We start from the raw sequence: 82,291 nt of genomic DNA, 5'->3' as shown, positions 1-82,291 counted from the left end.
AAGCGGCTGAAAAGGCGACGGAGTGCGGTGGTTGAGCCCGTTTTTGGAAGCTTACTAAACTACTTTGGGATGCCGCACCGGCGGACCGGCCGGACTCCTGGCAAAGGGAAAACGGGTGCTCACAAGCGGATGGTGATGGCAGCAACGGCCTACAATCTCAAGAAGTGGCTATTGGCCAAGCGCTGGCCTAAGGTAGTTACTCAGGTGTTGGCTTTGCACCCAGAGGACTCTTTTTTGCCCTTATGGGAGGGGTTACTTCAAGAGTACTTTCATCCCAAAAGAGTTGTGCAACAGTCACGTCCGATTGCAACCAGAGCTGTATAGGATGTGAAAGAGGAATGAAACAGATTTTTTATCCCCTTTCCAACCGACTGTACTGAAATAATCATATTGCAAAAAAGCCGCGTCAGCCGAAGCTGGACGCGACTTTTTAATTCAGTTTAGTGTACTGACGAAACAACCCGGTAAGGTGTCAATTATACGACCGGCAACGAACCCCCGTCAATCGCATAGTTGGTTCCGGTCAGGTAAGCCGCTGCGGGTGAAACCAGAAAGTGAACCAGCGAGGCCACCTCTTCGGGTTCAGCCATTCGCCCCATCGGTATACCGCCAACCTGGCTCAGTAATTGTCCAAGCGCGTCCTCAACGGCAATGCCGGTGGAGGTCGCATAATCCTGGATAAACTTCTCCATCGGTGGCGTTTTCGTCGCGCCGGGCGATACCGTCAGCACCCGTACTCCTTGGGGGGCCACTTCCGTGGACAAGGCTTTGCTATAGCTGTTCAAAGCCGCTTTGGAAACCGCATAGGCCATATTGAGATTCCACAGGGGCTGCCGACCAGCAACCGAAGAGATGTGAATGATGACCCCGCTCTTCTGGTCAATCATGTGGGGTAACAGCACCCGGTCCAGCCGGATGGCGGCCAGTAGGTTTAGTTGCAGTTCGTTCTCCCAATGCGCGTCGGTCAACGTACTGAAGCCGCCCCCCGGCGTGGTCAGCCCGCCCGCATTATTAATCAGAATATCAATCCCGCCAACCGCTTCGTTAATCTGCCGTTCCAGGTTGGCTACGTGTTCAGGAAGGGTCAGGTCGGCGGCAATGAACTGATGCGCTGAGTGGCCTTCACCTGGATGATTCCGGGCCGTGACAAGCACCTGAGCACCGGCTTGGGCTAACTCGTCGGCAATGGCTTTTCCGATGCCTTTGGTACCGCCCGTTACCAGCACCCTTTTACCCTGAAGGTCTGCGTGACCCGGTTTGTTTTCCATGTCGTTTGTTTGTTTATAATTTTGAATTGATTGTTTCAGAAAGAGCCAAAAAATTTACTTGGAAAGTTGCTTAATAAAGTACTGAGCCATTTTCCTGATCTTGACCGGATCGTTATGCAAAATGTAGGACTCGTACCAGCCCGTCCAGATGCTGATGAAATAGTCGGCCAGTAACTCGGGGTCTTCCTGGGTCGCTATCTCACCCTGATCCATTGCCTTTTTGATCAGGGCGTATAAAAACTGATACGCGTAGTCGTTGTCGGCCCTGAGGATATCCTTAACGCGTTGATCGTTGGTGGCCACCTCGAAAGCAGTTTTAACCGCCATGCAGCTGTTATTCCCACTAATGATCACGTTCACCGCATCATGGATGTAATTGACCAGTGTGGTAAGGGGCGAATCAGGACTCAGTAGCCGCTTTTGCAGATCCTGCTTCCTGATGTCCGTATAGTGCTTGACGCACCGGACAAATAGCTCCTGTTTATCACCAATGGTGTTATATAGACTGCTGCTGTTAATTTTCATGGCCTCCGTCAGGTCACGAAGCGAAGCCGCAGCATAGCCTTTCTCCCAAAAAACGTCCATGGCTCTTTGGATGGCTTCTTCTTCGTTAAACTCAACCGTTCGTGGCATGCGGGGTAAATCTGATGGCAACGATACGCTTATTTGAAACAAACGATTCAAAATTAATTGTTTTCGAGCAAAAATGGTGAGTTGCTGACCATTTAATTTCGGTAGTTGTTGGTCATGGTCTTGGTAGCCGAGCCGTGCCCGGTTGCCACGTTTGCCACACCCCTGCCCAACGGTGGTGACTACTGCCGTCCACTACGGGTTGCGTTTTAACTACTTCTTTGCTCAGGGCCGCTCTGTTGATCTGCCGGTTAGGTTCACTAGTGTGAGCTGACGAATACGGGCTATTTCTGGGCATGGTTTTCAAGTTCACAGTGCAGAATGGTCCAATCGCGCCCATTGCCGGGTACGCCAACCCCTTGACCTACAGCAAGCGGATGGGTCTGCCGGTGGGCTGATTGGCGGCTACGATTGCCCCTGACAAGAGGGGTGCAGCAAAAAAGATTCGACTACGAGTGGGCCGGGTCTTTTTTTCGATTTGACAGTTAACCCGTTCCCCAAACGGGCGGCAATAAACAGGTGGCCCATTTCGGCTACAAAATTCCTCAGTTCGGCAACACCCCGCCGAACACACCGGATGACCTTTGTTGCTCAACTTTAACAGACAACAACCATGAAAATCGTAGTAACGGGTTCGCTGGGAAACATCAGCAAACCTCTCACGCAGGAATTGGTGCACAAAGGGCATTCGGTCACGGTAATCAGCAGCAAAGCCGAACGCTGGAGCAACATCGAAGCCCTGGGGGCCGAGGCCGCCATCGGCACCATTCAGAATGCCGATTTTTTAGCGGCCACGTTCGAGGGGGCGGATGTGGTCTATCTGATGGAAGCTTGGGAAGGCATCGGCAGCATCTTCGACAAAGACATCGATTTTGTGGCTGCATTTACGAAGATCGGCCATAATTACCGGCAGGCGGTGGAGCAGTCGGGCGTGAAGCGCGTCGTGCATCTGAGCAGCATCGGTGCTCATACGGACAAAATTGGGGGTAGCCTGCTGGTGCATCATATCGTCGAGAATATCCTCAGGCAATTGCCCGGCGATGTTGCCATCAAGTTTATGCGCCCGGTGGGGTTCTACACCAACCTGTTCCGGTACGTGCCAACCATACAAACGCAGGGGGCCATCGTGCAGAGCTACGGCGGTGATCGGAAAGAACCCTGGGTGTCGCCCTTGGACATTGCCGCTACCATCGTCGAAGCAATGGAAACGCCCTTTGACGGCCGCACCATTCAGTACATCGCCAGCGATGAAGTGTCGCCCAACGAGGTGGCCCAAATCCTGGGCGAGGCCATCGGGAAACCCGGTCTGATATGGTCGGTGGTGCCGGGTGAGCAACTGCTGAACGGGATGCTGTCGGCAGGCATGAACGAGTGGATCGCCAACGGCTTCATCGCTATGCAGGCGAGCCAGGATACCGGTATGTTGTACGACCACTACTACCGCCACCGGCCCACCTTAGGCAAGGTGAAACTGACGGATTTCGCTAACGAATTTGCCCAGGCTTACAACCAATAACGTAAACGCAAATCGACCATGAAAAAAGCACTCATCACCGGAGCCAACAAAAGCATCGGCCTCGAAACCGCCCGGCAACTGTTGCAACAGGGCTATTACGTCTATCTGGGCAGCCGCGACCTGACGAAAGGCGAGGAAGCCGTAGCAAAACTAAAGACCGAAGGCCTGACCGAAGCGGAAGCCATCCAGATTGACGTAAGCGATGGGGAGTCGGTGATGGCGGCCCGCGCCGAGATAGGCCAAAAAACCGACGTGCTCGACGCGCTCATCAACAACGCAGGCATCCTGGGTGGCATGCCGCAGGGCGCACTTACGCTGAACGTCGATACCCTGAACGAGGTGTTCAACGTCAACGTGTACGGCGTGGTACGGGTTACACAGGCGTTCATCGATCTGCTGCAAAAAGCCCATCAGCCGCGCGTCGTGAACGTATCGTCGGGCGGGTGTTCGCTCACCCTGAGCAGCGACCCGACCTGGCAGTATTACCACCACAAAGCAGCCATGTACCAGCCCTCAAAAGCGGCTTTGAATATGTACACCATTGATTTGGCTTATGACCTGCGCGACACGCCGTTTAAAGTCAACGCGGTTGACCCCGGCTTTGTCGCCACCGATTTCAACAATCACCGGGGCACCGGTACCGTTCAGGAAGGAGGTGCACGTATCGCCAGGTACGTCCTGATTGATGCCGATGGCCCGACCGGGACGTTTATCAGCTTTGAACACAACCCCGAAACGGGCGAAATTCCCTGGTAAAATTTAATTTTCAACTATGAAAAAAGGAGAGAACGCACCACGCAAATTCGATTCTCTATCCGACTTTCACCGGATGTTCGGGCTACCCAAGCCCTTGCACCCGATGATTAGTTTGATCGACATCAACGACATCAGGATTCAGGGCGACGAATTATCCGATTCGTTTATTCTGGAATTTTATAAAATCTCGTATAAGATAACGACCTGTGGCCGGGCGAAATATGGGCAGAACCAGTATGATTTTGGCGAGGGCGGTCTGGTATTTACCGCCCCCAATCAACTCTTTGAAACACCCGACGATACGGTCCGGTCCGGCACCATTCTGCTGATTCACCCCGATTTTTTGCTGACCTACCCGCTGGCAAAAAAAATCAAACAGTACGGTTTCTTTTCGTATGCTGCCAATGAAGCACTGCATCTGTCCGACAAAGAAAAGATGACTATCCTGTCAATTTTCACCATCATTGACGATGAGCTACAGAGCCGAATCGATGATTTCAGCCAGGACGTGATTATCTCACAAGTTGAACTCCTGCTGAATTACAGCAATCGTTTCTACAAGCGACAGTTTATTACCCGCAAAGCCGTAAACAGTGACCTGTTGCAACAGTTGGAAGATTTGTTAGCCGATTATTTCAGCGATCAAAGGACAGTACTTCAAGGGATTCCGACCGTTCATTTTCTGGCCGAAAACCTGAACGTCTCACCCAGTTACCTGAGTGATATGCTGCGGTCGCTGACGGGCCAGAACACCCAGCAGCACATCCACAACAAGCTGATCGAGCGGGCGAAAGAAAAGCTGTCCACTACCGAGTTGTCAGTGAGCGAGATTGCCTATGCATTGGGCTTCGAGCATTCTCAGTCGTTCAGTAAATTGTTCAAGAGCAAGACCAACCTGACGCCGGTAGCCTTCCGGCAGTCGTTTAATTGACCGAATGTACCGGGCGAAAGTTGACCAGCCTGCTCATCCATCGAGGTAATGGGTCAGACCGCTACGTAAATATTAAAACGGTTTTCCAGTAAGTGCCATGTTGACGGTCTGGCACAGGCCCGCACGGGCGGCCCCGGCCCTGTGCGGCCGGGGATGGTGCCGATGAGGCTACCCCCCATAGTTGAAAATACATAAGTACTTGTTGCTAAAAAAGTGGTCTTGAAAAGCGGTTTTAGGGTGGCTGACGCGACCGAAAAACTGACTGTACAGAGTCTGCTGACGAGCCGATCAAAAAGCAAATGAGAAAGGAAAGCAAAAACTGAAAGGGCAGGGAGGACTACACTTTTAGTTGTGTATGTTTACTGAGCAAACCGGCTCTGGTGAGGACTAACGGCAGCCGGTCGGAATGCCGCATCACCGCCGGTGCGGGCCGACTGTCGGCCAAGGAGAAGCTAATCCACGTACAACCGTGCGTTGCCCCGATCTTGATAACGGTCCCGCACCGCTAAGCGCGGTTCCCCCGCAACGGCCGGTATCGCACCGGCGCACCGGCCGGAGCGGGACCGTGCCGGGACCAGCGGCTGTACCGGGCGTAGCAGCTTGAAGCCAGATCAAGGCTTTCTTAGCGATTCTGCCTACGGTCAAGAAAGAAATATCGATTGGTTTTTTTAGACATATCCCACAGCAGCGGCTGACCGTCCCAACCGTACGAAAAGCTTACCTTAGTCTAAACTATATGCTATGCAGCCTGACCAATTACTCAAACAGATAGAGTTTATTAAGGAAGTTGATAAACTCAAGTACATTGTACGTAAGACCAAACTACTTAATAGCGACAGACATGAAAATGATGCTGAACATAGTTGGCATCTGGCAATGATGGCTATCATATTGTCCGAGCATTCTAACGCTCCTATTGACGTTTTAAAGGTTGTGAAAATGCTTCTCATTCATGATATAGTCGAGATTGACGCGGGAGACACATTCATTTATGATACCCAGAAAAGTCACGATAATACCAAGGAAGAAAGACCGGCTGCAGAACGAATTTTTGGTTTACTTCCCAACGATCAGGCGAATGAATTAATAGCGATTTGGGAAGAATTTGAATGCCAAGAAACCAATGAAGCCAAGTTTGCAAGAGCAATGGACCGATTAGAACCACTGCTCCAAAATGTGTCAAATAATGGCGGTACCTGGAGTGAATTTGGAATAGGCTTCGATAAAGTTTATCACAAAAAACAGGTTATCAATCAGGGTTCTTCCCGTATCTGGGAATACGCAGAGCAGTTGATAAACGATAGTGTTGAAAGAGGAATCTTAAAAAAAGAGCAAATGTAAACAGTCATTAGGTAGGCGCTAACCCCTTCTACCACCGGCAGCTTCTGACCCGGCGGGGAATCAAGCATCACCGCCGGTGCGGTCCGACTGAGTTGCCGTTGTCGACGGTGCAGTTTTTTGCCGACGAACTGAACGTATCGCCTGCATACCTGAGCGACATGCTGCGGTCGCTGACGGGCCAGAACACCCAGCAGCACGTTCACTAGACCCTGATTGATCGGGCCAACCGGCTGTTATATTTACGTCGCTATCCATCAACGAAACGGCGTACCCGTTGGGCTTGAGTATCCGCCGTATTTCAATCACTGTTCAAGAACAAAACCGGTCTCACGCCCGCCAAATTCCGGCTTTGGGGGTAGCCGCATCGGCGGACCGTCAACATTCGTACGAAATGTTCCATCAAACTTTGATAACCAATTCATAAACAGTTTACTCATGGTTTAACTCTCTCGGTTTGCTGATCATTTTCTTCAAATAAAGCAGAACAGCAGACTTTTTTCCTACCAGTCGGTAAGCTGCAAGGCTCGTTGTACATCTTTTTGATACAACCCACCTACTGGCAGTAGCTGGCCAGCAATGTCTACCTGTTGGGGCGTGTAGGATTTGACGTGGCCGATGGCCACCACGTAGGACCGGTGTATCCGAACGAATTGATCGCCTGGCAGCATGTCGGCTAAGCTGCTGATGGATTGCTTGACGATGAGGGGCGCACCCGTAGTCGTCACAATCTTGACGTAATCCTTTAAACTCTCGGCGTAAAGCAGTTCGCTCAACAGGACTTTTACGGCTTTGCGGTCGGTGCGAAAGTAAACGAAGGCGTCTTGGTTGGGCTGGTACGGCGCAGGCTGCGCAATGGGTTGGGGAACAGGGGCTCCGGTTCGGTTGGTGAGTTTACCGATGGCCCGCAGAAAGCGGTCGAAGGGAATCGGTTTGAGCAGGTAATCCACCACGTCCAGCTCATAGCCATCCAAGGCATAGTCGCGGTAAGCGGTCGTGAAAATAACGGGCGGTGGGTTCCGCAGCGACCGGACGAAATCAGTCCCCAGCAGTTGGGGCAACTTGATGTCTAAAAACAGCAGGTCCACTGGAACGCCGACCGCCTGTTTCTGCTGGAGGATGCCAAAGGCCTGCATTGCATTTTCGCAACGGGCGATTACCTCAAGCGTGTCGACCGAATTGATGTAGGCTTCTAGAATATCGAGAGCGGGTGGCTCGTCGTCAACAATCAGGCATTGGAGTTTCATGCGGTAGGAAGAGCTAATTGAGCAGATGTTACGTCGTTCGGCGGGGCGGCATTTTGGGGTACACGGGTGAGACCTAACTGAAGCGTCAACACCACCACGAAAACGCCGAAATCGGGTTCGAGTTTCAGTTCGTAGCGGTCAGCGTAGAGCGTATCGAGCCGCTTCCGAATGGCGTTGAGACCGGTTTTCTGGCTAAAAATACCTTCCTGGGCTGGCTCGACGCTGTTTGCCAGACTGAATGTTAACAGGTGCTCCGTTACGGATACGTTCAGGCTCAACCAAGCCTGGTCGGTCGTGGTCAGACCGTGCTGGAAGGCATTTTCCAGGAAAGGCAGGAACAGCAGCGGGGCAATGACCTGGCGGGGGATGTCGCCGGTGAGGTTGACCGAGATGTCGATCCGGTCACCGAGCCGCTCTTTTTCCAACGCCATGTAGCGTTGCATGGCGTCAAGGTCCCGTTCGAGCGGCACCACATCGGCCTCACTTTCGTAGAGTACGTAGCTCAGAAAATGTGATAGCGCTAACACCACTGTCGGGGCCTGTTGGGCGTGCCGCTCGATCAGGACATGGACCGTATCCAGACTACTCACCATAAAACGGGGGTTGATCCGGGCCTTCACCAATTGGATTTCTGTCCGTAGCTTCGCCTGCGTCAACCGGGCCGCTTCCTGCTGTTTGTGCTGCCAGTTGACAAAGAATTTGGCCATGGCCACGATTAAAATGATGGTCGTGTACTCGTGGATGTATACCTGGTTGATAAAGAGATCGCCAAAATGACGCCCGTCGACCGGCTGCACCGACTGATGGCGTAACCAGGGGTCGAGTGCGGCCATGTGCAGGGCTTTCAGCAACCGGAAGCCGTAGCAAATACTCACCGTTAGCAAGGCATACCGGCTGATGCCCCTCCCGTAGCGGCCCGTCAGCAGGGGCGGCATCACCCACCGCAAAAACGCGTACGTGTAGATTATGCCGACGCCCAGCGCATACCCGAACAGGATCGGCAAAAAGTAGGGTGAACGGGCGTAGTCAAACCCGAAGAAATAATGACTGACGGTGTTGAGGTAGTCGGGGTAAATCAGTTGCGGCAACCAGAAGTACAGCGCGACACCTACCCAAAACAGCCCATGCCGATACAATCGATTCGTGGGTAAAAAAGAGAACATGGCAGGGCGTGTTGGACGTTAGTGAACGGCTTCGGCGACGATTGGTTGTTGGCTGACTTGCTCAGAATCTAAGGCAGCAACCGGGTTCAGTTGGATGGTGAGTTCCACGGAGTACCGCTCTGCTTCCGGGCGAACCAGTAGTGTATGCCGGTCGGGGTAGAGTAAGTTCAGCCGTTTCCTGACGTTGGGCAAACCCAACCCACCGGGCTTCGTCCATTCGCCGTCAACGGCCAGGTTGCGGCTGTTGGTAATTCGGAACGTCAAAATGTTACCCGTTGTCCGTATGTTTATGGCAATCACGGCCTGATCGGTTTGCTCCGAAGCCCCGTGTTTAAAGGCGTTCTCCACGAACGGAATCAGGAGCAGTGGCGCAATGGGGTGGTTGGTCAACGCCCCCTCAACCGTCAGGGTAACCGTTAACCGGTGTCCGTAGCGGACCTGTTCGAGTGCTACATAATTCCGCAGTAAGTCAATTTCCTCGCTTAGGGAAACGTCGGGTTTGTCTCCTTCCCGGAACATAAACCCGAGCAAAGCCGACAGTTTTTGCACGGCATCACCCGCTTGGTCCGACTGCCGGAGCGTTAACGAGTAGATGTTGTTTAAGGTGTTGAAGAGAAAATGGGGGTGTACCTGCCCGTTCAGTAGTTGCCGTTCGATTAACAGCGTCTCCTGCGCCAACTCCTGGTTAGCCCGTTCGGTTTGATATTGATAGCGAAACAGTTTAAGCGAAGCGGCCACGATGACGTAACTGTTGGTCACCATAAAGTCGGCATTGAACAAGGTACGCAGGGGACTATCGGCAAAAAGCGAGTGGGACAGATTCGTAGGTATACCGTGCAGCAGTGCGTACCGGAGCGCGAAGGACGCCCCCAGCCAGATAGTCAACCGAATGGCAAATAGCCGGTATTGGCCCTGCATGAGTTGGGGCAAAACCAAATAAAGCAACCCGTACGTGATGGGCAAGTACTGGGTAAGCGTGTGGAGTAAGGCTCCGCCGAGGGCCACCCCAAACGCGCCCTTCCAGTACACCCAGGATACCGCCACGGCCAGCGTAAAGACGAGCCAGTACAGGCTGTGGCGCAGCAGCCAGTCCCCGATGGATCGGTCCGTTTCCCCCAATTGCTTAACCCAGTTCATCATAGCCGTTCGCGTCCTAAAGTATAAATCGTTGAGGAAAAATAAGCGATTATCGTCAGTATAATCCATTCGGTATCAATACTATCGACAGAAAGCGTGTTTTCGTCGCTCAATCGGGTTGGTCGTCGCTCAATCGAATTCAGGCGTCAAATCACCCAATCAGGCATCGGCCCGTTCGAGCCGGACGAAAAAGCCCATTCCGCCCGTAGTGGACCATTACTTTTGATTCAGGCAACCGGCATAGAGTCGGTTGAATCAACTAAAACACAACCAAATACGGTCATGAGAACTTCCCCGCGCCCGCTCAACTCAGGCATCCGCTTCATCGCCTTGCTCCTCATTGGAATCACGCTCAACACCCGTTCGGTTCACGCCCAAACGTTCCGGGGCGAAACCAGGCTGACGCCAGCACCCGCCAGCCTGCGAGCCGCCGTTTACCCAGTGGGCAATTCGCCGATGCTGCGGGTTCGGTACGAGAATAAACAGGCGGGGCCAGTCCGCATCCAGATTCGTGACCAGCGGGGAAACGCCATCTACGATGAATTCAAACGGCAATCGCTATACGCCGGTGAGTTCGACCTGACGGCGTGGGCAGCGGGCACCTACACCATTGAACTGCAGACGTCGGTAGCCCGTTACGCCCAAACCATTCACATTGAGTTTCGCAGTCCGGTTGTGACGACGATTGTATCGGCCATGCCCCTGCTGAGTCAGCCTGACGAACGGACGACAAAACAGCCCCCCTTGCCACTCGCCTTGTGAACGACGCCCGAAACCAAACCCGATTCATGAAACTATCAACGCGCGCAACCCAGCTTTACCGGTCCCTGCTGCTCATTACCCTTTTGCCAGGTATATCCGACACCGATAGGGCCGTCGCTCAGTCCCGTCCGTCCGGTGCGAATTTCGAGTTTAAGGGTCGCTATATCGTTTCGGTATCCGATGCCGACATGATTCCCTCGGCCTACATCGACGGCAACCTGGGTCCGGCAGACGGGCAGGACGCGCTGTCGGTGATTCGATTGGACAAACCCGTGCGTGACCTGAAAGCCGTTGAGATTGGCGTCAGCAATGCCGTGACCGGCCCGCCCTCGGTGGTCGACGTGTCGCCCGATGGCCGGTACGCGGTGGTGGTCGAGACGCGGGGGCAGCGCCCGGCGGGCAAAGCCAACCCAAAGCTATCGGACTTGCCCGCTGGCAAAGCCATTACGGTCGTTGACCTCTCCGACCCCGACCGGCCGAAATTAGTGCAGCGCATCGACGGGCCGGAACGCGCTCAATCCGTCGCTTTTAGTGCCGATGGTTCGTTAGTGGCCGTGGTCGCGCAACTGCCTAACGCAGCGGGGGCTCCGTTAACGCTTTACCGATTCGCGAACGGACGGTTAGGCGATCCAACCACGCCCGACCTGCCCGGCTGGGTCGCTGGTGACCGGCTAAACGGGGCGGTTTTTCACCCGCAACAAAACATGCTGGCGGTGCTGAATTCTACGAAGGCCACGCTCTCGTTCGTCAACGTAACCGATACGGGCGGCAAGTTGAGCCTGTCGGGCTGGGGCAATCCGGTACAGGTCGACCGGCAGCCATTCAAAGTAGTGTTCTCGCCCGATGGCCGGTACGCCATCACCAACGCCATGTACTACGGCTCGGACATTTCGGGTACGTCGTCGGTGCCTTCCTCAGTGCTGTCGGTGCGGCTGGCGGCTGATACGGCGACCCGTCCTGTGCATCAGATTGTCGACCGGGTGGTGTCGGGCGTGCTGTCGGAAGGGCTGGCCATCAGCCCCGACGGGCGGTGGCTGGCTACGGCGAATCTGGAGCAGAGCAGCTACCCGCTCAACAGCCCGCAGCAGGGATTTTTCGCATCGGTGACGCTTATTCGGTTCGACCCGCAATCGGGTTTGCTGGAGCGGGTGGGCATCTACGCCTTCGACGGTATCCTGCCTGAATCGGTGGGGTTCGACAACAGCAGCCGGTTTCTGGCCGTTGCCACCTTCGACCATTTCGACGAAAAACGACCCGGCGGCTCCATCGACTTTTGGCGCATCACCGGCGATTCGTTCGACCCCAAACGCACCGAATTAGTCAAAACAAGCTACTCGGTAGCCGTCACGCGGGGCGTGCATTCGATGGTCATTGTCCGGTAACCGATAGCTACCCAAAAAAGGCGTAACCAATTCTGTTATGAAACTCACCGATTAGCGTACCCTGGGCCGCTCCGGCCTGATTGTCAGCCCTCTTGCGCTGGGCGCGATGACCTTCGCTCCAACCGCTGGGGAGCCGCTGACGATGCCGCCCAACCCATCTTCAATAACTGCGTCGATGCGGACGGCTATTTCATCGACACCGCCGACGTGTACGACAGTACATCTCAATTTCCTTTAGGCAAAAATAGCTTGATAAACCCCTGTCAGGTTTCTGATACAGGTTGCGTCGCGTTTTCTTTATGCAAATTACCTGTTTTTAGCCGTACAGGCTCATCGCCTACTCAACCAGCCATTTTCGGATAATAAACGAGTAACGAATGTTATTTAATGAACTCGCTATTTTGCTGTTAATGATTGGTTTGTATTAAGATCATCTACCGCTGGAAATCGTTCACGAAAACCTCCGATTCCGGCCGGGGCGAGCCAGGGTGTAAATGGGGAATGAAGCAGATTTTTATTCCCTTTCCAACCGACTGTACCTGAAGAAACGCTTTGCTAAAAAGTCGAGCCAGTCGAACCTGAACGCGGCTTTTTCGTGTCGACTACTGCATAGCTAAAATCACCAGATTTCCTGCAAATCTTTTACGCAGCGAAATCCTGTATGCATCAGTGCTGTTTCAGGTGAGGTAAATGAGCGGCCTGACACGCGGTAGCCATGACACCAGCCTGGCTCACATAAAAACGAGCCGCCCCGCTGTACTTTCTCGGTTGGGTGTTGGGTCGGTTTGCCCAGTAGCACGTCGGTGTAGGACTGCCGCCAGTCCTCACACCACTGCCATACGTTGCCCGTCATGTCGGTCAGGCCGAGAGTTGTTTTGCCATAGTGACCCACCGGTGAAGTGAAGTGAAACCCATCCAGCACGGCATCGTTTTCGGGAAAAGTACCGTTCCAGGTATTGGCTAAATACGTACCGCTGGCCGTTTGCAGTTCGTTACCAAAGGGGTAGCGGGTACGGCTATTGGTAGCGTTGCGAGCCGCATGTTCCCACTCAAATTCATAAGGCAATCGTTTGCCTGCCCATTTGGCGTAGGCTTGTGCATCATTCCACGAAACCTGTGTAACGGGATGATCATCCGGTGCCGGGCCGGGGGGGCGTCCGACCCCGCTTTTGCCTTGAGGGTATGCCCAGTTTGCGCCTTTTTCAAGCACCCAGGCCTTGCTCTGCTCATTAAACACAGCCCCGTCACCAAAGCGTTCAGCTTCGGTCTTGTAGTGAGTCGACTGCACAAACCGCCGAAACTCGGCTACCGTAACCGGATGCTCATCCATAAAAAATGACTTTACCTCGGCCCAAAGAAGCGGTTTTTCCCATTCCTGTCCATCTTCCGCGCCGATCTGCGTCAGGCCGCCCGGCACATAGACCATACCAGCCGGCGTTGAACCAGGCCGGGCGGACGGGGTCGAAGTAGCCGGTTTTTGGTCGTAAACCGTTATCGTAGGGGTCAGCGCGTGACTGCTCGGTTTCGACTGACAACCCGCCCGCCAGCCCATAGCCGCTATTCCGATAAAAAGTAACGTACAGAATCGCATTTCTTATGAAAATTCATTGCCGACGAGCCGCTTCCAGTCGCTCTCGTGCAGGGCTACGGTTGGGCTGACAAAATTGAGGTCCATAAATCAAAAATCGCCCGGCCCAGACAGCAACGTATTGGCCTTACTCTCTCATTTTTAGCTCTTTACTGGGCAGGTAACCAATACGGTGGGCGACTACCCGCAATGAATCGCCGGGCTGAAGGGTTAGTTTTTTGCCATCGTACACTTGCCAGACAGCAGCCTGATTTGGCCCGTGCTTTACGATGTAGCCGACGGAGGCACCGGGCGTAGCACAGCTAATCCGTACCATATTACCCGCCCTAATCAGCTCGGGGTCTGCGGTTTTGGGCGGCTCCGAAGCCCCATGCCACATCTGCTTAAGCATCTCTGCTTCGGATACCTCACTTCGGTCGCCAACTTTTTTCAACCAGGCATCCATCTGCTCACGCAACTCGGTTAATTTAGCGGTGTAGGCCGGATTATCGGCCAGATTCGTAAACTCATTCGGGTCGGTTTGCGTATCGTGCAGTTCTTCAGCGGGTTTTGTCGGGCGGAACCACAGCATCTGCTGAGCGTTTAATTGGCCTTCGTCCCGGAGTTTGAGGATCTCCCGCATCATCGGCATACTGCGCCGAAATTCGCTATCCTGATAGTACGGTTTTTCGGGCATAAAATTCCGGTAGTACTTGTACCGCCCGTCGCCAACCGTCCGTACCCGGTCAACGGGCATGTCGATCCGGTCGCGGCCCGCAAAAATGTATTTCCGGGGGGTAGCGGCCTTCTTTTCACCCAAGAATGCCTGTCCCTGCAAGTAGGTGGGCAAGGCGATATGGACTAACGACAGTACGGTTGGGGCTAAATCGACAAAGCTGATGAGCTGGTCATCCGTTGAGCCAGCCGGTTTGTTTCCGTTGACCCGAAATTTCTCCGGAATGCGGACGATCAGTGGTACGTGCAGGCCCCGTTTATAGACTTCCCGCTTCACAAAGGGCAATCCATCCCCGTGATCCGAATAAAAGAAGATAATTGTATTCTCGTATAGTCCATCGTCCTTTAGTTGCCTGATAAGCGCACCGGCCATCGAATCCATCCGCATCACATTGGTCAGGTTGCGGGCGATGTCGTTCCGCACGGTTTTAGTATCAGGATAGTAGACTGGAACAATAACGTTCTCAGGCTGAACCAACAGCGATTCTTTCGCCCGCGCCCAGACCTGCGATTCGTGGGTGATGGTCAGGTTAAATACGGAGAAAAAAGGTTTTTCTTTTCCTCCCTGGTTACCATTTCCATGGCGGGGTCGGTTACGCCAGTGTGCTTTGCGGCTGCTTTCATCCCACACCGTAACGGGGGGCAGAAACTGGTAGTCCTGTTTTTCGCTGTTGGTGGTGTAATAACCCGCTTTACGCAGATACTCCGGAAAGCAGCGCACGTAATCGGGAATGACGGCTGAGTACGTTTTTACGGGGGAGTATTTATGCGGGTACGGGTCGGGCTGGAGTGTCCGCATATGCTGGGTGCCGATGGACGTATGATACATACCCGTGATGATGGATGAACGGCTGGGGGCGCACACGCCCGTTGTCGTGTAGGCGTGGGTATAGCGAATGCCCTCGGCTGCCAGTTGATCGAGATTAGGCGTTTTTACCTGCTTGTCGCCATAACATCCCAGGTGGGGCGACATATCCTCACAGGTAATCCAGAGGATATTCGGTTGAATGGGTTGGGCATACGGCTCGACGGGCTGCCGTTTCATAAACGACATAAACAGCGCACCGCTGAAGAGGAAAATGACTACTTTTTTCATACAGTCAGGCAGTAAGGACAACTCTTTTGGTAGAAAAAAGACCCTGAATGGCTTTATCAGGGCTTTCTAACCAACCTATAATAAGGTCATTTAAGACCTATAACGGACGTATGGGTTTGCTCACCGCTTCGCGGACAAGGCGGGCTGACGCTGATTTTTCAGCAAATCGGCCAGTAACGCCGTATGCTGTTTGACAATTGGCGCATAGGCAGTTTGCATGGCTAAATTGACCCGTTCGTCGGGGTCTTTTTCGTAGTCGTACAGCTCTGCCTCGACCAGATTGCTCAGGTCGGTGGCGACCCTCTCCCGGAAGTCGTTTTTAAGCCAGGCCACGTAGCGGTAGCGGTCCGTGCGGATGGCGTAGCCCATCACCTTGTCGTTGCTGCGCGGGTACTCACTATGCGCGAATGTCTTTACCGAAGCCGCCGGGTTCTTCAGCAGGGGAAGCAGGCTTTTGCCCGCCAGTCCGTCGGGTGTTTTCAGGCCCGCCAGCTCGCAGATCGTCGGGAAGACATCCACGAATTCGGTCATTGAACTGCTTTTCTGATTGCCTTTGAACCCCGGCGCGGCCACGATGAGCGGGGCGCGGGTTGCCTGCTCAAAGTTCGTGTGCTTGCACCACATGGCGTGGTCGCCCAAGTGCCAGCCGTGGTCGCCCCAAAACACGACAATCGTATTTTTGTCCAATCCATTCGCTTTCAGCGCGTCGAGCAGCAGCCCTACCTGCGCGTCGAGGTACGACACGGATGCGTAGTAGCCGTGAATCAGCCGACGCTGCACCGAGTCAGGAAACGGCTCCAGGCTGCGTTTTAGCCGCCCCCCGTTGTTATCCGTGTAATTTCCCGTCAGCTCCCACGATTCCTGATACGCCATATTGACCGGCGACTGGCTTTTCTGCTGAAAGGGAGCCAGACTCAGTTTCGAGCGGTCGTACAGATCCCAGTATTTTTTCGGCGCTACAAACGGCAGGTGCGGGCAACGAAAGCCAACGGCCAGAAAAAACGGTTTTTTCTCTTTCGCTAGTTCATTCATCATCCGGCTCGCTTTCCGGCTCACCGCCCCGTCGGGGTAGGCATCGTCGGGTATATCCTCGCCCTCATCGAAAGGGGTAAACCGCTGATGCAGGTACGCCATCTGCTGGCCGGCGGGAACACCGTTCGCCTTCGCATCGGCCAGAATCTGCTCGATGCGCCGGCGGGTTTCGGGGTTCTGATACTCCTGATTGGGTCGCCCGTAACCAGCCGCAAAATCCCCCCGTTCGGCGTGGGCGTACGGCAGGCTCCACGAGGGCGCGTCGTTCGCCTTATCGACCGACCGCTGGTCGAAAATTTTGCCGATGCCGGTGGTGACGTAGCCCTGCTGTCGGAAATACTGCGGTAAGGTCAGGATGTCCGGGTTCATGTCCCGAATCAGCGTTTGCAGGTCCCACACCCGTGTGTAATCCGGTCGTTGCCCCGTCAGCAAACTGGCGCGGGTGGGCGCACAAACCGCCTGCTGGCAGTAATTTTTCGTAAAAACTGTGCCCATGCGGGCCAGCCGGTCGATGTTGGGTGTGTGCATCTGCGAACTGCCGTAACAGCCCAACAGGGGTTTGAGATCGTCGGCAGCCAGAAACAGGACATTGTACGGGGTGGCCGGGGGTACTTTTGCCGGAGACGGCCCGACCGGGCGCAGGCCCGTCAGCAAGCCTATCAGTATCGCTATGGTTGCGGCAAGGCCGAGAATTTTGTAGTTCATCATCGGTAAGCGAGCGGGTTAGTAACCGGGGTTTTGTATAATCTTGTTGTTGACCAGCGTCTCGTTGTTGCTGATAGGAAACAGTAGGTAACGCGCATTGAACGCGGGTAGGTTCGAGGCTTCGGTGCGGCCCCCATCCCACCGCCGGGCCGTGGCGTTCCAGCGCGGCAGACCCGCCGTAATTTTAGGCAGCACCGTGCCAAACTGATATTCATACATGGTTTTACCGGTTGGCGCTTTAATCCGAACCAGGTCGAACCAGCGGTGCATTTCGCCGACCAGTTCCAAGGCCCGTTCGTCGAGCAGTTTCTGCCGAAATTCCTGCTGGGTCAGCGTACGGGGCAGGTCGGCGGGTACGGTGCGGACGGTACCATCGGCCCGGCGGGCGCGTTCCCGAACCCGGTTGAAGGCCACGTAGGCCGCTGCCGTGGGGCCGTTCAACTCATTTTCAGCTTCCGCTTTGATCAAATACACCTCTGCCAGCCGGATGATGAACAGGTCGTTCTCGTGGTTGCGCCCGTCGGTAGCGCGGGGATCAACGTACTTGAATACGTACGGGGCTGTGTCCGTCAGATCGGTGGTAGCCGGAATCTGCGGATAAACCGCCACCGTTCGGCCCGCCGGGTTGACGTACCGGGTTACGAAACTGACTTCAGTCCGGTAATCGCCTTTGTAATCGCCCGATGTGATGTAATCGTAGAACCAGGGCTGCACCCGGTATTGGCCCGTACCCGTTTTGCTGGCGCCGTTGCCCGCCACATTGGGCATCTGCGCCGACAGAAAATAAGCCGCAAAGTCCGAGCCGAGTGCCTGCGCCTGGGCTACGGCCGGGTCGCGGGTGTACCGCATCCCATAAATCACTTCCTGGTAAGCGTCTTTTTCTTTCTCGACGTTCCAGAGGTCGGCGAAGGGCAACAGCCGGTACTCGTTGGAGTTGATCACGCTGTCGGCGTACAGACTGGCCTGTTCGTAGTTGGTGCGTAACCCGGCATCGCCTTTCTGGTCGAGGTAGGCCGCGTAGGTCAGGTACGCCTTCGCCAGGATGGCCTGCGCGGCTCCTTTCGTAGGTCGGCCCAGGTCGGAGGCCGCGAGTTTGCTGCGGGTGGGTAAACCGGGCGACGCGGCTTTGAGGTCGGCAAAAATCTGCGCGTAAACCTCATCGACACTGTTGCGCGGCAGCAAAAAATCCGAACCCGCGTCGGTCGAACGGGTCCGGAGTGGCACGCCCCCCCAAATCCGAACGGCGTAGAAATAACTGTATGCCCGCAGGTAACGGCACTCTGCTGCAGCCTGCGTTTTAACCCCCTGCGTCGCGCTCGTGGCCTGCTCGAGTTGCTCAAGCAGGTAATTCGCCGTATTGATGGTCCGGAACAGGGCGGTCCAAGCACCCTGAACGCTGGTATTCGCCCCGGTGAAGGTTTTACGGCCCAGCTCGCCCACGTTTCCCTGGATGGATGAAATGTCGTCGGCGGCCAGCATCATCAGGCTGCTAATGCTGAATTTGAAGCCGTTGAAGCCTTGCAGGTTTCCGTATGCTCCGGCCAGTACCGTGCGGATGTCCCCGTCGGACCGAACGGAGGTGCCCGCTTTGGGGGTGTCCAGAATCTGTTCGTCTAAGCTGCACCCCGGTAACCCAAGCAGCAGCCCGGTGGTCAGCGCAATAATCAGGAATTGTTTCATCGGAAAATGTCGGATGGTCAGTAGACAATGAATCAGAAGGATATGTTGAACCCCGCCGAGTAGCTGCGTACCTGCGGAATGGTGCCGAAATCGACCCCCGGCGACAGGGCATTCCCCGGCCGGCTGTTTACTTCCGGGTCGTAGCCGGTGTAGCGGGTAAAAGTGAGCAGGTTGCTGGCCGTGGCATAAATCCGGGCACTCTGCAGCCACTTCACCGCTTTGACCGGAATAGTATACGACAGCGTAATATTCTTCAGCCGCACGAATGATCCATCTTCGACCAGAAAATCGGAAAAACGGCTGCGAAACACGTTGCCCGTAGCGGTTGGTTTGGGGTAGTTGTTGCTCGTGCCTTCGCCCCGCCAGCGACCGTTGAAGGCGTCCACGCTGACGTTGCTGCGGCCGTTGGTATTGAGGGCATCGAGCAGAATCCGGTTGAAGTTGATGACATCCTGGCCGATGTTGCCCATGACAAAGACCGACAGCGACAGGCTTTTCCAGCTAAACTCGTTGGTCAGGCCAAAGGTGTATCTGGGAAACGGGTTGCCGATGATGGTTCGGTCGTCGGCGTTAATCACCTTGTCTCCGTTCAGGTCGGCAAAGCGGAAATCGCCCGGTGTCGGCAGCGACGTATCGGTTGGCCCCGATTTGACTTCGTCGGCATTCTGGTAAATGCCGGTGATTCGGTAGCCATAGAACGCCCCGATGGGATTGCCTACGCTGGTGATGTGCAGGGGCTGGCTGAGGGCCACCCGGCCATCGCCCCCGTAGCCGGGGCCAAACAGCGTGGAGCCGTTCAGGTCGACTACCTTGTTGCGGTTAAACGTGATGTTGCCGTTGGCATTCCACCGGACCCGTCCGGTCAGAATCCGGCCCGTTGCTTCCACCTCGACCCCCCGGTTGCGAATGATCCCCGCGTTGGCCGCGATGGTGCTGAAGCCCGTCGCGGCCGGAATGCCCACGTTGACCAGCAAGTCTTTGGTGTCGCGGTTGTAGTAGTCAATGCCCATTGTCAGGCGACCCTGCCACAGGCTCGTTTCCAGCCCAATATCGGCCTGCGTGGTGGTTTCCCAGCGCAGGTTGGGGTTACCAATCTGGCTGGGGAGCAGACCCGCCACGATAGCGTCGCCGTAGACCGACCGAATGGTGCCCAGCACATCCTGAGATGACCCCACCGGGATCGACTGATTGCCCGTCAGGCCGTAGCTCCCCCGCAGTTTCAGCTCGGTAATGATGTTGTTATCACGCAGGAACGACTCATTGTGCAGGTTCCAGCCCACGGCCCCCGACGGGAAAAACGACCACTGATTGCCTTTGGCCAAGCGCGTCGAGCCGTCGGCCCGGCCCGTTACCGTGAAAATATACCGATTGTCGAAGGTGTAGTTGATCCGGCCCAGCACCGATTGCAGGGCCCATAAATCCAGGCTGGTGGTGGGCACCGAGGCACCGGCCAGTTGAAGGTTATAAAAACCCGTATTGTCATTGGGGAAGTTGGTGGCCGTAGTACCCGACAGCCGGTTCTGCCACGACTGCCAGGTGTAGCCGCCCACGGCGTTTATGCGGTGTTTCTGCCGGAACGTCTGGTTGTAATTCAGGGTATATTCGGTCAGGTAATTGAAGTTCTCGTTCGTTCCCCGAAACGCTAAGCCATTGTTTGCGTTGCCCTGCCCGGTACCACGGGGCAGGTACGACTGCCGAAGGGCGTCGGTCTGGTTGATACCCGTGTTGACGCGCAAAACAAGGTGATCGGTAAGCCGGTAATCGGCCGTTAGCCCCAACAGCAGGCTGCGGGAGCGCGCGCGGTCGTCGAGCTTTTGAATCAATGTCAGCGGATTGCCTACCAGATCGGCGTTGGGGTCCTGCGTTTCAGGATCGAAAGGAATATCAATCGGGAAGAAGGAGAGTGCCCCCAACACCACCGAACCCGACGCGTCTCCCAGCGCATTCGACTGCGAGGCTAATCGGGTAGTCGATAACGACGCACTCAGGTTGGCCCGCAGCAGGAATCGTTTAGACACCTGCCGGTCGAGGTTAAGCCGGATGGAGCCGCGCTCGAACGACGAGTTGCGAATAATGCCGCCCTGCGTGAAGTAGTTACCCTGCAACGAATAGCGGGTTTTGTCGTCGCCCCCCGACAGCGAAAGCTGGTGATTCTGCGTGACGCCGGTCTGGTACACCAAATCCTGCCAGAACAGATTCCGACCCGCAAAACCAGCAATATCGGTGGCTTTATAGACCGAGTCGCGGCCCGAATTGAAGGCCGCTTCGTTGGCGAACGAGAGAAAGTCCTGCGTACCCAGCACGGGCAGTTTTTTGGGAAGCTGGCTAAAATCCATCCGAAAGCCGTATTCGATGCGGTCGCGGCCCGACTTGCCCCGTTTGGTAGTAATCAGCACCACGCCGTTGGATCCCCGCGAGCCGTAGATGGCCGTGGCGGACGCATCTTTCAGAATGTCGATGCTTTCAATGTCGCTTGGGTTCAGGTTGGCCAGCGGGTTCGAGGCCGGTACCTGGCTGACGTACACGTTGGAACCGCCCCCACCGGTAGCGCTGTTGTCGCTGCTCTCGATGGGGTAGCCATCCAGAATGATGAGCGGCCGGGTGCTGCCCGTAGCGGAACTGGCTCCCCGAATCAGAAACGTGACCCCCGATCCGGGCGCACCCGTGTTCTGCGTGATCTGCACACCCGCAACCCGCCCCTGCACAAACTGATCGACCGACGTAATGGGTTGGTCGCCGACACCAGTCGTTTTCAACTGCGCCACCGAGCCGGTCAGGTCACTTTTCTGTACCGTGCCGTAGCCGACCACCACGACTTCGTTTAAGCTTTTGTTGTCGGGCTGGAGCTGTATATTAACGCTCTGTTGGTTCCCTACGGTAACCTCCTGGGTTTGGTAACCCACATACGAGAATACCAATACGGCCCGACTGTCGGCTACTGACAGTTGAAATGTACCTTTTGCGTCGGTGGTAGTACCCCGTGTGGTTCCTTTCAGCGTCACACTCACCCCCGGCAGCACCTCGTTATTGTCGCTGCTCGTCACCGTACCCCGAACCGTAATATCGGTTGGCTGAAGGGCAACGGCATCTGACACCAGCGCGGTCGGTCCAGAAGCTGACTCCGTAGCGGGGGGCGGGGGGCGGTTGCCAACGGCCCCCTTACCCAGCTTGCGTTCCTGCGGGATAACTAAGTACGAGCCGTCGCGGAGTTTACGAAAAACCAGCGCGTGGGGCCGCAAAATGGTGGTTAACTGCTGGCCCAAGCGCTGTCGGCTTACCAACGACTCGGTCAGTACGGACAACCCCCGGACGGTTTCTTCTTCAAAGAGAATGCTCACGCCATGCGTCTGACTGAGGGCGTTGAGCACATCTTTGAGTTGGCGTTCGCGAGCTGGGGGGGCATAAACGCCGGGGCTACTGGTTGTCTTTTGCGCTTTGGCCAGCATCTGCGCCTGCCCACCGGGGAGACTAGTGAAGAGCCAACCAGCTATACAGCCCGCAAGCTGCCATCTGACTACACTTGATTTCATAAAAAACAGATTATTGGACAGGAATGAGTTCGATGGACTGATCGTGATGCACGGCCCGAACGTTGAGCAGCACTTCCAGATCCTGCAGCATCTGGTCGACGCGCTCGGCTTTGAAATAGCCCGAAATCCGGCGCTTTACCAGCGTAGAATCGGTACCGACGACGGTGACGCCAAACTGTTCGTTGATTTGCTGGCAAACGTCGGGCAGGGTCGTGTTGTCGAAGAAAAACCGTTTCTGCTCCCAGGCCGTGTAAGTCTGGGGCTGGGTGGTTTTAGTCAGCGTAAGTTTCGCCGTGGGTGTGGGTAAGGTGGCCAGTTCACCGGGTTTGATGTAAAGCTGTTTGCCCGACTGATACTGTAGTTTCACCTTACCCTGCTGGAGCATAATCCGGCTCTTCCGGGCGCGGGCGTACAAGACAAACCGGGTGCCCAACACTTCTACGTCGAATTGATTGGGCGTGTGCACCACAAACCGGGGATGGCCGGGCAGGTGCGTTACTGTAAAGGCGGCTTCACCCCGCAGCCAGGCTTCGCGGTGTCCCCAGCGGGGAACGGTCAGTTCGGAATTGGCATTAAGCATCACTGTCGACCCGTCTGCCAGTTTGAGGGAGCGAACCTCGCCGTTGACGGTTTGGATGGTCAGGAAAAAAGGCGCACTGCGGGTATAATAAAGGCCCGTGAAGAGGAAAAACAGTCCGGAAATGACCGCGGCTATTCCATACAGGTAGCGGCTGAACGGGAAGATCGACCGGTTGAAAATGGGAGATGGGCGCGTGGTCCGGCTTGTGGCGTTCAGCCGCTGAAGCAGTCGCCCATGAGCATCCTGTTCATCGACGCTTACCTGCATACTGGCCTGTTCCCACTCTTCCAGCCAAGCATAATACTGATGCTGGTTGGCCGGAACCCGTAGCCAGTCGGCCAGCAGTTGTTGTTGCAGCGGGGAGGTCCGGCCTGAAAAATGGTCGAAGACCGTTTGTTTATGAATCGGAGTATCCATAGTGCCTGAGAAAATGGCTGGCTAAGAAACAAGTCAAGAGAGGCTATACGCCTACCAGAAGTGGATAAACAAAAAGAGCAGCCGAACGACTTTATGGAGTTGTGCTAAGGCTTTGTTCAGATGAGCCTCCACCGTTTTGAGGGAAATGTGCAGCTCATCGGCAATCTCCCGGTGTTTGAGTCCTTCGACCCGACTGAGCAGGAACACGCGCTGACACTGGGGCGGAAGCTGGCTGATTTTGGCTTCGATTTGCAGGTACAATTCGGTGTATTGCAGAATCTGCTGCGGGTCCTCGAAATCCCCATACGGCAGTTCGTTGGTGTCCGTCGCCATCGAGCCATCGGGACTATCCAGCCGGTAGGCCTGCAACTGGCTGATGGCCCGTTTCCGAACAGCCGCGAACAAATACGACCGATACGGACTGGTTAGGTAGGTGTGTACCTGGTTTTTCCAGAAACTCAGAAACACATCAGCTACGACGTCCTGCGCCTGCTCTTTTTCGTACAGAAATCGCATGGCGTGACTGCACAGCGGTTTGTAGTACCGCCGAAACAGCAGATCGAATCCCTGGCGTGCATCGTGCTGATAAGCGTTCCGAATAAACAATTCGGTATCAAGTATCCGACTGTTAGATTCTTCCCGCCCGGTTAGTGGCGAACTTGCGTTGGGGTCAGTAGGAAAGGGCAGCATAAGGGGCCGTCAATCATTTCATTACTTGTATGTCGTGAAAATGACGAAATACCCTTAGTGTAGAATACTATTTTTTCTCAGCCCTGTTCAATTCGATTAAGACTACTTCCTGAATTGTGTCAGCCAAGGTATGAGTCTTAATTGGGTGAGTGATTATGCTGTTGATGTTCGATAATGGTACTCGTCCTAAATTGATTACAAAGCGGTTACACAGACAAGTAAGCAAGTTATTCTCTCAGCGTCACGTCTTACTGATTTGGAGTGATTTTCGACGGACAGTACTGGTCCGCTTTATACAGGCAGGAAATAGCTCAAAACACTCTCACAAAGCGAATGTCAGGTAGCATTTCCCTATGTGACACCTATTTCATTTCCGTACATGCTACCCTCTTACTCAACCGGCCGTTTTGGGCCAATTAATGAGGTGTAACATTGCCTTATAGGCTTGTAATGTATTGAAAATGAGAACTTTTTGTCAAAACAAGCCTTGATGGAAATCGTTCAGAAAAAGGTCCGATTCCGACCGGGGCTAGCCAAGATGTGAAAGGGGAATGAAGCAGGTTTTTTATCCCCTTTCCAACCGACTATACCGAAACAATAAGTCCGATGAAAAGCCGCCCCAGAAGAAGCTGGACGCGGCTTTTTGGAACCGTTCAGTGTACTGGTAAAATCACCCGATTTATGGGCTTGTGAGTATCGCTATGTCGGCAAACGACTCCCATACCCACTATCCCTCCGTCTATCGACAAAAATGATGTCGTTTATCTCAGCTAATTGCCCGTTTAATTTGGTTGACCAAGCTTTAATCCATCCTTAGATCATTTAGATGCGGTGGTGTGCTACCCTGTTGGTAAAGGGAATGTCTATAAATAAGCTCACTACTCGTGAAAGAGCCGTAGGCAGTTTGCGTCTCAAAATTAACTGGTCATCTCTGTAGCGTTTAACCAATGGACTTCGTCATGGCTATGAAAACCAAACTTCTTTACTTCCATGAAAACATTGCAGTTTCCCCGACAAACGAAAACCTTACTCGCGTATTCGTTGGCCCTTTGTACCGTGTTGACTACGTTGATGGCCTGTAGTCAGGACGGGCAAAATTCCCCGTCGCCGAATGGTTCAAATGCGACCATCAGCGCAGCTGACTACCGGACCATGCGGGTCAGTTTTACGGCACTGGAAGGCGACTGGTGGCTGACAACTTACCAGAACGCACTCCTGCCCCAACCCCTCCAGAACAAAGCATGGCTCCGACTCGAAAAGCAGTCGACGGATGTGCTACGAATGGGTGGCGTAGGCTTTCCCAATCATTATGGAGGTACCTTCCGCTTAGACGAAGCGAAGGGGTTAGTTGTGCTGACTGATCCTATTTTTCAGACGTTGATTGGCGGGTCTGAGGAACAGATAAAAGCCGAAGGCCGGTTCCTGGATGCCCTGAGCAAAGCCAAAACGTTTGAATTAACGGATAACGGGCAGCTTAAAATCTATTCGGGCGAGAAAGGCAACTCGGCCACCGAGGTAATGGTATTTACCAAAAAGTAGTCCCGGCACCCCCTCTTACATCAACAGCCAAACGAATTGATTACCATCTGGGTCTATGAATGCCATAGACCCATTGGTATTTTTTAGTATTCTTAACCGACTCGGCATGACGCCGGACACTTCGCCGTTTGAGAAACAACTCATCGAGAAATGCCAGCAGGGCAGTGTCAAACACCAGGAAATGCTCTATAAGCAGTTCTTTGGTTTTGCGATGGGGGTGACGTTGCGGTATACGGCTGCCCGCGACGAAGCGATGAGCATTGTCAACGACAGTTTTATCAAGGTATTCGCCACCATCGACCGCTACGTGTTCGAGACCAGTTTTCGGGGCTGGCTGCGCCGGATTGTGGTAAACACTGCTTTGGACTACTACCGCCGATCCGCCCGATATGAAACCAGCACGGTTCGGCTCGATGAGTCCGATAGTCAGTTAACCCCCAGCGACGCGGGCATCATCAGCCAGCTCACGGCCGAGGATATTCTGGCTTTGTTGGCCCAGCTTCCGGCCCAGTACCGAATCGTGTTCAATCTGTATGAACTGGAAGGGTATTCGCACGAAGAAATTGCCGGACAACTGGGCCTTTCAGTCAGTTCATCCCGCGTCTATCTAACCCGGGCTAAAGAGCAGTTGGGCCGCTTAGTGAAACAACATTTTCATTGCATCGATGGACGATTCAGTCGATAAGCAACTGGCCGATCACGTTCGAGAGACGCTCGATCGCTACCAGACGCCGTATCAACTCGGGGCCTGGGAGCAATTTGACCGCGCCCGCCAACCGGCTGAACGGCGATTGGGAGCCTGGTATCGCTACATGGCGGCTGCCAGTGTGCTGGGGGGTATGCTATTGGCCCCCCTTTGGCTGGACGATGCCCGTATACCGTCGCTCACAACATTCAGTTCAGTGGCAATTCGGTCAACTCAGCCGGGAAAGGCGTCCGCCCTCAAAATAAAATCGCCCCCGTTGCCAGCAGTTCTCGATACCTCATCCAGCGGACCAGTTGTGGCCATGAGCCATCACCAAACCCGAACTCGTCCGATACGTACTGGTTCGTCGGTCAATTCGGTAGTGAATAAAACTCCACCTGATGCAGTACCGCATGTCGCCCGGTTTATGCCGACCAACAAAACCGAAAGTGGTGTTCTAACGGGGAAATCAGGTTTCGATAGCTCAGCAATAAGCAGACAACTCGTAAACGTCACGCTGGGCGGACTAACAAATTCAGTTGTCAGCGAGTCAGGTCAGCCCCCAACCGCACCCGTTGTCAGTGGAACAACGGCTACCCAAACGACGCTGATCTCGGTTGCCACGGCCTTAGCTATGACCGAAACGGCCGCTCCCGACAAGGAGCGGGAACGACGTCGGGCCGTTACCTGGAGTCTCGCGCTGGCCCCCCAGACAGCTTACATTCCAAATGGGCGTTCGTCATTAACGCTGGGTGGGGGCGTCGTCTCCGACATTGCCCTAAGCCGCCGGTTGAGTGTGTCGACGGGTCTGTCAGTCGCGCAACAGACCATGGGGATATCTCCCCCCGTCAATCAGGTGATGACCACAACGGGGCGGCAACTCAAGGGTACAGATGCCCGCTTTGTGCTCATCGACCTACCCCTGAATCTAACTTATCATGTCGGTAAACGGACCAGGCCGCTGTTTCGGGTCAGTGCGGGGTTGTCATCCCTGGCGTTTTTACGTCAGCAATTCGCAGATACCTACCAGATACCCCAAATACTGGTGACGCAGGTAATTGACCTGAACGGACGACCACAGATTGTTCAGCAAACGACGCTGATCGAGACCGTTCAAACTCGGCCGAACACCCCTTTCGGGGGAATATATTGGGGGCGGCTTTTGAATATATCAGTAGGTATTGAGCGGCCTTTAAGCCGACGAACGGTGTTTGCCGTTGAGCCTTATCTGAAATACCCAATTGGGCCACTCACGCAGGAGAATTTATCCATCGGGTCAGCCGGGGTAAGTTTACGGGTTGGTATTCGTTGATGGTTGTCGCTGTTTACCAGGCAAAACGACAGTCCGGAGTTAGGCTGGCAATTGGCCAACGCGTATTTTGTGTTCGTAAATCAGGAACAACCGACTGGGTAAATGACTGACGAATCAATGACTATCATCCGGCACGTACTGGCTTCGATTGCTTACCGATTAGCCAAAGCGGTTCGTGGGGTTGATGCTGCCTTTTACGAAATGGAGTCGGGCAATGGCATCCGAAAACCAGCGGAGATTCTTCGGCATATGGGGCAGGTACTCAGCTACACCAATGGCGTATTGACGAACATGACACCCATCAACCTTCAGCCACTCGACGGAGACGCGGAACTGGATCGATTCTACGACCTGCTGAATCAGGTTGATGAGCACCTTGCGGAAACGAACGTCGACGACGAGCTGGGACTAAAGTTGATTCAGGGACCTTTCGCTGATGTGCTGACCCATATCGGTCAACTCGCCCTGTTGCGACGCGCATTCGGTGATCCGGTGCCCGGTGAAAACTTCATGAAAGCCGCCGTTCAGATGGGGCGATTGAACCGGGAAGAGCAGGCCCTGAGTGATGACTTATTCAACCACTTCCAACCGTGACGACCGCTTCACCGAAGTGTTGTCCGGCTGCTACGAACCGGTAGGCCGACTGGACCTGCGTGCGTATTTTTAAGCGGTATTTTATGTACTTTTCGGTATGATTATTCACGCGGAGATGGACCCATCGGGTGTACGTCAATCACTACAGACCCTATATCCCTTCTCGTTGGGGGAACTGGCCGCGTTCGATGCCTCAGCCCATCCGCGTCGGCTGGTCAAAGGAGAGACATTGCTTCAACCGGGGCTTACCTGCTTCTTCACTGCTTTTGTCGAGTCGGGGGCTTTACGCTATTACCGGCTAATGGATGGCCGGGAGACTACGCTGCACTTTTTCACTACCGGTAGTTGGGTCGCCGACTACCCCAGTTTCATTAATCAGTGTCCGGCCATCAACTATATTCGGGCGGTAGAAGACACGCAACTGCGGGTTATTGCCATTCGCGACATCCACCGCCTGATGGACCAGCAACCGATGTTTCGATTACTGGGCAAATTTATGGCCGAGTGGTTTGAGGAAGCGGGCCGAACGGGTGCGTATAATGAGATGACCCCCGACGAGCGATATAGCCAGATGCTGGAGGGGCACCCAGACTGGATTCAGCGGTTCCCCCAGTATCAACTGGCGTCGTATTTAGGTATGACGCCCGAAACGCTCAGCCGCGTTCGCAGCCGACTCCGCTGAAACCACCGATCTTGATTGCAATCAATGCGCGGGGCAAGCCGGGCTGCTACTTTTGCCCGACACGAAACGCTTCGTCATCATGAATCACTCACTCGCTGCGCTATTGCGCTGGTTCACCGCGTTTGTTCTACTCGCATTTCCGCTGCTGCTCATCATTGGTTTTGCATTGCACTTCCGGTCGTTCGGGCAGTTCTGGGACTTCCGGCTACGCTACGAACCCGCCACTGCCGAATCGGTTTACCGACTGCTCAGGGGGTCGGAGCCGTCCCGTTTCGCGCTGGCGCATTGGTTTGCCTATAGTGCCGTGCCGCTGCTGATGCTGTCCGGGCTGAGTTTAGCCTATCTGCTGTATCCGGTGCGACCCGGCTGGGCCGTTGCTGGTGGCGTGAGCTGCCTGGTAGGGTCACTATTTATGTCCGGCGTGTTTGCTGCCTGGCTGAGCTTTACCGCCGTAAGCAACGTTCCGGCTGAATTTGATAACGAAACCATTGCCGTGCTTGGCGAATTAATCCGAATGCAGGGTGCTTTACTAATCATCACCCGATTGTCTTACCTGAGTCTGTTCGGTCTGGCCCTGTTGGCCCTCGGTTTTTGGCAAACGAATCTTATCCCGCGGTGGGCATCAGGATGCCTGTTGATCGGCTCCTTACTGATTGCCGTATTCATGGACTTAGACAACTGGATGCTGATTGGGGCCATACTCCTGCTGACAGGACTCGTTCCGGTTGCCCGCAAGTTGATACACGCCCAAGATTTGAACGGACAGGCGCAATCGAACAAAACAAACGACGATTGAGTCGCGACGGGCGGCTTAATAAAGTTGACGAGTGGCGCTTGTCGCCTTTTGCCAAGCTTTCGGTACTGATCGTATGAGAAGTTAGGGCAAACTCACAAAAGCATTGTATGAATGCCGATATGATCTTAGTTTTCAGAACATCGCTACGAACCAAGCGGGACTGCCAGCTTTTAGCCCCACTTTTAGACAGTCAGGCCGGTATTGATCAATGGACGGTTGATTTGGCCGATTGCGATAATGTGTTACGGGTCGTTTCAGCGGGCACTCCGGCAACGACCGTTGAAACAATGGTACGGTCGATTGGCTTCGACTGCTGCGAATTGACCGATTAAAGGGGCTTATGGCCTGCTTCACTACACCCTCAGCGAACCACGGAACGCCCTGGCACCATAGTACGATTCTGCCCCGTTGTGATACACGAAGACATTGCCGTAGCGGAAATCGGCAAAGAGGGCACCACCGAGTTTTCTGATCTCAGGAGGTGTTTTCAACCAACTCGACGTTTTTACATCAAACTGGCCCAGTTGCTGCAATTCCCGATATTGTTCTTCGGTTAACAGCTCAATACCCATAGCGGCTGCCATATCAACCGCATTATGCTGGGGTTTATGCTCTTTTCTCGACTCCTGCGCTTCGCGGTCATAACAAACACTCCGGCGACCTTTGGAACTTTCCGCTGAACAGTCAAAAACGATGTATTCGTCCGTCTTTTCATCATAGCCAACCACATCCGGTTCCCCGCCCGTTCGTTCCATTTCATGGAGTGACCACAGTTTTTCGGCATCGGCTTCCAGCTTCGCTAGTACGTTAGCCCAGTCAAGACCTTCGTGGCGGCTCCTGTTTTTTTCAAAACGGGCTTTCAATACGCTGAGTAGTTCTTCGCGTTGTTCGGATGACAACACTTCTTTGCTGCTATTCATGTTGTTGCTGCTATTCATTTATTGATTAACTGAACTGATTTTTCTGTCCGCAGGTCTGAAATACCACGATAGTACAATCAGAAGTAGGAGTACCGTTGCGGGAGCTATCTGGGTCACAGAATCACCCGATGCGATATGGGAAACGGCGGCTCCCGACATGATAAAGAAAAAGCCGGCATACGCCCATTCTTTAACCAGTTTAAATCGTGGAATTAAAACAGCGATTACGCCCAGTATTTTCCAGACACCAATAATGGTGAGGAAATAGAGCGGATATCCTAAATGAAACAATATATCAACATACCCTTTCGTGTGAAATAGTTGGGCCAGACCCTGCGCCAACATACCAAAAGCCAAAAAACCAGTGACGGCCCAATAAATTATGTTGTTTCGCTTTGTCATGAGGTTTTAGTTCAACTGGCTAACAATAGTTTGTAATCGGTTATGAGCCATATCCATACCCTGAGCAAAGGGCAACCGCAACATTTGGTCTCTGAGCGTGACCGATTTATACACGATATGCATACTGAGTTGGCTGGTTTTATCGGTGAGTTTCTCAAACTCTAAGAATTCAAGCTGAACGGAAAATCGGACTGCCGAAGCGGGCGCATTGTCCATCTCAAATGTCCGGGTGATTTTCTGATTCGGAACAAACTCGTGAATTACGCCATTGGCCTGGAATACTACATTTCCCTGAGCGTCGGTTGTTTCAAACGCCCAGCTACCGTGCTTTTTGTTCTCCAGCTTCAGCACTTTCGTTCCCATCCATTGCTCAACAAGTTCGGGATCTGCGTACGCTCTAAAAAGTAATGCTAATGGCAGGTCAAATTCCCGCGTGATCACCAATTCCTGTTTGCCATCTTCGGCATTGACCTTTGTTTTTCGTTCCATGGTAGTCTATATTTCTGACTGGTGTTGTTTCATGGTGGTTTCCAGTTTGTTAAATCGATCATCCCACATTTGGCGGAATGGCTCAATAAAGTCGGCGACCTCCTTCATTTTTTTTGCATTAAGATGATAGTAAACCTCCCTGCCGTTTTGCTCCTGTTCAAGCAATTCGCACTCGGTGAGGATTTGCAGATGTTTTGACACAGTCGGTCTGGCGGTGTCAAAATTGGCGGCAATTGCCCCGGCTGTCATGGATTGTGCGGCTACCAACAGCAGGATAGCCCGTCGGGTCGGGTCGGATATGGCTTGAAATACGTCCCGTCTTAAATTCATTGCGTAGCTATTTGACTACAAATGTACGTGTAGCTATTTGACTACGCAAATTTTTCATAATTATTTTTGGGTAGCCGTTATGATTCAGAGGTTTTCCGTGTGAGCTGATTGCCCTCCCAATAAGCCAGCCCACCAACAACGATGATTTGGAGAAAGAGAAATGTGATCCCCAATGGTTCGGCGCGGCTGAAATGAATAAAGAACAGAACCAGGCTGATTAGCGTCCACAGCCAATTGGCTCCGATCAGTACCCTGAACAGCGGAACGGATGCGGGTTTTTGGGTAGCCAGCCTAACCGCAACGACGGCGTACAGCAACGTTATAGCGGAAACTACGGTAATAAACCGGGTTGGCAGCCCAAGCACGGGGGTCAGTTCAGCATAAAACAGCAATCCGATTATAGCCGTGCCGCCACCCAGTACGGCATCCAGCCACAGGATTTTCCTCAGCAATTCGCCGTCTTTAATTTGGTACTGCATCGCTTTTGTTTGCTGAACTTCATTCCTCCGGTTCATTTCCTGAATGCCAACTAAATTAGCCGTTGTTGGCTTTTATCATTCTTCAGATTTGTCCATTAACGCTGTATCAGCAATTGAATACAAACCAACAGATGTGGTTTCTCAATTTCTGGTCATCAAGAACAAGCTCCCGAATAGCATCTGGAAGCTGGTCCCGCTGCCACTGACATTCATTTCGTCCCCTTTCATCCTGCTCATTTTTGTCGACGGACTCCCTCACCGCTCTGATCGCGTAGGCAGCGGCACCCAGTTCATGGGCTGCAACGTGAGCTACTGCCACAGCTTGTCCAGCGGCCAGGGCTGCAAACTTAGCCGCATCAGGCATTTCTTTTGCCGCTGCGTTGGTAGTAAAAGCCGCTTTGTGCGCTTGTTTCATGGATATCTCTCCGTTTACCCATGCCCTTGTCAATTCGATGGCTTGCCTTGGTCGTTTATCATCAGCATTGATTTGCTCAAACAGGTGCAGTACGTGTTCTGCACAAGTGGCAGCCCATAACGCAAGCAAATGATGATTAGAATCGGTTAAAGTGCCACCCCGTCTTATGGTTATCAATCTTGGGTCTCTTTCTTTCGGTAATATCATTGTCTACTTATCTATCAAGACTAAACTGTATGAACTAATAAAGCAAATCCAGGCTGTTATAATGCCGACCAGAACAACGTCGAACCAATACCTTTTTGCTACCCATACATAAAATCCAACGGTAAGAATGGTGAATACAGGAATGAACCTGTCGGATCGCAACATATCAAAATAGGTTACGGCTAAATACAGGTTTATTATGCCAATGAAGATGGCCCCGCTGCTGTGGGTCGCATTAAAACCAACCCACGAGTTCCACATTGTCAGCTTTTTGGTCAGAATCAACGGAGAAACGCTCATCTCGTCCACCAACTTTTTGTTTCGAGGGAATAGCTTGTCTGAAAAAAATGTGACCCGAAGGTGTAGCAAACCCATAACGGTAATAACGATTGACCCTATTGCCCAAAGATATTTTTCTATCATGATCTATTACCGCTTTTTTGTACCAAACGCCTTTAATTAGTGTCTTCAAAACGTAGGTGGTGCTGCATTAAGGTCAGAATCTAAGAAATCAGTTATCATCGGTATCAACGAATCCGTCCGTTGCATCATACCAACATGGGTTGTATCCGGTGTAATACCCTAATCAAGTTATTAAGCCACACCTTGGCCCGCTCAATGCCCCCACTTTACTGTCGTGGGCCAAATGGTTGGGTAGGGGCCTCCGGTAGAATCGTTGCTGAAAACGTCAGATTAGCTCCCTGTCCGCCATCAATCATCAGGTAACGAACCAGATCAGCAAAGCTTTCGAGAGATTTCGCCAAACACAATGGCCCACAGTCCAACGGGGTTAAGCCAGCGTCGGCAGCCAGTTGTGCAACGGTTGTTTTCGCTGCCTGGTCGTCCCCACACATTAACCCTGCCACACGCTGGGCACGTAGAAAGTCAGTTGGGTGACTGTATGTCTCCTGCGCTACTGTGTTGAACGCTTTGACCAGGCGTGTAGCCGGAAGGTCAGCCTGAAACCGCTCTGCGTAGGACTGCTCAATAGGCGGAAAATTGTAGTCGGGTGGAATTTCACTATTGTTACAGTCAATTAGAATTTTATCTGCCCAATCCGTCGCAGGGGCCAACTGACCAGGCAGAATGTCCCGTAGGCAGTAAAGGAGAACACCACCAAACCGGATTGCATCCGACAGGGTACCGGTTTCCACTGGCACCGTGGTCAGTTGCTCAATCAATCGATGATTGTTGAGATGACGGGCACCAAAGAAAACCTGATGCCCTTTGGTGGCCCAAAGCAACCCTAAAGTACGGCCCATGTTGCCGCTACCAATAATTCCAATTTTCATGACAGCTTCCTGTTTTGTTTAGGTGAAATGCCAAAGATAGTTTGGCATAATGTGCTTATTTATCCAAGTACCGAGCGGTATGAACAGCCTCTGGGTCAGCGGGATGCACCAAAAACGGGCCATTAAACCCTAACTTTCACCGTGTCAATCAGGTCATGTTCAACTGTTATATTCACTGAACGATCACCCTTAGGCAGCGTTCTGTGGACTGTGTTTTTTGGAACAGTAAATAACTGACCGGGTAACAATTCTATCGTTTCTGTTTCTAATTCAATTAATAAAACGCCCTCCATCACTATAAACGTCTCATCGGAATTGGGATGATAATGCCAGTCATATGGCGCGGTCATCACACTGATTTTTACGACGTGGTCATTAACGGAAGCTAACGAAAAATTCGCATAATTGGTCGTGACAGCACGGGCCAGTTTCCTAATATCAATTATGGCAGGTGATTTAGCATTCATATAACATAGTTTTTGACTGTTACATCTTTTGAATTTTGAGATTAATCCATTTTAAGTGAATCATTCTTGCATGATTCACTTAAAATTATTGCTTAATTATCACGAGACTATATAGTCCACAATTGCTCGAGAATGAATATTTGTCGTGTCAAAAATAGGTATTATAAAGTCGTCTTGGCATATCAGCATTGGTATTTCTGTACAACCTAAGATAATGCATTCCACTCCACGCTCAACCAAGTCGTTTACAATAGAGATGTAATTTTTCTTTGTTTCAGGATTAATGAAACCAACGCCTAATTCTTCTTTCAATGTTTGCTGAATATAGTCTCGTATTTCTTGTTTCACTGGTATCAATACGTCAAGCCTATATTCTTCAAGTCTGTTTCTGTAAAAGTCCATTTCCATCGTGAACTTAGTCCCTAACAAGCCGACTTTTTTAAACCCTTGTTTACTCACAGCTTTTGCAGTCTCTACTCCAATATGAATAATTGGCAAATTGATTATCTCTTGAAGTTTATCTGCATGAATATGTGCAGTATTGGCGCACAAAACAATGCTGTCCACTTCATTCTTTTTCAAACTTTCACAAGCATGTAATAATAGGTCAAATGAATTGTTCCAACCTATTGATTGTATGTCGCCAAAATTCAACGAATAAATGATACATTCAGCGAAATTGAGTCCACCTAATTTTGTATTTACTCCTTCATTTATAAACTTATAATAGTCTATTGTTGAAACCCAGCTTATCCCACCTACTAATCCAATTTTTTTCATGTTTTTGTCTGTTATCTTTATGCGTAGTGCTATTTTCCGGTGTCACACTTCGCGCCAGGGTTGCTGCTAACGAACAGGGCTTGGCATTGTTGGGATAATTGAAAAGCGTCCGTAGACAACTGAAGCCCAATATTGTTTTAAAAGTTGAAGATATGAACTAAAGCTAAGTTATTAACGTCCTGCAGAAACTGAAGCGGATAGCGAACTACAGCCGATGTTCCAACGTCCTGCTCCAATAACGCCAAACCCCTTGTTAGCTGTAGTTGTTCTTTTTATTTCGTCTGGTCTGAGGTTTTCCAATAAATTACTGTCGCAAGATAACCTGCTATACATGTTAGAATTAAAATTGAGTAACTGTAATTGTCAAGCAACTTTTTGTATTCTCCACCTGCTCCGCTGTAAAGTCCAGGAATTGACCAAGGGAAATATGAACCACAACCAGTCGCTGCAATAATTTGAGCAAACACCAAAGTCAAGGCGACAAAACCTAATGGAGCAAGATAGCCCTTGCCCCAAATTGCAAAAAAGGCAATAGGAACACCGATCAAAATTGTCAGAAATGTTGTGATAAAATAGTCAGTGAGTAGAAGGAAAAGAATATTTGTATCAGGTGTCGGCAATTGTAAAATTGTTCCAATTAAAAGTCCGATCATAAGGTTGGAAACTACAAGCGCTAAACACCAGATTATATAAACTGCAAATTTCGCGTTCAATATTTTTGTTCGTGAAGTCGGAAGAGAAAGCAAGTCCTTAGCTGTGCCGTCTGAATACTCCCGTCCGAAAATCCAACTTACTACAAATCCAAAAACTAAAACACCACCAACGCCAACTGCTTGTGTCAATAAACCGAAATATGATTTCCAATTGCCTTCAAAGTTCATTACTTGTGCTTTTGCCGCAAGTCCACCCGCTTTTGCTAATGCCTCTGTGTCTTGAACGATCAAGATAAATACTCCGCCCATAATTGGGGCTAATCCAAAAGCGATGAAAGTCGCCCAAAGAACATTTGAGTATTTGTTTTTGATAAACTCGGCCTTTAATGCTTGTATCTGCTGTTTCATTGGTCTTGGCTTCTTATAGTTCGTAGAAAATACATTTCTAAATCTTCCGTAAACATATACACTTGTTTTGGTGGCAGATTTCTTTCAACTAATAGTTTTGAAATGTTTTCAGGATTTGTAATTGCTTCAATATTTGTAATTTCTATTTCATCATGCTCTGTCAATCCCGCTTTATAATTAGAACCCGATAACTCCTGAGCAGCTTTTGCATTATCGGATGTTTTTACTACAATTTTTTTGATGAGCTGGCTGGTGAGTTCTTTTGTGGTGAGTTCCTTTACCAATTTACCTTTGTGAATTATGCCTATGCGGTTAGCTACTTTGGAAATTTCACCAAGTATATGACTTGAAAGAAAAACAGTTGACCCATTAATTGCAAGGTCTTTGAGCAATTCCCTTACTTCCACAATTCCCTCTGGGTCTAAGCCGTTGATTGGCTCGTCAAGTATTAAAAGTTTCGGTTTGTGCATTAGTGCTTTTGCTAAACCTAATCGCTGTTGATTGCCAAGTGATAAAACTTTTGCTTTTTTGTCCTTGTAGTTAGTCAACTTTAATTTCCCAATAATATCGTCAATTAAAGTCGGATTGGTTAGTTGTCGCAGTTTGTAATAGATTTTTAAGTTTTCAGTCACGGAAAGGTTGGGATAAGAGTAAGGTGTTTCCACCAAATAGCCGATGTCGTTCCATTGGTCAAATTGCGGTGTAAGTTGCTTTTCAAATAAACTAATGTTGCCGCTGTCGGGCTTAATCATGCCAAGAAGCATCCGTATCAAAGTCGTTTTACCTGCACCATTTAGTCCAAGAAAGCCGTAAATCTCACCCTCCTTAACATGGATGGAAATGTTGTCCGAAGCAGGAGTTGTCCCGAAGTATTTAGTGAGTGTATTTGTTCTGATTATTTCCATGTAGGACGGTCTGTCTTTACAATTACAGCTAACTCTTAAATAGACGCCTATTTTTGCGTTGACCGGGCAGGTAAATCCAGTCTTTCTGAAGTTATAAAACTGGAATGGTGAACCTGAACGGCGTATGGAATCAGAAGCACTTGCCGTGGTAATAGCCCGGAGGATTTACGTCGTAACCGTCGTTATTTAAGCGTTCATAGAGTTCATGCGTCCATTGTTCTCTCCGGTCTAAAAACCGATATGAAACGTCTCGGGATAAACGGGTTCCTGGTTGTTTTTTGATTGCAGGAGCGTCAGTACAAACCCACCCTCATCCCGCAATCCCACGAGCGTAGCCTCATCGGTGGTTCTGGCTAAACGAGTCAAACCGAAATAGGTCCCCATAAACAGTTTGGCCATCTGAACGTCCGTTATGGTGAGGTTGATGTGATTAATTTTCATCCCGATAATCGTCTATAAAACCTGCCAACTAAACTCCTGCTCCCCGAATGAGGTGTCGTACCTGCAAGCGCTCGAACAACTGCTGCCTGTAGTAGCGACCAATGGCCAGCCGCTGACCGGGCAGGTGAATGTGGCTTTCACTAATGGCTTCGATTTTCCCCACGGCGACCATGAACGACCGGTGAATGCGGACGAACTGCTCGTTGGGTAACAGTTCTTCGTAATACCCAATGGTCTGCCGGGTCACGACCTGCTGCGATACGGTGGTAATCTTCACGTAGTCGCGCAGGCTCTCCAGCGAAACAATGTCCCGCTGATTGATGCGTACCAGTTTACGATCTTCCCGGACGAAGAGGAACGGTTCGTCGCCCACGACCGGACTCGTCGCCGAAACAGTCTGTTTGTGGGTCAGCACTTTGCCCACCGCTTTCATGAACCGCTCAAACGGGATGGGTTTTATCAGGTAGTCAAGCACATCTAATTCGTAACCATCCAGCGCATAGTCCCGATAGGCCGAGGTGATGATCGTTTTGGGCGGACTGGGTAGCGTTCGGAGCATGTCCAGCCCCGAAAGCTGCGGCATCTGGATGTCCAGAAACAGCAGATCGACCGGCTTACGTTGCAGCACCGTAAAGGCTTCCACCGCCGAGTGACACCGGCCCACCAGTTCCAATACGCCTATTTTCTGAACGTAGGCGGCCAGAATGTCGAGCGCAATCGGCTCGTCGTCAACCAGCAAACAAGTGATCTTCATGCGATTTAGTCAGAATGAGTGTATCAGACTCCGTCAGTTCAAGGGTCAGCGTCGTCAGGAACGAGTCCCCACCGTCGAGTTGCCGGAGCCGGTGCCGACCGGGGTAAATCAGGGTCAGTCGCTTGGCCACGTTGGGTAAGCCAAGGCCGGTGACGGGTGCCAAGACGGGTGATTCCGGCTTGCTGTTTTCGACCTTAAACACCAATTCCTGATCGCTCACGGTAAGCTGAATCTGGAGCCAGGCATCACCTAACTGGCGACTCAGGCCGTGTTTGAAGGCATTCTCCACGAACGGCAGCAGCAGCAGGGGTGCCATTTGAACCCGCTCGGTCGGCCCGGTCACGATGAACGACAGGTGCAGCCCGTCGCCATACCGGATTCGTTCCAGTTCTAAATAGTTTTCCAAGTAGGCAATTTCCTTGCGGAGCGGCACACGGGCCAGATTACCCTCGTAGAGCATGTAATGCATGAGTTGCGACAACCGCATGACCACTTCCCCCGCTTTTTCGGGATTCTGTCTGGTCAGGCCGTAGAGGTTGTTGAGCGTGTTGAACAGAAAATGCGGGTTGATTTGATCCTTGAGTGATTTTAGCTCCACCGCCTGATTGGCGATTACCAACTGCTGGTTGAGTCGTTGCTGGCGAATGCCATACCGAATCATGTACAAAGCAATCAGCAGTGCACTGGTGCAGAGCAGGTAGAACGCGCACAACAAAATATACCCCAAATCCAACGGACTTTCCTGGGCCAGCCGGGCGGGCGCAAACGGTACAAAATACAAGTAATACGTCCCCTCCCAGTAGAGCACACCGCCAATCAGCAATGCTACCAATGTGAGTGTCCCAAAGCGAACGTATCGCTGGGTTAACAGATACGTTGGTATAAGCCAGTAGAGCGACACGTAGGTAAACAGTAGCTGGGCGGGTAGCTGGGCTAAGGCGGACAGCAGATTTGGTACGTACCGCTGCTCAAATCGGTCCAGCGCCAGTACCTGCACGAACAAGTAAACCAGCCAGGCGGCAACGTGGATCAGAATTTCCCGGAAAACTGATGAGCGAGAGGAAGGCATTGGCGTAGCGCAAATACAGATAAACGGCAGTATCGCAGTTTAGATCGTCGGAGACGTAACGATGAACGTAAGTAATTCATACATATAAGTTCTATATAACACCAAGAGGAAAATACTTTTTTTTGATAATATTAAAATGATGTAGTTGATGCCCAATGATATTGAATCCCATTGCCAGGACGGACATTTCGTATTTATAGAATTTGCAATTTATCTCTAATAGTTGGGGGTTGAATGTGTCAAACATTGCTTTTGTCGCACAACGCACCGCACGGAGTTCGGCGATTACTTGCTCTATCGGTAGTTCATCACCATTTGAATTACTCGCTATCTTTTTCTCATCAAGCCCTTCAGGCACAGTTCCTTCATTGCGGGCAAAAACAAGCGTACGATAGCACCAAATGCGTTCCCAATCCGTCAAATGTTGAATTATTTTATTGACCGACCATTTTCCTTCTTCGTAAACCTTCAAGCCGATACGCTTCAGTTGTGCGATGTCAATATCATCAATTTGTTTTAAACTTTTGTCGAAGGCGTCAACGAGTTCAATATCCTCGTTCAAATTGATGTAGTATTCAAAATATTCAGGAAATTCTTTAATATCTGATTTTTTCATAATTTATGTGCTTGAGGTTTGGTTAATTCAAGACCAGCGTAAACGGGCTGTTGCTCGTAATACAAGGCAATCAGTTCGGTTTTGCCAAACACAGATTTGTTGAACCTGTCAAGGAGTGCGGGTAAGCAATTTTGACGGGTTCATCAACTACTTTTCCGACGGGACACCAGGCTGTACAAGTTTGATTCATAGGAGTGGGCCTTTAAAAAAAGGTTATTACAAACACGTAAGGTCAACACACCGTGCGCATTTAAACAGAGACACTACCGGATAAAAGTATCAAAAATCCGGCGAACTGAACTCGAAGCTTCCCGCTGCCCCACTGCCGACGCGACACACCACCGGCTAAGAGCGACAAAAACACGGCCGGGAGCGATAAACGGCGTTCATGGCTGCAAATCTACTGTCTGTCTAACTACGCCCGTTTCCTGTCTCATCGAGTAGTTTATTGGTTTTAAGGAGCCGAATATTCGGACGACGATTCGGCTACTATCCCTGTATGTCGTCGAACGCATCATTTCCTCACTTTACTCAATCCGGCTATGCGAAACGATTTACTCCTCGTACTACTGCTGATCGCCAGCACGACTCCAGTAGCCCTGGCGCAAAATCGGGCGGTTACCGGCACGGTTACGGCCGCTGAAGACAACGCCATCTTACCCGGCGTGAGTGTCACGGTGAAAGGGACATCCGACGGTACAACGACCGGTGCCAATGGCCGCTACCAACTAACTATCCCCCGGAACGCTACACTGGTTTTTAGTTCGATTGGGTTTGTCACGCAGGAAACTCCGGTCGGTGCGGGATCAGTGGTTGATGTCCGCTTAGCCGTCGATGTTCGGGTGCTGGGCGAGGTAGTGGTCAATGCGCTGGGCTTAGAGCAGGACAACGATAAATTAGGGACTGCCGTCGCCACCGTGAAAGGGAACGCATTGGTTCAGTCGGGGGAGAGCAGCGTGATCAACGGCATTGCGGCCAAAACGCCGGGGGTACTCATTCAACGCTCATCGGGCGATCCGGGAGCCAGCGCCAACATTCAGATTCGGGGTCAGAGTACGATCACCGGTAACCTGCAACCACTCATTATCGTGGACGGTATCCCCATCTCTAATGCCTCCATCGGTGATGCCGGTGTGGTGGCTGGTACGGGCGATGTCAGTAACCAAACCGATGGCGTAGTGCAGCAATCACGCCTGAATGACATCAACCCCAACGACATTGCCTCGATGGAGGTACTGAAAGGGGCCAGTGCTGCGGCCCTGTGGGGAACGCGGGCCGCCAACGGCGTCATCGTGATTACGACCCGTCGTGGATTCGACAAGAAAGGGCGACGGGGCGACAAGCCCAGCGTGGCGCTGCGCCTGACTTATGGGGTCGATCAAATCAACAAAGTGCCGCCCCTGCAAACCGCCTACGGCCAGGGGCTGAACGGTCGCTGGTCGGTTAACCCGCGCAGTTGGGGCGATAAGATAGCGGATCGAACAGGTGGAACAGACGCCTACATAACGGACCCTGCAACCCCCGGCTATACCGGATACGTCACCCTGCCCGATGGGAGTTTGCGCTACGCCATTGCGCCCGGTACGGTGGCCAATCCGCACGGGGGCAAACGCTCCCGCGAGGTGTTCGATCATGGCAAAGAAGTATTCAGCAGGGGTTTCACCCGCGATAATTCGCTCACCGTCAGTGGCGGGGACGAAAAGTCGAGTTATTTCGTCAGTTTGGGCAACACCTACACTAAGGGCATTGCCGTAGCGGGCAGCGACTACGACCGCACGACGATTCGCATCAACACCGACCGGAAACTGGCCCCCAACTTTCGCTCAGCCGCTACGTTTGCCTACTCCCGCGTTAACGCAAACCGGGTTCAACAGGGGTCCAACCCCAGTGGTCTCTTCCTGGGTGGGCTGCGGTCGGCCCCCGACTTCAGCAATCAGCCGTACGTAGGTGACTACACCGGACCAGACGGTATCGTCACCTCAAACCAGCAGGTATCCTACCGCAACCCGCTGGGCGATCCCGCGCTGGGCGGACCCGGCTTCGATAATCCTTTCTGGACCCTTAACCGGGTCCGAAACAACTCAAAAGTCAATCGCTTCATTGCCAGTTTAGAGTTTACGTACGATGTAACTCCCTGGCTGAACCTGCTCAACCGCACGGGTTTAGACACTTACACGGACCGGCGAAAGGCGTACTTTCCCGTTGGAACGGCCAACGCCCCCAACGGTGCGCTCACGGAAGAAACCATCGCCGAAACCCAGCTTAACAACGACTTCATTGTGCGGGCGACGAAGCAGTTCTCGCGGTTTGGGGGAACGCTGCTGGCCGGCTTCAACCTCAATGAACGCCGGGCCGATCAGGTGGGGGCCACCGTGACGGGCATTCTCAACCCGTTATCCCCCAATCAGTTACCCAACTCGCCCTCCACGGCCCGAACGCCCTTCAATATAGCCTCGACGATTCGCACGGGGGCGCTCTACGCACAGGCGGATGTAGAAGCGCTGGATATGTTTTTCCTGACCCTGACCGGGCGGGCCGAAACCGCTTCCACTTTTGGTCCGGCGCAAAACACGTTTTTCTACCCGTCCTCGTCGCTGGCCTGGCAGTTCACCAAACTCCCCCTGTTCCGCGGTAATAACCGGCTGACCTTCGGCAAGCTCCGGGTCGCCTACGGCACGGTGGGGGTGCAGCCCACGCCCTACCAGACGCGGACGTACTTGGTACCCGCCAGCAGCAGTGCCTTAATCGACACGTGGGGAACGACCTTAGACGCGGCTAACTACGGCGGGGGCTACTTCCGATCCACCATCAAGGGTAATCCGGCGCTGCGCCCCGAGCGCAAAACCGAACTGGAAACGGGTGTCGACCTGCGCGGGTGGGGAGACCGGCTGCGCTTCAGCGGCACCTACTACACGAATCAGACGGTCGATGTGATCCTGCAAGTGCCGACGGCGGCTACCACGGGCTTTCTGGTGCAGAACGACAACGCGGCCAAATTGCGCAACCAAGGCATCGAATTACAACTCGATGCCCTGGTGATAAAGACGCCGAACTTTACCTGGACGCTATCGCCCAACTGGTCGCGCAACGTGAACAAGGTGCTGAGTCTGCAAGGGGCCACCAACATTTTTCTGAATGGCTTCGCGGGTAATTCAGTCAATGCCAACGCGGTGGAAGGGTATCCGATGGGCAGCCTGTTTGGTAGCCGGACGGAACGGGATGATACCGGCAAGCCCGTGCTGGACCCGGCCCATCCGGGATTTATTCAGTTGGCAACCTCGTCGGGGGTGATCGGCAACCCGAACCCCCAGTGGCGGGGTGGTCTGGGCAATCAGTTTACCTTCTTTAAAAACCTGTCGGTGTACGTGCTCATCGACCACGTCCACACCTTCGACATCTGGAACGGGACGCGGGGTGCCCTCTATTCCTACGGCACCCACCGGGACGTGGGCTACGAAACCATCGTACCGGCAGACCAGGCCACTACCATCCGAAACTGGAACGGGCAGACGGTGGCTCAGTTCGGCACGAAGCAGGCTGATGGTTCCTACGCTTTCCGGGGCGGACTCGGTGATTTTGGCGGGGGAACGGTTGCCTTGGACGAATCGTGGTACCGCAACATCGGCGGGGGATTCAACGGCCCCTTAGATCAGTTCATCGAACATATTTCCACGACCCGCATCCGGGAGGTCACCCTGTCGTACAGTTGGGCTTCCGCTGGTCTCCGGCGGGCGACCGGCCTGCAATCGGTTGACCTGTTGCTGACGGGGCGCAACCTGTTTCTCTTCACCGGCTACACCGGCGTTGACCCGGAAACGAACCTGACGGGCGTCTCGAACGGCCGGGGCTTAGATTACTTCAATAACCCGAGTACGAAGTCGTTAATGGTTACGCTCAAAATTAATTACTAAACAATCACTGGTTTGCTTATGAAAGCCTCCTGTAGCCTGGCCCTGCTGTTCGCAGTAGGTAGCAGTAGCTGCCAGCCCTTTGTGCGGGATTACGATGTCAGCCCAAACTTAGCCGAGCAGGCGCCCCTGGGCCAGCGGCTGATGGCCATTGAAGCTGCCGTGGGCTTGTCGGCGGCTGGTGAGCTGCCCCGGCTGGGCGGCATCTGGACGGGGCAGTTTACGGGTCAGGTCAATCAGTACGATGCCTTCGAGAATTACGTGGCGCAGGCTTCTGATTTTGACGGGGCCTGGCAGTTTATCTACGTGGGCATCGGGGCCAACGCCCGCCTGACCCAGCAGGAGGCTACGGCGGTGGCTGACCCCTGGACGGCTGGCGTGGCGCAGGTGCTGGAGGTCTGGGCGGTGGGTACGCTGACCGATCTGTTCGGGGATGTGCCCTACACCCAGGCCTTTCAACCCGACACCTACCCCAGCCCCGTCTTTGACCCGCAACCGATGGTGTATGCCACTTTGCAAACCACGCTCGATGAGGCCGTCACGAACCTCACCAGTCCGACCGGTGGTAACCTGAAAACGAGCGATTTCTTTTACCAGGGGGACCTGGCCAAGTGGCGGGCGGTGGCGCACAGCCTGAAAGCGCGTTATTACCTGCATACCAAGGCCTACGACAAAGCGATAGTAGAAGCCCTGGTCGGGATTGCCTCGCCATCGGACGACTGGGTCATGCCGTTTCCGGGAACCGCCAACGGGGTAGATAAGAATCCCTACTGGGATTTCTCCCAGATTCAGCGAACCGGTTATCTGAATGCCGCTGGTGCTTACGCCGTGGGGTTACTGAAAAACCGGACGGGTAGTAAAACCGATGAAACCGGCCGTCTCAACTTCTATTACAACCCGGCGGCTAACGACCTCAACTACACCGAGGGTGGCTTCGGTGGGGCGTCAACGGGGTTTCCCATTCTTAGCTACGCCGAAAACCAACTGCTGCTGGCCGAGTGTTACAGCCGCCTGGGTCAGGCTAATCAGGCACTGACGGCGTTGAATGCGGTCCGGGCGGCTAACGCGGCTAACCCCAGCTACCAGCGCTTCGGCCCGGTGCGGTATCAACCCTACGTAGCCGGTGACTTTCCGACGGCCGACGCCCTGCTGAAAGAGATCATGACGGAAAAGTACCTGACGCTGCTGGGTCAACTGGAAGTGTACAACGACGCCCGCCGAACCACTAATGCGGCCTTGATTGGCATCCCGCTGAAAGTAACGTCAGCACCCCGCATTCCACAGCGATTGTTTGTGCCGCAATCCGAACTGAGCACGAATCTAAATGCGCCGAAACAGTCGCCGTCCGATCTGTTCGTTCCCACCGCTGTCAATCGGTAAACGACCGGGTTGATGTACGCTCCGTACGAATTCAATGAAACGACTGCTTTTCCTGCCACTACTATCCTAAACCACATTACCCCCTTCCTACCGTGAAAAACATACTGACCATTGGACGGCTTCTGTACGCCATCGCCATCGCTTCATTAGGTGTCAAAATGCTTGTAGTGGGCGGCCTCCCGGCTGATTTAATTCGTAAACCAGAAGCCCTCCCGGATCGGGCCGTGCTGGGTTATGTAGTGGGCAGTTTATTGGTAATCATTGGCGGGTGTATCGCCCTGAAAACACGGGTACGCGTAGTAGCCCTGGCGTTGACCGGGGTGCTGATCCTGTTCGCTGTCTCTTCGCATTTGCCCGCATTACTGACAAACCCGGCCAATCCCGCTCCGTGGACACCCTTCTTTGAGTTAGTAGCCCTGGCCGGGGGCGCGTTGGTGCTGGCCGGGTGGTTCTCGCCGGGTGATGACGGTGGGTTTCGGGATGGTCCCGATCGAGCGCTCAGTCAGTGGGGGCGGTATCTATTTGCGGGGTCACTGCTGGTGTTTGGCGGGCTGCACTTTTTATTTGCCCCGTTCATCGCTACGCTGATTCCGGCCTGGATACCGGGTCAGTTATTTTGGGCCTATTTCGTTGGCGTGGCGTTCGTGGCCACGGCCGTCAGCCTACTGCTGAACCGGTACGTGTCGGTATCTACCGCCTGGCTGGGCAGTATGTTTCTGTTGTGGGTTATTGTCCTGCACGGTCCCCGCGCCGTGGCCAAGCCACACGTCGAGCCGGAGTGGACAAGTCTGTTGATTGCGTTAGCGATGAGTGGCGTGGCGTTCGTTTTAGCCGGTTCGGCGCAACGTGAAAAACAAGCGGTTGGTCGTTTAGCTCAACGAATAGAAACGTAAGGGAGTGGCTTATTGTGATATAGGTGTATGTCAAACCGTTAGCTAATCAATTCATGCCAGCGGTTGTACGCTACCACTATACATAGGACAAAAAAGACACCGTTCAGCCCGACAGTTTGGGGTTCTCTCCGCCGGTAATGAATGATAGCGGCTGGTATCATAATCAGGCCCAGACATAGCGCGGATAATGGCGTCAATACCGGGAGTTGATCGAGCAGGAGCGGCAGAATCAGACCGGCAGCCCCGGCCAGTTCAGCAATACCAATGAATCGGATCAACGGCAACGGCAGGTGTTCAACCCCCGTCATGCCCATTGCTACCAGTGTTTGTTCACGGCGCGTGGATTTCATCAGGCCCGAATAGAAAAAAGCCAGGGCCAATAATCCCTGAATTACCCATAGTGCGACGTTCATAAGCAGGTGCTGATTAGTTGCTTTAGGATGCCCAAAGTTGGCCTGCTGCCGATTCCCGTCCTTTGACAATTGTCAAAAAGTTACACCTGCGCCCGAATTCGACTCAATGTTTCGGGCGTGACGCCTAAATACGACGCAATCATACCGAGCGGAACCCGTTGCACCAGCGTCGGATTGGTCGCCATCAACCGCTGGTAGCGCTCCAGGGCCGTGGCCATGTGCAGCTCGTCGAACCGCTGTTGCACCAGCAGCAACCCGTGGCTGACCAGTAGTCGACCTAAACGCTCCATGTCGTGGTGGGTTGCATACAGTTCTTCCAGCGCCCGGTACGGCACCGACCAGACCACCGACGGCTCCAGCAACTGCACCATGCGCCGGTCGGGTTGCCGACTCAGAAAACTGACAATGGAACCGATGAACTGCTGTTCAGCACTAAGCCAATCCGTTACGTCGCGACCGTCCTTGTAGTAGTACGTCCGGGCGAGGCCTGTTTCGATGAAGTAAATAGATTCGCTGATGGTATCGGCCTGCACCAGGATGTGCCCTTTTTCCAGCGTTAATCGGTTAGCGATGGCAGCCAGGGCACGCTGGCTTTCGTCAGATAAAGGCGTGAATTGACAGAGCGCGTTCATGAACGGGTTCATTGGGGTATTCGGGTACTTTTGGGCAAAATTACTCGTGTCTAATCGGTTTAGGAGACAGTTTGAAACCACACGTAAAAAAAGAATGGTCAAGGTGTCCAATTTCGACAGGCTCAGTCATTGTAGGCGTGTAAACCAAAAGATGACTGCACATGGCAACTGACCAACCTGAATTACGGCGCAGAAAGCGAATTGGGTACTGGATAACTACTGGCTTACTGGTTTTTGGCATGGTAGCAGGCGGTATCGGCCAGCTCACCTACGCTAAATTTAACGCGGATGGTATGGTTCATCTGGGTTATCCGCTGTACACGATGCGTATTATTGGTGCCTGGAAACTACTGGGCGTAATTGCCATCCTCATACCGGGTTATGGGTTACTGAAAGAGTGGGCGTATGCCGGTTTCTTTTTTATTCTAACCGGAGCTACCGTCTCTCATATCGTTTCGGGCGATCAGTTTCCACAATGGGTGGCTCCCTTCACGTTTGCGGTATTGACTGTTTTATCCTGGGCACTCAGACCAGCAAACAGACGTATTGCTGCTGAAAGCCTTGCAAACTAACGGCTTATGTATGGTACTCTAACCAGCTTTGTTGCAATGGCTCAGTCTGAATTCAAATTCCGACTTTTATAGTTATTAAGCTGGTTTGTGGCATTAGCAGAAGACCTTGCTAATAAATGAGAGCCTATTATGGTGAAGAGAATCGTAACGAATATAGGGGCTGGTAAATCCAACTTGGACAAAGCTAAGGCGTTTTACGAGCGAATTTTAGGTTTGACGATTGCAATGGATTTGGGATGGATTATAACCTTCGAAGCTGATGCGAGTACCACGCCACAAATCAGTATAGCTACAGAAGGTGGATCGGGGGCAGCCGTACCGGATATTACGATAGAAGTAGATGACCTTGAGGAAGTTTATAAACGAGTAGTTCATGCCAATCTTCCCATTGAATATGGTCCAACGAAAGAAACTTGGGGCGTCAAACGCTTCTTTATCAGAGACCCTTTTGGCCGCTTGCTTAATATTCTTGTTCATTGTTAAATGAGGCAGGGTTCCGATCTGCTTGCCTTCGTCCTCTAATTCAATCTGAGACACAGCCCTAAAGTGAGGCAATTAGATCGGTTTATGACCAATAGTTTGAAAGGGCCGGTAAGCATTACAATTCGTAACGAAACAGTTACGGATTACGCCCTAACCGAAGCCCTGGTGCTGGCCGCCTTTGCCCCCGATGTGCGCGTTGCTGAACTTGTTCGCAAACTGCGCACGTCCGAAGCCCTGATCCCCGAACTCAATCTGGTTGCCGAAGTGGATGGTGTGCTGGTCGGCCACCTGATGTTTAGTCGAGCCACGATTACCTCGGGACACGCGGTCGCGCTGCTGTCTCCGTTGGGTGTGCTACCAACTTATCAGCGACGTAAGGTGGGTACCTCACTGGTTGAGCACGCATTAAGCTGGCTAAGAAAATCCGATTTCCGGGTAGTTGTTCTGGAGGGCGTTCCCGCCTATTATCCCCGTTTTGGCTTTACGTCGGCTCATGCACTGGGTATCGAACCACCTTTTTCTTTGCCCGAATCCGTCTGGCAAGCCTATCGCTTACCCGCCTTTCAGGAAGCGGTAAAGGGAACAGTTATCTATCCAGAACCATTCGACTTCTTACATTCAGAGGACGAAACATCGATCTAAAACAGATTCAGATGAAGTTATTGGTACACTATCGTTCGAATTAGACAGGACAGACCGTAAAGCGATCACTGATTTTTTACAATCCTGCCCTTTTCTAACCCGTTACTTTTGGCTTGTAAACACGAAGCCGGATGGACCGAAAATTAATAGCCAGTGCCTGTCTCGGTATCCTTTCACTCGCCGAAATACCCACCTACGCGCAGGATAACCGAAGCAATACCAGCAAAGCAACCATGACCAGCCCCCAACCCACTCAACCGAATCAGCCCAGCGTTTCAACCGAAAAGAGGAACCAGGCGGCTGTTCCTTACCCTAAAAAGAAACAGATGGTGTTCGGTTATAACATGGCCTACGTAGAAACGGGGAGCGGTGACCCCATCGTATTTATGCACGGCAACCCCACCTCTTCCTACCTCTGGCGCAACATTATTCCGTATGTGCAGCCGTTGGGCCGCTGCATTGCTCCTGATCTGATTGGGATGGGTGACTCGGATAAACTGCCCCATCCGGGACCGAACACGTACACCTTCGTGGAACATCGCCGGTACGTCGACCAACTGCTTGAATCGCTGGGCGTAACTGAGCGCATCACGTTCGTGGTGCACGACTGGGGAGCGGCTTTGGCCTTCGACTGGGCCGTTCGTCATCCCGGTGCGGTCAAGGGCATTGCCTACATGGAAGCCATTGTCAGGTCTCGCACCTGGAGCGACTTGCCCGAAGCGGGCCGACCCATTTTCCAGGCGTTACGGTCCGAGACTGGCCAACAGATGGTGCTGCAACAAAACTCATTTATCGAGGTTAACCTGCCCCGTACGGTACTGCGCCGGTTATCGGCGGAGGAAATGACCCAGTATCGACGACCGTTTATCGAACCGGGCGACTCGCGCTGGCCCATGCTCACCTGGGCCCGGCAACTTCCCATTGAGGGTACCCCCGCCGACATCACCCGGATTGTACAAACCTACGGCGAATGGCTCTTGCGCAGCCCCATTCCTAAATTGTTTATTCAGGCTACCCCCGGCACATTATCGCCAATCGACCTTGATTTCTGTCGTCGCTGGCCTAACCAGACGGTCGTTACCGTACGCGGACATCATCACTTGCAGGAAGACTCCCCAGACGAGATTGGGGCCGCTCTTTCGACCTGGTTACAAAAGATCGATTAATTGCAGCGTTCTCTTTAGTAGTTGGAGGAACAACACGTAGATTTTATCCGCTATGAATCTGGAACGTTACGTACCGACCGATTGGCTGAAACCTTTTGTTCAGGCCTTTCTGATAATTGAAAGCGACGATGGGATAGCAAACCGGGTGTTGCCCGATACATCGATGGTGATCGCTTTCCGGTACAAAGGATTAGTGTCCGACACGCAGGGGCAACGTAATCCGTTGCCCTCCTCGGCACTGACCGGCTTACAGCCGTCTTCCCGACTGCTGACCTACGCCAACCATACGGCCACGCTACTGGTGCTATTCCGGGAAGGCAGGGCTGCGGCCTTCTTTCGGGAGCCACTCCACGAACTGTTTGGCGTTAGCCTACCGCTCGATACGCTGATGCCGACCCGCGAGCTGGCCGGAATCGAAGACCGGCTGGCTGGGACCAATGACAACCGGGAACGCATTAGCATCGTAGAGCAGTTTCTGCGGTCGAAACTAAAATGGCCCAGCCCCGATCCGCTCCTTGTTCACGCGGTGGCAACGATTCAGGCCGGTCGGGGAAGCACCGTCATTCACCAGTTGGCCCAATCGCTTGGGATCAGCCAGGATGCCTTCGAGAAACGGTTCCGGCGGTCGGTCGGCACGACACCCAAGCAGTTTGCCCGGATTGTGCGGTTCCGGCACCTGATTCGTACGCATACGCCGGGCCAGCACCTGACCGATTTGGCCTACGAGGGAAACTACTTCGATCAGGCGCATTTCATCAACGACTTTCGGTCATTCACCCGCCAAACTCCGCAGGATTTTTTTCAATCGGACTCGTACTGGTGAGACTACTTAATCAAGGCTATGCGTAGCTTGTCTAAGGCGGTTTAACTGGCTGAATTGGTCGTGTATCGTGCCATCAGCTACGTTCGTCTTTCAAATTCGGATTACGAGCCAGCCTATGGGTTATTCATGGCTGAATGACCGTTATGCTTTGCCGGTAAATGTGCCGTGTACCAATAGCCAGTCCCAGGCTGATTGCCTTTTAGCGACAGAAAACAAAAAAATTAACAAGGTGTCCAGTTTCACCTTTTTCAAGCATCATAGGGTTGATTACTAACTTGTCAATCAACAATGGAACCGCGAATCAATCCCTACCAGGTCGGCTATCCGGCCATGAAGACGCTCTTTGGCGTCGGCGCGTACTTAAACCAATCACCCCTTGACCATTCACTGCTGAACTTAGTGAATTTTCGGGTGTCCCAGATCAACGGCTGTGCGTACTGCTTAGATATGCATTCCAAAGACTTACGGGCAGCGGGCGAAACTGAACAGCGGCTCTACCTGCTCGATGCCTGGCGGGAAGCCCCGTTCTACTCCGACCGCGAACGAGCCGCCCTTGCCTGGGCCGAAGCAGTGACGAAGCTACCAGCCGGACAGGTGCCGGATGCCGTTTATGAACAGGCGAAGGGCCAATTTTCGGATGCTGAATTAGTGGACCTGACGCTGGCCGTTGCCACCATCAACAGCTACAACCGAATGAACATTGCGTTCCACGTACCTTCGGGCGATTACCAGCCCGGTGCCCACCAAACCTTTTAATCGGCGATGAGCGAATTCATTCTATTATTCCGCCAATCGACTGTAGAGCGTAATGCCATTTCACCCACGGAGTTGGAAGCGATGACGAAGCGATGGCAGGCGTGGGTGGGCGGTATTGCGGCTCAGGGCAAGTTGGCCAGCAACGGCACCCGACTGTCCACGGAGAGCAACGTGCTGAGAGCCGACGGGCTAATTACCGATGGCCCGTTCGTGGAAGTCAAAGAGCGGTTGGGTAGTTTTTTAATCGTCAACGCTGGCAGTTTAGACGAAGCAACGGCCTTAGCGCACGGCTGTCCGGTGTTGGCCATTGGTGGGAGCGTCGAAATCCGCCCCCTGCTGGAATAACTGGTGGTCTGGCCAGGACGTGTTTCAACGTCCAGCGTTCGTGGGCGACAGGGCCAACGCCCCCGTCTCGGTAAGGACAGTTTAGGCCGCTTCGGCGGTCTGATTCCAGGTCTGGCTCCCCGGCAACCAAACAAATGCCTCGCATTGAAAACGAGGGACAACTTTTATTAATCACAACATCCCAACTAACTAAGCTTATGTTTACCAAAATTATGTATGTTAATGTGATCGTGAGCGATCAGGACAAAGCCCTTGCGTTTTATACCCGGCTTGGGTTTGAAAAAAGGATCGATTTCCCCGGGCCGGACGGTCGATTTTTAACCCTGGGCTTTACAGGTCAGGATGTAGAATTGATGGTGTTGAAAGGAGACGTTGTCTCACCAAAAGATGTCTCTGAAACGACTCCTGCTCTGAACCCGGGATTCCTTTTCGTTGAGTCAAATGACCTGAAAGAAGAATGTCGAGCATTGGCTTCTGAGGGCATAAAGTTTGAAACGAAAGCGGAGGACTATCCGTATGGTGTTCGCGCGACAGTGCTGGACCCGGATGGAAACCGGGTTGAGTTACGACAGAGAAGGTGAAGACTGCGCTGTTTTCGCTCTGCTTTGGCAGCTTGCTGGACTTTACACTGTTATTCCATTAAACAACGTGGTGGTCGTGTAACGCCATAATACTCGGTTATAGCTTTCTGACTCTGGACGTGGACAGGAGCATCAACATTTGTTTTCAGCTTAACCAGGAAACTTCTGTAAACGCACTCACCAACCAACGTAAACAATCCAGGCCGCATGGAGAACGCGCAGGAATCGCTCAAGGCGCTGTTTCAGCAGGAGTTTGGCAAACTGGTAGCGGTTATCAGTAAGCGGTTTGGCTTGCAGCACGTCGAACTGGCCGAAGACATCGTCAGCGAGACGTTTTTGATGGCCGCTGAGACCTGGGGCGTTCGGGGTCTGCCAGCCAACCCAACGGCCTGGCTGTACGCCGTGGCCAAGCAGAAGACGCTGTATCAGTTCAGAAGGCGTAAGGTCCTGCAAGAAACCGTTTTGCCGCAATTAATGACGAGCGTAAACGAGGCAGACGAATGGGATGCGCCTGGCTTTTCGACCCAAACCATTCGGGATAGTCAACTGCAAATGCTGTTTGCGATCTGTACGCCCGTCATTGCCGACGAAGCCCAGATCGGGTTAGCCCTGCGGATTCTCTGCGGCTTTGGCATTGACGAGATTGCCGAGGCTTTTTTGTCCAATAAGGAGACGATCAATAAACGATTGTTCCGCGCGAAGGAAAAACTGCGGGCCGCCAACGAACCGATGGAACTGCCGCCGGAAACTGAATTGATCCGCCGATTAGACCGGGTGTTGCGTGTGATCTACCTGCTGTTCAACGAGGGCTATTACTCGAAAACCCAAAACCGAACCTTGCAAAAAGAGGTGTGTTTAGAAGCCATGCGTTTGGGCGTCATGCTCACCGAGTATGAACCAACCAATCAGCCCCAAACCAATGCGCTGCTGGCCCTGATGTGTTTCCACGCGTCGCGCTTCGAAGCCCGGTCGGACCGACGCTCGGATGGAGGCTCCCGGAAGGCTCGACGCTTCGATGGAGGCTCGCGGCAGACCAGTGACGGTTCGCTGGTCCTTTATGAACAGCAGAATGAAGCGTTGTGGGATGCCGCGTTGATTCGGCAGGGATTCGCGTATCTGGATCAGTCCTTACAGGGCAGCGAATTGAGCACGTATCATCTGGAGGCCCGCATTGCTTCCTGGCATTGTGTGAAAGAAGACACGCCGGAAAAATGGGCCGCTATTCTGGCCCTTTACGATCAGCTTCTACGGATCAAAAATTCGCCCAGCGTGGCCCTCAACCGGACGTACGCGCTCTATAAAGTCAGGGGGCGAGCGGCTGCGTTATCGGCCGCCGAAACGCTCAACTTGAAAACGAATCACCTGTACTTTATGCTGCTGGGTGAGCTGCACCGGGAAACTAACCCGGTGCGGGCAACGGCTCATTTTCAGCAGGCGTATGCTTTAGCGAAGACGTCGGCAGATCGGCAGACTATCCAGGAGAAAATGGATGAATTAGGTCAGGCAAAAAGCATCAATGGCTGAAATCCATGTTCAAAGCCTTGTATTCGGACTCGATCACGCTCCATTTGATTGATGAAGACAATCTGGCGGATGTATGCGTCCTGTTTCAGGGTTATCCGGATTCCCGCGACATGCTGCAAGAGCTTCTACGAAATTATCGGCCCCGATACGAGAATGGGAAGCGAACCAACTACGGCTTCTACGTCCTGCTGGGTGACGAACTGGCCGGTATGACCCTGCTGAATGTTGATAGTTATCCCGACGAATGGAATGGATCGACGGGAGCCGATATGTTTGCCCACATGCGGGGCCGGGGCGTCACGCCCCGGAGTAAACCACACTTGTTTTACTTGGCTTTTGAGTTGTTGGGACTCAACCGGGTTGCCACGGGTTGTTTGATCTCGAACGAATCCTCGAAACGCTCCATCGAAAAAACGGCTGGTTTTCAGTTTGAAAGTGTCTCGCGCGAATCAGGCGTCAATGACCGGGGTGAATTTGAGGATGAATACATCTACGCCATTCTGAAACGGGACTGGGTCAGGCTATATGATAAATCACAGATTCAGGTAATTCGTTGAGTACAAAATAAATTAGACAAAAACGGTTATTATGAAACTAATTGTATTTGGGGCTACCGGTGGCACCGACAGACAAGTCGTTGAGCAGGCGCTACAGGCTGGTCATCAGGTAACCGTTGTGGCCCGAAATCCAGCCACGTTTTCGCTGCAACATCCGCAATTGACCATTCGCCAGGACGATGTCTTGCAACCTCTTGGCTTTGAACCGGCTTTGGCGGGAGCCGATGCCGTGATTTCATGTTTGGGGATTCAGAAACGGGAGCTCACGACCGTATACTCCCAAGGCATCAACAACATTGCGCAGGCCATGCGAAAGGTGGGCATGACCCGGATCATCTGTATCTCCTCTATCGCCGTCGTTGTGCCACCCCGCAGTTGGTGGCAATTTTAGCAGACACAAATAGACAAAAGAATAATCATTGAAAATTTGATATAATTATGATATTTATTAACCCACAGTGGCAAGGTTCAGGCATAACAGACGAGTTGAAAGTAGGTGCTGAAACCCTTAAATCCTATTTTAAGGACTATGCAATTACGGAGATTCCGCTTTCAACGAAGGAATTAAAAACAATTGATAATATAAAATCCTTTGAGCCAATTTTAGACCAAACAACCCATTTTAAACAAAGTGTTGCAGAAAGTAAGCCAAAAAAGATAACAACAATAGGGGGCGATTGTGCGATTGAAATAATCCCCATTTCTTATCTAAATAAATTATATCAGGGCGATATTTACATAGTCTATATTGATGCCCACGCCGATATTAATACTCCAGAGAGTTCGCCAAGTAAGGATTTTCATGGAATGCCATTACGAGTACTATTGGGCGATGGGAATGAAAAATTTATGAACTTACTTTTTTCAACTATTAAAACTGAACAAGTTTGTTACGTTGGACTAAGGGATATGGATGAACCAGAAAGTGATTATGTTTCCAGTCATAACATGACAAGAATTTCAGATTGCAAATATACAAGCCTTCAAAAAAAAGCAAATAACTATACTAACATTTATATACATCTTGATTTAGATTCTTTAGATGTAAGAGAATTTGAGTTTAGTCTTTATCCGACAGAAAGCAAAGGACTTTCAATAAATGATGTAGCACAACTTATTTATGATTTAAAAATGAATAAGAATGTTGTTGGATTTAGCATAACAGAATGTACGGCTACCAAAATTGAACAGTTGGAAAGTATAAAATCAATTCTTGACCAAATTGAATTGTAATCAGCATTTTGCAAAACATGGTAACAGTATTAAAATAAATGAAGCGATGGAAATTGAAATTAGACAAGCATTAGACTCTGAAATAAATATTTTGCTCGACTTTGAACAAGGAATAATATCTGCTGAAAGACCTTTTGATAAAACATTAAAAGATGGCGAAATTCAGTATTATGACTTAGTTGAACTTATCAAATCTGAAAAAGCAGAAGTATTGATTGCTGTTATCAATAATGAAATAGTAGCATCGGGATATGCAAAAATTATAGCAGCAAAGCCATATTTAAAATTTACTGAATATGCGCATTTAGGCTTCATGTATGTAAAAAAAGAATTTAGAGGTTTGGGTATAAACCAGAAAATATTACATGAACTTATTAATTGGAGTAAGCATAAAAAAATGACAGAAGTTCGCCTTGAAGTGTATAATGAAAATGAAATGGCCAAAAAAGCTTATTTAAAAAGTGGATTTAAACCAAATATATTAGAAATGAGATTAGAAATTTAGATCCCGTATTGAAAAGAACTGCCACCAACATAAGGTTTTGTGCAATTGGGGCATGACGTTGACGCAATCATCGGCAGTGCATATCCAGGCTTTGGTTTCGGCGGACGGAATTCTGCCGGGCTTTTGTTGGTTAACTTCGCCCTTTAGCTATTAATTTAGCTTCAGTTCCGGGCGGACAGTTGGTCAATTCCCCAACTGCACAAAGCCTCGAACGTTCGTGGATCATCAAACTGGTGACCAAATACCTTTTACAGCGGCTGTTCAGGCATCTGTACGTAGATATGCTGCGAATGGAAGCCGTGCTGCGCGAAACGACGCTTAGCTGAACGGTGATTCGTCCGCCCCAGCTCACTGACACTACACGCACCGGTAACTACCGAACGGCCATCAATGAACCGATCCAAAACCCGTCAAAAATATCCCGCGCGGACTTAGCCGATTATATTGTGAATCAGTTGACCGACGAAAAGACGGTCAATGCACGGATCGAAATCTCGTACTGACAGAACCAAGCGCATCATGAAAATTTTAATCACCGGTAGTGCCGGACACCTGGGCGAGGCACTGGCCCGCACCTTGACGGAGTTACAGCATGAGGTTATCGGTCTCGATCTGCTTGATTCCACTTTTACGACCCACGTTGGTTCAATTACAGACCGTTCTTTTGTTAAGGGCTGTCTCGAAGGGGTGAACGTTGTCTTCCATACGGCCACCCTGCACAAGCCCCACATGGTCACACACAGCCCGCAGCAATTCGTTGATACAAATATCACGGGTACGCTTACTTTATTGGAAGAGGCTGCGGCAACGGGCGTAGCGGGCTTTATCTATACCAGCACAACCAGCGTTTTTGGCGATGCCTTAGTGCCACCCGCTGACGCTCCTGCCGCCTGGATTACCGAAGACGTTGTGCCCGTACCCAAAAACATCTACGGCGTCACCAAGAAAGCCGCCGAAGACCTCTGCCAGTTATTTTATCGAAACAATGGTCTTGCCTGCATCATTCTCCGAACGTCCCGATTTTTCCCCGAAGCCGATGATAACAAGTCGGTGCGGCAAGCCTATTCGGATGACAATCTGAAGGCCAACGAGTATCTGTTTCGGCGGGTAAGCTTAGACGATGCGGTGAGTGCCCACCTGCTGGCGGCCGAGCGGGTACAATCAATTGGGTTTGGCACCTACATCATCAGTGCCACTACGCCATTTTCGCCCGACGACCGGATGGCATTGCGCACCCACGCTCCGGCGGTGGTTCAGCGGCTGGTGCCGGGCTACGAAGCGGAATATCAGCGCCGGGGTTGGCAGATGTTTCCTGACATCGACCGCGTCTACGTGAACGACCGGGCCAGAAACGAACTGGGCTGGCAACTGCGCTACGACTTCGGCCATGTACTTGACCGTTTACAAGCGGGACATGACCTACAAACTCCGTTGGCCCAACTGATTGGCTCGAAAGGCTATCATGATGAAACGTTTACGGACGGCCCTTATCCCGTTGGTGAGCGACCTGATCCCGCTTAAACTTTTTTCCTGACTTTGGGTGATAGTTGGGCTTTAGGCCGATTAACCACTAAAAAGCGTATGATTTCAACACAAAGCCTGTCAATGGACGCAGCCCTGCTGACCGACCGGGAGCGAACATTGGAAGATATCTATGCCAGGACGTATCCAATGGTGCGGCACTACGTTAAGGAGCACGGTGGTGCCGACGAGGATGCGAAAGATATTTTTCAGGAAGCACTCATTATCTACTACGAGAAAACGGTCAATGGACAACTAACGTTGACGGCGTCGGTCAGCACCTACCTGATGGGCATTTGCAAGAATCGCTGGCGTCAGCAACTGGAGAAGCAGGCTCGTAACGTCGCTCTAACCGAAACCCGATCCGACACCGTCTGGGAAGAACCTGGATCAGAAGCAGAACCGCCACCGGTGGCCCTGATGACGTTCGTCGAGCAGTTGGGCGAAACCTGTAAATCCATCTTAGTCAGCTTCTATTACTTAGGGCAGCACCTGGAGCAGATTGCCGAGCAGCATGGTTACCAGACCGTCCGCTCGGCCACGGTGCAGAAATACAAGTGTTTAGAGCGGCTGCGCAAAGCGGTGAGCCACCTTTCCATCGAGCAGTTTAACCGATAAAACCCATGCGTCCCCTGTTAGAAGAAGTGCAACTGCTGGAAGCGTATACTGAAGGAACCTTGTCCGAAGCGTTGCACCGCGACGTAGCGGTTCGCTTGCTGTGGGATCAGGACTTGCAGCAAAAGCTGGCCAGACAGCAACTGGCGTATAAGGCGCTGCGTCTGTTTGGTCGTCGGCAGCTCCGCGCCGAGTTAGAAGCCATCCACGTCCGCCTGTTCGGATAACGTCCCAGGTAACCACCCAACCGTTTGACATTGCCCTTTCATCACATAAGATATGCACGAAATCACAACTGCCCAAGTCTTTTACGACGCAGACGGCCTGAACATGGTCGCTCATCTAACACGGCCACATGGCGAGGGTCCTTGGCCCGCAGTTCTCATTGGACACGACGGCGTTGGTCTTGACGACTACCAGCGGAGCCGCGCTAATGATCTCGCCGGGCGTGGCTATGTTGCGCTCGCGATGGACTTTCATGGCGGACAGACATTTTTTGGTATGCCCGACGCGATGCTGGCTCGAACCATGCCCTTGTTGGCCGACGAAGGACGGATGCGGGCCATTGGTCGCGTAGCGCTGGACGTTCTCCTCGCGACGCCTGATGTTGACGCCAACCGGCTCTTTGCTCTCGGCTATGGCGCTGGCGGCCGTATCGTCCTTGAGCTTGCGAAAACAGGCGTACCCTTCAAAGCCGTCGCGGTCGTTCATCCCGGCCTGCCGAAACCTGATGCCCATGACTGGCGCGATGTAAACAGCACCATCCTTCTCTGTACTGGCTCTGAGGACCCGCTGTGCACTCCCAACCAACTGCTCGCATTTGGTCACGCATTACAGGATGCCGGGGTTGACTGGCGCGTAAACATCTATGGCGGTGCCCAGCACGCTTTTTGGGCTCGCCCAACAAACTCGGACGGATCACCGACCGAAGGGCTCACGCATGTTCAAGCGACCGTGCCAGGTGTCGGCTATCACCCAAAACACACTGTGCGCGCATGGCGAGCGGTTCTTGATCTTTTCGGAGAGGAACCGAAATGAACGATGTTGATGAAATCCGGGCGCGGGAAGAAGAGTAGATCAGTTTATTGGTTAATGGGACGGGGGGCCGAGATGAAGGCCAGGGTTTGCCGGATGACAGCCTCATTTTTCAAAATACGAGTATGCCCTAACCCGCTCGTTCGGATGAGAGTTGCCTGCGGGTAGGTTTGCCGGAAGCGTTCGGCGTGTCGGATAGGCACCTCCCGGTCGTGTTCGTCGTGGATTAGTAGTACCTCCGTTTTTTTTGACAGGTATTGCCCGGTTTGCAGCGCGGAAAAGGCATCGAATGGCTTACCCAGATTCGTCTCAATCCATTGGTTGAGGTAACGCGTGGCCCTGGCCGACGCATTAAACCGGTGCCCGTAATCCCGCAGGATGTCATCGCCAATGGCGGGTAGGGAAATCAAGACTACTTTCTGCGGATGGAGTCCGTGTTGAACAGACAGTAGACTGGCCGCACCACCCAGCGAATGGGCCACAACAGCGATAACCGGCCCGCGCAAACGCTCAATGGCTAAAATCGCATCCCTGAACTCAAGCAGGTTAGTCATCTTGCCCGTCGACAGACCATGAGCGGGCGCATCGAAAGCAAGTACCGTGTGACCAGCCTGTACGAGTGGATTAATGAAGTGGAGAAACTGGGTGCTTCGACCGGCCCAGCCATGAACCACCAACACCACCGGTCCGCTGCCCCAGGCGTAGGCTCGTACCGTTTTCCCCGCAACGGTTAACTCGAACGAAGCAGCCTCCTGCCGCTTATGCTGTTCAGCGGGCGGCAACGGCCCACCCATCGGCGTGAAAAACAGCTTTACAAACCAGCGGTTTGCCAGACTTGGCACGAGTGCTTCGAGCTTGGGAAAGCCCCATCGAATTGCCCGCATGAGCAATGGGGTTCTGGATGATTTGGCAGGCGGTTGCTGGACAAGAGTGGTTGAGTTTGTCATCGTCTATTTATTTAACGTTAATTAAAAATGAGGGCAAAAAAATTAGAGCCGGTTATTAATAATGCCCAATACACGATCCAGATGGCTGATGTCCTGGTGCAGCTTCATCAACATCAGTCCGCCCTGTAGGAGATAAATATCTTCCTGGGCCAGCCGCAGAGCCGTTTCTTCATCATTCACCGAGCGGTACAGTTCAGCCAGTGCCTGCTGCCAGGCTCCAAAATAAGCGATCAGCACAGGCCGAAAATTCGTTTCCTTATCGGCGGTTTCCAGTACGGAGTTCCCCATCAGACACCCATTCTGGTTCTGCGTGTAAAGCCAACGGGTATATTCGCTGATTTTGGTTAGTCGCTGTTTGGGCGTATAGTTGGTGTTGTAGGCCTTGTCCAGAATTTTCGTTTTTATCTCTTTGTAGGCGAATTCCAGTACCTCCCGCATCAAATCCTCCTTGCCGTTGAAGTAATAGTAGAAATGCGGCTTCTCGATGCCACAGGCTTCGGCCAGATTAGAGAGCGTGGCGTTGTAGTATCCCTTATCCCGAAATACATCGAGGGACTTTAAAAGGATGGTTTCTCTGTCAGTTTTTGTACGCGGCATGGCGCAAAGATATAGTTTATTTAACGATTGTTAAAGATGGGCGCACATTTCTTGTTTCAGCCAGAACACCAGGCCCATCCAGCAGAAAAATAGGTCCAAATCACCAACAATACGATAGACGTTGGGCTGGCGATCTGGACCTTATCTACAGCACTCTGCTTATTTGCCCCAGAAGTCATCCTCCTGTTTGACATCCTCGGAGTAGATCGTGGCTTCGACGATCTTGCCATTTTCAACGGTGTACACGTCGATGTTATCTACATTTAGTACACCATCGCCCGGTTGAGCACCCGTCCAATGAATTAAACACGCGACCCGGTTGCCATTGACGGTTAGTTGTTTGATGTCGGTCAGGCGCAAGGTGTTTGCCGTGGCCTCGAACATGCCCCCCACCATCTGAAACACCTCCGTACTGGATTGCTTCGTACCAGAGAATCGGTTCGTACCCGGCTGGTTCCACTTGATGTTGGGGTGAATCAACGCGCCTAATGTTGCCTGATCGCCCTGTTGTACCGCCGTTAAGAACGTTTTGACCGTTTGTGCTGCCTGATTGTCCATTGTGTTTTTAATTGGTTGGTTTGACATTGATGGATTCGCTGTTTTTAAAGTTGATTGACTGACGGATTGCCCCTCTGCCTGGCTATCCAGGATGATTAGCCAGGCAATGGCGGAACAGAACCTGATGATTGAGCGATTTTTCATGTTGTCTGATTGGTTGATTGACTACCGTTTGTTTCGATACAAAGGTATTTTGGGTCTTAGCCATGGGGCTTACCCGTTTCCGCCAATCATTTACCACTTTACGCCACCACCCGCCTTGTCTGTCTGGTACTGGCTACATTTGCCCTATGCAGAACTATCAACAAGCATTCGTCCTCAACCTGCTGGCCTACGCGGCTCAACGACGGCTACCCGTGAATCAATTATGCCAGCTATCGGGGGTTGACCTCAACGACTTAACCCAACCGACACCAGCGCACCTGACGACTCGGCAAACCGACGACCTTTGGCGGAATGCAACCCACCTGAGCCATGATCACGTTTTTTGGGCTTCATCTCGGAGAATCGTTACAGGTGGCCGCGCTGGATGTCGTTGGGGGGCTGGTGCAGAGCAGCCGAACCATCGGCGAGGCCCTAACCCAGGCAGGAGCGTTCGTGCCGCTACTGACCGATTTGCTCACGATGGCCGTGTCACACGTCGATCAGACGTTCACCATCCGGTTCGTGCCGAACGCTCGGCGTCAGCAGGAGTCACCGGACGTTTGCCGCCAGCAGGTGGATTTCTTCATGGCGTTTTTGCTTCACGAGGTAGATGGACTGGTGTTGCGCCGGATGGAACCCCGCGCGGTGTACTACCCAGCGCCGGGTGACCAGACTATGGAACTGACGCGGGTGCTACGTGGCCCGGTCAGTCGGCAAGGAAATGAATACGCGTTAATTTTTGACGATCCCATCTGGCACGAACCGATTCTAACGGGTAATTATGCGGTACAGGAATTGCTGCTCAAACAGACCCGATCAGCCGTTGAGGGTCTGTTTGAGCAGCAATTCCTGGCGCGAGCAGGTGGGGCAGTATCTACTAACGAACGCGTACTTAGGCATTCCCTCGCTTGAAGCAATTGCGGCTAACTTCAATACGTCGTCCCGGAGTATGCAACGTAAACTCCGGGACGAAGGGGTAACCTATCAGGAGGTGGCCGATTCGGTGCGAAAAACGCTGGCGTTGCAGTACTTGGCAGCCGGCAGCCATCCGGTCAAAGAGATTTCGTACATCCTGGGCTACAATGAACTGAGTGCCTTCTCGCGGGCCTTCAAACGGTGGACAGGAGCCGCCCCGGTTCAGTATCAAAAGCAAACCCAGCTTAGATAGTTACTAATAAACGGGAGGAGCTTTTCTCCTGATCATACAGATTGTCGCAAACGGGTAATCAACTGGCGGGAACGGATAACTGGTGCGCTTAGAAGGGGCGTAGGTTTGTCTCACTGAACCAAATACTCCTTGGTTCAGCCGAGAGACCCATCAAATCCTATCACATTGACACGTTTGGCAACATTGACAGCTTAATCATCCGGGAACACAACTGGCGGCAGCCGCAGCCCCGTGAGGTCATCATCCGGGTCCGGGCCACCTCGCTCAACCGCCGGGATTTGTACATCCTGCATCAGACCTAACCGCTGCCGGCCCGGCGTCGTACCCATCAGCGATGGTGTCGGCGAGGTGATGGCAATCGGCGAAAAAGTAACCCGGTTTCAGGCTGGCGACCGGGTGTCCGGGACGTACTTCGCCCGCTGGCGCGATGGGCGGGTTGGCTGGGATATTGCCGACCAGTTGGGCTGCACCTTAGACGGGATGCTCACGGAGGTGGCCATCTTACCCGAAGATTCGGTAGTTCCTATTCCGGCGCATCTATCCTGGGAAGAAGCCGCTACGCTGCCGTGTGCTGCCCTCACCGCGTGGTCGGCCCTGACGGGGCCTAACCCCCTATCGGCGGGGGATACCGTGCTGACCATCGGCAGTGGCGGGGTTCCCCTGTTTGCCCTTTAGTTCGCTAAACTGCTTGGTGATCAGTTGATTGCGCTAACCTCGAGGGACGCAAAATTCAACCGGTTACGTGCCCTCGGAGCCGACCACGTACTGAACTACCGCACCAATCCCGACTGGCCCCAAACCGTTCTGGCGTTAACGGGTAGCCGGGGCGTTGACCGGGTGGTCGAAACGGGGGGCATCGACACGTTCGCCCAATCGGTTTGGGCAACGGCCTTTGGCGGAGAGATTGCCTTAGTGAGCAGCGTGGGGAGCCTTGGAACCCCCGCCGACGTTGATTTGAACGCGATTTTGACTCCGCTTTTTGTGGGACTGATTACCGTCCGGCCCATTTTCGTGGGTAGTCGGCTGTCTTTTGAGACTATGAATCGGGCGATTACGGCGCATCAGCTTCGCCCGGTTATTGCCGGTTATTGATCGGGTATTTCCCTTTCAGCAGGCTAAGGAAGCGTACCGGTACTTTGCTGCGGGTCAGCATTCGGGCAAGGTTATTATTTCAGGGGTTTGAGGATTAGCCGGTTAGGTTCGCTGGCTGGTTAATTCCTTAACTAGCCAGCGATTGCCTGCTATCATCTTTCAGAGCGTGTTATAAAGTACCTGCTGAATGCTGTCAGCTTCATTCACTTCGCAACGACTTTACTGGATTCATCAGGGCCGCTTTTATGCTCTGGAAACTTACTGTTATGAACGCAATGGCCAGTGCCAGAATGCCAGCTACTACGAAAATCCACCACGGAATATCGATTTTGTAGGCAAAATTCTGTAACCACTTATTCATGGCCCACCAGCCAATAGGCGAAGCAATCAGGATTGCGATAACGACCAGCGTGAGGAAGTCTTTAGTCAGCAGCAGCACAATGCTGGTGACGGATGCCCCCAGCACTTTACGCACCCCAATTTCTTTAGTACGTTGTTGAGCGGCAAACGCTACCAGCCCGAACAGCCCTAAGCACGAAATCAGAATAGAGATGGCCGTGAAATAGCCTACAATCCCGGAAGTTCGGGCCTCAGCTTCATAGTTTTTCTGAAAATCTTCGTTCAGGAAGGTGTAGGAAAACGGTTCGTCTGGCCGCAGGATTTTCCAGGTTTGTTCCAGAAAACCCAGTATGTTCTTCATACTGGCCGTGTTGACGTGGACAAGGATGTAATTGTAATTAGGGCGATTATTCAGCAGAAAACTGTATGGCTCAATGGTCTGATGGAGGTTCTCGAAATGGAAATCCTTTAGTACGCCCACAATTTCATAAGGATGGGTTTCGCCTTGCCAGTCAAAATTCAGTTTCTGCCCGACAGCCTTGCTCAATGGAATCTGAAATTTTCGTAAGGTCGCTTCATTGACAATGATTCGGTTACTTGTGTCGCCTGGAAACTGCCGGGAGAACAGGCGACCCGTAAGCAGTTTGAAACCCATCGTTTGCAGAAAGTCGTAATCGACCCAGTTAGTTTCTACCTGCCGGGCACTCATGGCCCCCTGTTCGGGTCGGTGTAACAAAAAGTCCGTAGCGTTATTGATGCCAGGATAATACTGCGTTCCGGCGGCACTGACAACCTGATTGTTACGCAGGATTTCGGTGCGGTAGGCGTTATACATCGCATGAGCTTCGGGGCTGCTGAGCGGAATGGCAATCTGCTGATCCTGCGTGAATCCCAGCGACGTATTGCGCAGAAAACGCATCTGTTCCTGAATCACGAAGGTGGACAAGACCAGCCCCACTGAGATAACGAACTGAAAAATCACCAAACTGCGACGCAGCGTTACCGCCGACAACGTGTTGGCAAATTTGCCCTTCAGTACCTGGGCCGGATTGAATAAGGACAAATAGAAAGCCGGATAACTGCCGGCCAATAAGCCCGTTAGTAACGCCAGACCAATGAAAGACAAAACAATACGGGGTTCGAAAAGCTCAGCTACTTGTAGAGCCTTGTTTGTTAATTGGCTAAATACAGGCAGTAGTACCATCACCAGCAACAGTGCGATGACCAGGGCCAGTAACGACAGCACCATCGACTCGCCCAGAAATTGCCCGATCAACGAGCCTCGTTGGGCTCCCATTACCTTTCTAACACCAACTTCAGCCGCCCGTTTAGCGGATCGGGCGGTAGACAGATTCATGAAATTGATGCAGGCAATCAGCAGCGTAAATATGGCTATCGATGCCAGAATATACAGATAAGTTTTGGTATTAGTTGGAGTCACGACGGTCTTAAACCGGTCGGAGAGGTGCAAATCCGGAACCGACACCAGAAACAATCTTTTATCGAAGCCAACCGCTTTCAAATCGCTGCTGGCGTATTTACTCATGAACGCCGGAAATTTCTTCTCCAATTGGGCAGGATCTGCACCCTGCCGCAGCTTTAAATAGGTAACGAACATGTTGTTGCAACAGAAATCCAGTTTAGAATTTCGGAGGAAGCCACCGACAAAGCCCGCGTAAACGGGCAGGAAAAATTTGGCATCAATGTGGGAACGAGCACTTTCGTCACGGTAAATACCAGTCACCTTAAAATCTTCCCCATTACCCGACGTACCACCAATCCGAATTAGTTTGTTAAGAGCAGGGGCATCGCCAAACAGTTTACGGGCCGTTTCCTCCGACAGCACCACCGAATGTTGATCAACTAAGGCAGTGTGTGCATTGCCCTCGGTAAACTGATAGGAAAACAAGTCGAAAAATGTCGAATCGACCTGATACCCCTTGGTTTGGTAGAAGGATTTGACGGCTTTACCTCCTTGCCGCACCTGTAGCAAGGCTTTATCATTCATAATATTGACCCACAACCGGGCTGCCTGTTCTATTTCCGGAAATTCGGCCTTGAGGGCAAACGCATAGGGAGCCGATGCGGTCGCGTTCATTTCACGGCCGGGGTTCTTATTGGCCCGTCCAATGATCGTTTCCTGAGCCATCAGATACAATTGGTCGGCGTGCTGATGATGTTTATCGAACGATGTTTCGTTGCGGATGTACAACAGCAACAGCATACAGCACGTCATTCCAATAGAAAGGCCAAAGATATTTATGGCCGAAAACGACTTGCTCCTCAAGAGATTACGAATCGCAATTTTAAAATAGTTTGCTAACATACTCGTAGGGATTTATTCACTTCTCAATGATTTCACCGGATTCATCAGGGCCGCTTTAACACTCTGGACACTCACTGTCAGCGCGGCCACCAGAACCGTGGCTCCAATGGCGATCAGGAAAATGCCGGGGCCGAGGGTGATTTTATATTCGAAAGCCTGTAGCCAGCCGTCCATCACGTACCACGCCAGCGGAGCCGCCAGCACAAACGCCACCGCAATGAGCCGGGCGAATTCTTTCCCGAACAGCCACAGAATACTACCTACGCTGGCCCCCAGCACCTTGCGAACGCCAATTTCTTTGGTCTTTTGCGCGGCCATAAACAGCACCAGACCGTACAGGCCTAAGCAGCCAATGAGTACAGCAATTCCAGCAAAGAAATTAACAAGTTTACCCATCGTTTGCTCCTGCTGGTAGCTGCGCTCAATCTGGGCATCCACAAACTGATGCGTGAAATACGAATCGGGATACACCGTATTGTAGTGGGTCTCCAACTGGCTGATGACGCGCTGGAAATCGCCGGTTCGCAGTTGTAGGTTAGCGAAGCGATAGCCCGAAGCCTGCGTCGTCATAAAGAGCGGATCGATGGCATCCTGCAGCGTTACCTGGTTAAAATCCTTTACCACGCCCACAATTTCCAGATTCCGGTCGTTGTTATGCAGGATTTTTCCCAGCACCTGCGTGAGCTTACCTATGCCCAATTTCCGCACAAACGTTTCGTTGACGAGTGTTTCGCGGGCGGTGTCGGAGGGGTACAGATTACGCCCGGCCACGAGCTTGATGCCGTACAGGTCCAGATAGTTCACGTCCACACCTTTGCGGTGGAGCGTAAATTTCTCCTTCTCAGGCCGAGTATCATATTGCACGGTCGTCTGGCTCACCCAGCCCGACTGTGGGGCACCGCTCATTGAATAGCTGAATTTTTCAACATCGGAAATGCTGGTTGCGAGGTTACGAAACGTACTCATTTTAGGCACATCCTGTTGCGCAACATCCGGCAGTTCAATGGTCAGAATGGCGTTTTTTCGAAATCCTAAATCTTTCTCCTGCACAAACCGGAGTTGACTGGCCACCACCACCATACCAATGATGAGCATCTGCGAAATGGCGAACTGAGCTACCACCAAACCCCGGCGCACCGAGAAGCCGCCCACCTGCCGCGCCGTAATTTTACCCGCCAGCGCCATCACGGGTCTGAAGCCCACCAGCACCAAGGCCGGGTACACCCCCGAGAGCAGAATGACACCCAACACCAGCAAGGCTAACCAGCCAATTACCGACGCGTCGAAGTAGAACGTGAACTTGAAGGCCCCAGACAGATTTTGCTGAATCAGTGCCTGACCAAGTTGAAATAATCCAAACGCAATCACTGTAGCCACCAGGGTTATCAAGGCCGTTTCGCCCATGAACTGCGCGAACAACTGACCTTGTGTGCTGCCCATTACTTTCCGCACACCCACCTCCCTTGACCGGTTCAGGGCCTGCGCCGTGGCTAAGTTGACGAAGTTGATACTGGCCGTAACGATCAGGAAAATGCCAATAATGAACAGCGACACGATCAACCCTTTGCTTACTCCGTTGTAATCGGTCGAGAAATGAATGTCGTGCAGGGGCTGTATTGGATACCGAGTTTCTTGGGCTTCTTTCGGATTGTATTTTTTCACGAACCCCAGCATCTGCCGGTCCCAGTCGGCAGCCGTAAACCGGTCGTTGAGCAGCACAAAGCATTGCGAACTGCTGTTGGTGTTGCCGAAATCTTCATCGGTTCCACCTCGGTACTCCTTCAGCGTAGCGTAGGAGGGCATCACCGAATAAGGAAAATCAGTATTGTCCCGATAATTATGAAAAATGCCGACGATCCGGGCGTTGATGCGCCCGTTGATTTTGAGTACTTTGCCAATTACCCCATCGGTCGTACCGAAGTATTTCTGGGCGTTTTCGGCACTGATAACCACCGTATTCGGCTGATTGAGGTCCGCTGGCCCACCCGCGATCCAGTCGTAATCGAATATGCGGAAGTAGGTCGGCTCCACAAACGCGCCTATACCCTCCTCATCTTCCTTAAATTTCTTATCTGGCCCGCCCATAACAGGTATCGATACCATTGGTTCTTTCCACTGGTCAATCATGGCGAGTTGTTCCACATCGGGGTGGTCGTTGCGGACGGCTTTGCCCATTGGATACGGCACACCCGGCGTGTGAAAATCACCATTAGGCGTGGCGAATTTGGACACAATACGGTACGTCCGGTCGTAATTGCGGTGGTGGGTATCGGTGGCGAAGTGGTAGCGGACGAGCGCAAAAATAAGCAAGGCACAGCCCATGCCCAGAGCCAATCCCGTCACGTTAATTAGGGCGTAAGTGTGGTTCTTACGCAGGGTGCGCCAGGCGATTTTGAAATAATTTCGTAGCATCAGAATCAGGAGTGAAGTCGACTTAAAATATAGAGGTTCAACTATCATACCACAATCGCAAAACCACCACCAGATGGTTCTATGCCACATTCGGAGCATATTGTATGTCCGATATCGTACGAAAAAGTCCGGTTACAAAGCGAACATAACTGAATTGAATGTATAACGGTGCGGGAATTATACTCACAAAATCAAGACATTTACTGTACTGAACTATTAACCCTTTATCACTATACAGTGTACCTATGAAATTATGTTTGATACCTCAGATTACAGAAAATGGGCTGCGTATTAACATGCGTAGCCCATTTTCTTGCTGTACGGCGATAATCATCGGTTTGGCTTCCGAGAAAACTTGATGAAAACCGCCTGTGGGTTATACAATTTCAGAAAGATACACTCTTTTTTTATACAAAAACAAGAAATAGTATGCTAAAATCTATATTATTAAAATATTGTGGTGAAGAATACTCCCACTCGTAAGCAACTTCAGCCGCTGTTTTTGATGACTCCAACAACGCCTGCCGGGCGGCCTGTAGTCGGTGCTGAGCCAGGTACTCAAACGCCGTGGCCTGGAACAGTTCTTTAAATCCCTGCTTCAGTTTGTATTCGTTCAACCCGGCCACCTGAGCGACTTCGCCCGGTCATTGATCGGGTGTTTCCCTTTGAGCAGGCTAAGGAAGCTTACCGGTACTTTGCAGCGGGCAACCATTCGGGCAAGGTTATTATTTCAGGCATCTGAGGATTAGCCGGTTAGGTTCGCTGGCTGGTTAATTCCTTGACCAGCCAGCGATTACTTCTTGACCGCTGTTGCGCCACTTACCTGATGTGTACGTACCCGCCGTCGACCGTGATTTCTGAAGCGTGGACGTACGAGGCATCATCCGAGGCCAGAAAACTAACCACCTTCGCCATTTCGGAAGGCTGACCGAAGCGTTTCAGCGGAAGCATTGGCTCAATTGAGCCGATCACAGCATCAATCTGTTCGGGGGAGAGACCTGTTTTGCTGAAACCATTGGTCATTGTGTAGCCGGGACTTATCGCGTTTACCCGAATTTTCTTCGCCGTTAGTTCAGCGGCAAATGTCTTTACGAATGATTGAACCGCTGCCTTGGCTGAGGAATAGACAGAGGCATTCACACTGCCATACTCCGTTACTACCGATGTGTTTAAGATTACCGTTCCGCCTTCGTTGATGAGGGGCAGTAGTTGCTGTACGGTAAAAAATGTACCCTTTACCAGCACATTGAAAAGCTCATCGAACTGCATTTCGGTAACCGCTTCGATTGGCGCAAATTTCCCGTAGCCAGCATTGACGAACAGAATGTCGATCTTAGGGACGACGCGCTTAATCTGCTCCTGCAATTGCAAAACATCGGCGATTTTACCGGCATCAGAAACAAACCCGGACGCATTCGGCCCCAAATGCTGCACAGTTTCATCAATCGATTCGTTGAACCGTCCGGTGATAATCACGGTTGCTTCTTGCCGGATGAACTCTTCAGCAGCAGCTAACCCAATACCGCTCGTACCGCCCGTTATAACAGCTACTTTGTTTTGTAGTCTTTCCATAAGTCGTCTAATTTGACGACAAAAGTAGAAGGCTGCGAAACGTAGTAACACCCGAATCTTGCTGCTTTTTCTTAATCATTCATTTTTTACAGTTGCCGCTTTAGACAGGCTTTCGCGGCAAAAATAATTCATACTCAGTGGCGTAATCCATCACCGAAAACCTTCAGCGACTGCCCGTTTAGTCAGTCGCTAAGTCTACCGGTTGGGCTACCGAATCCAGAAAGTTTTTGTGATCCAATCCCCAATGCTTGAGTGCTTTCCAGATGGGGGTTAGTCGTTGGCCACTTTCCGAGAGTTGATAATCAACCCGTGGGGGTACCTGGGCGTATACCGTTCGCACCAACAGGCCATCCCGTTCCAACTCCTGTAGGTGCAAGGTCAGCATTCGATCGGTGATATTGGGAATCAACTGCTTGAGTTCACTAAACCGTTTGGGCTGTTCTTCCAGCTTGTACAAAATCATGAGTTTCCACCGTCCTCCTATTATATCGATGGCGTAAAGCATACCGCAGGCTTCGTTGAGCACCCGTCGATTTACGCTATTGGTTGAACTACCTTTTCGTTTGGTCATAACATACATTTTTGTGTGTATCATACAATCGGTTGCTGACGGTCAGGCTGCTCCGAACGAGCTTAACTTTGTGGCAGAATCATTCGTCATACGCCAAATGTCATTCAGAAACGTCCTTATTGTCTACGCCCATCCCGAGCCGCAAAGCATGAACGGGACTTTGTTTACTACGGCCGTCGCCACCTTCGAGGCCCTGGGCCACCGGGTTAAAACGTCAAATCTTAACGAATTAGGGTTTAACCCGGTTTCCGGTCGTCATAACTTTACCAGCCTCAGAGAGACTACGTTTTTTAAGCAACAAGCTGAAGAAATGTACGCTTCTGAGGTAGGCGGTTTTGCGGCTGACATCGAACGTGAATTGCAAAAAGTGGAGTGGTGCGATCTGATGATCTGGCAGTTTCCACTGTGGTGGTTTAGCGTACCGGGCATTTTAAAAGGGTGGGTCGACCGGGTCTTTGTTATGGGACGCGCTTATGGTAACGGGAAGATCTACGAGACAGGCGTTTTCCGCGGGAAGAAAGCCCTACTCTCCTTAACAACCGGGGGCACTGCTGAATCGTACCAACCCGATGGTACCAACGGGGATTTATCAGGTATTTTACGTCCGTTGCACCGGGGCGTCCTGGAATTTACCGGTTTTTCGGTGCTTAGCCCGCATGTTGTGTATGGTCCCGCCCGCCAATCGGAACAGGAAATAAACGCCCTGGTAGCCAATTACGAAACGCGTTTGCGTATGATTTGGGAGGAGCCTCCATTGGTAGTGGGCAGGTACTGACGGAGCCTGTTCATGTAATCACCCCGCCCTGCAATTGAATTTAAATAAATTTTCTACGTCCTTTTGCCTTGTTCTTAGCGACTGTAGTTGAGGTCGAGGCAGGGAATGATGCGTTTGGTGAGCATGAATCAGTATCGTTCAATCAGCTTACGTTGCATAAAAAACTCGGGTTTGTCTAAGGCCGTGAAGCCGAACTGTTCGTAGAGGGTATGAGCATCCCGCGTAGCCAGCACCCACCGGCGCAATCCCTGTAAGGTTGGCCAATTCGAGATCGTCTCCATTAATTGCTTCGACAGGCCCCGCCCCCGGTGTTCGGGCAATATGAATACGTCGGCTAAATAAGCAAACGTGGCCTGGTCGGTAACTACCCGCGCGAAACCTACCTGACGGTCGCCCTGATATACACCAAAACATAGCGAGTTATCAATTGACCGATGAACAACATCGGGTGGGACGTTCTGCGCCCAATATGATTCATGGCTCAGAAAACGGTGGATCAGCGCAGTATCTAACCGGCTTTTATCGGTGCTGATTGTATAGTCATTTAACATCCTGCTCTTTATTGATCGCCCTGGCTTATCAGACCGAAGCACTTAGCTTGACTTTAGCCTTTTTATAGCTCGAATCTTACATCTTTTCGCCGGTGCGAAGTCTTTGCTCTTTAGCAGATTACGAGCATGGCTTGCCGAAGTGGGGGTCATATATATTCGTCCGCCCGGCTAATAGAAGCTAAATTTATAAATCAAAGTTGATGATTTGCACATAGCTAAATTAATAACGTCAAGCTGGATATGAAGCCAAATTGAAAAACAAAAAGTTGAAACACAGCTTCCGTCCGCCCCCATTTTAGCAAACCCCATGTTAGCGGTTCGTTGTTTTTCTCGTCAATCTGGAAATAAACTCATATCTGCTCTGTAAACAAGTGTCTCAGATGTAATCGAAGTGATGGTTTTTATTTTCAATATGGTTTCTATTATTGATAGTTCTTCCTGTAAGTTTTCTGTCTTGCCAAATTCTGCAAATGAGTTTAACCCAATTAAAAGAAGAAATTGATTCAAGTTCCCACCGTCAACCATCTTGAATGTCAAAAATGTTTTTACACCATTTGTTTGATAAGATGTCTTTAATTTCTCAATCATTTTTTTACCCGATTTAATATCTATTACGTCTATCATTACAAGACGAAGAAATTTTGTTTTTAAGCTATTGTTATCGGAAATGCTGAGGTTAGTAAGGTTTACCATTTTATATCCTCCTTCAAAATCACCAAATGGGTATGTGTGAAGTGCATTATCAGCTCCATCTTCAGCTGGTTTTACAGAATTGTCAAAGTCGCTCCATAAATGGTTAAAAGTTGCATCAACAAATTGATCATCTCTTGTACCCGATATTATGTACCACCCATACCATACCCATTTATCGCCATTGTCTTTGTGCCATTTGAGATGTTGTTTGTATCCGTTTTCAAAATTCTTGGCTTGCCCGGGCTTTGGTTTCCAAAATGAAATATGGGCGACATTGTTAGGTTGTCCAAATGAAAATCCCGTAATTATTGAAAATGTTAGTGCTAACAATATTCTGTTTGTTAATGTTTTATTTTTCATGTTTTTTTTAGTTTTTTGTTCAAAGTTTGTAGGGTGTCGTTACAATGACCGCTAACAGCACTATTCAAGCCGAATCGAAGGCTGGTGCTTTATCGGAAAGTTGCAGGAGTTGGCAATGAAACACATCCGATGCGCTTCCGCGTGTAAGGCATTGGCTCGCTCTGTCAGCCGCTCGTCCGTGATCGTTACGACCGGGTGCAGGGTAACCTCCCGAAACTGCCCGCTGCCGTTGGTGGCTTCTTCCATGACGCCCGTAGCCTGGTCGGCATAGTCCGTAACGACGATACCGTTGACGGCGCACAGGTGTAAATACCAAAGCATATGGCAGGCCGACAGCGAGGAGACGAATAGCTCTTCGGGGTTATACCGCGTAGCATCGCCCCGGAACGAAGGGTCCGACGATCCTTCGATGGGCATCGCTTTGCCAGCCCCGGTGAGCCGGTGATTGCGGCTGTACGTTTTGAAATCAGCCGTTCCGGTGCCGTTATTGCCAGTCCATTTGGTTTTGATCCGATACCTGTGCTGTTTCATAAATAACGCTCTTCGAGTAAATTAACACGATGAAAATCATGACAATAGCACTCCCTCAATCAATAGCACCCGACTGATCGACTCATCTTTTAGGGGCAGGTACTGCATACGCTGCGGATCGTCGCGGTAGGCCTGAAAATCGCTTTTGGTTGGAAACGTGACCACGTGAAGTTCATAGGGGTAGCCCAGTGTCGTCACGACCACCGACGGTTTTGGTGGCCGGACCCGGTAGATTAGTTCGCCCCTGTAGCGTTGCAACAGCGGCAGAACGTGATCCTCGAAGGAATGAAATACGGTCTCCTGTCCTGCTTTGACAAATAAAATCTGGGTGTAGTAAGTCATTAGTCAAGTCGTTTGAACAATCGTTCACAGTTGTTTTTCCAGGCACACGCTGTTAATTCCGAATAAGTTTTGGCGACGAGTCCATCCCTACGGGCCAGGTCGCTATCTGCTCGTGATACTGGTAGTTAATCTGAGCCAGACGATCAAAGAAGTTATTCATCAGGCCACTACCTCCATAATCTGGTTCGTAAAGCGTTCGACGGCTCCATCAGAGTGGCTCAGAAACAGTACCGGCTCGATCAGTTCCAGTTCCATCAGTACGAATTGACCGTTGATGCCGACGCCATCGACGCGGGCGTAGAGGGGCACGGGGGTCACTTGAGCCAGTACCGCTGTCGCCTGAGTAATGTAGTTGGCTGGTGGCGTACCGGCCTGAACCGTCCCACCCCACTGGGTCTGAACCCGAAATTCGGCGGGTGCGGCTCGTTTCAGCACGGCATGGCTATAACAACCGTTGAAGAACAGCAGCGACCATTCACCATCGGCCAGCACCTGCGGCAGCAGCGGTTGAACCAGCACGGTCGTCTGTTGTCGCAGTGTCTGGCTGATCGGCTCAAACTGAGCTACCTCGGCCCGGTTAAAGGCATAAGTCTGGTAAGCCCCACCCGACACGGCCGGTTTCATGACGATGGCCGACCAATTAGTTTGCTCAATCACCTCCTGAAGCGAAGGGCCATCAGTTCCCGTGAGCCAAATGGTCGGTGGGATGGCGATGCCCACTGAAGCAAAGTCCCGCAGGTAGCGTTTATCCATGTTCCACACCAGTTGGGCAACCGGATTATATACCCGCACCGACTCTTCGGCCAGGCGGGACAGCCACGACTGAAATCTCTCGGCATGGCGATGGTAATCCCAGCAGGAACGAACTACGACCCCGTCAAACCCGGTCCAGTCGACCGTAACGTCATTCCAAACGGCAGGTGTGACCGCAATCTGGTGTTGACGCAAGGCTGCGGCTACCAGTGCATCGTCAGGAGCAATACCAGGCTGACCAGCGTACGTAACGAAAGCAAGATGTTTCATGAGCGTTTGCCGGGTATAGTTACGTTACCACGTTTGAGTCGCCGTTCCCTATACAGTTTCCGCTCGAAACCAATACTCATACTGCATCTCGCGGGCGGTTGCATCAGCCACGTCGCGGCCCAGCAACCGGGAAACCACATAAAGCGCCATATCAATGCCGGCCGAAACTCCCGCTGAGGTGATGATTTTACCCGCATCGACCCAGCGTTCATCGGGTTTCAGAATAGCCGTTGGCACCAGTTCCTGTAAATGCCCGATGGCCGTGTAGTGCGTCGTTATCGGCAGCCCGTCGAGTAGTCCGGCCTGGGCTAAAATACGCGCCCCGGTGCAGACCGATAGCACCAGTTCCGCCGTCTTCGCCGTTCGGCGCACCCAGTTCAGTACGGCTTCGTCGTGCATCTCCCGACGGGTGCCGAGGGGCGTACCATCCGACAGAAAACCGCCCCCACCCGGTACAATGATAATATCCGCCTTCGGATGGTCGGTGAGCCGATAAGTCGGCAGGATAGCCAGCCCGTTGCGGGCGTGCACCGGGCCGTGCTTCGCTACCGTAAACGCGTTAAAGACGCGTTCATCCTGGATCTCCGTGACCCCAAACACCTCGAAGGGACCAGCAAAGTCGAGAACCTCAACCTCGTTGAAGAGCAAAATAGCCACGTTCCGCATGATATTAACCGGTTAGCAGCCGCACTCGATTAAACTGCCAGCCGCTTCGCCCGTGCTGGTCGGATATCCATCGCGTTTCCACCAGTCGAGACCGCCCATGAGTTCTTTGACCCGAAAGCCCAGCGACACCAATTTGGCCGCGCCTTTGGTGGAAGCATTGCAGCCGATTCCATCGCAGTAAACCACCAGCAGTTGGTCTTTGGGCAATTCCTGGGTCGTTTCGCCATTCATCTGCTTGTGGGGCAGGCTGATGGCTCCCGGAATGTGTTCTCGCCGGTAGCTATCCACCGACCGGGCATCGACTACGACGAACGACTGGATACCCTCGACTTGGTCGGCATACACGTCCGAAGGGTCGCACTCGTAGCAGAGTTTGTTGTAAAAAAAGGACAGGGCCGAGGCTACGTCGCCGGGTTGGTATTGAGCTACCCGTCCGATACGAATTGTGGGTAAGGTGAGCGTTTCCATTGATTTTAATTTATTTGTCTGCAAATTTGGCTTCATAATGGCTACGCCAAAAGAACCATTATTAGTTAAATCTACAGGGCCAATTTTAGTCAATAGCTGACCCAGCACCGTGTCCAAAAGCGCTCCCCAAATTGATCTGCCGGGTCTGCAACTCGACCGCAATCAGGCCATTTCTCTGCATGAGCAGCTATACGCCTTTATCCGATCTGCCATTATCGCTGGTCGGTTCAAACCCAACTACCGACTGCCCGCCACGCGCGTGTTGGCGGCCGAGTGGGGCGTGTCGCGCAATGTAGTCCTGCTGGCATTCGAGCAGTTACAGATGGAAGGCTATCTGATTGCCCGAACGGGTTCTGGTACGTTCGTCGCACCCGGAGAGCCATCGCCACTATCCATCCGTCCGAAACGACCGGCGAGTAGTTTGTCGGCAGACCCAGCCAAACTGACCGCTCAGGGCCTGCTCCGACGGGCTACCGACGAACATATTCTAACCCGCCACACGGTACGGGAGGAAATCCGACCCTTTCAGACCTCAGTTCCTTCCCTGCGCGATTTCCCCTTCGATACTTGGAGCCGGTTGGCCATGCAGGTTTATCGGGGACTATCGAACCAGCATTTAGGGTACGATGATGCGGCTGGTTACTGGCCCCTGCGCGAAGCCATTGCCGAACATGTGCACATTAACCGGGCCGTTCGATGCAGCACCGATCAGGTCGTGATCGTGCAGGGAACCCAGCAGGCGCTGTATCTGGCAGGTTCGCTGCTGCTGCAACCCGGCGATTCGTTCTGGATGGAAGACCCCGGCTACTCGGGCGCACGGGCCGGTTTATCCGCCAGTGGGGGTATTGCCTGCCCGGTGCCGGTGGAGTGCGATGGCATTGATCTGGACTACGCACAGACGAAGTACCCGGCGGCCAGGGTAGTTTACGTAACGCCGTCGCACCAGTATCCGATGGGCGGCACCATGCCCTACCCCGCCCGGAAACGGCTGCTCGACTGGGCCATGCAACAGCAGGGGTGGATCATTGAAGACGATTACGACAGCGAATTGCGCTACACCGGACGGCCGTTGCCCGCCTTGCAGGGGCTTGATTCGGCGGGACGGGTGGTTTACATCGGTACCTTCAGCAAGACGCTGTTCCCGGCGCTTCGGATTGCTTACCTAATCCTACCGGACCGTACAATGGCCGATCTGTTTACGCGGGCGAAAGTCTTGCTCGACCGGCAGACTCCCTTAGTCGAGCAACTGATTTTAACCCGGTTTATCCAGCAGGGCCATTTCGGGCGGCACCTTCGCCGGATGCGGCAACTTTATAAAACCCGGCAGGAATGGTTGCTGGAAGCTTTGCGGGAGATTCCTGCGCTGCATCCCACCCAAGCGCTGACTGCCGATGCGGGGATGAACCAGCTTTTCTGGCTACCCACATCGCTCGACGACCGCGTAGTTTCCGCCGAATTAGCCAAACGGGGTGTTATTACTCCGCCCTTATCCGACTATACGGTCCTCCATCAACAACCGCCTGCGCTGCTGCTGGGCTATGCCGCTTTTACGAAGGAACAATTGGTGGCGGCAGTTGCAATACTGAGATCGGTTCTGGAGGAATTATCTTCCTGTCGGCCTGGACAAGCTAATCAACCAGCGAACCACAGGAGAGGTTAATCGACGTACCCGTAATGGCACCAGCCGCATCAGAGGCTATAAAGGCCGCCGTTTCTCCTACTTGCTGCAACGTCGGCAACCGTTTCAATAACGTCATGCCCTCCATCAGGGATTGAAACGCTTTGTGTGAGTCTAAACCCGCTCCTTCGGCATGCAGTCCATACACCTCGGTAATGGTATCGGTTTCGGGAAGACCATCGGACCGCAGGCAAACCACCCGAATTCCTTGAGGACCTAATTCGGTCGCCAGTGTGCGGGTAAGCGCTTCAATCGCCGACCAGGCCGGTGCCATACCGCCAACCAACGGGGCAGCCGCTTTAGCGGGCGTAGCCGTTAACATCAAAATAACCCCAGACTGCTGAGTGACCATATGTCGTCCGGCTGCCTGAGCGGTAATGAAGTGCGAACGGGAATACGTAGCGATGGGCAGCATGAAGCCATCAGTCGATAACGTGAGGAGAGGTATTCCCTGAACACCAGTTTGGGGAATGCCGATTGCATTAAACGAAATATCAATTTTCCCTGCCTTGTTCGCAACATATTGTAAATGAGACCGTACGGCCTGTTCGTCGGTTGCGTCAAGAACAGACGCTTCCGCTCGCCCACCGGCGTGGATAATCTCATGAGCTATCTTTTCGATGATTTTTGCGTTGCGACCGGTCAGAAAAATAGTGGCTCCGTGCTGAGCGAAAGCGCGAGCAACCGCACTCCCAATGGCGCCACCGGCACCGTATACAACGGCAGTTTTATTGGCTAAAAGCATGATGATTTACTTTTTAAATGATAGTTTATGAAGACAAGAATAGTGCTGTCTGGATTACCGAGTAGCTGCTGGTTCACGGGTAAGTGGATACATTCCAATCTCGTTCGAGTCCTGAACCAAGGGTGGTGCTTCTAAGCGGCTTTTTATAGCCGCCTGAAAGTTCTGGAAAGCCTCCATGTTGGTAAAATTCTGATGAGCCGCTTCACGCTCAAAAGTGACTAAGTGAGCAAACGAATTGTCTCCTGTGTTGAGAATGCGGTACGAAATGCCAGTTGGCAGTTCCGCTTGTAACTGGTGAAAGACGGCTTTGATGAGTGCTTCGTGCTCGCCGACTTTATCCACTTTGACGCGGTAAGTGATGAGGGTAGTTTTCATGGACATGGACTGACGTTAATTAGCTTGAAATGCCGACGCGTGTTTATAGATGAATTCAGCAAAATTGGTGGGCCTGATTCCGAACAACTGGTGGGTGACCAGCCTGATGTTCGCAGTGGTGCATTTCTTACGTTCCTTCGACAGGTCGATCAGATGATCTGCGATCTCCTCTGGAACCCCCGCACCAATGAGGCCCTGTCGATACGCTTCCAGACCAATATTTACGTAGGTAATGGGACGATCAATAGCCTCAGAGACGATGGTGCAGGCTTCGGGCATCGTGAGTGCATCAGGGCCGGTCATCTCATAGATTTTACCCTCGTGGCCGCTTTCCAGCAACAGTTTGACAAACACTTTAGCGACATCCTCAATACTGACTGGGGCCAGCCGGGCCGATTCAATCGGCAGCACCAACACATTGCGTTGGGGGTCCACACCGGTCGGTGAACCGGGCAGGTACACCTCCATAAATTGGCTGGGACGTACAATCGTCCAGGCCACCCCAGAATCGATCAGGTAGTCTTCAATATTTTCGTGCTGGCGGGTGGGTTGGAAATTTTGTGTATTGAAGCCAATACCCGCTTCGGCTCCCGAGTACTTGATGATGTGCCGTACCCCAGCCTGGATGGCCGCGTCGATAAACGTTTGCTGGGTGTTGACCATGTCCTCAAAGGCCGATGAGATGAGCACCGCCTTTTCCACACCCGCTAAGGCGGCCCGGAGCGTATCGGGCTGTAGCATATTGCCTTCATACACGTCAACAGTGGGATAAGACGCCAGTTCGGTTGCCTTGGCGCGGTTCCGTACCAAGGCTCTAGCAGGAATTTGTTGCCTAACTAACTCCCGGACAAGGATGGACCCACTGAGTCCGGTGGCCCCCGTGATCAGAATTTTGGAGTTTGACTGCTTCATGATATTGTTTAGTTTTGCACAAAGGTAATGGCACAAATAACCTGTTTCAGGTTGTAAATAAGCCAATAGTTAGGGGTGTTTGTGCCACATGTGCTTTTGTTCTACTATTTGTGATGAAGCAGATCGCTTTTGTACTACCTAATGCTCAATTGAAACCTACCACGCTCTTGGGGGCAATTGAGGTGTTTGAAACAGCCAATGAACACGCTATTCAGGCTGGCAAAGAGCCTTATTTCGCGCTCAGCCTGGTAGGGGCCAACGTAGCTCAGGGCCTGGTCGATACGCAGCTTCAGATTGGAACGCATCACTACACCGACATCGCCAGGCCGGATTTGATTATTATCCCGCCGTTCCAGGTAACCGATACGACCTGGCTGAGGGAGAATCAAGACGCAGTGACGTGGTTAGTGAATCAGTATAAAGCCGGTGCCGAAGTAGCCAGTTTGTGTACGGGTGCTTTTTTACTGGCTGCTACCGGTTTGTTGACCGGCAAAGAGTGTTCTACGCATTGGAAAGCCGAACGTTCGTTTATGAATCTCTTCCCGGATGTAAAGCTTCGCGTCGACAAGATCATCACCGACAGTGGGGGTATTTATACGGCCGGGGGTTCAACGTCTTCGCTGAATTTGATTCTCTATTTGATTGAAAAATGGCAGGGACGAGCTGTTGCCTTGTACTGCGCGAAGATGTTACAGATTGACATTGATCGGGACTCTCAGGCCCCTTTTATTATGTTCAACGGGCAGAAAAACCACGACGATGAAGTTATCCGGGCGGTTCAAGCCTACATTGAGAACCACATTGATACCTTACTATCGGTAGAGTATCTGGCCAACCGATTTCTGATGAGCCGACGTAATTTTGTCCGGCGATTCAAAAAAGCGACTTACAATGCACCCATCGACTACATACAGCGCGTAAAAATGGAAGCCGCCAAACGCAGCCTGGAAACCACCCGGAGAAACGTAACAGAGGTTATGGATTCGGTTGGCTATACCGATACAAAAGCGTTCCGAACTATCTTTAAGAAAATAACGGGCTTAACCCCTGTCGAATACAAGGCCAAGTTTAGTATGAGCTGATCGCAAACGAAACAAGTGATTTTCGGAGCACAGTACTGGTCAGCTTCACGTGGACAAGAAGTATCTCGAAACCCCATAATAAGGCTTCTGGTGTTAGTTACGTAGCTTTTTCCTTGTATGACACCTATATTTATTCCGTACAATCTTCCCTCCTACCCCACTCGGCCGTTTAGGCCAATTAAAAGCCAGTCTGTAATATTTATTGGGCTTATAATGAGCTATCAATGAATGGTCTGCGACATAGGCAACCAGCAGAAAAATCGTTCAGAAAAACCTCCCTTTATTTATGGACTTGCAACAGTATACTGGAGATTTATTTCAAGCAGCCATCTGAGAGGTGTAAAAACAAGATTCCTGTTGAGCAGGAGTTCGGTAATTCAAGC

92 protein-coding genes are annotated in these 82,291 nt (G+C 52.0%); 43 read left to right on the top strand and 49 right to left on the bottom strand.

What is annotated here, in order from left to right; genetic code table 11:
• Positions 1–476: 476 nt before the first annotated feature.
• Both ACYVHB_RS29920 and ACYVHB_RS29915 read right to left on the bottom strand, forming a co-directional pair.
• A complete protein-coding gene (locus ACYVHB_RS29920; protein ID WP_461055706.1) occupies positions 477–1,268 on the bottom strand; it encodes an SDR family oxidoreductase in 792 nt (263 codons plus the stop codon).
• A gap of 54 nt (positions 1,269–1,322) precedes the next feature.
• On the bottom strand, positions 1,323–1,901 hold the full coding sequence (locus ACYVHB_RS29915) for a TetR/AcrR family transcriptional regulator (protein ID WP_461055705.1): 579 nt from the start codon (positions 1,899–1,901) through the stop codon (positions 1,323–1,325).
• A 610-nt stretch (positions 1,902–2,511) separates the two neighbouring features.
• Between ACYVHB_RS29915 and ACYVHB_RS29910 the strand changes: the two genes are divergently transcribed.
• The 4 genes from ACYVHB_RS29910 to ACYVHB_RS29895 all read left to right on the top strand — a co-directional run bounded on the left by ACYVHB_RS29910 (position 2,512) and on the right by ACYVHB_RS29895 (position 6,442).
• Positions 2,512–3,414 carry an NmrA family NAD(P)-binding protein gene (locus ACYVHB_RS29910; RefSeq protein ID WP_461055704.1) on the top strand — a complete coding sequence of 301 codons (903 nt, stop codon included), beginning with the start codon at positions 2,512–2,514 and terminating at the stop codon, positions 3,412–3,414.
• Positions 3,415–3,432: 18 nt separating this feature from the next.
• Entirely contained in the window at positions 3,433–4,170 is a 738-nt protein-coding gene (locus ACYVHB_RS29905; protein WP_461055703.1) for an SDR family oxidoreductase, read from the top strand.
• 16 nt (positions 4,171–4,186) lie between these two features.
• On the top strand, positions 4,187–5,101 hold the full coding sequence (locus ACYVHB_RS29900; RefSeq protein WP_461055701.1) for a helix-turn-helix domain-containing protein: 915 nt from the start codon (positions 4,187–4,189) through the stop codon (positions 5,099–5,101).
• Between the two features lie 741 nt (positions 5,102–5,842).
• The gene (locus tag ACYVHB_RS29895; RefSeq protein ID WP_461055699.1) at positions 5,843–6,442 is read left to right on the top strand and encodes an HD domain-containing protein; all 600 of its coding nucleotides are present in this window, start codon (positions 5,843–5,845) and stop codon (positions 6,440–6,442) included.
• 500 nt (positions 6,443–6,942) lie between these two features.
• Here the strand turns inward: ACYVHB_RS29895 and ACYVHB_RS29890 are convergent, their stop codons facing one another.
• The 3 genes from ACYVHB_RS29890 to ACYVHB_RS29880 are packed head-to-tail and all read right to left on the bottom strand — an operon-like array spanning position 6,943 to position 9,989.
• A complete protein-coding gene (locus tag ACYVHB_RS29890) occupies positions 6,943–7,686 on the bottom strand; it encodes a LytR/AlgR family response regulator transcription factor (RefSeq protein ID WP_461055697.1) in 744 nt (247 codons plus the stop codon).
• Positions 7,683–8,849, bottom strand: coding sequence for a sensor histidine kinase (locus ACYVHB_RS29885; protein ID WP_461055695.1), 1,167 nt, complete (start codon positions 8,847–8,849; stop codon positions 7,683–7,685). Before ACYVHB_RS29885 ends, ACYVHB_RS29890 begins: the two co-directional genes overlap by 4 nt.
• 18 nt (positions 8,850–8,867) lie before the next feature.
• On the bottom strand, positions 8,868–9,989 hold the full coding sequence (locus tag ACYVHB_RS29880) for a sensor histidine kinase (protein WP_461055693.1): 1,122 nt from the start codon (positions 9,987–9,989) through the stop codon (positions 8,868–8,870).
• 279 nt (positions 9,990–10,268) lie between these two features.
• On the opposite strand from ACYVHB_RS29880, the gene ACYVHB_RS29875 reads away from it, so the two are divergent.
• Positions 10,269–10,748 carry a hypothetical protein gene (locus tag ACYVHB_RS29875; RefSeq protein WP_461055690.1) on the top strand — a complete coding sequence of 160 codons (480 nt, stop codon included), beginning with the start codon at positions 10,269–10,271 and terminating at the stop codon, positions 10,746–10,748.
• 26 nt (positions 10,749–10,774) lie between these two features.
• Positions 10,775–12,130 carry a lactonase family protein gene (locus ACYVHB_RS29870; RefSeq protein ID WP_461055689.1) on the top strand — a complete coding sequence of 452 codons (1,356 nt, stop codon included), beginning with the start codon at positions 10,775–10,777 and terminating at the stop codon, positions 12,128–12,130.
• 51 nt (positions 12,131–12,181) lie between these two features.
• On the opposite strand, the gene ACYVHB_RS29865 is transcribed toward ACYVHB_RS29870, so the two are convergent.
• The 8 genes from ACYVHB_RS29865 to ACYVHB_RS29830 all read right to left on the bottom strand — a co-directional run bounded on the left by ACYVHB_RS29865 (position 12,182) and on the right by ACYVHB_RS29830 (position 24,162).
• Positions 12,182–12,358 carry a hypothetical protein gene (locus tag ACYVHB_RS29865; protein WP_461055687.1) on the bottom strand — a complete coding sequence of 59 codons (177 nt, stop codon included), beginning with the start codon at positions 12,356–12,358 and terminating at the stop codon, positions 12,182–12,184.
• Positions 12,359–12,749: 391 nt separating this feature from the next.
• On the bottom strand, positions 12,750–13,721 hold the full coding sequence (locus tag ACYVHB_RS29860) for a formylglycine-generating enzyme family protein (protein WP_461055686.1): 972 nt from the start codon (positions 13,719–13,721) through the stop codon (positions 12,750–12,752).
• Positions 13,722–13,845: 124 nt separating this feature from the next.
• The gene (locus ACYVHB_RS29855; protein WP_461055684.1) at positions 13,846–15,528 is read right to left on the bottom strand and encodes a sulfatase family protein; all 1,683 of its coding nucleotides are present in this window, start codon (positions 15,526–15,528) and stop codon (positions 13,846–13,848) included.
• A 120-nt stretch (positions 15,529–15,648) separates the two neighbouring features.
• Positions 15,649–17,268: a sulfatase gene (locus tag ACYVHB_RS29850; protein ID WP_461055682.1), complete on the bottom strand. Its 1,620-nt coding sequence runs from the start codon at positions 17,266–17,268 to the stop codon at positions 15,649–15,651.
• A 15-nt stretch (positions 17,269–17,283) separates the two neighbouring features.
• Complete coding sequence (locus ACYVHB_RS29845; RefSeq protein WP_461055680.1) at positions 17,284–18,945, bottom strand: RagB/SusD family nutrient uptake outer membrane protein; 1,662 nt, start codon at positions 18,943–18,945, stop codon at positions 17,284–17,286.
• Between the two features lie 32 nt (positions 18,946–18,977).
• A complete protein-coding gene (locus ACYVHB_RS29840) occupies positions 18,978–22,475 on the bottom strand; it encodes a SusC/RagA family TonB-linked outer membrane protein (protein WP_461055678.1) in 3,498 nt (1,165 codons plus the stop codon).
• A 10-nt stretch (positions 22,476–22,485) separates the two neighbouring features.
• Positions 22,486–23,472 (bottom strand): FecR family protein, encoded by a 987-nt coding sequence (locus ACYVHB_RS29835; RefSeq protein ID WP_461055676.1) that lies wholly within the window; start codon positions 23,470–23,472, stop codon positions 22,486–22,488.
• Between the two features lie 51 nt (positions 23,473–23,523).
• Positions 23,524–24,162 carry an RNA polymerase sigma-70 factor gene (locus ACYVHB_RS29830; protein ID WP_461055674.1) on the bottom strand — a complete coding sequence of 213 codons (639 nt, stop codon included), beginning with the start codon at positions 24,160–24,162 and terminating at the stop codon, positions 23,524–23,526.
• A 990-nt stretch (positions 24,163–25,152) separates the two neighbouring features.
• Here ACYVHB_RS29830 and ACYVHB_RS29825 point away from each other — a divergent pair.
• The 7 genes from ACYVHB_RS29825 (at position 25,153) to ACYVHB_RS29795 (ending at position 30,102) form a co-directional block, all read left to right on the top strand.
• Complete coding sequence (locus ACYVHB_RS29825; RefSeq protein WP_461055672.1) at positions 25,153–25,701, top strand: META domain-containing protein; 549 nt, start codon at positions 25,153–25,155, stop codon at positions 25,699–25,701.
• A 55-nt stretch (positions 25,702–25,756) separates the two neighbouring features.
• Positions 25,757–26,386, top strand: coding sequence for an RNA polymerase sigma factor (locus ACYVHB_RS29820; protein ID WP_461055671.1), 630 nt, complete (start codon positions 25,757–25,759; stop codon positions 26,384–26,386).
• Positions 26,367–27,698 (top strand): porin family protein, encoded by a 1,332-nt coding sequence (locus tag ACYVHB_RS29815; RefSeq protein ID WP_461055669.1) that lies wholly within the window; start codon positions 26,367–26,369, stop codon positions 27,696–27,698. Before ACYVHB_RS29820 ends, ACYVHB_RS29815 begins: the two co-directional genes overlap by 20 nt.
• Positions 27,699–27,800: 102 nt before the next feature.
• Complete coding sequence (locus ACYVHB_RS29810; protein WP_461055667.1) at positions 27,801–28,292, top strand: hypothetical protein; 492 nt, start codon at positions 27,801–27,803, stop codon at positions 28,290–28,292.
• A 97-nt stretch (positions 28,293–28,389) separates the two neighbouring features.
• Positions 28,390–28,974, top strand: coding sequence for a Crp/Fnr family transcriptional regulator (locus ACYVHB_RS29805; RefSeq protein ID WP_461055665.1), 585 nt, complete (start codon positions 28,390–28,392; stop codon positions 28,972–28,974).
• A gap of 79 nt (positions 28,975–29,053) precedes the next feature.
• Positions 29,054–29,770 (top strand): hypothetical protein, encoded by a 717-nt coding sequence (locus tag ACYVHB_RS29800; RefSeq protein WP_461055664.1) that lies wholly within the window; start codon positions 29,054–29,056, stop codon positions 29,768–29,770.
• Between the two features lie 107 nt (positions 29,771–29,877).
• Positions 29,878–30,102: a hypothetical protein gene (locus tag ACYVHB_RS29795; protein WP_461055662.1), complete on the top strand. Its 225-nt coding sequence runs from the start codon at positions 29,878–29,880 to the stop codon at positions 30,100–30,102.
• Positions 30,103–30,123: 21 nt separating this feature from the next.
• Here the strand turns inward: ACYVHB_RS29795 and ACYVHB_RS29790 are convergent, their stop codons facing one another.
• The 16 genes from ACYVHB_RS29790 to ACYVHB_RS29715 form a co-directional block, all read right to left on the bottom strand.
• Positions 30,124–30,690 carry a DUF4256 domain-containing protein gene (locus tag ACYVHB_RS29790; RefSeq protein ID WP_461055660.1) on the bottom strand — a complete coding sequence of 189 codons (567 nt, stop codon included), beginning with the start codon at positions 30,688–30,690 and terminating at the stop codon, positions 30,124–30,126.
• Between the two features lie 18 nt (positions 30,691–30,708).
• On the bottom strand, positions 30,709–31,092 hold the full coding sequence (locus tag ACYVHB_RS29785) for a DoxX family protein (protein WP_461055658.1): 384 nt from the start codon (positions 31,090–31,092) through the stop codon (positions 30,709–30,711).
• Between the two features lie 6 nt (positions 31,093–31,098).
• A complete protein-coding gene (locus tag ACYVHB_RS29780; protein ID WP_461055656.1) occupies positions 31,099–31,581 on the bottom strand; it encodes an SRPBCC family protein in 483 nt (160 codons plus the stop codon).
• A gap of 6 nt (positions 31,582–31,587) precedes the next feature.
• Complete coding sequence (locus tag ACYVHB_RS29775) at positions 31,588–31,911, bottom strand: ArsR/SmtB family transcription factor (protein ID WP_461055654.1); 324 nt, start codon at positions 31,909–31,911, stop codon at positions 31,588–31,590.
• Between the two features lie 77 nt (positions 31,912–31,988).
• Entirely contained in the window at positions 31,989–32,390 is a 402-nt protein-coding gene (locus tag ACYVHB_RS29770; RefSeq protein ID WP_461055652.1) for a hypothetical protein, read from the bottom strand.
• 106 nt (positions 32,391–32,496) lie between these two features.
• Positions 32,497–33,012, bottom strand: a complete 516-nt coding sequence (locus ACYVHB_RS29765) for a putative immunity protein (protein ID WP_461055650.1) — start codon at positions 33,010–33,012, stop codon at positions 32,497–32,499.
• Between the two features lie 3 nt (positions 33,013–33,015).
• Complete coding sequence (locus ACYVHB_RS29760; RefSeq protein WP_461055709.1) at positions 33,016–33,387, bottom strand: LIC_13387 family protein; 372 nt, start codon at positions 33,385–33,387, stop codon at positions 33,016–33,018.
• Between the two features lie 254 nt (positions 33,388–33,641).
• Positions 33,642–34,304: an NADPH-dependent F420 reductase gene (locus tag ACYVHB_RS29755; RefSeq protein ID WP_461055648.1), complete on the bottom strand. Its 663-nt coding sequence runs from the start codon at positions 34,302–34,304 to the stop codon at positions 33,642–33,644.
• A 122-nt stretch (positions 34,305–34,426) separates the two neighbouring features.
• A complete protein-coding gene (locus ACYVHB_RS29750; RefSeq protein ID WP_461055646.1) occupies positions 34,427–34,771 on the bottom strand; it encodes a cupin domain-containing protein in 345 nt (114 codons plus the stop codon).
• 99 nt (positions 34,772–34,870) lie between these two features.
• Positions 34,871–35,551 (bottom strand): aspartate/glutamate racemase family protein, encoded by a 681-nt coding sequence (locus ACYVHB_RS29745; protein ID WP_461055644.1) that lies wholly within the window; start codon positions 35,549–35,551, stop codon positions 34,871–34,873.
• Positions 35,552–35,823: 272 nt separating this feature from the next.
• On the bottom strand, positions 35,824–36,612 hold the full coding sequence (locus ACYVHB_RS29740) for an ABC transporter permease (protein ID WP_461055642.1): 789 nt from the start codon (positions 36,610–36,612) through the stop codon (positions 35,824–35,826).
• Entirely contained in the window at positions 36,609–37,517 is a 909-nt protein-coding gene (locus ACYVHB_RS29735) for an ABC transporter ATP-binding protein (protein WP_461055640.1), read from the bottom strand. The genes ACYVHB_RS29740 and ACYVHB_RS29735 overlap by 4 nt, the downstream gene beginning before the upstream one ends.
• Positions 37,518–37,745: 228 nt before the next feature.
• Positions 37,746–37,958, bottom strand: coding sequence for a VOC family protein (locus tag ACYVHB_RS29730; RefSeq protein ID WP_461055637.1), 213 nt, complete (start codon positions 37,956–37,958; stop codon positions 37,746–37,748).
• A gap of 28 nt (positions 37,959–37,986) precedes the next feature.
• A complete protein-coding gene (locus ACYVHB_RS29725; protein WP_461055635.1) occupies positions 37,987–38,712 on the bottom strand; it encodes a LytR/AlgR family response regulator transcription factor in 726 nt (241 codons plus the stop codon).
• A complete protein-coding gene (locus tag ACYVHB_RS29720) occupies positions 38,687–39,781 on the bottom strand; it encodes a sensor histidine kinase (protein WP_461055633.1) in 1,095 nt (364 codons plus the stop codon). Before ACYVHB_RS29720 ends, ACYVHB_RS29725 begins: the two co-directional genes overlap by 26 nt.
• Before the next feature lie 91 nt (positions 39,782–39,872).
• Positions 39,873–40,397 (bottom strand): DinB family protein, encoded by a 525-nt coding sequence (locus ACYVHB_RS29715; RefSeq protein ID WP_461055631.1) that lies wholly within the window; start codon positions 40,395–40,397, stop codon positions 39,873–39,875.
• A gap of 542 nt (positions 40,398–40,939) precedes the next feature.
• On the opposite strand from ACYVHB_RS29715, the gene ACYVHB_RS29710 reads away from it, so the two are divergent.
• The 3 genes from ACYVHB_RS29710 (at position 40,940) to ACYVHB_RS29700 (ending at position 46,578) form a co-directional block, all read left to right on the top strand.
• Positions 40,940–44,308, top strand: coding sequence for a SusC/RagA family TonB-linked outer membrane protein (locus tag ACYVHB_RS29710; protein ID WP_461055630.1), 3,369 nt, complete (start codon positions 40,940–40,942; stop codon positions 44,306–44,308).
• Positions 44,309–44,326: 18 nt separating this feature from the next.
• A complete protein-coding gene (locus tag ACYVHB_RS29705; protein ID WP_461055628.1) occupies positions 44,327–45,685 on the top strand; it encodes a SusD/RagB family nutrient-binding outer membrane lipoprotein in 1,359 nt (452 codons plus the stop codon).
• Positions 45,686–45,777: 92 nt separating this feature from the next.
• Complete coding sequence (locus ACYVHB_RS29700) at positions 45,778–46,578, top strand: DoxX family protein (protein ID WP_461055626.1); 801 nt, start codon at positions 45,778–45,780, stop codon at positions 46,576–46,578.
• Positions 46,579–46,616: 38 nt separating this feature from the next.
• Here ACYVHB_RS29700 and ACYVHB_RS29695 read toward each other — a convergent pair whose 3' ends face one another.
• Positions 46,617–46,991, bottom strand: a complete 375-nt coding sequence (locus tag ACYVHB_RS29695; RefSeq protein WP_461055624.1) for a DoxX family protein — start codon at positions 46,989–46,991, stop codon at positions 46,617–46,619.
• 80 nt (positions 46,992–47,071) lie between these two features.
• A complete protein-coding gene (locus ACYVHB_RS29690; RefSeq protein ID WP_461055622.1) occupies positions 47,072–47,623 on the bottom strand; it encodes a Crp/Fnr family transcriptional regulator in 552 nt (183 codons plus the stop codon).
• A 161-nt stretch (positions 47,624–47,784) separates the two neighbouring features.
• On the opposite strand from ACYVHB_RS29690, the gene ACYVHB_RS29685 reads away from it, so the two are divergent.
• The 18 genes from ACYVHB_RS29685 to ACYVHB_RS29600 all read left to right on the top strand — a co-directional run bounded on the left by ACYVHB_RS29685 (position 47,785) and on the right by ACYVHB_RS29600 (position 59,984).
• Entirely contained in the window at positions 47,785–48,195 is a 411-nt protein-coding gene (locus ACYVHB_RS29685) for a DoxX family protein (protein WP_461055621.1), read from the top strand.
• A gap of 129 nt (positions 48,196–48,324) precedes the next feature.
• Positions 48,325–48,678, top strand: a complete 354-nt coding sequence (locus ACYVHB_RS29680) for a VOC family protein (RefSeq protein ID WP_461055619.1) — start codon at positions 48,325–48,327, stop codon at positions 48,676–48,678.
• Between the two features lie 84 nt (positions 48,679–48,762).
• On the top strand, positions 48,763–49,320 hold the full coding sequence (locus ACYVHB_RS29675; RefSeq protein WP_461055617.1) for a GNAT family N-acetyltransferase: 558 nt from the start codon (positions 48,763–48,765) through the stop codon (positions 49,318–49,320).
• A gap of 131 nt (positions 49,321–49,451) precedes the next feature.
• Positions 49,452–50,486, top strand: a complete 1,035-nt coding sequence (locus tag ACYVHB_RS29670; protein ID WP_461055615.1) for a haloalkane dehalogenase — start codon at positions 49,452–49,454, stop codon at positions 50,484–50,486.
• Positions 50,487–50,538: 52 nt separating this feature from the next.
• Positions 50,539–51,309, top strand: coding sequence for an AraC family transcriptional regulator (locus tag ACYVHB_RS29665; protein ID WP_461055613.1), 771 nt, complete (start codon positions 50,539–50,541; stop codon positions 51,307–51,309).
• Positions 51,310–51,597: 288 nt separating this feature from the next.
• Complete coding sequence (locus ACYVHB_RS29660) at positions 51,598–52,065, top strand: carboxymuconolactone decarboxylase family protein (RefSeq protein WP_461055611.1); 468 nt, start codon at positions 51,598–51,600, stop codon at positions 52,063–52,065.
• A 6-nt stretch (positions 52,066–52,071) separates the two neighbouring features.
• Positions 52,072–52,410 (top strand): YciI family protein, encoded by a 339-nt coding sequence (locus ACYVHB_RS29655; protein ID WP_461055610.1) that lies wholly within the window; start codon positions 52,072–52,074, stop codon positions 52,408–52,410.
• Between the two features lie 134 nt (positions 52,411–52,544).
• A complete protein-coding gene (locus ACYVHB_RS29650) occupies positions 52,545–52,991 on the top strand; it encodes a VOC family protein (RefSeq protein ID WP_461055608.1) in 447 nt (148 codons plus the stop codon).
• Positions 52,992–53,198: 207 nt separating this feature from the next.
• Complete coding sequence (locus ACYVHB_RS29645; RefSeq protein WP_461055606.1) at positions 53,199–54,515, top strand: RNA polymerase sigma factor; 1,317 nt, start codon at positions 53,199–53,201, stop codon at positions 54,513–54,515.
• Positions 54,516–54,520: 5 nt separating this feature from the next.
• Positions 54,521–55,072, top strand: coding sequence for a GNAT family N-acetyltransferase (locus ACYVHB_RS29640; protein WP_461055604.1), 552 nt, complete (start codon positions 54,521–54,523; stop codon positions 55,070–55,072).
• 31 nt (positions 55,073–55,103) lie between these two features.
• Complete coding sequence (locus ACYVHB_RS29635) at positions 55,104–55,463, top strand: NAD(P)-dependent oxidoreductase (protein WP_461055602.1); 360 nt, start codon at positions 55,104–55,106, stop codon at positions 55,461–55,463.
• Between the two features lie 47 nt (positions 55,464–55,510).
• Positions 55,511–56,305, top strand: coding sequence for an arginase family protein (locus tag ACYVHB_RS29630; RefSeq protein WP_461055601.1), 795 nt, complete (start codon positions 55,511–55,513; stop codon positions 56,303–56,305).
• Between the two features lie 46 nt (positions 56,306–56,351).
• Entirely contained in the window at positions 56,352–56,810 is a 459-nt protein-coding gene (locus tag ACYVHB_RS29625; RefSeq protein WP_461055599.1) for a GNAT family N-acetyltransferase, read from the top strand.
• 329 nt (positions 56,811–57,139) lie between these two features.
• Positions 57,140–57,313: an NAD(P)H-binding protein gene (locus ACYVHB_RS29620; RefSeq protein ID WP_461055597.1), complete on the top strand. Its 174-nt coding sequence runs from the start codon at positions 57,140–57,142 to the stop codon at positions 57,311–57,313.
• A gap of 16 nt (positions 57,314–57,329) precedes the next feature.
• Positions 57,330–58,331, top strand: coding sequence for an NAD-dependent epimerase/dehydratase family protein (locus tag ACYVHB_RS29615; RefSeq protein WP_461055595.1), 1,002 nt, complete (start codon positions 57,330–57,332; stop codon positions 58,329–58,331).
• Between the two features lie 60 nt (positions 58,332–58,391).
• Positions 58,392–58,949, top strand: coding sequence for an RNA polymerase sigma factor (locus tag ACYVHB_RS29610; RefSeq protein WP_461055593.1), 558 nt, complete (start codon positions 58,392–58,394; stop codon positions 58,947–58,949).
• Between the two features lie 5 nt (positions 58,950–58,954).
• Positions 58,955–59,173, top strand: coding sequence for a hypothetical protein (locus ACYVHB_RS29605; protein ID WP_461055591.1), 219 nt, complete (start codon positions 58,955–58,957; stop codon positions 59,171–59,173).
• Positions 59,174–59,225: 52 nt separating this feature from the next.
• Positions 59,226–59,984 carry a dienelactone hydrolase family protein gene (locus ACYVHB_RS29600; RefSeq protein WP_461055589.1) on the top strand — a complete coding sequence of 253 codons (759 nt, stop codon included), beginning with the start codon at positions 59,226–59,228 and terminating at the stop codon, positions 59,982–59,984.
• A 44-nt stretch (positions 59,985–60,028) separates the two neighbouring features.
• Here the strand turns inward: ACYVHB_RS29600 and ACYVHB_RS29595 are convergent, their stop codons facing one another.
• The 3 genes from ACYVHB_RS29595 to ACYVHB_RS29585 all read right to left on the bottom strand — a co-directional run bounded on the left by ACYVHB_RS29595 (position 60,029) and on the right by ACYVHB_RS29585 (position 62,110).
• On the bottom strand, positions 60,029–60,865 hold the full coding sequence (locus ACYVHB_RS29595) for an alpha/beta hydrolase (protein WP_461055587.1): 837 nt from the start codon (positions 60,863–60,865) through the stop codon (positions 60,029–60,031).
• Between the two features lie 105 nt (positions 60,866–60,970).
• The gene (locus ACYVHB_RS29590; protein ID WP_461055585.1) at positions 60,971–61,525 is read right to left on the bottom strand and encodes a TetR/AcrR family transcriptional regulator; all 555 of its coding nucleotides are present in this window, start codon (positions 61,523–61,525) and stop codon (positions 60,971–60,973) included.
• A gap of 159 nt (positions 61,526–61,684) precedes the next feature.
• Positions 61,685–62,110 carry a nuclear transport factor 2 family protein gene (locus ACYVHB_RS29585; protein WP_461055583.1) on the bottom strand — a complete coding sequence of 142 codons (426 nt, stop codon included), beginning with the start codon at positions 62,108–62,110 and terminating at the stop codon, positions 61,685–61,687.
• Between the two features lie 447 nt (positions 62,111–62,557).
• Between ACYVHB_RS29585 and ACYVHB_RS29580 the strand changes: the two genes are divergently transcribed.
• From ACYVHB_RS29580 to ACYVHB_RS29560, 5 genes are all read left to right on the top strand, one after another.
• A complete protein-coding gene (locus tag ACYVHB_RS29580; RefSeq protein WP_461055581.1) occupies positions 62,558–63,139 on the top strand; it encodes an AraC family transcriptional regulator ligand-binding domain-containing protein in 582 nt (193 codons plus the stop codon).
• Entirely contained in the window at positions 63,063–63,395 is a 333-nt protein-coding gene (locus ACYVHB_RS29575; protein ID WP_461055579.1) for a helix-turn-helix domain-containing protein, read from the top strand. Before ACYVHB_RS29580 ends, ACYVHB_RS29575 begins: the two co-directional genes overlap by 77 nt.
• A gap of 231 nt (positions 63,396–63,626) precedes the next feature.
• Complete coding sequence (locus tag ACYVHB_RS29570) at positions 63,627–64,070, top strand: alcohol dehydrogenase catalytic domain-containing protein (RefSeq protein WP_461055578.1); 444 nt, start codon at positions 63,627–63,629, stop codon at positions 64,068–64,070.
• Between the two features lie 9 nt (positions 64,071–64,079).
• Positions 64,080–64,487 carry a zinc-binding dehydrogenase gene (locus ACYVHB_RS29565; protein WP_461055708.1) on the top strand — a complete coding sequence of 136 codons (408 nt, stop codon included), beginning with the start codon at positions 64,080–64,082 and terminating at the stop codon, positions 64,485–64,487.
• Positions 64,474–64,578 carry a zinc-binding dehydrogenase gene (locus ACYVHB_RS29560; protein ID WP_461055576.1) on the top strand — a complete coding sequence of 35 codons (105 nt, stop codon included), beginning with the start codon at positions 64,474–64,476 and terminating at the stop codon, positions 64,576–64,578. Before ACYVHB_RS29565 ends, ACYVHB_RS29560 begins: the two co-directional genes overlap by 14 nt.
• 108 nt (positions 64,579–64,686) lie before the next feature.
• Here ACYVHB_RS29560 and ACYVHB_RS29555 read toward each other — a convergent pair whose 3' ends face one another.
• The 3 genes from ACYVHB_RS29555 to ACYVHB_RS29545 form a co-directional block, all read right to left on the bottom strand.
• Complete coding sequence (locus ACYVHB_RS29555; protein WP_461055574.1) at positions 64,687–67,152, bottom strand: ABC transporter permease; 2,466 nt, start codon at positions 67,150–67,152, stop codon at positions 64,687–64,689.
• 12 nt (positions 67,153–67,164) lie between these two features.
• A complete protein-coding gene (locus ACYVHB_RS29550; protein ID WP_461055571.1) occupies positions 67,165–69,564 on the bottom strand; it encodes an ABC transporter permease in 2,400 nt (799 codons plus the stop codon).
• 407 nt (positions 69,565–69,971) lie between these two features.
• On the bottom strand, positions 69,972–70,190 hold the full coding sequence (locus ACYVHB_RS29545; protein WP_461055569.1) for a helix-turn-helix domain-containing protein: 219 nt from the start codon (positions 70,188–70,190) through the stop codon (positions 69,972–69,974).
• On the opposite strand from ACYVHB_RS29545, the gene ACYVHB_RS29540 reads away from it, so the two are divergent.
• Positions 70,154–70,306 (top strand): zinc-binding dehydrogenase, encoded by a 153-nt coding sequence (locus tag ACYVHB_RS29540; RefSeq protein WP_461055707.1) that lies wholly within the window; start codon positions 70,154–70,156, stop codon positions 70,304–70,306. The genes ACYVHB_RS29545 and ACYVHB_RS29540 overlap by 37 nt on opposite strands.
• A gap of 77 nt (positions 70,307–70,383) precedes the next feature.
• Here ACYVHB_RS29540 and ACYVHB_RS29535 read toward each other — a convergent pair whose 3' ends face one another.
• On the bottom strand, positions 70,384–71,136 hold the full coding sequence (locus tag ACYVHB_RS29535; RefSeq protein WP_461055567.1) for an SDR family oxidoreductase: 753 nt from the start codon (positions 71,134–71,136) through the stop codon (positions 70,384–70,386).
• A 178-nt stretch (positions 71,137–71,314) separates the two neighbouring features.
• Positions 71,315–71,707 carry a winged helix-turn-helix transcriptional regulator gene (locus tag ACYVHB_RS29530; RefSeq protein WP_461055566.1) on the bottom strand — a complete coding sequence of 131 codons (393 nt, stop codon included), beginning with the start codon at positions 71,705–71,707 and terminating at the stop codon, positions 71,315–71,317.
• A gap of 97 nt (positions 71,708–71,804) precedes the next feature.
• Here ACYVHB_RS29530 and ACYVHB_RS29525 point away from each other — a divergent pair, with 97 nt between their 5' ends.
• Positions 71,805–72,482: an NAD(P)H-dependent oxidoreductase gene (locus tag ACYVHB_RS29525; RefSeq protein ID WP_461055564.1), complete on the top strand. Its 678-nt coding sequence runs from the start codon at positions 71,805–71,807 to the stop codon at positions 72,480–72,482.
• 128 nt (positions 72,483–72,610) lie between these two features.
• On the opposite strand, the gene ACYVHB_RS29520 is transcribed toward ACYVHB_RS29525, so the two are convergent.
• The 7 genes from ACYVHB_RS29520 to ACYVHB_RS29490 all read right to left on the bottom strand — a co-directional run bounded on the left by ACYVHB_RS29520 (position 72,611) and on the right by ACYVHB_RS29490 (position 77,116).
• A complete protein-coding gene (locus tag ACYVHB_RS29520) occupies positions 72,611–73,033 on the bottom strand; it encodes a GNAT family N-acetyltransferase (RefSeq protein ID WP_461055562.1) in 423 nt (140 codons plus the stop codon).
• A 333-nt stretch (positions 73,034–73,366) separates the two neighbouring features.
• Positions 73,367–74,086, bottom strand: a complete 720-nt coding sequence (locus ACYVHB_RS29515) for a hypothetical protein (protein WP_461055560.1) — start codon at positions 74,084–74,086, stop codon at positions 73,367–73,369.
• Positions 74,087–74,146: 60 nt separating this feature from the next.
• Entirely contained in the window at positions 74,147–74,617 is a 471-nt protein-coding gene (locus tag ACYVHB_RS29510) for an OsmC family protein (protein ID WP_461055558.1), read from the bottom strand.
• Between the two features lie 36 nt (positions 74,618–74,653).
• Positions 74,654–74,959 (bottom strand): DUF1330 domain-containing protein, encoded by a 306-nt coding sequence (locus tag ACYVHB_RS29505; protein WP_461055556.1) that lies wholly within the window; start codon positions 74,957–74,959, stop codon positions 74,654–74,656.
• Between the two features lie 159 nt (positions 74,960–75,118).
• The gene (locus ACYVHB_RS29500; RefSeq protein WP_461055555.1) at positions 75,119–75,982 is read right to left on the bottom strand and encodes an ATP-grasp domain-containing protein; all 864 of its coding nucleotides are present in this window, start codon (positions 75,980–75,982) and stop codon (positions 75,119–75,121) included.
• Positions 75,983–76,030: 48 nt separating this feature from the next.
• Positions 76,031–76,648, bottom strand: a complete 618-nt coding sequence (locus ACYVHB_RS29495; RefSeq protein ID WP_461055553.1) for a DJ-1/PfpI family protein — start codon at positions 76,646–76,648, stop codon at positions 76,031–76,033.
• A gap of 12 nt (positions 76,649–76,660) precedes the next feature.
• Complete coding sequence (locus tag ACYVHB_RS29490; protein ID WP_461055551.1) at positions 76,661–77,116, bottom strand: rhodanese-like domain-containing protein; 456 nt, start codon at positions 77,114–77,116, stop codon at positions 76,661–76,663.
• 109 nt (positions 77,117–77,225) lie between these two features.
• Here ACYVHB_RS29490 and pdxR point away from each other — a divergent pair, with 109 nt between their 5' ends.
• Entirely contained in the window at positions 77,226–78,776 is a 1,551-nt protein-coding gene (pdxR, locus tag ACYVHB_RS29485; RefSeq protein WP_461055549.1) for a MocR-like pyridoxine biosynthesis transcription factor PdxR, read from the top strand.
• On the opposite strand, the gene ACYVHB_RS29480 is transcribed toward pdxR, so the two are convergent.
• From ACYVHB_RS29480 to ACYVHB_RS29470, 3 genes are read right to left on the bottom strand one after another with little or no spacing between them, the layout of a single operon-like run.
• Positions 78,745–79,539 carry an SDR family NAD(P)-dependent oxidoreductase gene (locus ACYVHB_RS29480; protein ID WP_461055547.1) on the bottom strand — a complete coding sequence of 265 codons (795 nt, stop codon included), beginning with the start codon at positions 79,537–79,539 and terminating at the stop codon, positions 78,745–78,747. The genes pdxR and ACYVHB_RS29480 overlap by 32 nt on opposite strands.
• 54 nt (positions 79,540–79,593) lie before the next feature.
• Complete coding sequence (locus tag ACYVHB_RS29475) at positions 79,594–79,914, bottom strand: antibiotic biosynthesis monooxygenase (RefSeq protein ID WP_461055545.1); 321 nt, start codon at positions 79,912–79,914, stop codon at positions 79,594–79,596.
• A 15-nt stretch (positions 79,915–79,929) separates the two neighbouring features.
• The gene (locus ACYVHB_RS29470) at positions 79,930–80,826 is read right to left on the bottom strand and encodes an SDR family oxidoreductase (protein WP_461055543.1); all 897 of its coding nucleotides are present in this window, start codon (positions 80,824–80,826) and stop codon (positions 79,930–79,932) included.
• 113 nt (positions 80,827–80,939) lie between these two features.
• On the opposite strand from ACYVHB_RS29470, the gene ACYVHB_RS29465 reads away from it, so the two are divergent.
• Positions 80,940–81,908 carry a GlxA family transcriptional regulator gene (locus tag ACYVHB_RS29465; RefSeq protein ID WP_461055541.1) on the top strand — a complete coding sequence of 323 codons (969 nt, stop codon included), beginning with the start codon at positions 80,940–80,942 and terminating at the stop codon, positions 81,906–81,908.
• Positions 81,909–82,291 lie beyond the last annotated feature (383 nt).

This window comes from Spirosoma arcticum, from assembly GCF_054779955.1.
This window is presented reverse-complemented; position numbering and strand designations above follow the sequence as displayed.

Coding starts and splice junctions, on each gene's coding strand:
- ACYVHB_RS29525 (WP_461055564.1), top strand. CDS start 71,805: ATGTCATTCAGAAACGTCCTTATTGTCTACGCCCATCCCGAGCCGCAA.
- ACYVHB_RS29900 (WP_461055701.1), top strand. CDS start 4,187: ATGAAAAAAGGAGAGAACGCACCACGCAAATTCGATTCTCTATCCGAC.
- ACYVHB_RS29600 (WP_461055589.1), top strand. CDS start 59,226: ATGCACGAAATCACAACTGCCCAAGTCTTTTACGACGCAGACGGCCTG.
- ACYVHB_RS29615 (WP_461055595.1), top strand. CDS start 57,330: ATGAAAATTTTAATCACCGGTAGTGCCGGACACCTGGGCGAGGCACTG.
- ACYVHB_RS29610 (WP_461055593.1), top strand. CDS start 58,392: ATGATTTCAACACAAAGCCTGTCAATGGACGCAGCCCTGCTGACCGAC.
- ACYVHB_RS29605 (WP_461055591.1), top strand. CDS start 58,955: ATGCGTCCCCTGTTAGAAGAAGTGCAACTGCTGGAAGCGTATACTGAA.
- ACYVHB_RS29830 (WP_461055674.1), bottom strand. CDS start 24,162: ATGCTGCCCTTTCCTACTGACCCCAACGCAAGTTCGCCACTAACCGGG.
- ACYVHB_RS29705 (WP_461055628.1), top strand. CDS start 44,327: ATGAAAGCCTCCTGTAGCCTGGCCCTGCTGTTCGCAGTAGGTAGCAGT.
- ACYVHB_RS29820 (WP_461055671.1), top strand. CDS start 25,757: ATGAATGCCATAGACCCATTGGTATTTTTTAGTATTCTTAACCGACTC.
- ACYVHB_RS29855 (WP_461055684.1), bottom strand. CDS start 15,528: ATGAAAAAAGTAGTCATTTTCCTCTTCAGCGGTGCGCTGTTTATGTCG.
- ACYVHB_RS29740 (WP_461055642.1), bottom strand. CDS start 36,612: ATGAAACAGCAGATACAAGCATTAAAGGCCGAGTTTATCAAAAACAAA.
- ACYVHB_RS29905 (WP_461055703.1), top strand. CDS start 3,433: ATGAAAAAAGCACTCATCACCGGAGCCAACAAAAGCATCGGCCTCGAA.
- ACYVHB_RS29710 (WP_461055630.1), top strand. CDS start 40,940: ATGCGAAACGATTTACTCCTCGTACTACTGCTGATCGCCAGCACGACT.
- ACYVHB_RS29655 (WP_461055610.1), top strand. CDS start 52,072: ATGAGCGAATTCATTCTATTATTCCGCCAATCGACTGTAGAGCGTAAT.
- ACYVHB_RS29625 (WP_461055599.1), top strand. CDS start 56,352: ATGGAAATTGAAATTAGACAAGCATTAGACTCTGAAATAAATATTTTG.
- ACYVHB_RS29470 (WP_461055543.1), bottom strand. CDS start 80,826: ATGAAGCAGTCAAACTCCAAAATTCTGATCACGGGGGCCACCGGACTC.
- ACYVHB_RS29635 (WP_461055602.1), top strand. CDS start 55,104: ATGAAACTAATTGTATTTGGGGCTACCGGTGGCACCGACAGACAAGTC.
- ACYVHB_RS29690 (WP_461055622.1), bottom strand. CDS start 47,623: ATGAACGCGCTCTGTCAATTCACGCCTTTATCTGACGAAAGCCAGCGT.
- ACYVHB_RS29475 (WP_461055545.1), bottom strand. CDS start 79,914: ATGAAAACTACCCTCATCACTTACCGCGTCAAAGTGGATAAAGTCGGC.
- ACYVHB_RS29720 (WP_461055633.1), bottom strand. CDS start 39,781: ATGCCTTCCTCTCGCTCATCAGTTTTCCGGGAAATTCTGATCCACGTT.
- ACYVHB_RS29725 (WP_461055635.1), bottom strand. CDS start 38,712: ATGAAGATCACTTGTTTGCTGGTTGACGACGAGCCGATTGCGCTCGAC.
- ACYVHB_RS29715 (WP_461055631.1), bottom strand. CDS start 40,397: ATGAAAAAATCAGATATTAAAGAATTTCCTGAATATTTTGAATACTAC.
- ACYVHB_RS29915 (WP_461055705.1), bottom strand. CDS start 1,901: ATGCCACGAACGGTTGAGTTTAACGAAGAAGAAGCCATCCAAAGAGCC.
- ACYVHB_RS29520 (WP_461055562.1), bottom strand. CDS start 73,033: ATGTTAAATGACTATACAATCAGCACCGATAAAAGCCGGTTAGATACT.
- ACYVHB_RS29585 (WP_461055583.1), bottom strand. CDS start 62,110: ATGTCAAACCAACCAATTAAAAACACAATGGACAATCAGGCAGCACAA.
- ACYVHB_RS29800 (WP_461055664.1), top strand. CDS start 29,054: ATGAATCACTCACTCGCTGCGCTATTGCGCTGGTTCACCGCGTTTGTT.
- ACYVHB_RS29750 (WP_461055646.1), bottom strand. CDS start 34,771: ATGAATGCTAAATCACCTGCCATAATTGATATTAGGAAACTGGCCCGT.
- ACYVHB_RS29590 (WP_461055585.1), bottom strand. CDS start 61,525: ATGCCGCGTACAAAAACTGACAGAGAAACCATCCTTTTAAAGTCCCTC.
- ACYVHB_RS29465 (WP_461055541.1), top strand. CDS start 80,940: ATGAAGCAGATCGCTTTTGTACTACCTAATGCTCAATTGAAACCTACC.
- ACYVHB_RS29815 (WP_461055669.1), top strand. CDS start 26,367: ATGGACGATTCAGTCGATAAGCAACTGGCCGATCACGTTCGAGAGACG.
- ACYVHB_RS29790 (WP_461055660.1), bottom strand. CDS start 30,690: ATGAATAGCAGCAAAGAAGTGTTGTCATCCGAACAACGCGAAGAACTA.
- ACYVHB_RS29645 (WP_461055606.1), top strand. CDS start 53,199: ATGGAGAACGCGCAGGAATCGCTCAAGGCGCTGTTTCAGCAGGAGTTT.
- ACYVHB_RS29555 (WP_461055574.1), bottom strand. CDS start 67,152: ATGTTAGCAAACTATTTTAAAATTGCGATTCGTAATCTCTTGAGGAGC.
- ACYVHB_RS29810 (WP_461055667.1), top strand. CDS start 27,801: ATGACTGACGAATCAATGACTATCATCCGGCACGTACTGGCTTCGATT.
- ACYVHB_RS29535 (WP_461055567.1), bottom strand. CDS start 71,136: ATGGAAAGACTACAAAACAAAGTAGCTGTTATAACGGGCGGTACGAGC.
- ACYVHB_RS29775 (WP_461055654.1), bottom strand. CDS start 31,911: ATGAATTTAAGACGGGACGTATTTCAAGCCATATCCGACCCGACCCGA.
- ACYVHB_RS29530 (WP_461055566.1), bottom strand. CDS start 71,707: ATGACCAAACGAAAAGGTAGTTCAACCAATAGCGTAAATCGACGGGTG.
- ACYVHB_RS29500 (WP_461055555.1), bottom strand. CDS start 75,982: ATGAAACATCTTGCTTTCGTTACGTACGCTGGTCAGCCTGGTATTGCT.
- ACYVHB_RS29870 (WP_461055689.1), top strand. CDS start 10,775: ATGAAACTATCAACGCGCGCAACCCAGCTTTACCGGTCCCTGCTGCTC.
- ACYVHB_RS29745 (WP_461055644.1), bottom strand. CDS start 35,551: ATGAAAAAAATTGGATTAGTAGGTGGGATAAGCTGGGTTTCAACAATA.
- ACYVHB_RS29840 (WP_461055678.1), bottom strand. CDS start 22,475: ATGAAATCAAGTGTAGTCAGATGGCAGCTTGCGGGCTGTATAGCTGGT.
- ACYVHB_RS29825 (WP_461055672.1), top strand. CDS start 25,153: ATGAAAACATTGCAGTTTCCCCGACAAACGAAAACCTTACTCGCGTAT.
- ACYVHB_RS29895 (WP_461055699.1), top strand. CDS start 5,843: ATGCAGCCTGACCAATTACTCAAACAGATAGAGTTTATTAAGGAAGTT.
- ACYVHB_RS29680 (WP_461055619.1), top strand. CDS start 48,325: ATGGTGAAGAGAATCGTAACGAATATAGGGGCTGGTAAATCCAACTTG.
- ACYVHB_RS29875 (WP_461055690.1), top strand. CDS start 10,269: ATGAGAACTTCCCCGCGCCCGCTCAACTCAGGCATCCGCTTCATCGCC.
- ACYVHB_RS29735 (WP_461055640.1), bottom strand. CDS start 37,517: ATGGAAATAATCAGAACAAATACACTCACTAAATACTTCGGGACAACT.
- ACYVHB_RS29785 (WP_461055658.1), bottom strand. CDS start 31,092: ATGACAAAGCGAAACAACATAATTTATTGGGCCGTCACTGGTTTTTTG.
- ACYVHB_RS29755 (WP_461055648.1), bottom strand. CDS start 34,304: ATGAAAATTGGAATTATTGGTAGCGGCAACATGGGCCGTACTTTAGGG.
- ACYVHB_RS29650 (WP_461055608.1), top strand. CDS start 52,545: ATGCCTCGCATTGAAAACGAGGGACAACTTTTATTAATCACAACATCC.
- ACYVHB_RS29780 (WP_461055656.1), bottom strand. CDS start 31,581: ATGGAACGAAAAACAAAGGTCAATGCCGAAGATGGCAAACAGGAATTG.
- ACYVHB_RS29515 (WP_461055560.1), bottom strand. CDS start 74,086: ATGAAAAATAAAACATTAACAAACAGAATATTGTTAGCACTAACATTT.
- ACYVHB_RS29910 (WP_461055704.1), top strand. CDS start 2,512: ATGAAAATCGTAGTAACGGGTTCGCTGGGAAACATCAGCAAACCTCTC.
- ACYVHB_RS29505 (WP_461055556.1), bottom strand. CDS start 74,959: ATGACTTACTACACCCAGATTTTATTTGTCAAAGCAGGACAGGAGACC.
- ACYVHB_RS29760 (WP_461055709.1), bottom strand. CDS start 33,387: ATGGGTTTGCTACACCTTCGGGTCACATTTTTTTCAGACAAGCTATTC.
- ACYVHB_RS29795 (WP_461055662.1), top strand. CDS start 29,878: ATGAATGCCGATATGATCTTAGTTTTCAGAACATCGCTACGAACCAAG.
- ACYVHB_RS29695 (WP_461055624.1), bottom strand. CDS start 46,991: ATGAACGTCGCACTATGGGTAATTCAGGGATTATTGGCCCTGGCTTTT.
- ACYVHB_RS29480 (WP_461055547.1), bottom strand. CDS start 79,539: ATGCTTTTAGCCAATAAAACTGCCGTTGTATACGGTGCCGGTGGCGCC.
- ACYVHB_RS29550 (WP_461055571.1), bottom strand. CDS start 69,564: ATGCTACGAAATTATTTCAAAATCGCCTGGCGCACCCTGCGTAAGAAC.
- ACYVHB_RS29495 (WP_461055553.1), bottom strand. CDS start 76,648: ATGCGGAACGTGGCTATTTTGCTCTTCAACGAGGTTGAGGTTCTCGAC.
- ACYVHB_RS29630 (WP_461055601.1), top strand. CDS start 55,511: ATGATATTTATTAACCCACAGTGGCAAGGTTCAGGCATAACAGACGAG.
- ACYVHB_RS29835 (WP_461055676.1), bottom strand. CDS start 23,472: ATGGATACTCCGATTCATAAACAAACGGTCTTCGACCATTTTTCAGGC.
- ACYVHB_RS29595 (WP_461055587.1), bottom strand. CDS start 60,865: ATGCGGGCAATTCGATGGGGCTTTCCCAAGCTCGAAGCACTCGTGCCA.
- ACYVHB_RS29885 (WP_461055695.1), bottom strand. CDS start 8,849: ATGTTCTCTTTTTTACCCACGAATCGATTGTATCGGCATGGGCTGTTT.
- ACYVHB_RS29920 (WP_461055706.1), bottom strand. CDS start 1,268: ATGGAAAACAAACCGGGTCACGCAGACCTTCAGGGTAAAAGGGTGCTG.
- ACYVHB_RS29770 (WP_461055652.1), bottom strand. CDS start 32,390: ATGCAGTACCAAATTAAAGACGGCGAATTGCTGAGGAAAATCCTGTGG.
- ACYVHB_RS29640 (WP_461055604.1), top strand. CDS start 54,521: ATGTTCAAAGCCTTGTATTCGGACTCGATCACGCTCCATTTGATTGAT.
- ACYVHB_RS29730 (WP_461055637.1), bottom strand. CDS start 37,958: ATGAAAATTAATCACATCAACCTCACCATAACGGACGTTCAGATGGCC.
- ACYVHB_RS29580 (WP_461055581.1), top strand. CDS start 62,558: ATGATCACGTTTTTTGGGCTTCATCTCGGAGAATCGTTACAGGTGGCC.
- ACYVHB_RS29850 (WP_461055682.1), bottom strand. CDS start 17,268: ATGATGAACTACAAAATTCTCGGCCTTGCCGCAACCATAGCGATACTG.
- ACYVHB_RS29890 (WP_461055697.1), bottom strand. CDS start 7,686: ATGAAACTCCAATGCCTGATTGTTGACGACGAGCCACCCGCTCTCGAT.
- ACYVHB_RS29685 (WP_461055621.1), top strand. CDS start 47,785: ATGGCAACTGACCAACCTGAATTACGGCGCAGAAAGCGAATTGGGTAC.
- ACYVHB_RS29670 (WP_461055615.1), top strand. CDS start 49,452: ATGGACCGAAAATTAATAGCCAGTGCCTGTCTCGGTATCCTTTCACTC.
- ACYVHB_RS29490 (WP_461055551.1), bottom strand. CDS start 77,116: ATGGAAACGCTCACCTTACCCACAATTCGTATCGGACGGGTAGCTCAA.
- ACYVHB_RS29665 (WP_461055613.1), top strand. CDS start 50,539: ATGAATCTGGAACGTTACGTACCGACCGATTGGCTGAAACCTTTTGTT.
- ACYVHB_RS29860 (WP_461055686.1), bottom strand. CDS start 13,721: ATGCGATTCTGTACGTTACTTTTTATCGGAATAGCGGCTATGGGCTGG.
- ACYVHB_RS29675 (WP_461055617.1), top strand. CDS start 48,763: ATGACCAATAGTTTGAAAGGGCCGGTAAGCATTACAATTCGTAACGAA.
- ACYVHB_RS29845 (WP_461055680.1), bottom strand. CDS start 18,945: ATGAAACAATTCCTGATTATTGCGCTGACCACCGGGCTGCTGCTTGGG.
- ACYVHB_RS29660 (WP_461055611.1), top strand. CDS start 51,598: ATGGAACCGCGAATCAATCCCTACCAGGTCGGCTATCCGGCCATGAAG.
- ACYVHB_RS29765 (WP_461055650.1), bottom strand. CDS start 33,012: ATGATATTACCGAAAGAAAGAGACCCAAGATTGATAACCATAAGACGG.
- ACYVHB_RS29510 (WP_461055558.1), bottom strand. CDS start 74,617: ATGAAACAGCACAGGTATCGGATCAAAACCAAATGGACTGGCAATAAC.
- ACYVHB_RS29880 (WP_461055693.1), bottom strand. CDS start 9,989: ATGATGAACTGGGTTAAGCAATTGGGGGAAACGGACCGATCCATCGGG.
- ACYVHB_RS29805 (WP_461055665.1), top strand. CDS start 28,390: ATGATTATTCACGCGGAGATGGACCCATCGGGTGTACGTCAATCACTA.